Origin of the sequence: Niallia sp. Kr1, assembly GCF_050389805.1 — a bacterium.
Taxonomy (GTDB): domain Bacteria; phylum Bacillota; class Bacilli; order Bacillales; family Cytobacillaceae; genus Bacillus_BD.
This window is the reverse complement of sequence record NZ_CP130945.1, coordinates 992672-1108014: the sequence shown is the minus strand read 5'-3', so window position 1 is coordinate 1108014 and position 115343 is coordinate 992672. Positions and strand designations below refer to the sequence as shown.

The window sequence follows — 115343 nt, the reverse complement described above, 5'->3', positions numbered from 1 at the left end:
ATCTTTGTATATGTGATTTCATAACTAAATTCCCCGTAAGGAAGATGGACCTCTAATGTATCTCCTATTTCAAGTTCACCAATCTTTCGAAATACTGTATCTCGATGACCAGATAAAACAATTTGTCCATTTTCATTTGGATAGTAACTCCCTTTATAATGCCCAACTCCTTTTTTCAGCTCATCGGGATCCGTTCCTTCGACGATTGGCAATTGGGCCTGTAATTCAGGGATAGTTAAAAGACCTACAACTTCCCCCATCGCTGGGGTAAATCGACCTTCCCTTTCTCCTACTTCTTCTTGCTGCACTTCTTCAACACTTCCATCACTAATAACCTTTTTCGCTTCTTCAAGAGAAGCTTCCGTTTCTTGATTGGTTTGGAAAATTTGCCAACCACCTAACCCTACGATAATCAAACCAGAAATGATTAGTAAACCTGCAAACTTCTTCATTCATTTCTCCTTTTACTGCACGTAATACAACTACATTTAATAGTATAAAACACCATAAAGAAACGCAATTATAAAATAACTATTCCCTTCATTCAATTTTTGTTACATAGCCATCATAAATAATTCCACTTTCAGCATCAACCGTGATTTCCTGACCATCTCTTAATAAGGAAGTAGCATTTGTAATCCCGACGAGAACAGCAATTCCTAGGTTTAGACCAACAATCGCAGCATGACTCGTTAAACCGCCTTCTTCTGCAATCAATGCACTACATTTTTCAATAGCAGGAACCATATCTTTATCAGAACCAATGGTAACTAATATACATCCATCTGTCACTTTTTCGGAAGCTTCCTGAGCATTTTTGGCAATCACAACTTTTCCATAAGCAAATTTTCGTCCAATACCTTGTCCTTTAATTAGAACTTTTTGGGGTTTATATCCATTTATTTCTCTCATTAAATAAACCTCCTATAATTTTTTACATCCTTCCACCATTAATCTATAGTCATTTACTGCCATTATACTATTTCTATAATTTACTTCTATTAAAGTAATGTAAAAGATAATAAAAAATTTTACCCTACACAAAAGTAATACGCCGCTTTTTAATAGAATCCTCCCGTTTCTTTTCTAAATTTTATAATTTTCAGTAAATAATATTCCTTCAATCCTTCTTTACATTTTTCTTTTTAAATCTATAATAGAGTGGCATCCTTGAATTATTTTTAAGTATGTAGTAACCTTTTTTATTCAATGCTTATTAATGAGGTGAACATTATGTTTGAAGCTCTTTTAATTGTCGTCATGCAATTTGTCATTGTTCCTTTAACTACATTACGAACCATCTTTGTTGTAAAGGGCGAAATTAGAACTGCGTCCATCTTAGGTGGTTTAGAAGCTTTAATATATGTCATTAGTTTAGGGATTATTTTCTCTGATTTATCGAACTACTTAAATATGATTGCTTATGCCGTTGGCTATGCTGGTGGCGTTGTCGTTGGCGGCTTTGTGGAAAGAAAATTAGCGATCGGCTACCGAACCTACAATGTTAGCTTATTAGAAAAAGATTCAGAGCTTGCCGAAATTTTGAGGGCTGAGGGATTTGGGGTAACCTTATTTGAAGGCGAAGGTAGGGATGGTAATAAACGATATCGTTTTGATATTGTCGTAAAGAGAAATCGAGAGAATGAACTGATGGAAATCCTCGATAAAAAAGCACCAAAAGCTTTTATCGTTGCTTACGAACCGACAAACTTTAAAGGCGGTTATCTAGTAAAAAGCATGAAAAAAGCCACAAAGATGCGGCAATAGCCTATATATAACTAAAAAGCCCCGATATCAATTTGGGCTTTTTAGTTTTTAATATATTACAATCCAAAACTATACTGTATGTTTACAAAACATGCTTTCTAATTCATTGCCTGCTAGAATAACAGATTGTATAATAATAAGGATAGAAATTTTATCTTATCATCCACTTTTATTAACGGGAGGTGTACGTCTTACACTTGTAAGACGACTCATTGTCAACAACTATTAACTTGTTATTAATCGCTATATTAATTGCTCTTACCGCCTTTTTCGTGGCGACAGAGTTTGCAATTGTAAAAGTTCGATCGTCTCGAATTGACCAACTCATTGCAGAAGAAAAAAAAGGAGCTAATGCAGCTAAGAAGGTCATTACGCATTTAGATGAGTATTTATCTGCTTGTCAGTTGGGAATAACAGTTACTGCATTAGGGCTAGGTTGGTTAGGTGAGCCTACTGTTAAAAGAATTATTTATCCCGTTCTAGAATACTTACCGCTAACAGATTCATTTATGTCTATCTTATCCTTTACAATTTCCTTTGCTTTAGTGACCTTTATTCATGTAGTCGTAGGTGAATTAGCTCCAAAAACTTTGGCCATTCAAAAAGCAGAAGCGATCACTCTTCTTTTTGCGAATCCAATTATTTGGTTTTACCGGATCATGTTCCCATTTATTTGGTTTTTAAATGGATCTTCTCGAGTCCTCGTAGGTATTTTTGGCTTGAAGCCTGCTTCAGAACATGAAGTTGCCCACTCTGAAGAAGAACTACGAATTCTCCTATCGGAAAGTTATAAAAGTGGAGAAATCAATAAAAATGAATTAAAGTATGTGAACAACATATTCGAATTTGATGAAAGACTTGCTAAAGAGATTATGGTGCCACGTACCGAGATTGCTACCATATCGGTTGATTCTACATTTGAAGAAGTATTGAAAACAATAAAAAATGAGGGATATACTCGTTATCCTGTTGTAGATGGGGATAAAGATAATATTGTTGGCTTTATTAATGCAAAGGAATTTTTAACATCCCATATTTCTCATCTACAAAAACAAAAAGCAAATGTTACTTTAGACTCTTTTATTAATCCGATTATTCGAGTGATTGAAACGATTCCCATTCATGACCTACTAGTAAAAATGCAAAAAGACCGCATTCATATCGCTATTTTAATGGATGAATACGGCGGTACCTCAGGACTTGTAACCGTTGAAGATATTATTGAAGAAATCGTAGGTGAGATACGCGATGAATTCGATGACGACGAAATCCCTGAAATTAGAAAGTTGAAGGATGGACATTTTATACTCGATGCAAAATTATTAATTCAAGATGTAAATCAATTACTGGGTACAAATTTTTCAGATGAAGAAATCGATACAATTGGTGGCTGGTTCCTAACACAAAACTTTGATGCCCATTTAGGTACGGAAATTAAAACCGATAACTATATCTTTAAAGTCAACAAAATAGATGGCCACCATATTCAATATCTAGAAGTTAAAAAAATTGAAGATAAAGTTCAATCGACAAATTTGGTCGATTAAGCGCATTAAAAAGAGAGGTCACTAGAAGAGCCTCTCTTTTTAACATTCATTATACATACCTTTCTAAATTACTCAATCGTTTTTCTTCCTCTAAAAAGTTAATAAATGTATTAAATCCTAAAACAGGTTGTGCTTTAATTAAATTCATAAATTCCTTCTTTTTAAAATCTGGTACAATTGAACTTTTCTTTATTCTTTCTATAATATAATCATTCGTCTTTTTTAGAATTTCTTTTTGCAACGTTTTCGATTCTTTAGATAGAGCCATCCCAATTGCTGCAAAGGCTGCAAATATTAAAATAGTAATCCACATTTCACGGTTAAACCCATTATTAAAGAATAAAATAATAAGATTGGTTAACGAAAACAAAATCAATGGAATAGAAACGAATGCGTAAGTAGAAGACTTTTTGACTAAAGGCTTTACTCGCTTACTTATAAGATCTATTTCCTTTTGTATATAAGTAGGTACTTGGCGAATAGATAATGGATTCATTTTCATCCTCCTTTTATAACAGAATCCTATTATTGTTTTACATTCATTAGTTTAGAATCTAACTTTTTTTCAATTTTTTCAATCTCCCGTAGATTCCTTTGCAATTCTTCTTTATTTTGCTCCATTAATTGTTTGAAAGAGTAGTTATTTCTTTTCATTATATAATCTCCTCCTCGATTATTCGCTATGTAGAGTAAGAAACTGATTTCAAAGGGATAGCTTTTGCTATCTCTTTTACTTTCAGCTCCTCCTCATCAAACCGTACGTGAAGTTTTCCTTCATACGGCTTTCCGACGTTCTTCTTTCCTTGGCTTTACAGCGTCTAACTAGCTAATTTCACTAATATATGTTTCACTTCTTTTCTTACATCCTTTAAATTTCCATGTTTCTTACGATTATTTCTCTTTTTGTTATGAAATAAGGTAAGTCGTTCTAATACATACCAGTCGATTCTATTTAGCCATTTCTTTGCGTGAGCCGAGATAAGATAGTAATTCTCGAAACCTTGCAGTTTCCTATTTAGCCCTTTTACTAACTCTCTGATATCCAAGTATAATTTATTCCTTGGTTCTAAAACCCGTCGATCACTAATCCTTTGTTCTAATATTTTCATCAACTTGTATTGATTAATATTATCGAAATATCCTTGGATATCGACGTCTACTACCCAAAAACATTTCTTACTGGCTTTTCTTATCTTTGCCATCGCTTGATGGGCATTTCGCTTTGGACGAAAACCAAACGAACAGTCATGAAAGTCAGCCTCGAATATTGGTTCAATAACCATTTTCGTTGCCATCTGTACGACCCGATCTTTAATAGTTGGAATTCCTAATGGACGTTTCTTTCCATCATCCTTTGGAATATAGGTTCTTAGGACTGGACTAGGGTGATAACGCTTCTCCTTTAGTTCCAAATAGAGCTCGTTCATAAATTTCTTTTCCCCGTACTCCAAGACGATTTGTTCAATCGTCTGTCCATCGACACCTCCACTTCCTTTCTTTCGCTTCACACGTTGCCATGCCTCCCATAGAATATCAGGACGATAGATTTTGTCATATAAAGCGTGAAATCTTCGAGTTGGACATTCCTTGGCACAAAGATATAACGTCTTCCAGAGTTCTTGAGCTTTTACTTTATTGGTGTAGTTAGTCATTTTCCTGACATTCACTGACTCTTACCTCCTTCTGACATATGAACGAAGTAGGGTAATGGCTTGCGCCGTCCTTCCCTAGACAATGTTGTGTTGTCATTGTCATTAATGGTACTATGACCCCTCCGACTCCCTCTCATCCATCCACCACTTCGTTTGCACTTATAGGTTTCTGCTTTACTTTCGTTAAGAAAGTGATAAGGAGGGTATCCCCAGTTCCGCTAACTACTTTACTAACATGTCGCTCCCCATACCCCGAGAGATTCATCGGTGCTGCTATTCCAAGATCTTCACACCTTCCATGGTCTTCGCCCATTATCCCAAGGCTCGACTTCTCTTTGGCTACCGTAGGTAGGTTCTTTTGACGAGACGGCAGGATTCACTTTATGTTACAACCTGTTAGTTTGCTCGCACTCCGCTAGGGAGTTACTTTGTCACAGGGCTTCAACCTTAGAATTTCTTCACCAGTTGCCTGTCAGCTACTGAGCGTCTTGGTACTTACTCAGGTTGGACTTTCACCAACTAGCAATTAACGGCTTGCTGGGCACGCGAATACAAAAAGACTTATGCCATATTTGGCATAAGTCTGATTATACGATAATAGACCTATACCAGATACTTGGTAAGGTCTTGCTAACAACATTTAGTTGCCAACTAAGCCGAGAGTATGGGACTCTGTAATGACGACTTAATTGTTAAAGCTACTCCCCTTAACGGAAATATTAATATATTTATAGTATAAATCGAATCAAAGCTATAGTCAAACAATACGCAATATACATACATACTACACGAATGAACCATCAGTATATCTATTACAGTTATAAAAAAATAATTAACAACTTGCTTATGTCACAAAATACTCATGAATTTAAAGAAATAGATGTTTATTTTTCTATTCATTCATATTAAAATACGCTTATATAGAACTATTCATCAGGAAAGATTGTCTACTGATGGACCTTTGAGCAGTTGCCCAACAAACTATATATTGTGCACTATTTGTTCATAGGGATAACAAACAAGGAGAGGAAAAATAATGAAGTTCCCAAAAAATGTTATTTTAGAATCTGTAGCTGAAGGTAGAAATCACCCTACGTATGGTCTAGAATTTGTCCAGGAACTTGGAAACGATGATGCTGGGTTTTACGAAATGCTTGTTGTAATCTTTAAATACAAAGATAAATACTATAGCGTTGATATACAGCACCTTGAGAGAAATAATTATGATGATTGGTCTGATGAAGTAGAATGTCCTGAAGTTGTTCGAAAAGAAACCGTTCATTACTATTGGGAAGAAGTTAAAGAAGTCGTTCATAATTAGTGTAACCTTCCTTGGGTTATAGATTTCATAATGAAAAGACTGATCGTTTTGATCAGTCTTTTCATTATGTTTTATCCCATTTATTAAGCGCTCTTTTGTTCTGATTGAAGAGCACTGTATTTTTTCATTCTGAAGGATGCAACAATTAAGACAACACATAGTACCAAACCAAGGTATCCAAACAGAGGATAGAAGATAGAAACAAGACCGGTGAAGCCGACGAAACTTAATACAAAACCTACTAAGATAGAACCAATTGTAATGATATTAAATTTCTTTGTACCCGTATGAGCAAATCTTGCCCCAAAGGAATAGAACATACTGACAGCTGTATTAAAGACCATCCCGAATAAGATAACTGAATAAAGAGTACCTAATACCGGTGAAAGATCACTAACAATTTTCAACATTGGCATATCGTAACCTACAACAGATTCGATATTAGCTAGAATCGCAAAGTGACTTAGCATAATTAGGACACCAATTCCAATTCCCCCTAATAATCCTCCCATTGCAGCAGTCTTTTCATTAGGCTCGTCTCCGCCCATAACAATCGCCATCGATGCACCTACCGCAATATTAAAGGCTACATAGTTAACAGCAGATAATCCCCAATTTGGAAGCGCTTTCTGTTGTTGAGAAGCAAGAGTACTTAGTTCAGCAAAGTTACCATCCATTGTAAATAAGGTATATACGGATACGATTACAACAGAAATAATTAAAAATGGAGTAATACTTCCAATAACATTTACAACTCTACTAACATTATTAACAACTGTGATGGATAAAAGAACTACCATCAATAAGGCCCCTACCCAAAATGGCAATCCAAATTGTTGATTTAGAGTAGATCCTCCGCCAGCAATCATAACGACTCCTACGCCGATTAAAACAAATACTAGAATATAGTCAATAATCGTACCGACTAATTTTCCACTAATCTTATAAATAACATCACTATGGTTGTTTGCCTTCATCCGACTTCCAAGACGAGTAAGAACCATTCCAATATAAGCAAATAATACCGTTGAAAGAATAATCGCGACTGTTCCAATTAATCCGAAACTTGTGAAGTATTGCAAAATCTCTTGTCCTGATGCAAACCCTGCGCCAATGATAATCCCAATAAATGCACTGGCAATTTTTAGTGTTTTCTTCATAAGAACCTCCCTGAGCTTGCTGTTCTGATTAACTTCTACTCCTAATCCTTAGAATTCAAGAGTTCCCCTCTCTTTTCTATTCAAATTAACTTAATAAGGATTAGTATCATCTATTAAACCAAAGGCATTAAAACGTATTAATATTCTACAAAAATATTAATACTCTTTATATTTTTAAGGATAAACTATAAATAAAGTGACGTCAAGAAAATATGTAAGCGTTTTCTCCGATTAATAAATTTTTTTACATCCTACTTTTAGTAAAAAACTATCATAATACAGGGGCTAGTTCTCGAGAAAAACTAGATCCACTATATCATGATAGTTTTATCTGTTGCTATTATCCTATCTTTTTCTCCTTACTTTCTACAGGTACACTAACTAGTATTTCATTCTTCTTATAAGTTAAATAGTAGAATAAGCTAACAAAAACAGCTCCACCAACTAAATTTCCAAAGAAAACGGGTATGATATTTGGTAGAAATGTCGACCATGATAATTCTCCTGTAAAAATTGCAGCTGGAATAATAAACATGTTAGCAACAACGTGCTGAAATCCAATTAAAACAAATGTCATAACAGGAAACCAAATCGCTAGAATTTTCCCAAAGAAGTCTTTAGCTCCATAACATAACCAAACCGCCATTCCTACTAGCCAGTTACAGCCAATTCCAGATACAAAAGCAACCCAAAATGGATCATTAACCTTTGCTTGTGCGGTATGAACCGTTTTTTCCAAAAAGGCCCCTTCCGTCAAACCGACAAAATGACCAAAGAAATAAGCAATAAACAAAGCTCCAAGGAAATTAAAAAGAGTGATAAGTACTAAATTACGTATTAGCTGTGATAGCTTTATTCTTTTTGCAAAAAATGCCATACTTACGGCCATCATATTACCAGTTAGCAATTCTCCGCCGCCTAGTAAAATTAAGATTAATCCAATTGGGAAAACAGCTGCACCTAATAATGTTGCTAAACCTCCCCATTCATTAGGCATTGTACCTGTTACCCGAATATATGCAAGATACCCCAAGGCAATAAAAGCCCCTCCTAAAAATCCTAATAACATAATTGCGACATTTGATGCAGTTGCTTTTTCAGTTCCTTTTTGAATAGCTACGTCTGCTATTTCCTTTGGGTTATAGTAGTTCATTTTTTCCCCTCCGCATCTTCATAAGAACTTCTCGGCATTGTGAAAATATCACATAAACATGAGAAATACAATGTACAAAATGTGAAGAATTCGATGGTGTTTTATGGTAGATATTTAGGGGACTTTTTGTTGAAAGTCCACTTCTTTTGATAGCTTTTGTCATCTGGCAGGAAATAGATAGTCTCAATAAGAATATTATTAAAACTCCTAAAATTTATACACAAATAGAAAGGATTGTCGTTATGAATAATAGACAGATTTTACGTGCCTATTCCATTAAAGAAGTATCAAAAATGATTAATACTCCCACTGGAACGATTAGACAGTGGGAAAAAGATTTAGAGGGGTTGCTTGTCATCCCTAGAACCCAGCAAGGCGCTCGTTATTACACAGATGAGGAAATTAACATTTTAAATAAAATCAAAGAAATGCGTAGTCAAAATGTAAGTAAGGGAATGATTCGTTCTTTATTAGAAAAACATTTAAATGGTGAAGGAGACGAACCTGTTTCAGAACCAAGTTCCGAACCTCTCGAAACCTCAAATTTACCATCGCAGGAGGTAGCTCTCGCTCCGGTAGAACAAATGAAAGAACTGCAAGCAAGTAATATAGCGGCTTTTTATACAGCTATGGCCGACTTTAAACAAGATCTATTAACTGAGTTCAAGCATGAACTTCAAATGAGTAAACACGAACTACTAGACGAAGTAAAAAATGAAGTTTCTAACTCTACTCTAATTACCGTTAAAGAAATATCAAAATCAATCCAAAGATCAAATGATAAGCAAAAGGCGAATGTACATGAAATTTCTAATATGATCATGAAGGCTTCCGAACATACTTCTGAATCAATCGGAACCCTTTCCGAGGAGATTGTGAAAGGTTCGGAAGCTGCTTATGATAAGCTTTCAGATCGATTAACGGAAACAGTTAAATTGACCGATCGGAGAAATCACAAAGCGATTGAGAAGGTTGCAAATACGCTAAAAGAAACAAAAGAAGATATGGGGAATTTATCAGTAGAATTAGAGTCAAAACAAAAAACAATTTTAGAATCCATTCATGAATTAAAAGAATCACAAGAAGAAATCAGAAAAAGAGAAGAACATTTCCAAACTATGATTGAAAGCTATCGTGAAGTAGCGGCAACCAAACGAAATCGCAAATGGTGGAAAATTTGGTCTTAAAATGCTCGAACTTTTTACTTGTCCCTCGTATTTTGATAAAATAGCCGTTACCGAGGTGATTAAAAATGTGTGGAAGATTTACGTTAACGGCCCAGTTTACTGAAATTATTGATCGATTTGAAATTGAAGCTGCCATTGCAGAAGAGTTATATCAACTAAGCTATAATGTGGCTCCCTCCCAGTCTGTATTATCGGTTATTAATGATGGTAAAAAAAATCGATTAGGTTATTTACGTTGGGGGCTCATTCCATCATGGGCAAAAGATGAAAAAATTGGTTATAAACTAATCAATGCAAGAGCAGAAACACTTGCAGAAAAACCAAGTTTTCGAGATGCATTTCGGAGACGTCGTTGTTTAATTATAGCTGATAGCTTTTACGAATGGAAAAGACATGAAAATGGTACAAAAACCCCTATGAGGATACAGCTTAAATCAAATGAACCCTTTGCAATGGCTGGATTATGGGAACGGTGGAAAAAAGGAAATGATACGATTTATACCTGCTCCATTATTACGACTCCACCGAATCAAATCATGGATGGTATTCATGACCGCATGCCAGCCATACTAGACAAGAAACTTGAGCAAACATGGTTAGACCCTAGTAATCAAGACCTCCAACTGTTAAATCAATGCTTACAACCCTATTCAAGCGAGCTCATGAACGCATATGAGGTTTCAAGTATCGTCAACTCACCAAAAAATAATGATCCGCAATGTATTGAGAAAATCGGATAACGATTTTCTGACTCATTGTGGATTTTTTTCTATTTAATGAAGAAGATTTTCTTCATTTTTTTCATAAAACCATTCATCTTTCCAATACTAAGGGGGAGGTGATTACTTTTGCAACTATCATGGATTTTAGGACTTATTTTACTATCATCAACAAATCAAATTGAAGATGCACCCGTTCATAATCAATTAGAAGTAACGGCAGACATGACTGTACTCTATGAGAATGAACCAATCATGACCATTAATCGCTCTGACTTTGCCCTTCCCCTACTTGACTTCCCTTTAGCAAATACGGATAAGTTAGAAGCTACAATGGAGCAAATCGATAAGACCATTCGAAGAGAACCGGTTAATGCAGCAATTGATTCATACGGACAAATCATACCTGAACAACCAGGAATTCAATTAAACAAAAGAGCCTTTAAGAATATTTTTTATACAGTTTTTTACCAAACAGACTCCTCTGCGATCGAAGTACCTGTGCAAATGATCTATCCGCGCGTTGATAGTGAATTACTTGAAAATGTGAAAACAAAATTAATCGGTCAATATGTCACTTATTTTAATAGTCATAACAAAGAGAGGTCGCAAAATATCTCCTTGGCTTCTCATGCCATTAATAATCAAGTGGTTTTTCCAGGTGAAACATTCTCTTTTAATCAAACCGTCGGGCAACGGACAAAAGCAAAAGGCTATCTCCCAGCACCTATTATTGTAAAAGGTGAACTAGCTGAAGGAATTGGTGGAGGTATTTGTCAAGTATCCTCAACTTTATTTAACGCTGTTGATCGCGCAGGGGTTAAGATTATTAAGCGCTTTTCTCATAGTAAACGCGTCCCTTATGTTCCTCCTGGGCGGGATGCAACAGTTAGTTGGTATGGACCTGACTTTAGTTTCTATAATCAATACAATCAACCCATCCTCATTCGTTCTAAAGTCTATCCAGGAACAATGATCGTTCAGGTCTATTCATCTGATGAGGTGAATGTTCAGCAAAAACACCTTCCTGGAATAAGATTGATGGATTAACAATTAACCATACATAAATTAAGAAGCGAACTTCAACATTGAAGTTCGCTTTACTTTACTAAAATAACATTCTTTACATAAATTTTACATTTATTCAGTATTACTTACACTTGCAAGTTATAAAATATAACTAGATTATCCGACGAAAAAACTACGAATTAGGTGACATGATGTTTCCCAAAGGAATGAGCAGTTTCGTACAATTTCTTAAATTTATATACTTTCAAAGACGGAATCTACTCGAGGATTTCAAAAAACAAAATGAACTCCAAAATCTAATTACAAACGAAAGAATCGATACTTTTTTTCAACCGATTATATCTTTAACGACTGGATGTACGATTGGTGTTGAATGCTTAAACCGACCAGCCCTTTCTGAACAGTTTCCTTCTACAGAAAGCTTTTATGACTATATCGGAAAAAGTAAGGATATATTTTCGGTTGAACAATTATTACGAAATCTGTCTATCAAAAGGTTTTCTGAGCAAATAAGAACGAATAAGCCATTTAAAGAGCATTTGATCTTTCTTAATATTCTTCCCCAAGTATTATCGGATCCAAATTTTCGAAGCAGCTTTACCAGTGAATTATTACAAAAATATCAAATTTCACCTTATCAAATCGTCTTAGAACTAACTGAAAAAGAAGCTGTCGATAGCGTTGCCCACTTTGATCAACTTGTTGATCATTATCGTGATCAAGGGTTTCGGATTGCAGTTGATGATGCAGGGACGGGTTATAATAGCTTGAAAACATTAGCTAAAGTGAAACCAGAATTTGTAAAAATTGATAAATGCCTTATTCGTAAAATTGATAAACACCCTGAACAACAACATTTAGTGGAACTTCTATTAGAATTTGCTAATCATACAGACACAAGTGTGATCGCAGAGGGAATAGAGAGTAAAGAGGAATTTACATATATACAAAGTATCGGGGTCCACTATGGTCAAGGTTTTGCAATTGGAAAACCGAAGGAAAACCTGTGCCCCGGTCATTTACCGTATGAAAATGAAATTTACAGCGAACGCTTAGGCTAAAGAGGTAGATATACTAGGTCACTAACTCACTAGAAATCAATTATGATTATTCATGTGTTAAACCTTTAACTACCTCTTTTTTATATGGCTGTATGAAAAGTTAATGTTGATTTTGACTACGTTGAATGTATCGGAAGGCACGAAGTCTCCAGAGGGAGAAGCGATACAGATTATACATCTTAGACACGAAGTATTAAGATAGGCGTAGCTCAGCCGAAAGCGAAGTGATGGAAAACGGCCACCTAGTTTAACAGAGGCTTTTAATAAAAAAACTTGTAAAAGTCAGTCGGTTCCAACCCATTTACAAGATTTGTTTAAGACATACATATAAAAGTACTTTTCTTATACGTCTTACATTTTCTTTTTACTTTTGCAGCGATTTCACTTAATTCTCTAACTGTGGTAATCCTATGATGCCTATTTTGTACGACAGCAATTGAGATACCTGTCAGTGGTGTATTTTCAAGAATTCCTCTTCGGTTTAGTACTCTCATATAGCCTCGTTCTAATTCCTCTTGTGAATAAAAAGGAAGAATGAATTGATCAAACCGCTGAATGATTTGCTTACATAACTCTTCATATTTATAGTGGGGAACTGTCGCAATAAAATCATCGCCTCCAATATGACCTACAAAGGATGGTTCATTCTCGACAGTAAAAAAGACATCCGAAATGATCGTAGCTGTTTCCTTTATCACTTCATCTCCTCTACTAAACCCGAATGTATCATTAAACGCTTTAAATGAATTAATATCGATGTAAAAAACACTGAATCTTTTATAGGTTAGAACCTCCTGCAGTGTTTCCTCGATCACATTATTCCCAGGCAAACCACTTAACGGGTTAGAATAGCGTGCAATATTAATTTGGATTTCAGATAGTTTCATAATCAACTCTCTTATACTAACAATCCCATACATTCGATCCTGTTTTGTCACAATAACCAAATCATATAATGATTCTTGTATTCGATTCATCGCTAGTGTACTGACATCTGTAACAGATGTAGAATAGTCTACAGTCAATAAATCTTTCGTCATAACTAAATCAATATTCCTTTTCATAAAAAGATCAAATCCGTACTTTGTAGAAAGTTTTTGAAAAAAATGTGTTCTCATTACTAATCCAATTGGCTTCTCCTTCAAAACAACAACAATGCCTTCAATCGTTGTATGTGTTTCAAAAATGGAATACACGTCTTCACATTTCGTTGAAGGAGAAACCGTAATTCCCTCTTTTGCAAGATCTCCGATAACCATATGCATATAGACACCTTCGATTCAGTTTATTATAAGAAAACTAAAAATTGGAATTACTTTATTCATTCAAATATATTTACCTTTGACCCTACTTTACTATAAAGATATTAATTTTTAGTAAATTCCTTGTAAATCCTCTATTATAAATTGTGAATATTTTCCTATTACTAAAGTAATTGTCTTAGACGAAAATACCGTAAACACATGCATATAATAAACTAACTGTGACAACTATCACCGTAATAATTTTGATTTTTTGTATAATAGTTAAATAGAATGTTTTTTAGAGCATTTCTTAAAAACAAGTTTTACCATCACTGATAGGAGGATTGCAATGGGAGAAATAACAAAAGTTAAAACAGTCTGTGGCTATTGTGGAACAGGTTGTGGGCTCGTCTTAGAAATTGAAGACAACAGAATTGTAAAAGCCCGTGGAGATAAAGATGCGCCTGTTAATAAAGGTCAAACTTGTATCAAAGGTGGATTCGGCTTTGGTTATGTTCATGCGGAAAGCAGGCTAAAATCACCTCTTATCCGGAAAGCTGGTAAGCTTGTGGAAACAACCTGGGAAGAAGCTTATGACTTTATCGTTGAGAAGCTAGGTCATATTAAATCATCATTTGGTCCAGAGGCCATTACAGCCTTTGCGCCTGCTCGTGCGACAAATGAAGTAAACTATGTAACACAAAAGTTTATGCGTACAGTCATCGGCAGCAATAATATTGATGGCTGTAACCGTACTTGACACGCTCCTAGCGTTGCCGGTCTGGCAACTATTTTTGGAAGCGGTGCACCAACTAATACGATTGAGGATTTTGATAAAGCCGAAGTTCTTTTATTAATGGGCTCCAACACAACGGAAGCACATCCAATTATTGCAAATCGCATGAAAAAAGCTGCAAAATCTGGCTTAAAGATTATTGTAGTTGACCCTCGTAAAATTGATATGGTCAAAAGTGCACATCGTCATTTACCAATCCAAGTAGGTTCGGATATTGCTTTTATTAATGCGATGATGCATGTCATTATTGAAGAAAGATTATATAATGAAGCCTTTATTTCCAAACACACAACAGAATTCGATGCATTAAAAGAAAAGGTAAAAATGTATACACCAGAAAACGCAGCAACCATAACTGGTTTATCAGCACAAGATATTATTGAAGCCGCAAGAGAATACGCAACTGCTGATAAAGCGATGATTGCCTACACATTGGGGATTACTGAACATCATTGTGGGGTTAACAATGTATTCGATATTGGAAATCTTGCCCTTCTTACAGGTCATATTGGTCGAGAAGGCTGCGGTATCATGCCCCTTCGTGGACAAAATAATGTTCAAGGTGCAGGAGATATGGGGGCTTTACCGAATCAATTACCTGGTTCTGTAAGCATTACTAATGATGAATATCGTGCTCGATTTGAAGAAGCTTGGAATGTGAAAATCAATCCTATTGCCGGAGATACCCAAACCAGAACATTTGAAAAAATAGAAACGGGCGATGTAAAAGCCCTCTACATTATTGGTGAAAATCCATTAATGGCTGACGTTCACATGAATCATACAAGAACATTATTAGAAAAACTTGATCTTTTAATTGTTCAAGACCTTTTCTTAACTGAAACAGCAGAACTTGCAGATGTCGTTCTTCCCGCAAGATCATGGGGTGAAGTGGAAGGAACATTTACAAATACGGACCGCAGAGTCCAACGAGTTCGGAAAGCGATTGAGCCACATCCAAATACGAAAGAAGATTGGCAAATTCTTTGCGATTTAGCTACAAGAATGGGCTACCCAATGAGTTATGACAACGCTCAAGAAATTTGGGATGAAATGCGTTCACTCTCATGGGAAATGTATGGTGGAATCTCATATGAAAGACTGGAACGAGAGTACAGTTTACATTATCCATGTCCAGATGAATCACACCCAGGAACTTTCATTCTTCATACAAGATTTTTTGAAGAGGATGAGAATGTACAACCATCGACATTTGTACCTGTAACCTATACAGAACCAGTTGAACTTCCAGATGAGGAATACCCTTTTACCCTCACAACCGGGCGTCGTCTAGAATCATATAACACACATACGCAAACAAAACATTATGCGAGCGGTGTAAATATAAGACAAAAAGAAGAAACCTGTGATATTAATTCAGCAGACGCAGAAAAGTTAGGTATTGAAAGTGGTGATCTTGTTGAAGTTTCCTCTCGAAGAGGCGCTGTACAAGTAAAAGCAAAAGTAACAGATCAAGTTCCGGAAGGTCTGGTCTTTATGAGCTTCCACTTTAGTGAAGTACCCACAAACGTATTGACGATTAATGAATACGATCCAATATCGGGTACTGCGGAATTCAAAGCCTGTGCCGTTAACATTAAGCCTTTAACCGCTTGAACCTATTAAAAGAAATAATCCTATAAACAGGATTATTTCTTTTTTTTCGTTCTAACCTTACTAGGTGCTGCTCGGACTTCATCAACAAAGCTACTTAGGGCTTCTCTATCAAACGGCCCCCTGTTTTCTCCCATACTTGGAGACGTATTGTTCATTGGTAATTGCTCTAGTTCTTTTCCACTTGGCATTTGAACTCCTCCTTTCTACCTTTATTATTTTTCAAAACTCTGTTCCTTAACCAACTTTTCATTTGAAAAATAAACCATCATATTTGCTGGTTTTAAAAGCAAAATAAGAACCTGCCTGTCATATTAAATGTTCATAAAGGGGTTGTTTTGTATGAAGTGGCAAAAAACACTGTTATCCATGATTCAATCACGAAAAGATAAAAAAATGGCACTAGTAGTTGACACTTCAACAAACGAAGTACAGACGATTCTCATTAATAATATTGTAAAACTATTTGAAACAGTTAAACCAGAAACATTGCTCGTTCAAGCTGATTTTAAAATAAGAAGTATTGGCCCAGTTAAATCGGATAGTATTCAATATCATACGCATGGAAAATCCTCTTATACACTTGTTCTAGAGTGGGCGGAAGAAGAAAAAATTGATACATTATTTTATATAACAGACGTAACAGGTTATATATATGAAGAAATGGAAAAGGTCAATTATGAATTATTCTGGTTAGTTCCTAGTGACTATGTACCAAAAGTACCTTTTGGAAAAGCAATTAAGTTAGCTTCTTAACTTTTTTCAAAAATAAAAGCGAACAGTGCTGAATACTGTTCGCTTCCCTCGTTTTATTTTTTAGCTTCTACGTCTTTGGTTACTTCCACTTTACTTTCTTTCTGATCATCATTCACTAACTCATTGGCTGATTTTTTAAATTCCTTTAACGTTTGTCCAACCGCACGTCCCATTTCAGGTAATTTTTTTGGGCCAAAAATAATCAAAGCTAATACTAGAATTAAAATTAATCCTGGAACTCCAATGTTTGATAACATTTCATTCCCTCCTTTGGTTGTGCTTACTTTTATTCTATCATAGATCAAATTCGCCCGTCGAATTGGAGTCCGGATACAATCTCTGAGCTCGCTCGAGAAATGTCCTTTAAAAAATCCGAGACATCCGCCGGAGGCTTTAACTTCATTTAGCTTAGGGTTAACCCCCACTGAATGGATAAAAGCTTGCATTTATCTCGCCACTTATTGAAGTTTGAGACTTCTTCTGAAGGAAGTTAAATTAAGGATTAAAGACCGATTTCTTTAGATAAAAACTAGATTAGATACCCACTTTTTATTCCTATCTTAAGCCTCTTCTCTTTTCACTTGATCTATTTTGAATTTACTTATCATATCTTGCAAGTTTGTTGCCAATCTACCAAGTGAATTAGCAGAAGTTAGGACTTCGTCCATTTGTGCTAGCTGCTCTTCGGTTGCTGTCGAAACATTTTGCGTATTGACGGATGTTCCTTTTATAATATCGGTTATGGTATTGACTGCAGAAGATACTTCTTGAGCCCCTGCTGAAATTTGCTGAGCTGTTGCCGCCATTTCTGTAATTTGATCATCCATTTTTTGTGTGGCTTCTGCTATCGATCTAAAATTTTTCTCCGTACTGCTAACAATGCTTATTCCTTCTTTGACCTCCTGTTTAACTTCCTCCATTGCGGAATTTGATTGAAGGATTTCATTTTGAATAATCGCGATTAAATTAGAAATTTTAGAAGTAGATTGTTGCGATTGCTCAGCTAATTTGCGAACCTCATCTGCTACAACTGCAAAACCCTTTCCATGTTCACCAGCCCTTGCAGCCTCTATTGCTGCATTCAATGCCAGTAAATTAGTCTGATCGGCAATATCCTTAATGGTTTCTGTTATCTCACCGATTTGTTGGGATCTTTCATTTAAAGATAAAATAATCGTACTACTTTCATTTACAGATTGATGAATTGCATTCATTTGCTCTACGGATTGATCGACCAAAACTTTCCCTTGATTTGCCTGCTCCATCGTTTGTGAGGCAGATTCGGAAACGCTGGACGCATTTTTAGCTAGAGTATGAATGCCTAAAGATACCTCTTCTAGCGATTTAGAACTTTCCTCAATACTGACCGCTTGACCCTCTGCACCATCTGCTACTTGACCAATATTATCTGTAATCTCGACTGTTGCCATTTTGGTCTGCTCTACTCCTGTTGTTAATTCATGAGAGGAAACAGACACCTGTTTTGTCGTTTCTACTACATGGGTAATCAATGAACAAAGATCGTTTCTCATCGAATTATAACTGTTCGCAACAACCGTTAATTCATCACCAACATGGTCGCTTATTTCTTTTGTAAAATCACCATTTTTTGCATGAACTAAAGCAGTAGAAATCGCGTTCAATCTTTTTGTTAGTCTTTTTGTAAACCAATAGACAATAAGGAAGGATATAATAATCGCTATTATCAAAACAATCATCATCCCTTCCATAAAGGAAGCAATCGTTCCATTAATAATTGTTTGCGGAGCTCCAACATAGAACATGCCTACTACCTCATTTTTTTCGTTCAATAACGGTTTATAGGCCGATTGATACGTATTCCCGGCTACGTTCGCTTCACCAAAGAATTCTTTTTTCTCATCTAATACAACTCTAGCAACTTCTGGGGAAACTTTAGTTCCAACCGCTCGCTTCCCATCCATTAGCACATTGGTCGTAACCCTTGTATCGCCTAAAAAAATCGTAACGGTGTCCTCTGTGAATTGTCCAATCCCATCGACAATTTCAGTATTATTGTTGATTAAGACTGATCCTTTATATAACTGCCCGTTCTTTATTTTCCATGCCCCGGGGTATTTTTCTTCGATGTATTGCTCACTAAGATATAAATCTCCCTTTGCCTTAACAAGTGCAAAGTCCTTAATCCCTTTAGATACTTCTGAAACTACTCCGGCACCTAATGCAGCCATGACAAAAAGGACTACCACCCATACAATTAATGTGATTTTTTGCCCTAATTTTAGTGAAAAACGTTTCTTGCCCATTCACGATCCCCCTTCATTCAATGATGTTCAACATGGTCGGTCTATCATTAAAGGCAATATGTACCCATTATATATCCATCCTAATGTAAGCGTTTCTAATGATAAATGATAAAAGTCACTAAATTGGGTTCTTTAAAGGTTTGCCAAGGAAATGATCATCATATTGTCACATTTTTATAGAATGACATCTTGTTAGATTGCTTTTATTTTCATACGATTATATTGCTTGTTCAACGATTGAAAGGAAGTGGAATTATGATTATAAAGCCCTGTGTCCCATCAAAAGAATTGATGATTTTTCGTAGCTTAAACGCAAGGATGGATTTATCTCCCGATGATATCCACTATTATTTGAAACTGGAGAAAGGCTTTGAAGGTGAACTCATGTTTAATCATCTTTTACAAGAGTATCCTTGTGACTGGTTAATCATTAACGACTTATTATTAGAAAAAAACAATACGACATTCCAAATTGATATCTTATTAATTTCACAAAAGAAGATTTTTCATTTTGAAGTGAAAAATTTTGAAGGAGATTACTTTATCGATGACAATCAATGGTATACTGCTTTTTCAAAAACGGGGATCATCAACCCCATTAGTCAGTTGGAAAAAAGTCGAATATTACTAAAGAGGCTTCTTCAAGATTTTGGTTGTCATCTTCCATTAGAATCGTACTTGATCTTCATTAATCCTCAGTTTATGTTATATAATGCTCCAATCAATCCATCAATTATTTTTCCTGCTCAGCTCGAACGCTTTATGACTACCAAAATGAATCTAAATGGTTGTCATATGAACAAATCCCATCATAGACTTGGTGAAAAATTCATTTCCAGAAACATTACAGATTCAAAATTCTCTCGTGTTCCATCCTATAACTTTGAAGGATTACGGAAAGGGGTATTTTGTTCTGTTTGTTATTCTGCTATGTCAAAAGATAAAGAGAAAAATATCATTTGTAGGCAATGTGGTTACATAGAGAATTGGCAAGTTGCACTTATGAGAAGTGTTGATGAATATCGACTTTTATTTCCGGATAAAAAAGTCACAACAAATGCTGTTTATGAATGGTGTAATGGTGTTAAGTCAACAAATACAATAAGACGTACATTGATAAAGAATTTGAATCATGTACAGAAGGCACGAAGCTCCTATTTTCATATTGGTTAGTAGTTAATTAAACGGGCTCTCTTCTTATTAAAAGAGCCCGCTTTTGTATTAATAAGCTAGTTGACTTAGGATGGTATTTTAAAGGTTGACTTAGGTTGTTACCATTTTTTCAGGAGTCTACTACTTTTTGGTAGTATTAACTCGGTATATAACCATTCTTCCCAAGGTCTGCCGTTTTTTGGTAGTATTAGCTCATAATATTACCATTTTTGCTAAACTCTTCTACTTTTTGGTAGTATTTTAAGCTAATACTTTTTTAAACCCCTCTACTTTTCTAAATGAAGTGATATAAATCACCCCACCTCTATAAAAATACAAAAAAACTCCATTTTATTAAATTTTCATTTTGCTATATTTAAATTAAACAGTGTTTAAAACGGTGTTTAATGGACGATTTACAAGGCTCAAGAATCCCTTCTTCTACCTATCAAATCAAAAACGGAAATCAGGCGAAATCTATGGAAACAAATCAAGAGAATGATTTATCAAAAAAGGATCTGATCTTAAAAGTCACTTTAGATCTAATAAAAGAGCAAGGATTTGAAGGAATAACCGTTCGAAAAATTGCTAAGGTAGCCAACGTGAATGTAGCTCTCATAAATTACTACTTTGGTTGTAAAGATAAGTTGTTAAATGAAGTTATTCAATTGCTTGTTTCTTCTTTTCAAGACTCTTTTAACATATTGGATAATCAAGCATTAGAACCAAAAGAACGATTAAAACAGTTTTTAATTAACTATATTAACGCTTTTCATAAGTACCCTTTTATTGGAAGAAAGCTAGTCACCCAAGAGCCCTTGCGGTTTGATAGCCATCAAGAATATATCACTTTTATAAAATCAATTGGGATACAGAAATTAAGAACAATTATTCAAGAAATTTCAGGAGAAACCGACCAGCAAAAACTCACAATTATGATTACACATCTTCTCGGCGCCGTGTTTTTACCTACTTTGATTGAACCCGTTTATGAACAGGTAACAGGCTATCCTTTTTCAAATATCGAAACGAGAGTTGATATCTTAATTGACCAATACTTTTCAAAACTGTAAGTAAAAGAAAGGCAGAGATGGTAAATGGAATTTCAAGTTGGACTTGATGTTGGATCCACAACAGCTAAGATGGTCGTATTAAACAATAAAAAGGAAATTGTCTTTAAATCCTATCAACGGCATTTTTCTGACATTAAAAATACAACGTTAACATTACTAAAACAATTAGCTCAACGATTTCCGGAAGCAAAATTAAAAATGAATGCGAGCGGTTCTTCTGGGCTCGGTTTATGTGACGGGTTGGGCATACCCTTTATTCAAGAAGTGGTTGCTTGTACAGAGGCTGTTAAGTCAACTGAACGAAATATCGATGTCATTATTGAGCTTGGTGGAGAAGATGCAAAATTAATTTATTTAACGAACGGACTTGAACAGCGAATGAATTCAGCATGTGCAGGTGGAACAGGAGCGTTCATCGATCAAATTGCCTCCTTATTAAACACAGATGCTGCAGGTCTTAACACATTAGCCCAAGCCGTGGAAAAAATATATCCCATTGCCTCAAGATGTGGAGTGTTTGCCAAAACCGATATTCAACCTCTTCTAAATGAGGGGGCACGGCGTGAGGATATTGCGGCTTCCGTGTTTCAAGCAGTTGTCAACCAGACGATCGCTGGTCTTGCTAGTGGTCGACCAATCCGCGGAAATGTCGCCTTTTTAGGTGGACCGTTAACCTTTTTACCTGAATTACGGAAAAGATTTGTTGAAACCCTTCATTTAAAAGATGAACAGGTCATGCATAGTCAGGATGGCCAATATTATGTAGCCATTGGGGCTGCTCTAGAAAGTGGAAGAAATTCATCCATGGACATAGAACAGATTCTTCAACTGTTGTCGAAAATGAATCAAACGACTACTACTAAATCAAAAGGAAACGATCCTCTATTTCGTCATGCACAAGAACTAGAAGAATTTCAAAAACGCCATGCCCAAGCTACGGTTGATAAACGACCTCTTTCCACCTATAAAGGGAATGCTTTTTTAGGAATTGATGCTGGGTCCACAACAACGAAAATGGTTTTAATTAACGAAGATGAAGAAGTATTGTATAACTTCTATGAAAAAAATAAAGGAAATCCAATTGAAACCGTTAGGACAGGACTAAAAGATTTATATAAGCAACTTCCTGATGATGTACATATTGTTCGTTCTACAGTAACAGGCTATGGGGAAAAATTAATACAAGCTGCCTTTAAAGTCGATGAAGGGGAAATTGAAACGGTTGCTCACTATCAAGCTGCGAAGAAGTTTCAACCGGATGTTGATTTTATCATCGATATTGGTGGACAGGATATGAAATGTATTCGCATTAAAGATGGTGTAATCGATCCGAATTCTTCTAAATGAAGCTTGTTCAGCTGGGTGTGGCTCTTTCCTAGAAAGCTTCGCCGAAACTTTAGGGCAAAATGTAGTAGACTTTTCTAAGCTTGCTTTAACTGCTGCTACACCTGTTGACCTTGGTTCTCGTTGCACCGTTTTTATGAATTCTAAAGTAAAACAAGTTCAAAAAGAAGGAGCAAGTATTGCAGATATTTCTGCTGGGTTGGCTTATTCAGTCGTTCTGAACGCTCTTTATAAAGTCATTAAATTGAAATCACCCGATGAATTAGGAAAAAATATCGTTGTTCAAGGCGGAACGTTTTTAAACGATGCGGTTCTGCGAACATTTGAAAAGCTGACAGGTCGGGAGGTTATACGCCCTGATTTAGCTGGACTTATGGGAGCCTATGGAAGTTCGTTGATTGCGAAGAAAAAATGGGCAAAAGAGGAACAAACCACCCTGCTTACAAGTGAAAAGATAAATAAATTTGCCGTAACAACTGCCCATCGACGTTGCGGAATTTGTGAAAATCATTGTCCGATTACAATCAACAAATTTGCAGACAAACGGACATTTATTACAGGAAACCGTTGTGAGCGCGGGGCAGGAAAAAGAAAAGTTCAAAGCCCACTACCTAACTTAGTTCAAGAAAAACTAGATAAATTATTTAATCGTACTGGGGTTACGGGAACCGCCGCCTACAGAGGTCAAATTGGAATTCCTCGCATCCTTAATTTTTATGAAAATTATCCATTTTGGCATCGCTTTTTAACAGAACTAGGATTTGAGGTTATACTTTCGGATCGATCAAACAAGGAAACGTTTGAAAAAGGAATCGAAACCATTCCGTCCGAGTCTATTTGCTACCCTGCTAAATTGGCACATGGACATATGATGAACTTAATCGAAAAAGGGGTCAAAACCATTTTCTATCCTGCAATTGTTTATGAAAAAGTCGAAACTAAGTCCCAGCAAAATCATTATAATTGTCCAGTTGTAGCATCTTACCCTGAAGTGATCCGAGTCAATATGGACAGGGTCTTCAAGGAAAACGGAATCCAACTAATGACTCCATTTTTATCCATTGACGAACCTATTTCCTTGCTCAAAGGGCTACAGAATTGTTTTCGGGATATTTCAAAATTGGAAATAAAGCAAGCACTCGCAGCAGCGAAGCAAGAAGAAGCAGTCTACACGGAATGGCTGCACAAGCGTGGTCAAGAGGTAATTCAACAAATTGAAAAAGAAAACATAAAAGGGATTGTAATGGCGGCACATCCTTATCATATTGATCCAGCCATTAACCATGGATTGCCTGAGGAAATCATTCGTCTGGGGATGGCGGTATTAACAGAAGACTCAATTGCCCATCTTGCTGACGATCGAGTGCATCAAGGAGTTGTCAATCAATGGACCTTCCATTCGCGTTTATATCATGCTGCAGATGTCGTGAAAAAACATAAACATCTTGAGCTATTACAGGTGACTTCATTTGGATGTGGACTAGATGCGATTACAACAGATGCAGTGGAAGAAATTTTAGAAGAGGACCACCAATTATATACATGGATTAAAATGGACGAAATCAGTAACCTTGGGTCGGCTCGCATACGACTTCGTTCCTTAAAGGCGGCTATTGAGGAACGAGAACGCGGACTCCATATTGAACAGCGCAAATCAGCGTTAAAGCAACCCGAAGTGATTTTTACAAAAGAAGCAAAAGGAATATATACCATTATCGCGCCACAAATGCTGCCAACACATTTTTCTCTATTTGAAACAGCCTTTAATCTTCATGGCTATCAAATGAAGGTAATGGAAAATGTATCAGAATATGATGTAGAAGAAGGACTACGCTATGTCAATAACGATGCTTGCTATCCCGCAATTATCACGATTGGCCAATTAGTTGCGGCATTAAAAAGTGGAGATTTTGATTTAAATCATACGGCTGTCATTATGTCACAAACCGGTGGGGGTTGCCGGGCGACAAATTATTTAGCATTATTGAAAAAAGCACTTAATAATGCTGGAATGCCACAAGTCCCAGTGCTCTCATTAAATGCAGGTGGACTAGATGGAGTCGACCATCCTGGATTCAAGATCACATTGCCGCTTGCGAAAAAAATGGTGATTGCCGCATGTCTAGGTGATTTACTCATGAGGTTAAAGTTGGCGGTAAGACCCTATGAAGTCTTTAAGGGCGATACAGATGCTTTATATGATAAGTGGTTGGAAGAATGCAAAGCATTATTGGAAGATTTCTCAATGAAAGATTACAAATGGATTATTAATTCGATTATTAAGGAGTTTAGCTTAATCGAAGGCTATACGGAAACGAAGCCCCGAGTTGGGATTGTTGGTGAAATTTTAGTTAAGTTCCATCCTTACGCTAATAACCAACTCATAGAAATGATTGAATCGGAAGGTGGAGAAGCAGTCGTTCCAGACTTTATTGATTTCTTCCTATATGGTCTTCATAATCGTACCTTTAAAGCGGATCATTTTGGGATGTCAAAAATGAAGGCTGGAATCGGGAAAGTTGTTATTGAATTTATGGAATATTACCGAGATCCGATTCGTACTGCCTTATTGAATAGTAATCGTTTTGAGGCACCTTTAAAAATAACAGAAATTGCCGAAAAGGCCTCCCGTTTCCTAAGTCTTGGGAATCAAATGGGAGAAGGATGGCTATTGCCAGGAGAAATTGCTGAATTAATGGATAGTGATGTGGAAAACGTCGTTTGTGTACAGCCATTTGGCTGCCTTCCAAACCATGTTATTGGTCGTGGCATGTTTAACGCCATTAAAAAAGACTATCCAAACGCTAACCTAATCTCCATTGATTACGATTCTAGTATCAGTAAAGTAAATCAACTAAATCGTATCAAATTAATGATCAATATAGCCAAAGATAAAATAAAAGCCTAAAAGGGTGACAGGCACCTTCCATTTTATGGAAGGTGACCTGCTTTTTTTATTCAATAACCCCTGTACTCTTAATTCCGATATTTACGTTTACATCAAATTTTGCATTTGGATACAGTTCATCTTCCCATTCCTTAAAAAGATCTTTATGATTCAATCTTGTGGCACGATATCGCAAGCCAAATCCAACTGGGTCTAACTTATTTTCTTGAAATTCTACTAATAATTCCTTTATCCACTCTCCTACTTCATCACTTGTATGCTTACTTAAAATATCTAACCTTTTTGGTTCAATACTTCTATCCGATTCCTCTACAATCCCTGCCATATCAATATTCACTTTTATTACAGGTATTTTATTCCCAGTTAAAACTTTGAACTTTGTGTTAGCGTCATCGACGGAAATCATATACTCACTTCCATCTTTTTCAATAAATAACTCTAGCTTGTCTAATTCATTTCGTAAAATATTTAAAAGTTTTGTCTTTCTATGACTCAATTGAAGCTCCGCTACATGATCCTTTAAAATGATACTCTTATTTACCATAAATCGCGTATTTTCTTCATCTGTTTCGATCACTGGGATAACAGGGTCAATCCCATTTTCAAGCATCCTTCTCCTTATATCAAAAATATAAGTATCAATTGCGTAAGGAGTATCTACTCCTGTATCAGAAAATATATTAAATAACGCAACTGAAGCCGCCATTTCTGATTTAGGTTCGGTTTTTAGAACCTTTTCTGCAGTGGGTCTTCCTGCAGCTAGCCAAGAAATTCGTTGAAAATCCCTTCTTCTTAAAAAGGAATCGATTATATTACTAATGTCATGACTTAATAATTTCTCCCCGATCACAATCGTTTTTAAATGACCAAAATCAAATTCCTTATCAACATGAGTTTTTAACATTCGAATAGCATCTGTAACCTTTGTACTTTCTTGTGTTAAATAAGTATACATATCCCCGCTCGCTTCCTTTAAAGACCCGGAGGGCAAAGCAATCTTTAAGGTAACTTTATACATATCCTCTTGTTTCTCAGATGCATCAATCCCAATCGCCATCACGAAAAGTCGTTTATCAATATCTTTAAAACCACATCCTGATTGTAAAAGGGTACTTCCTAAGATCAAAAACACAATCAGCATGGTCTTTACACGATGAACCACCCTATTCATGGCTGTACTCTCCTTTTGATGGCCCACATAATAACAAACAGGACTGCAAATAGGAAAGGAAACAAATTATAAAAATAACTAGTATACTTAACTAACTGATATTCAGTTAAATAGGTAACTACCTTTATACTGACTAACCAAAAAATGATCAAAAAAAGATGCGGAGTTAAATGATGATCTTTCCATTTAAATTTCTTAATAAAAATAACTTGTTTTAACAACTCCACCGCTACATGCCAGTGAATTAAAATACTCGTGAAGGTAATAGACAAGAATAAAATGATATTGACAAACAATACTCGTTCAATAACCCCAAACTTAATATGAAGAGTATCTGCTGTCGTCATACCAGGATAAACAGTATGAGATACTGCTTCAAATCCAAGCATCCCAATAATGCCAAAAAAACTTGAACCCAATACACCCATTCCAACTAATCCAATGAGCAGAATCGATTTCCAAGTCATCGACTGTTTATGAGTCATAACACGATTAAAAATAATTAAATTTGCGGGTCCCCAAAACACAAAGGCCGCTGCACAAATGGTGCTAAATTGTGGAACATGCTGGATATGCATAATCGCCACCCTCACATAATCCCATTCAAAATCTTCATTCGTAAATGCCTTAATCATAATTAGAAAAATTAATGGAATCGTTAAAATAAAGATAATCTCAATTGTATATAAGACACTTTTTGACTTCATTAAAGCCCCGTAGTAAATGAATAGTAATATCAAGGAAACTATAAAAATTAAACTAGTATTGGGAGATAAAAAACGTTTAATAAAAAAGGAATAGGTGATAACAGAAAGGAGACCTGCAGAAAACCATACCATTCCCGTAACGAAAAGAAAAGGCTTCGTAATAGGTTTTGGAATGGATTCTTTCATTAATTCAGGTAGTCCCTTCCCCGGATAGGTCTGAAAAAAGCGTCCGATTAGAAAACAAAAGACTAAACCAATTGGAATAGCAAGAAGAATAGAGTAAATCGCGCCTTTTTCTTTTGCTAACAGAAGTATTTTTGGCATTGACGCTACCATCGATGTGATCATATTAATAAAAGTAATATAATAGAAATAGCGGCTCATGACTTGCTCCTCTCTATTTCTGCATTTTTACGCTGTATATATAGTTTAAAATACGGTTCTCCAAAGCTTTCCATATTGGACATATACATCATAAATCCTAGTAAAAATACCGTAATTCCCAATAATCCCCCAATCGTTGCAAATAAAAGAACTCCATACTTAATAATTCGTACGGCGAATCCTAGTTCATTGATTGGAATGACAAAGGTTGAAATCGCCATAGCAGATACAATAATAATCATAATGGTAGAGGTTAAAGCTGCCTCTGTTGCTGCCGTTCCTAAAATTAAACCTCCGACTGTCGTTGCAGTTCCAGCTATTACCTTTGGTAATCGAATACTTGCTTCAATTAATAATTCCATCACAATTAACATAAACAACACTTCTATAAAAGATGGATACGGAACCCCAATCCGACTCCCTGATACGGATAAAGCGAGTTCAAAACGAAATACCTCTGGATTATAGGATGAAATCGCTACATAAAGTGCAGGTAAGGTTAAACAAATAATTAAACCTAAATACCGAAGCAATTTATTAAATATCGTCACCCAAAAAGGTCTGTAATTATCTTCCGTTGCAGACATAAAATCCACAAAAACAGCTGGCGCAATAAGGGCGACAGGGTTTCCATCTAACAATAAAATAACCTTTCCACCCGATACATTATAAATAATTCGATCTGTCCGTTCTGTAAGTAATGAAATGGGTAGTAGCGAACGTTTTTTGTCATTTAGAAGTCTTTGCAATTCCGCTGTAGTTTGAATTAATGGGGTGTTAAGAGAATCAATTTTCTGTTTGATCTTTTCAAGAACAGCTTGATTCACAGATTCATAATCATATATAAGGGCGAAAGATTGGTTCGTTTTCTCACCTAATTGAAGCATCTCAACTTTTAATGAAGGTTTATGATATCGATGTCGGATCAGATTGATATTTGTTGCCATATCCTCACTGAGAGCTAATTCAGGACCTTGTATGGTTGGTTCTAAATTTACAGGTAGAACAGCATCGGTATTCACTTTATTAAGGTCTAATAAAATGATCACATCATTAATAACAATCACAGCACTTCCCTTTGTCAATTCCACCAAGATTTGTTCTTTTCCCTCGATCTCCTTATACTGTGGAATCGATTGTAAATAAGCCTGAAAATGCTCATTGGTTGCCATTTCAAAAAAAGGCTTAATGATGTAGTCTTGTAATTGAACCCCATCTACAACCGTTTTAATATAGAGTAGTAACGCTTCTTTCCCGTCGATTTTCAAAGGATTGTTCACAAAGTCAAAGGAAGTTTCAAACTCTTTCGTAATCATATCAATGACTGCTTCAATTTGAAGATTTTGTTTAATCTTCTTCATATCTACTTCCCCCTTCCTGAACACTTCAGACACAGTCCATTATGTTTATCGTTACCAAAAAACGTTTCTTCATTCTAATAAATCCCCAAATAAAAGAAGAACCTATGAGAACAAATAAAGGCCGCCTCCTATTAGAGACGACCTTTTTAACGATGTTTTTAACTATGCAATTCCCAAGCCAATTTAAGTGATTCCACGATATAATCAGCTACTTCTTCAGGATTTAAATGATCGGTCACAACCTTTGAATTGTGCAGGGAATAAGCAGATTGACGGCTATTATATAATTCTTCAATTTGTTCCAAACTCTTATTCTGTAAAACCGGTCTGCTATCGATGAGCAAGCCCATTCTTTCCTTCCAGTTATCAAAAGATAAATCTAAAAACAACACTAAACAATTTTTCAAACAGGCTTTACGGATGTTTTCATTTAAAAACGCTCCTCCACCTAATGAAATGACTTTTAACGGTTGTTCACTTAATCCCACGATAAGGGACTGCTCTTTTTCACGAAACGTTTTTTCACCAAATGTTTTGAAAATTTTCGCCGTAGGCATACCAAATTCTTTTTCGATTTCTTCATCCGCATCAATAAAATCTCGATAAAGTTTTTTCGCGACTAGCTTCCCAATCGTGGTTTTACCTACTCCCATAAATCCAACAAACACGATGCTTTTTTCTTTTAATGGCAATTCACGATTTCCCATAATTTCCGTTCTCCTCATGAGGAATTTTGTCTATTCAAACTTAATTCTTTCATTATATAGCATGTACTATTTTTTGTAAAAAGAACTTTTAATCAAGATTCTTGTTCAGTCTTTTTTGAGTTATTTTTCTTATTTCCATTGCAGTACAATTCCTCATTATTATGATATAATATTAAAGCGATCATGCCATGCGGGTGTAGTTTAATGGTAAAATTCCAGCTTCCCAAGCTGATGTCGGGGGTTCGATTCCCCTCACCCGCTCCAATTACATCTTGGAGAAGTACCCAAGTGGTTATAAGGGGACGCACTCGAAATGCGTTAGGACGGGCAACTGTTGCGTGGGTTCGAATCCCACCTTCTCCGCTACTAAAAAGAAATTGATAGATGATTTTATCAACTTCTTTTTTATTGAAGCGCAATATGAAGTTGATTTTCATCCTTAACTGGTTTCAATAAAACACTATCTAAATATAGTTCCATGAAATATCCTTCCGTTTTTTGCCCAAGCTGATACTTCTTGCTCTTTAATATTTAAGCTTTCTTTTCCATCCTCATTTTGACAGATATTTATTATTACTTACCGCATAGAAAAGCGCTTATTTTGAAAAAAATCCTCTTAATGCAAAAGTAATATTTTGTGGTCTTTCCGCCAATCTCCGCATATAATAAGCGAACCAATCCGTCCCAAAAGGAACATAAACCCGTACTCGATAACCTTCACTTAAAAGTTGTTGTTGGAGCTCATTTCTAAAACCATAAAGCATTTGAAATTCAAACTGATCAGGGGAAATCTCGTTTTCTTCAACAATTTTTTTTACTCTATCAATCAACTGATGATCATGAGTCGCAATCGCTGTATAGCTTTTACTTAATAGATGAATCTTAATCAGTTCTAATAAATTTTCATCTATGAGTCTTTTATCCTGATAAGCTACGTTGTTAGACTCCTTATAAGCACCTTTAACCAATCTAAGTGGAATACCCTTTAGATTTTTTACATCTTGAACAGAACGGAAAAGATAGGCCTGAATAACCGTCCCAACATTGTTATAAGTTTTACGTAATTCCGCTAAAACATCTAAGGTCAATTCACAATGAGAATAATCCTCCATATCAATCGTGACAAAAATTTGGTATTTTTTTGCAGTGTTTAATATCCGATACATATTTTGAACACAAAACTTTCTATCAATATCAATTCCAAGTTGCGTTAATTTTACCGACAATTGACTATTTAACTTATTCTTCGAAATCGCTTCCAACGTTTGAATAATTTGTTCTGTCGCTGCCACAGCTTCCTCTTTACTCATTACAAATTCGCCTAGATTGTCAAGCGTACAAACAAACCCATCTTTATTTAATTCCTTGACCTTGCTAACCATCTGTTCAATGCAATCTCCTGCAACTACCTGTGACGCACCAAGTCTTAGCCCCCATCGTTTCGCTGCTTTATTTAAAAGAATATTTTTTGAAACATGAAGGAAGAAATTTCTTGATATTTTTTCTATCATTTTTCGTTTCCCCCTCATTCTTTTTACTATATGTATATGTAGTAAATGAGAGAATGTTTTCGATCCATAAAACGAAAATGACCCCGGAAATAAACCGAGGTCACATTGATTAATTAGCTTTTTTTAATTGTTCACTATTAGCTGGGCGCGCAAATGAAATCACATATCCAATAACGGCACCTACTAAAGCTGGAACTAACCAGCCCATCCCTGCATCAAATAGTGGCAGGAATTGTCCAAACGCATTGTATAAGCCTTCTAAAGGAAGTCCTGCTGCTTTTAATCCATCTACAACACTAACAATTCCTGTTAGTAATAAACTAAAACGGTAAACTTCCATACGACCTTTGAATAAAGGCTCTGCAAAAGTTAAGAAAATTAACACGATTGCAATTGGATAAATTGCAACTAATACTGGAACTGAAATTGTAATTAATTGACTTAATCCAATATTTGCAACAGCTGCACTGAAAATCGTAAATCCGATCGCTAATTGTTTATAAGTAAAACGTGGAAATATACTTTGGAAATAGCTCGCACATGATGTAATTAAGCCAATCGCAGTTGTTAAACAAGCAACTACAATCGCAAAACCTAGTATAATGTTTCCATAAATACCGAAATGACTATCAGCTGCGAATGTTAATAAAGCAGGTCCATTATTTGCTTCCCCAGCAGCAAAGCTTGTTGTTGAACCTAAGTAACCAAGCCCCAAATAGATAATACCTAAACATGCCGCAGCAATTAAACTTGATTTAACTGTAATAGAAGCAATGGCCTTTTTATCTGTAATCCCTTTTGCCTTGATCGCATTAATAACGATGATTCCAAAAACAAGAGATGCTAAGGTATCCATTGTGAGGTATCCTTCTTGGAAACCTTTAAAGAATGCATTATCTACATAATTAGCAATTGGTGCAAGCGGTTCGTCTAATGGACTTACAAAAGTAGAAATTAAAAGAATAGCTAATAATAATAATAATACCGGTGTCATCAATTTACCAACACGATCAACAATTTTGCTCGGATTTAACGACAACCATCCGACAACTCCAAAAAATACAATACTGTAAATTAATAATGCAACATTGAAACCACCTGAAACATTCGGAAATAATCCGCCCACTGCAATTTCATAAGATACTGTTGCTGTACGTGGAATTGCAAAGAAAGGTCCAATAGATAAATATAAGATAACAGTAAATACTAATGAAAAGACTGGATTAATTTTATTGGCCATTGATTGTAAATGATTATGACCAGATAATCCGATTGCTAAAACACCTAGCAATGGCAACCCTACACCCGTTAATAAAAATCCAATAATTGCTGGCCAAAAGTTGGTGCCTGATGCTTGACCTAATGCAGGAGGAAAAATTAAGTTTCCTGCTCCAAAGAATAGGGCAAAAAGCATAAGCCCAATAGCTACCATTTCGCCTGTTGACATTTTTTTTGAACCCATTTAGTTCGCCCCCTATAAAAATTTTCGACTCCATTCGACTATATCGTAATCTTCAGACAATTTAGATTTGATAATTATAAAAGAATAAAGCCCTGAATGATATGAGCTAAATAATACACAAAAAAAATAAAAATGTAAATAGTTATTTTAAAATAAAAATAAAAAATTCGCATTTTCATGAACAAAAGAGAATTTTTCCTATTTTTAAAACGTTTACACAATGTTGAAATAAAAATATAAGTTATTCCAAGATAAAATATGGTGACAAATATGGTGACAGGCACCTTCCAGAAATTGGAAGGTGCCTGTCACCCCTATTATTCCGAGTCTTTAGATCTTCCCGCTTCTTTTAACGCTTTTTTTAGGAGGATCTCAATTTGAGCATTTACACTTCTTAGTTCATCACTTGCCCATTTTTCAAGTGCGTCATATACTTTTTGATCAACTCGAAGTAAAAAGCGCTTTTTTTCTGGCACTTTATATCACAACCTTAATAAATGGATCCTGTATTGACAATTGGCTGATTTCCTTTGTCTGAAACAAGCGCAACCATTAGATTATTAACCATTTGTGCTTTTTTCTCTTCATCAAGTTCAACCACTTGCTCTGCATTTAACTGATCAATAGCTGATTTTACCATAGAAACAGCTCCATCAACAATCACTTTTCTAGCAGCTAGAACGGCTTTTGCCTGCTGGCGCTGTAACATAGAATGGGCAATTTCACTTGAATAAGCTAAGTGCATGATTCTTGCTTCAATAATCTCAACCCCTGCCACGGATAATCTTTTCTGTAGATCTTTTGTTAACTCATCCCCCACTTCGTCAGAGTGCTGGCGAAGCGAAATCTCAAAGTCATTATTGAAATTATCATATGGGTATTGACTTGCAATATGACGTAATCCTGTTTCACTTTGGGTATGAACAAAATCTTTATAATTCTCAACATCAAAGACTGCTTTCGCTGAGTCAAACACTTTATAAACCACAACCGCTGCAATTTCAATCGGATTCCCTTCTAAGTCGTTAACCTTTAATTTATCACTATTAAAATTTATCACTCGCAGCGAAACATTGTTTCGTACCGTTAAAGGAATCGTAAACCAAAATCCCTCTTGTTTAATTACCCCTAAATAATTCCCAAAAAGCGTAAACACTTTTGCTTGATTAGGCTGGATGATCGTAAAACCTGTTGCTAATAAGAGAAAGATAAGAACGAGAATAATTCCAATAATAAATGCCGCAACACTACCGCCTACAATGAATGATCTTACTGAAAGAACTGTACCAACAATTAATATTAATTCAATTAAAACACCAATAAATCCATTTAACTTAAAGATTTCCTTTTCCCTCATAAATAATCACACCTTTCTAATATCTTTTTATTATCATTATGATATCATACCAATATCAAAATATAAAGAAGAAAATTATCCATATCCTGTTATTTCGCAGTTTTTACCATTGAAAAATATACAGAGTTTAGTATAATTTCAATGGGCTATTTCAGCAGAAAATTCGACAAAATTCATCAAATTTTACCGACGAATTTGCGTCCCGATTTTTATCACGCTTCAGAACGCCACTTCCTGTGGCTTTCGCCTGACTCGAACGTCGTCGCCTGGCTCGCTCGATAAGATACCGTAAAAATCGCAAGGTTCGCCGGAGGCTAACTTCATTCATCTGAGGTATAAATCCACATTGCATCAGAGAACTTTTAGTCATTCTTCACTCATAATAAAAGGTGGAAGTCTTCTCCTGAATGAAGTTAAATACTTAATTGGAGTTAATAATTATGCAAACAACTACAGCAAAACAGTTAGAACAGCATAACAACCATCACAATAATGGTAAAAAACAGGAATTACAAAGAAAACTAAAAGCACGGCATTTAACCATGATTTCATTAGGTGGGTGTATCGGAACAGGGTTGTTTCTCGCAAGTGGGGGTGCTATTCATACAGCAGGACCAGGAGGAGCGCTTTTAGCCTATGCCCTTATTGGAGCGATGGTTTACTTTTTAATGACAGGATTAGCCGAGATGGCTGCCTATATGCCGGTAACCGGAAGTTTTAGTACGTACGCAACTAAATTTGTTGATCCTTCTCTTGGTTTTGCTCTTGGATGGAACTATTGGTATAACTGGGCGATTACGATCGCAGCAGAGCTTGCAGCCGTTTCCTTAATCATGAAATTTTGGTTCCCGGATACACCGTCCATCATTTGGAGCAGCCTTTGTCTTGTCATCATGTTCCTCCTTAATATTCTTTCAGTAAAAGGTTTCGGAGAATCAGAATATTGGTTTTCTATTATTAAAGTTATTACTGTGATTGTGTTCATTATCACTGGTATTTTAATGATATTTGGTATTTTGGGCGGTGAGCCTGTTGGTTTCACGAATTTTACGATTGAAAACGCCCCATTTAACGGAGGTTTCCTTGCATTATTAGGAGTATTTATGGCTGCAGGTTTCTCTTTCCAAGGAACAGAGCTTCTTGGTACAGCAGCAGGAGAAAGTGAAGATCCAGAGAAAAATATTCCGAAGGCCATCAAGCAGGTATTCTGGAGAATTCTCTTATTTTATATTTTAGCGATTTTTGTAATTGGCCTATTAATTCCCTATACAAATGAGAATCTAGCAAGTGGGGATGTTACAATGAGTCCCTTTACTCTTGTTTTTGAAAGAGCAGGTATTGCCTTTGCTGCATCTGTAATGAATGCGATCATCTTAACAGCCGTTCTTTCAGCAGGTAATTCGGGAATGTATGCTTCCACAAGAATGCTTTGGAATTTAGCCCGCGAAGGAAAAGCACCAAAATTCCTTGCGAAAATTAATAAAAAAGGTGTACCCGTTAATGCCTTAATCGCTACATCACTTGTTGGTTCTCTTGCCTTTTTAGCATCCTTTTTTGGTGAAGGTGTTGTTTATGTATGGTTACTAAACGCATCAGGGATGTCCGGCTTTATTGCATGGCTTGGAATTGCAGTCTGTCATTATCGCTTCCGAAAAGCCTATATTGCACAAGGAAAAGACCTGAATGACCTACCTTATAAATCCAATTTCTATCCGTTTGGTCCAATATTCGCATTTGTTCTGTGTACGATTGTTATTTTAGGACAAAACTTTCCAGCTTTTATAGGCGGCAATATTGACTGGTACGGAATTTCAGTATCTTATATTGGCTTACCACTATTTCTCATTGTGTGGTTAGGTTATAAATGGAAGAATAAGACAAAATTAGTTCCTCTTAAAGAATGCAATTTAGATAGAGAATATGAAGGGTAAGAAAAATAAGGCTGTTTTATAGGGGTTCCCCTCTATAAAACAGCCTTATTTGTTAATTTGTTTTTGTTGCTCTATCCATTGTATTCACAAGTTCTTCATGTTCACTTGTTCTTCGATTAGGCTTAGCCATATTGAAAAGGTCCATATCGACAATATACTTCGGTCTGCGTTTTGACTCTTGATACACTTTTCCAATATACTCTCCAATTAGACCAATCGCCATTAATTGCAATCCTCCAATTAACCAAATGGATGTAATTAAAGAGGTCCAGCCAATTTCCGTTTCCCCCATAAACTTTAAAGTTAGAAAGTAACATAAAAAGATTAGACTTGTAAGAAAGAAAGCACATCCTGTCAACATGACGAAACGAATCGGAGTAACAGAAAAAGAGGTAATCCCATTAAACGCAAAGGCCAGCATTTTCTTTAATGGATATTTTGTATCTCCTGCAAGGCGCTCCTGGCGGTCATAATAAACGGAGGTTGATCGAAATCCAATTAACGGGACGATTCCCCGTAAAAATAAATTTACCTCATCAAAGCGCTCTAATGCATCTAGAGCCCGTTTGCCCATAAGACGATAATCGGCATGATTATAAATTAAAGGAACGCCAAGTTTTTCCATAAGTTTGTAAAAACCTTGAGCAGTCGCACGTTTAAAAAAGGTATCACTGTCTCTTTTTCTACGTACACCGTATACAATTTCATATCCTTCTTTAAACTTTTCAATAAACAAGCGAATGACACGGATATCATCCTGTAAATCTGCATCTAAAGAAATGACACAATCAGAAGCTGTTTTCGCAGCAAATAATCCAGCTAATAAAGCACTTTGATGTCCAGCATTTCGTGCCAACTTTAACCCACGAATATGTTCTGTTTGAAGACTTGCTTTATAAATGAATGACCATGTTGCATCACGACTTCCATCATCAACAAATAGGATTCGGCTTTTCTCTGAAATACGTTTTTCTCTAATTAATTCAAGAACCAAATCATGTAGAACATTTATCGTATGTGGCAAAATCTCCTCCTCGTTATAACAAGGTACAACAAGAGTTACATTTGGCATACTCATATGATTTCCTCCAAAAAGTGAAGCTTCAACTTTATAAAACTCGATATAAATAAATCTTCCATACTGACTTTTTCGTGGTAAACTCTTTCTCTAACGCTAATTGGTTTTCTTCTGCATTTACGATCGGGACACTTGAAAATATATATCTTCCCCCCATGTCTTTAAAAACATCCGTGTGCAGTTGAAGATTCTTTAATCTTTTTTTAGATGTCTTTTTAAACATATAATGCTTTCCCAGTTCATCTGTAAATAAATAGCAACGTCCCCCCCACTCATCGAAATACGTTCGAATCGTTTTATTTTTAGCTAATTCGTTTTCAATAATTTTTCGAAACTGGTATTTATAAGTGAGCGGATAAAAATTATTGTAAGAATCCAACGTATAAAATCCATTATATTGAGCGATTGCAGGGTGCAGCCCAATACTTGCGACCCTGTATTGTTCTTCGGATATTCCGATATAATCTTTGATCTGTGTAAAAAGCTCAACATCATAAAACTCTTTCACAGATGGTCTCGATTGGAAGGCAATTTCTTCATTAAACGGGATCAATACTACTAATTGTGCAGCAATACAGATTGGAATCAGTTTCCTCCACCCATAATGAGATTGCCATAAAATTTTTAACGCAAGTGCAAAACTTACATAAATCACAAGGGGTCTTAAGAAATGAAACCGAGCAAAATTAAACGTATTCATAAAATGGAACTTTAATGTCAAGGGCTCCCACCCTTTATAAAACCAAAACGCATACCATATTGATAATAGGAAATTTAAAATGAATAAAAAGACAAATGATTTCTCCTGCTTCCACCAGCCTTTTTTCCAAACAATAAAAAAGGCAATGAATAATATCGGTAAAATGACTAAGGTGTGAACGGTCATGACATGGTTATGACCGAGGAGATAATTTTTAAACGTTAATCGAATAACTCTTCCTAACGACAATCGAGCATGAATATATTCGTCCCGACTATTTGGGTCATCATCAAAAATAAAAGAATGGACTAGTCGGTATTCAACTAGTAGATAGACACCCCCCATATAAAGTAAGGAGATAAGAAACGCTACTGTATGCTTCCTTTTTCTAAGAAAATCGATTATCCAAAGGATTCCCATCGCAACTAAAAAAAAGAACATCCCTAAAACAATACTTGAATACAGCGGAAGCAAGGTAAACACAATATATTCCCGCCATGAGATTCTTCCTTTTCGAATATGGAGAAATGCCCATAAAGCCAATGGCATACCAAGTGTACTCAGCATCCCCGATGGCCAAAAAGGTGTTAAAGAAAACGCTAAGGCCACCCCAACACGTATCAACGCCCACTCTTTTTTGGGTAAAAAATGATCCCGTAACAATAAATACATTCCTAAAAAGGCAAAAATTCTTGTAATAGTCTGACTGATCGCATAGGCAGTCATGGTCGGAAATATAGCATGAAGCCAAACAATCCCGCTCCATTCAGTTCCAAAGGCATTTCTTGAAAGATGACCATTCATGATTTGAGGAATCACCGCTTCAATCGGACCAAAAATCTCTCCACTTTCCTTTAGCACTTTATACCAAGCTAAATTGGAATCTAGATTATCATGAACTCGAATATGGGCATTTTCACCTAGAATAAACAGAGGAGACACAAATAAGGCAATTACGATCAATGCCATTATGATGAATATTTTTTCTTTTTGTTGTAAACCCAATGATCAACACCTCATAAGTGAACTTCATGGGCTTACTATTTACAAAAATGGGATAAATTATGTACATCTTGTATCCAAAGGTAATAAATGTATAAAAAATAGGAGATATCAAATAATAGGAAGGAATAACAAGTAGAATCGTATTTGCATAAGATAAAATAAAAATAGGAGTGTTAAATCAATGGGTTTTTTTCAATCTCTCTCGAATTGGAAATCTAGTTTAAATGAGAAAAAAATAGCCCAAGCTCAAAGTTTGGGAAATTGTCCAGATTGTAATGGCAAGGGATTCCAAATTCCAGTCATTAATGAATATTTCTATCCTGAGTCCTTGGATTGTCCATCATGTAATGGGTCGGGGAGTTTTTCACAGTGGAGTGAAAATCAACAAAATTATTCATAAAAATCCGGAAGCTAGCACTTTTGCTAGGCATTCCGGATTTTTTTTATTTTTATACTAGAGCAAATTGTTTCCCAAATGAGGCTTCTTTTACGAGTTGTGTTGATTGCTCTTCTTCGACTTTTTTCCTGCGAATTTTTTCAAATCGTTCTAATTCAGTACTACCTAAGTGTTGAATCGATCCTTTATAGTCTTGAATAATTTGATATAAAACTTCCGCATCCTTTAATGAGCTATTTAAGCCAAATGCTCCCGTTGGACTCATCGTATGCGCAGCATCCCCCATAATCACGACACGATCTTTCACCCAAGTGTCACTTTTGCTGCTTTGAACTTGAAGTAAAATAAAATCATTCCATGAACGAATGTTTTCTGTAACGGTATCTTTTAATTCGGGAAATGCAGCGATTAGTTTATTAATAAAAGGTGTAAAGGATTGTTTCCTGATCATTGGATAGGAACCTTCCGGGATATTCCAACCGATCTGAACAAAACCACCTTGTTGTGTAAAAAGTGCAAGTTGATCATCATCAACTAAAGCCATACGAATGGTTGGTTCCCAATTTTTTGGGGCAGGAATACGAGCCCAAAGTAAATCATAGCCATGATGAATTTTTGAAATCGGAAATTGGGCAAGTTTTCTAATGGTGGAAAAACGACCATCTGCACCCACAATTAAAGAACTTTTAATCATTATTTCTTTCCCGTCTTGTTTCGCTATGACTCCCGAATAGTGATCATCTTCTTCTACTAATCCAATGACTTTTGTATTCATTAGTAATGTATAATCTGTAAGTGGTCTAGATTTTTCTAATAAGAGTCCGAGCAAGTGGTTTTGAGGGACATGAATACCTACATGACCAATTTCCGGATCCGGCCATATGGTTTTAATCACTTCTCCATGATCCCAATACTCAACTCTTTCCATTCTCAATAATCCTTTTCTTTCGAGATCCTCAAATAAATCATATTTACGAAGAATTTCTTCCCCGATTTCATTGAGGTGTTCACCTCTAAACTCTTTATTGATATGATCGTTTCTTTCAACTAAGATCGTTGAAATGCCGTTACTAGCAAGTAAGTACGCCAATAAAGCCCCACCAGGACCTGCACCAACGATGCATACATCAGCTTTATAGTCGTAGTTATTCATATTTATCACCCATTATTTTTTGTCATTAGCTAGTTGCTTTGGGTATGCCGTAATTAATAAATCGTCTCCTACCTGTTCAAAACTGTCAAAATCAACAGCAACAGCTTCATCCATTGAATTTACATCAACACCTGTATAAGGAGTAAGTGAATGTCGTCCACCTAAGATTTTAGGGGCTACATAAATCAGATATTTATTGATTAATCCAGCACGTAAAAATGAGGCATTCAATTCACTTCCGCCTTCTACCAAAACATCGGTGATTCCTTTTGCAAATAATTCTTTCATCACCGTAGTTAAATCCAGGCCCTCTTTTTCATTTTTAGGTACAAAGTATACTTGAACACCTTTTTCCAGCAGATTATTAGCTTTTTCTTTATTAGCTCCCTCACCTGCAAAAATCCAGGTTTCTGCTTCAGAACAATCTGTTATTTTTGCATGTAAGGGCGTTCTTAACTCTGAATCAAGAATAATACGAACTGGATTTTTTCCACCTTGTGGCAATCTCGTCGTTAACATTGGATCATCTGCCAGAACGGTTCCAATTCCAACAAGAATTCCGTCTACTTCATCTCGTAATTCATGCACTTTTCTCCTTGCTTCTTCACCAGTAACCCATTTGGAATGTCCATTATGTGCCGCAATTTTCCCATCAAGAGTCATAGCGATCTTGGAAATCACAAATGGAGTTTGGTGCACCATATTATGAATAAACCGCTCATTAAGCTTTCTTGCCTCGTCTTCAAGCAATCCTACTTCTACTTCAATACCAGCGTCCTCTAAAATCTTAATGCCTCTTCCAGCTACAAGTGGATTTGGATCTTTCATAGCAATCACTACACGACGTATACCTGAATCTTTTACTAATTCAGCACAAGGCGGTGTCTTCCCGTAATGTGAACATGGCTCAAGTGTCACATAAAGAGTTGCTCCTTTTGCATGATCACCAGCCATGCGGAATGCGTGTACTTCGGCGTGAGGTTCCCCCGCTTTGCGGTGCAGTCCAGAACCAACAATCATTCCGTCTTTCACAATGACAGCACCTACAAGCGGATTGGGATTGGTTTTACCTTTCGCGGTTGAGGCTAAATCCAGTGCAAGCTTCATAAAATTGTAATCATTGTTCATTGTAATTCTCCTTAATTTGCAATAGTTAGCTCACTTTTCTTAATATGCCCCGCTTTTTCAACTTTTGTTGTTAAATAAAACTCATTATACTCAGAAATATCTCCCCATAATGGTATATGGTCTTGAATCAATAGTCCATGTTGTTTTAAGGCATCAATCTTTTTTGGATTATTCGTAATCAACGTAACGGGGTGAGCTCTAAGTCCCTTCAAGACACGAATCGCTTCCTCGTAGGAACGAGTATCATCAGGAAAGCCAAGGGCAAGGTTTGCTTCAACTGTATCATAGCCTTCTTCCTGAAGGATATAAGCTAATGATTTTGAAAACAAGCCTATTCCTCGCCCTTCGTGATTCGCTAAGTAAAATAGCGCCCCGCTGCCGTTTTCCACGATCATTCGCATGGACTGTCGTAGCTGATACCCACAGTCACATCGTTTACTGCCAAAAATATCCCCTGTATGGCATATGCTATGCATTCTGATAAATGCTTCTTCTGAATCTTCAAAATCACCATAGACTAACACGGATGATTGTTGTTGTGAAGCAAGATCCATAGTTGCGATAGAGTTAAGAATTTCCTCTTTATCTGTGGGGATCCCTTCTAGAGACAACCAAGTATACCATTGAAACGTGACCACCTTGTCGTCCAATTGGACAGGTAGTCGAACAGGTCCGACTAAGCATAGGTCTTTTTTATCTTTATTTTTTAAAATTGTCATTTTATTCATTAATAACTTTTTCGTTTTTTCAGTAATCATAAGGTTCATCCCTCCGACTTTGATTCCACTAACACAACATTACTTACTATATGTAACTAAGTATAATTTTGTAAGTTGTTGACGTCAAGTAATATATTTACTATTATTATGTTAGTAACTATTTGTAACTGAGGTGATTTTGCAATGGTAGAAAGCACCCTTTGTCCTAAGTTTTTCAAAGCGACTGAAATCCTCAGTAAACGCTGGAATGCTTTAATTATTAATCAACTGTTATCCGGACCACAACGTTTTTGCTCAATAAACTCTTCCCTTCCGATCAGTGGTCGACTTTTATCAGAAAGATTAAAGGAATTAGAAAGCGAAGGAATCATTTCTAGAGAGGTATTTCCAGAGGTCCCTGTTCGGGTTGAATATACATTAACAGCAAAGGGATTAGCACTAAAGAACGTATTTGCAGAAATTGAAAAATGGTCTAAAGAATGGATACAACTTGAAGAAGAAGGATGATTCGAAAAAGGATCATCCTTTTTTATGTTAAAAAGTCCATGAAAATTTTAACATATAACAGTAAAAAGCATAACCTTTGTTTTAGAGAAATCATTTCTCGTTCATACTGATAAGATAATGATTCAAAATAGAGGTGAGCATTTTGCCTAATCAGATTTTTTTAGGGTTTATACGTTTGCCACTCTTGCTGAGGACATTTATTATTGCCATTACATCCATTTTCATTTTCGGGATTATTGTTCATTTCATTGAACCTAATACATTTCCCACCGTATTTGATGGAATCTGGTGGGCAATCATCACAGCTTCCACTGTTGGGTATGGTGATTTTTTTCCTGTATCCATTTTTGGTAAAATCGCTGGTATTTTTTTAATTCTTACCAGCGCAGGATTCTTATCCTCTTTTTTTATTACGCTTGCAACAACAGCAGTTACAAGACAAAATGATTATCACGAGGGAAAAGCTATCTTTCGAGGGAAAGATCATTATATCATTGTGGGCTGGAATGAACGTTCAAAAGAAGTGATCGGAACCTTATTAAAAAGACAAAAATCAGTTTCCATTGCCTTAATTGATGAGAGTCTCGATATAAACCCACTTCCAAATGGGAATGTTCATTTTATAAAAGGAGCAGCCAACCAAGATTCTGTTCTGCTTCAAGCTAATATCGGAGATGCCATTAAAGTCATTATTACAGCGAATACCAATCTAGGAGAAATGCAAGCAGATATGAATAGCATACTCACTCTTCTTGCAGTAAAAGGTTTGAATCCAGATGTTGAGACTATTATTGAAATTTTAACAAATGAACAAATGGCCAATGCAAAGCGAGCAGGTGCAGACGAAATCATCCAAACGAATATTTTAACAAGCTTTGTCATGCACCAAAGTATCAATTCTCAAGATATGGTTACCTCTTTCTTAGATTTGTTATATCAACTTTCCGAGGAAAAAATTATCCTTAAAGAAGCAGATATGGATGAGGTCGATGAAGATTATACAAGTCTGGGAATGAAGTACATGCAAAATGGTCAAACGTTGTTAGGGATTAAAAGAGGAGAAGCCACCATCTTAAATCCACCCCAACCCTTTTTTATTGAGAGAAACGACCAGTTGATTTTTATTACATAAAAGAGAGCGCTCCATTAAATGAGCACTCTCTTTTCTTCATTATTTCAAACGCTTCTCGAGTTCCGCCTTTTTCTCTTCAAAACCGGGCTTTCCTAGTAACGCAAACATATTGACTTTATATGCTTCTACGCCTGGCTGGTCGAATGGGTTAACTCCTAATAAATAGCCACTCATCGCACAGGCTTTTTCAAAGAAATAAACTAAGTAGCCAAATGTATACTCATCAAGCTGTGGAATCGTTACAATTAGATTAGGGACTCCTCCATCTGTATGAGCAAGCAAGGTTCCTTCAAACGCTTTATTATTAACAAAATCGATTGATTTTCCAGCTAGATAGTTTAATCCATCTAAATCCTTTTCAATCTCATTAATCGTTAATTCATGCTTTGGTTTGTCTACTTTAATCACAGTTTCAAAAAGAATACGACGACCTTCTTGAACATATTGACCTAATGAGTGTAGATCAGTAGAGAAATTAGCTGAAGATGGATAAATCCCCTTCTGATCCTTCCCTTCACTTTCACCAAATAATTGTTTCCACCACTCAGCAAAATATTGAAGCGCTGGCTCATAATTAATCAGCATCTCGACCGTTTTGCCTTTGTTATATAAAATATTTCTCACTGCGGCATATTGGTAAGCTGTATTTTCTTTTAATTCTGAGCTACTGAAATCATCGCGTGCTGCAGCAGCCCCTTTCATCATCGCTTCAATGTCAAGACCACTTGCTGCAATCGGTAATAACCCAACTGCCGTTAAAACAGAGAAACGTCCTCCTACATCATCTGGAATCACAAACGTTTCCATACCTTCTTCATCAGCAACCGTTTTAAGAGCCCCTCTGGCTTTATCTGTTGTCACATATGTACGCTTCAACGCTTCTTCTTTTCCATATTTCTCTTCTAGTAATTTGCGGAAAAGACGAAAGGCAATTGCTGGTTCTGTCGTTGTTCCTGATTTTGAAATGACATTAATTGAGAAATCTTTTCCTTCTAATAAATCAATAATGTCATGCATGTATGAAGAACTGATATTATTTCCTGTGAAAATAATTTGCGGTGCCTTTCTCTTCTCTTTTGGCAACACATTGAAAAAGCTATGTTGCAGTGCTTCAATGGCTGCACGTGCTCCTAAATAAGAACCACCGATCCCAATGACTAAAAGGACATCTGAATCATTTTTAATTTTCTCAGCTGCTTTTTGAATACGTGAAAACTCTTCTTTGTCATAATTGACCGGTAAATCGATCCATCCTAAAAAGTCACTTCCTGCCCCTGTTTGTTCATGTAATGAATGGTGGGCGACTTTTACAGCATCCTGGAAGTATGTAATTTCATGCTCTGAAAAGAACGGTAATGCTTTTGAATAATCAAATTGAATATGTGTCATGCATGCTCCTCCATTAGTTGTTTAAATTTGATTCATTTTTACTTTAGCCGAAATATGTCATATAATCAAGAATCCCCACTTCTTGGAAGCGGACACAAACGAAAAATTGTCTATTTTAAAACTTTTGGTTATAGAGAAGCCTGATAAATCGCTTCTACATCTCCCCTTTTTAACAATTTGAACTTACCAAAATCTCCTCTGGCCATCGCTCGGTCAACCATCAACTCTAATTGACGATCATCAATCCCATAGTCTGCAAGGCGTGATGGAGCCCCAATACTGTTCCAAAACTCTCGTAATTTCTCAATTCCCTCTAATCCAACTTCTTGCGTAGTTTTGCCTTCAGGGTTAACTCCAAATACTCTAACAGCTAATTTCTTGAATCTTTCTGGATTTTCGTTCAGAACATACTTCATCCAGTTTGGGAAAAGAATCGCTAGACCACCACCATGAGGAATATCATAAACCGCTGAAACAGCATGCTCCAAGTTATGAGTTGCCCAATCCCCAGCAAATCCCATTGAAATCATGCCATTTAAGGCATAAGTTCCACAGTATAAAATGGTTGCTCGGTGTTCGTAGTTTTCAAGGTCCTCCAATAATTTTGGTGCCGTTTCCATAACGGTTACGAGTAAAGATTCACACATGCGGTCTTGGTATTCTGTATTCTCCGCTTTGTGAAAATAATGTTCAAACGTATGAGCCATCATATCAACAATTCCATAGATGGTTTGATTTTTTGGAACCGAAAATGTATGAACCGGGTCAAGAATGGAAAAGCGCGGATAGACATAAGGACTTCCCCAGCCATACTTTTCATTCGTTTCCCAATTTGTGATTACAGAGGATGGATTCATTTCAGAACCTGTTGCCGCTAAGGTTAAAATTACCCCAAATGGCAGTGCATCCTTAACAACGGTCTTCTTGATGACGATATCCCATGGATCTCCTTCATATTTTGCACCTGCTGCGATGGCTTTTGAGCAGTCAATGACACTACCTCCCCCAACCGCCAAGATCAGTTGAATTCCTTCTTTTTTACATAGATCGACCCCTTTTCTGACAGTCGAGATACGCGGATTCGGTTCTACTCCCGAAAGTTCGAAAACGGTTGCGTCTAGTTCCTTAAGAATGTTCATTACTTTGTCATATAGTCCGTTGTTTTTAATACTCCCTCCGCCATACACTAGTAATATCTTATCCCCATATTGCGGTACTTCATTTTTTATTTCTGCCAATTGATCTTTTCCAAATATTAATTTTGTTGGATTCCAGTAAGTAAAATTATCCATATTTTTCGGTCTCCTTTTGTAATATTTTTACATATTTATTATCAGGTAAATGACCACTGATTGCAAAGTTCATAAACGGGAAATATTTTTTTCAAAATAGAATAATTTTTCCCTTCTGTTGAATTCTAAAAATGTAAGTTATTCATTAGGAAAGGAGGTTTAATATGAGCGGAATTCAACGTGCTGCACTTGTATTAACCATCATTGGAGCTTTAAACTGGGGACTAATCGGATTATTCCAATTTGATCTTGTTGCTTCCCTTTTTGGAGGTCAAGATGCATTCTTATCAAGGCTCATTTATGGACTTGTTGGACTTGCTGGACTCATCAACTTAGGGTTATTGTTCAAACAAAATACTGAAATGGGACGTAGACCTGAGTTACGAACAGAGTAAATCCTATCTTCAACCTATTTAAAAAGAGGCTGACCCTTTATCTTAGGGGTCAGCCTCTTTTTTCATGTACCATTACGCTTATTTTTTAATTAAATCGTTATTCTTAGCAGATTGTTCAATCCACTCTTGAAGTTTATCTTTTAAAGTATTAAAACCTGGTTCAGTTTCAGCCTGGATAGCTGCTGCCTGACGCTTACGAGACTTTGGTGCTGCTTTCGTTTCAGCAACTGGTGCAGGTGCTACTTCTGTTGCACGGATTGATAACCCAATTTTACCTGCCTCTTTATCAACGGATAACACTTTTACTTTTACCTCATCACCCACTTTTAGATATTCATTAATATCTTTTACGTATCCATGAGTAATTTCAGAAATATGGACAAGACCTTGATTATTTTCATCTAATGCAACAAAGGCTCCGTACGCTTGAATTCCCGTAACTTTACCCGTTAAAACACTTCCTACTTCAATATTTTCAGCCATAAAAACACTCCTAGTTTTTTTGATATTTAGATCCAATTATACGCAATAAAAAATTATATCATAAAAAAGAAATTATATCAAAACCAATTAGAAGTTTATTACTATTTTAAAATAAAATTCAGGAATAGTGTATAAAAAGGAGAGAATTGGAAAGCCTTGTAATGTAAGACTTTCTAGTATTCCCCCCTTTTTTGTGGACAACCTTTATGGCTGTCCTTTTTTTATTTTCTTTTTTCCAGGTCATCCAAGAATTGGCTTATTCGTTTTATAGCTTCTTGAATTTCTTCCATCGATGTTGCGTAGGAACAACGGATATGTCCTTCACCACTTTCACCAAATACATCTCCAGGGACGACCGCTACATTTTGTTTTTCTAATAATTGTTCTGCGAATTCCTGCGAGGATAACCCCGTTGACTCAATAGATGGGAATGCATAAAAAGCCCCTCCTGGATTATGACAAGAGAGTCCAATTTCATTAAAGGACTGGACGATATAATTCCGACGTCTTCGATAGCTTTTGACCATCTCGTCTACATCATTTCTTCCGTTTTTCAATGCCTCCAAGGCTGCATATTGGGCCATGGTTGAAGCACACATCAATGTATATTGATGGATTTTCAGCATCGCTCCTGATATTTCGGGAGGGGAACAAACAAACCCTAGCCTCCACCCTGTCATAGCAAAACCCTTTGAAAAACCTGATATTAGAATCGTTCTTTCTTTCATTCCGGCAATAGACGGAAGACTTGTATATTCCTCATCATAGACAAGTTCTGCATAGATTTCGTCCGCAACGACAAGCAAATCATGTTGAATGGCAACCTTAGCCAGTGCTTGAAGTTCTTGTTTGTTCAGCATAGAACCTGTAGGGTTATTAGGCGAACAAATAAGGATTGCCTTTGTTTTTTCTGTGATGGCCTCTTCAATTTGACTTGAAGTCACCTTAAAGTCATTTTCTTTTAAGGCCTGAACTTTGACAGCTACACCACCTGCTAATTCAATGATGGGTACATATGAAACAAAACATGGTTCAATCACGATGACTTCATCACCTGGGTCCAATATCGTTCTCATTGCAATATCGATTGCTTCACTTGCACCAACGGTTACGATGATTTCAGTTTGAGGTGAATAACGAACATGAAACTGCGTTTCCATATAATAAGAAATTTCTTCTCGAAGTTCGATTAAGCCTGCATTTGCAGTGTAAGAGGTAAAACCTTGTTCAAGAGAATTGATTGCTGCTTCTCTTACATTCCAAGATGTAACAAAATCTGGTTCCCCTACACCAAGTGAGATTACCCCTTCCCTCCCTGCTGCTAAATCAAAAAATCGACGGATTCCAGAAGGCTTTAATTCTTTTGCTTTTTGAGATAAATAAGATCTTGTCGAAACACCCATTACGGAGACACCACGATTCGTCTATCTTTTTTCTCAGGTTCAAAGATAATCCCATCATGTTTATACTTTTTAAGGATAAAATGAGTGGTAGTAGAAATAACAGAATCTAAGGTCGATAACTTTTCAGATACAAAACGAGCGATGTCGTTCATTGAATTCCCTTCAATAACAACAGATAAATCATAGGCCCCTGACATTAAGTAAACAGAATTCACTTCCTTAAAACGATAAATCCGCTCTGCAATTTCATTAAAGCCAACACCTCGTTTTGGTGTTACTTTTACGTCAATCATCGCTTTAACACCCTTATGTTCCTCAATCTTAGCCCAATCAATGATGGAGATATAGTCGACAATGATTTTTTGATCCTCTAACTTTTTCATCATTTTTTCTGTTTCTTCAGTCGTTACATTCATCATTTTAGCAATCGTTTCAAGGGGTAAACGAGCATCAGTTTCTAATATCTCGATTAATTCCATTTCCTTTTCAGTTAATCTCATAAATGGCCTCCAAGAAAAATTAATTTATTTTGGTAAATTTTCCTTCTTATCTTAAAATACATAGGTTTAATTGTAAATATTTATTCCCGTTGTATGCACAAAATATCATGAATTTGCAGGGAGTTCTTAGGTTTGCTTTGTTAAATAAAAAGAAGCTGCATTTCCGCTAGTGCTAGAAAGGCAACTTCTTACTTATCGCTATTTCTCCTTAATTTCACCACAGGCAATTCGCTCTCCTGCATCCCCAGCTGGTTGTGTCATGCCATCATCTTTACTGTCATGAATCACAATTGAAGTCCCATCTTTTGTTAAGAGGGATGCTTTTTCTTCTTTTAATGTTACTTGAGGGGCCATGAGCTCTGCTTTTACTGAACCATCAGCCTCCACAATTAAGTTTGGTAAGTCTCCAGCATGGGCACCTTCTGGGTGTAATAAACCATGTTCCTTGTCCTCAGGATTAAAATGACCCCCTGCTGATTTAAAGTCAGGTCCCACGCAGGAACCTTTTTCATGAATATGTATCGCATGTTCACCAACAGGCAAGCCATCTAGATCCACATCTAACTTTACACCACTTGCTTGCTCGGTTAATTTAATCGTACCCAGTGAATCCCCAGCACTATTATGCATGTCAACGTCCAATTTTGTTACTTCATTTTCAACACAACCCGCTAGAAAAAGAAGTAAAATAAACAAACTGGTTTTTTTCATTTTATACATCCTCCATCCGACATTCTTCATTTAGTGTGGACAATCATGTATAAAATTAAACTTTTCCCGTAAAAAAGAACAGTTTCAGTCAACTGTTCCGGAGTTTTTTAGACGTTCTTCTAATTCCTTCGTTTTCTTTTCTTCTTTCTTCGAAATTTTTCGGAATAAAATAAAAGTGAAATAGGCAAATAAACTAAAGATAACGAGACTAATGACGGCTGGGATATATTCTGTTTTATCTTTTGGAAAGTAAAGAAATGTAAATGCTAAAATATACGAAAACACAAAATCCCTTCTCTCTAAATAATAAGTTCTTTTGATATTATAACAGCAACATCTAACATCATCAAAATTTTCAGATTATTACCGAACCTATGTTTCTTATTATTTTATTTTTTGGGATACATGCGCCATAATAGTAAGAGATAAATCAAGGAGGGTAACGAAAATGGGAGAACTACAAGTTGGAGATAAAGTAACGGGTATCTATAAAACAGGAAAATATATCGGTGAAATCACAGATATACGTCCAGAACATTATTTAGTAAAGGTATTGGCTGTCATCAAACATCCTTTACAGGGTGATTTACACCAGCCAAAAGATGCAAATGTGGCCTTTTTCCATGAAAGAAAAGCTCTTTCTTTTCTAGAACAAGCCAATATCCCAAAAAAAATGGTGAAGCCGTTTGAAGAAGAAGTTCCCGATTATGAGTCTTCATTAAAAATAGTGATCAGGAATTTTAAACTTGAATTAGAAAAGGACTCGTCTTTATTTGCCCAGCAAAGTTTGAAAAATATGGAGTCATTGGAAAAGGACTATTTTAAGTGATAAATGATCGGATGTATTTTTAATGTTGAAGAAATCTATAAATATTTAAAGCCAAATCAACTTTGAGATTTGGCTTTTTTAGGCAAATTTATTAAATAGTTGTGAGAGGTCGATTCGGTCACCAATGGTCGTGTGATCAGGGTTGTGTAAATATTGCTTATCCTTCTCAACAAGCTTAAAGATATGATAGGTTGTGAGAGCATCATCTAAGGCACGGTGGTGCTTACCGACACCATCTTTCCCATATTCTTGAACGGCTTTCCATAATCCTGTTTGGTTTTGATCTCCAAAGAATCGCTTATATTCCATCGATAAATCAATTTCCTTTGCTTTAAAGGGAAACGTCAATGAAGCTTGTTCACAATTTTGGCGCAATACTTTCATATCCATATTTCCCCATGTTACAACCGTATTTTGGAAATCTTTCGTGAGTATGGTAAAGCGATTGATTAATTCTGAAAAAGGAATGCCTTGATCAATTTGATCTTGACTAATATGGAGGAAGGTTTTGCATCTTTCTGTTAAGATGGGAAAGCGATTTGGTATGACATAGGTCGAAAACTTCTCGTAAATATGACCATTCGCTACTGCTACTATGCCTGCCTCAATAATTTCGGGATAAAACCCTTTCGTTTTTTTCCCTTTTTCAGGCATTGTAAATTCAAAATCAATAAATAAATGCTGTTGATTTTCTAACACTCGTTCACCCCCTAAATGATGTCAAGCCTATCCATATAAACTTAAATATATTTTAACATTTTTTAAATCTTTTTTCATTTTTCAGTTAAAGTTTTTTACAAAAAAGGGTGACAGGCACCTTCCATTTTATGGAAGGTGCCTGTCACCCTTTTTATTTTAATAAAAGTAACCTGGATATCCGTAGTATGGTGGGATTTGGCCATAAAAGCCTGGGTATGGTGGGTAGCCTCCAAAGGCTCCTGGATATGCTCCGAATGGGCGAGAAATGGCTCCTCCCACAAAGCCGCCAATAAGCCCACCAACTAGAGGAGCAAGAAATAATCCTCTTTGCTCATATTGAGGGTTTCTATACCCGTACATCTGCATTACCTCCTTTATCTTAATCCCTAATAAACAGGATTCTATATATTACTTCATATGCAAAATTATTGAAATTTGGAACAAACTTATCCAAAAATATATGTGATCATTTTACAAATTGGTATATTATGCATAATGGTTTAATAGCAACGCTATTCGTTCTTGTTCACACTACAGACCTTAAATACCCTAAAAAAAAGTCCTTTCTCTTGACTCTGCAATATAGATTCCTGCTATATTGTAAGTATGATAGCTTGAACGTTAGGAGGATCCATTATGGGCACGTTAATACAGAAATTTTTTGGAAAAAAGAAGGTTTTAAAACTTGAATTCTGCCAAAATAATTTAGATCGTTTTTTAGATCAAGAGAGCCAGCCTCTTTTTAGTCAATTTGTGAATCAAAGTACTGTTTCTGTGAAAGAATTTGAGTGTTTAAGTCATTGTAAACGCTGCAACGAGAAATCCTATGCATTTGCAAATGGAGAATTCATCAGTGCTAATCATTATATGGATTTACTAGAGAGGTTAAAGAAACTCCATTCATGATAGCGATCGATTATTACTTGATAAAGAAAAAAGGAGACCTTAAGCCTCCTCCTTTCCCTTTCTATGATTCAAATCTTTCTACAATCAGCGCTAATGTCCTTACCATCACACCTGTAGCACCAGATGGTCCTAGATTGGTATCTTTTTTCGTTGTCGCCGTTCCTGCAATGTCTAAATGTACCCATGGCGTATTTTCTGCAAATTCTCCAATAAAGGCTCCACCCATAATGGCGTGACCTTCACTACCAGGGGAATTATTTAAATCAGCGATCTTACTATTCCGAACGCGCTGTTTATCTTTTTCAAATAAAGGTAAACGCCAAATCGGTTCACCTGCTTCAAAAGAAGCTTCTAGGACTTGTTCGAACCATTCCTCATTATTGGTTATGGCACCTGTTGTTTCCGTTCCAAGGGCTGTAATGACACCACCTGTTAAGGTTGCCACGTCAACAAGATAGTTGGCACCATGATGCTTTGCATACGTTACCGCATCAGCTAACACAAGTCTCCCTTCTGCATCCGTATTTAATACTTCTATTGTTTTACCGCTCATAGATATAATCACATCGTCTGGCTTAAGCGCTTCACCGCTAATCATATTATCCGTTGATGGGATAACTGCGACGACATTTTGTTCAGGCTTCAATTCCCCAATCACTTCCATGGCTCCAAGTACAGCTGCCGCACCCCCCATGTCGGTTTTCATCCCAACAATTCCAGCTTTCGTTTTAAGTGAATATCCACCTGTATCAAAGGTAATCCCTTTTCCAACTAAGCCAATTACGTCCGTCCACTCTTCTTTACCTTGATACTTTAAAACAATCATCTTAGGTGGCTCTGTTGAACCTTGATTCACAGCTAACATCGCACCCATGCCAAGTTTCAGCATATCTTCTTTTTCTAAAATTTCTACTTCAAATAAATATTTCTCACCTAATTCTTTCGCATATTCTGCTAAGTCAGAGGCTGTTAATAAATTCCCAGGGGTATTTACAAGTGTTCGCGCTGAATTTGTACCTTTTCCAAACGAATATCCAACGGTTAGAGCCGCCTTAATATCCTCAACCTCAACATCTTCTAAATACACCATGATTCGCTGTATTTGTTTTTCAGGCTCATTTGGTTTTTGTTTATAATTCTCAAATTGATAGGTAGATAATGCAAATGCTTCACTTAAAGCATGGGCGGCATCTAAAGCATCGATGGATTCCGTAGTAAAAGAATCTAAATATACAGCAACCTCTTCTATTTTATCCTTCTGAACTTTTTTAAAAATAGTGCCAAAGGATTCTCTAATTTCTTCAAATGAAGTATTTTTTTCTTTTCCCAAACCAATAAAATATAAACGTTTACTAGGTACCTTTCCGAATGTATGTATTTTAGCTGTCTGTTCTATTCGGGCTGAAATGTCACCACTCTTCACGAGCTCCGTTAATTCACCAGAGAAAGCCTCATCCAATTCTTCTAATTTTTCTTCAAATTTTACTGGTTTATCAAATAACCCAATAATTATAGCTTCGTGAGCTTCTGTAAAAGGTTTTTTCTTATAAACGGTAAACATGATGAACCCTCCTTATCTTTTAACATAACGAACCATTTTTAGCATAATTTATGAAAATAATCGCGTCAAGTTAAGCAAATAATAGCTGTACCGAGTTAAATGTCTATTTAACCGTGTTTGAACACTAGCATTTATTACACCTTATTGTTAAAATATTACGTGCTACAATATCGCTTGCAATTATGGTAAAAAGGATGATCAATCAAAAATGAGTTTGCTTGAAAATTTCCCCTTGTGGGCTGCCCTATTCGCTGTATTATTTGCACAATTTATTAAAGTTCCGATCCAATACATTGCCACGAGAAAACTTGATTGGTCATTAATGACAAGTACAGGTGGCATGCCAAGTTCTCATTCGGCAATGGTTACTGCCTTAGCAACTGGAGTTGCAGTAGATACAGGACTTGGTTCCCCCGTATTTGCAGTGGCTACCGTATTTGCCATTGTAACTATGTATGATGCTTCAGGAGTAAGAAGACAGGCTGGGAAACATGCGACTGTGTTAAACCAACTCGTGTTCGAGTTTAAAAAACTTGTTTCAGAAGTAAAGTCTCTGCCGCAAAAACCAGAGGAAGAAGTTAGGAAGGAATTAAAAGAATTACTTGGACACGAACCGAGTGAAGTATTTTTTGGAGGATTAACAGGTATTCTCCTTACGTTAGCACTACATTTTCTTTTTAGAGTATAAAATCAGAAGAGGCTGTTTTCAGTGCAGGTAGTTCGATACCCCATTGAATCAGCCTCGTTTTTTATTTTCTTTCTGTATTCATATATTGTTGACGGAATACTTGCATAGATTCAGCTTCATTCAAAACCTGCAACTCTGTCTCTGTTAAGGTTCCGTCACCCTCTTCAATCACATAAACCTCAATATCTTTTTTACCCCACTGATTATACACATCATCTACTGTGTTAAAGTATAGGTCTACTCGATTCCCTTTAATGGCGCCTCCTTTATCAGCAACAACACCAAATCCATATCCAGGGATAAAGAGAATGGTTCCAATCGGAAATATTTGTAAATCAGCTGCAACGGTGGAATATAAATCTCTTTTGACCATTACTCCTGAATAAGTAATCCCATATTCAGGATGCCCCGGGTTTTTTCCCGTTGATTCAACTCCTGCCGTGTAGCCTGTAGCCGTTACTTTTACTTTTGGATACTTAGAGAGATCAAGTTGTTCCTCGATGCTTTGTGTAGCTGCTTCAACTGTAGTCATCCCTGAATTCACTTTTACAGAGTGATGAAACGACTCTAATACGCCATCCAATATTTCGAAACTTAAATGACGTTGATTTGTATCATCGCTTGTCTTCTCGTTCATACTAAACATAAAGGTTTTCACATCTAAACCTGTAATGGTTTGAGCCGTAACGATTAAGGCTCCAATAAAAAGCAGGGTCATGATCATACGAGTTGAAAGTTTTTTGATTGGTATCATGTATTTTTCATTCCTCCCAAAACTATTCATTTCCTATCAGGATTAAAATTATTCATGAATAGTAAAAAAAGGGAGGAATGTACAAAAATAAAAAACTTCTAATTTCATACAAATAATTCAGTATTCGCATAATATATATCATTGCAATGAACAGGCTAAATCGCAAGTCATTTGGTGCCTATAATTCCCTGATTATGGAAATGAATATTGGAATTTTAGCCTATTAAAAATCATAGAAAATAACTCACTTAGTCTCTGAAGGCTTTTCAAATCTGTATATTGTTAAGAATAACGTACTAAATGTCCTTAATAAAGTTGAAACGAATGGATATCGTATAATTCTAAAGTGGAATTGAATCATACAAACCAAAATAAAACACATGAACTTTTATGATCCATGTGTTTTTAACTGCTATTTCTATTGATTTTTTTTGGTTTTTAATGTTTTTTACACTTGCTCCCCACTATCAGAACTTCTTAAATAAGTCTCTATTATGAATGATTTATTTTTAGTAGGATTAAAACATCTGATAGCCCCTTTTTCGAAGTGCTTTAATCGTAATCCCAGCTACAATCGCCCCGCCCCAACCACATGCTAAAATTAAAATATCCGCAGGGGCTAAGCCAATAATCCGAGATCCTAATTCTGATATAGCTTCCATTGTTCTTGTAAAATATTCAATAAAACGTACATCATCGATAATAATAAAAGCAATAATAGGATAAATAATAGCCATAATCCATGACATCCGAAGTAACATATTTAAAATAAAACCAATCCCGAAAAATAACACGAAAAAAAGCAGCATGGATATGATCAGTACAACAATATTCATTTGCATAAGTATGTCCCTCCTTGTACCATTTTAAGTGTACAGATTCTTTGAAAAAGCGTCAATTTTTGTGTTTCATAAAACAAATAAGTGCCAGGTACCTTCCAGAAACTGGAAGGTACCTGGCACCATTTAAAACAGACTAACTCTACCTTTTTTTGCGAGTAATGTAGAGCCGCCAATCATATACAAGGCCCGGTTATCGATTAATTTTTTCATCGCCAATGCCTTTGAACCTTTTAATTTTTTACCGTATACGACACCACAGGCATTATTTTTACCAAGTGCACACACGATCCCGCGAATATGAGGGTCAAATGACTTAAGTTCTTGTTCACCTCTGACTAAAGAGATAATATTTTCGGCACATGTTATTCCTTGTTGCAAGGCAATTTGAGCGGTGGGCGAATAAGGTTCACCTGTTTTTGGATCTTTCACCACTGAGCAATCTCCGATAATAAAAAGACGATCAAATCCAGGTACTCTCAAATCTGGCTGAACTTCCACCCGACCATTTACCGTCTCTATACCAGCTTTTTCAATAATTTTATTTCCTCTAACACCTGCAGCCCAGATAAAAGACCCTGTTTTAATTTCTTCGAGGTCATCATCGCCATGACCGCCAATTAAAACAGAACCTTGTTTGCATTCTTTAATCCGTTTCCCTAGGATAAATTGAACGCCCTTTTTCTTTAAAGACGACACAGCATACTCTGCCAAGTCATGCTCAAAGATTTGTAAAGGATAGGACGATTGAACACAAATATACTTTACTTTCTGTTGATCGACATGATATTGTCGACATAATTTTGGAACCCATTCTGTCAGCTCACCAAGAAATTCAATCCCTGTTAATCCAGCCCCTCCAACCACAATTGTCAAATTATCATCATTCTTATGAGTGTGATACATTCTAAATTGCTCTTCAATATGATTTCGGATACCTCTAGCAGCGTTAACGCTCGAAATCGCTAGGGCATATTCATCAATTCCCTTGATCCCGTATTCCTCTTGCTCACCACCTAGAGCAACAACAAGATAATCATAAGATAATTCCTCTTGATTATCGAAGATGACCTTTTTCTGACTTGTATCTATTTTCGAAACAGTTTTTTTAACAAACCGTACTTTATTTTTATCTAATAAAGGGCTAATTTCAAAACGAACCCGGTTAGGATGTATCGTTCCTCCTGCTACTTGATGCAGCCATGTTCTTTGATAGTGATATTCGTGTTTATTGACTAAAATAATTTCTGCTTCCTGTACATTTAATTCTTTTTGCAATGTTGTTACAGCCATTAATCCAGCAAAACCAGCACCTATTACAACTATTTTAGGTTTATTCAATCCTCTTCACCTCTGGAACGATTCTTACCTTTCATTGTATTATTCTTTATACTAAAAAAACAACTTATAACAAAAAAGACCGGCTTAAATACACCGATCTATCGTCCAACATTGTTTATTCATTTTTCTAACGAATTCTTGCTTTACGGAACCCATCAAAGATGGCTATCCCACCAAATACGACAAACAGGAAGATGACTCCGATCGTGATCCAATTGGTAAAGTGTTCTGCTGGGACGGAAAAGAGATCCGTCATAAAGGAAACAAATTCAGGTTGGAATAAATTAGGATTTATCATAATGACAATGACAACAATAGTTGATAGGACCTCATGAATGGTGTTAAATACAGCCACTTTATATGTCCACTGTCCTTTAAATAATTTGTAAAGGGCTAATGCAATTTCTATTCCTATCACGATTACGATAAAAGGCCAATACGATAGTAATACTTCATGATCTAAGGCAGGAGTGACAAATTCAAGTCCATTTCCCTCGTTTTTATAGGCCCCTAATAAATGATTTGCGTAAAAATATACACTTGCCCAAATCGATGTCCATACTAAACTAAAATATACTTCGCTCCTTGGAATTTCCTTTTTCTTCGGGATATAAGTAATATTTTTTAAATCATCAGGAGTCCATTTGTTATAATTCATGGTTAATGGCTCTAAATCTTTCCCTTTATCACATCGTTCAATAATCGCAAATGTAAGAGTTAACCAGAAAGCAACCTGTAAGCCTACTTCAATTAAGACCCAAATTCCTTCGGCAAAAACTTTGATAATAATGTTTAATATCGCTTCTTCACCGTTATAGGTAAAGAAATAACTTGCAATCATTGAAATCAACGCAATGACACCGGCAATGGGTAAAATCATTTTCAACAATGATACATATAAATCATAGTAACGCGGACCAATTAAATGCATCGGCCGCTCTCGATATCCACTTGCTAACGTTACCGGATTCCCCATTTTCACCAGTACCTTTTTCACATCCTCTTCCATATAATCAGCCGGAAGCATATCCTCAATGGTTGATCTTAATTCAAGTGCGATGTCTTCACGACTTTTTTCCGGTAGCCTCCGTGTCACTTCTTGGATATATATCTCAATTAAATCCATCATCTTCCTCCCCTTTTAATAGTTCATAAAGTTCTTTTGAATTCTTCATCCATTCCGCTTTTAATTGCAAAAAGATCTCCACACCATATTCACTGAGTACATAATATTTACGCGGCCTGCTTTCTGTTGTATCCCAACTGCTTGTAACTAATTCTTGTTTTTCTAAACGACGTAATAAAGGATACAAAGTACTTTGCTCTATCGATATTCCCGATTGCTCTAAAAGCTGAACAAGTGAATATCCATATTGTGGTGTACGCAATTGACTTAAAACGGCTAAGGTCAACGTTCCTCTCCTGAGCTCTGTCATTAATGAATCCAATAATGTACTCATTCACCCACCTCATTTTTAATAATTGCTAAAATATAATACTATGTGTCATACACTATTTACTTTATACTATGTATCATACACTATTATGTTTACAACATCAATGAAAATTATTAAATTTTCCCTTTACATCGAGTAAAAGTAAATATTGATAACAACAGAATAAAGAGGAGTACAATTACAAATTCTAACGAAGAGGAGGATGAGCATGAAAAAAATCATATACTTAACATTTGTTTGTTTTACGATTATGAGCTTGGGCAATTCACATTTTAACCTAATTGCATATGACGTACATGCACAAACTCAAACACAACCACCCCCATATGCAAAATGGGGAAATATCGCTGTTGAAAAAACAAAAGAAAAATACCCAGATGCTCAAGTCGTTGATTATTTACATGTGGGAAAAGAAAATAAAGGGAATAACTCTGTTGAAAAATTTAAATTGTGGGTAAAAGGCAAAGACAGGGAATTTGGGGTGCTTGTTAACATCGAATTTAATAGATCCACTGAGAAAATTGTGAGAATTTCGTTTAAAGAAGTAGCGCGTTAACAAAAAAAAACGGTGTCTGATACTTATATAAGTATCAGACACCGTTTTTTCTACTTTCTTAACATTCTTCAGGTGTTCCTGTTTGTGTAGCCGTACGGAAACTTGATCCGCATCCACATGTCGCAATCGCATTTGGGTTATCAATCGTGAACCCGCCGCCCATTAAGGATTGTTTGTAATCGATTTGTGTACCATCTAAAATAGCCGCATCATCTTTATTTACAACCACTTGTAATCCATGTAATTCAAATACAAGATCATTTTCCTCAGCTTCCGGAACAAACCCCATTCCGTAGGTTAAGCCGCTGCAACCGCCGCCTTTGACGGCTACTCGTAATAGTGCTCCTTCTTCCTCGTTTTGCTTCATCATATCTTTTATTTGGAGAGCCGCTGCTTCAGAAATCTTCACTAATTCACTCATTTTTTTGCCTCCTTTTACTTATATTCTATTATATACACTTCATCTTCGTCCCTCAACTAATGTGCAAATGACATAACTACCAAATATTTCTTTAGTCCTATATGAAAATGAGTTATAATACTTTTAGTATAGTTCAATACTCTCTATTTGGAGGTGTCTAAAAATTGACTGAAATTGAACCTCTTTATGATAAAAAGTACGAATGTCATATTTGTAGCAACAAGTTTCATTCAAAAAAGATTCGAACTCGATTTGTAAAATTGGAATCCACTGATACAGACTTTTGTCCTACCTATACAGATCCAGAAAATAACCCAATCCTTTATCAAATAATTGTTTGTCCTTCTTGTGGATATTCTTTTTCAGAAGACTTTTCAAATTACTTTTCATATGGAACAAAAGAAGCCATTCAAGATAAGGTATGCTCAAAATGGAACCCCCATCATTTTTCAGATAAAAGATCGATTGAGGATGCCATAAAAACATACAAATTGGCTATTTATTGTGCCACATTAAAACAAGAAAAACATATTATTTTAGCTGGATTATATATAAAACTAACATGGCTTTACCGCTATTTAGGAAATGATACACAAGAGCAACGTTTTATGAATATTGCCCTTCAAGAATATTTTTATAGCTATACCACCCAAGATTTTCAAGGGACTCAAGTGTCCGAAATTCGCGTTCTTTATTTATTAGGAGAGCTTTCAATTCGAACAGGCAATATCAAAGATGCCAGTGTACATTTTTCAAAAGTGATCGAACAGCAGAAGAAAACAACTGAGAGCCGATTAGTAGAAATGGCCAAAGACCGTTGGAATGAAGTCAGGCATACAAAGGAATTTCAATTATCTACCAACTAGAAAAAGGATATCTCTAGAGCTTTATTAGCTTAGAGTTCCTTTTTTCTATTTAAAGCGGTAAACGATCAATATAATCATATATATTCTCTACGAGCTGTTCTGAATTTTCACCCATCACCACTTCCCCATTTACAAGAGCATATAAGGTGTGATGACATTTGCCACACTGACTTAAACAACCATATTCAACGACATCTAAATTGGAGTCTCTTTCTAACTCTGCTCTCGCCTTTTGTGCACCGTTTGCCAAATTGGTGATACAAAATTCAATTAACGTTCTTCTCATATCTTCCTCACCCCAAACTCCAAAGAGCTATCTTATTTATTTTAACTCCTTAAGACAAATTTTAATAGCTTTCAAGTTAGATGCTATAAAGGAAATAAAATTTTATTATATCAATATTCTCCTTGTCATAAAAAAGCCTCAAAACTGTTGTTATTTTGTCACAATTTAGTTATACTTTCCTTATATTAATAAATATTTACTCGTTTTTAAAATATAGTTTTTGAGAGCGCTTTAATAAGGTTTTAATCATCATAATAGAATATCAATATAGAATAATAACCCATTCAAAGCCAATTCATTCAAGATTAAGTGAGGAATTTCGTTCATCTTTCATCATTCATTGAATAATAATATAGAGATAGTTAATAGATGAGCGAAGAAAAAGGGGAAATGATAATGAAAAAGCTGGTTATACTGGGTGGAGGATATGGTGGCGTAAGAATTCTTGATCGTTTATTGCCCACTCAATTACCTGAAGACGTTTCTATAACTTTAATTGATCGAGTGCCTTATCATTGTTTGAAAACAGAATTCTATGCGCTAGCTGCAGGAACCATTTCAGATCAAGATGTACGAGTTGCATTTCCTGATCACCCTAAATTACAAGTCATCTATGCTGAAATTACTAAAATCGACCTTGAAAAGAAAAAAGTCATTCTTGCTGATGAAAATGACGTTTCCTATGACGACTTAATTATTGGACTAGGTTGCGAAGATAACTATCATGGGGTACCTGGTGCAAAAGAGTTTACTTACAGTATTCAATCCATTGAAAAAGCACGAAATACGTATCAAACTCTTAATAATCTATCTCCTGGGTCAACCGTATCGATTGTTGGCGCGGGATTAAGCGGTGTGGAGCTCGCATCAGAACTTGTAGAGAGTCGTCCGGATTTAAAAGTTAAACTATTTGACCGTGGGAATTATATTTTATCTGCTTTCCCTGTCAAACTGAGCACTTATGTCCAAAATTGGTTCGATAATAATGGCGTAGATATTGTGAGCAACTCAAATATTACAAGGGTAGAGGACAGAATGTTATTCAATCATGATGAACCGATTCCCAGTGATGTAATCGTTTGGACAGCCGGAATTCAACCAAATCAAGTTGTACGAGAGCTTAATGTTGAAAAGGATAAACAGGGAAGAGTCGTTCTAACAAAGCACCATAACATCCCTAATAATGAACATGTCTATGTGGTTGGAGACTGTGCCAGCTTACCGCATGCTCCAAGTGCACAATTAGCAGAAGGACAAGGGGAACAAATTGTCCAAATTCTAATGAAGCGATGGAATCAGGAAGAATTACCTGAAACCCTACCCCTGATTAAATTGAAGGGCATTCTAGGATCTCTTGGAAAAAAACACGGATTCGGTCTACTAAACGAAAAACCTGTTACAGGTCGAGTCGCTCGCTTGCTAAAATCAGGAATATTATGGATGTACAAGTACCACCGCGGATAATAACAAAAGGAACACCTTCCATTTTAAACGAGAAGGTGTTCCTTTTTTATTTTTCTTCCGGTATATATCCGTATTTCTCAAGCTCAGCATAAATGGTTTTTAAGCGAGCGTTACCCTCACCGACAATTTTTCCTTCTACTAAAATGACGGGATAAAATAGATCCTCGTCAATAACTTTTTGCGCAAATCGTTTTTTTTCTTCATCATCAGGTGGTTGAAAAATATCTGTATACGTAAACCGAAAGGGCTGATTCGGAAATTTGCGGCTAATTGCTGCTTGTAGCCATTCATACGTATCAATGGATGATGGTAAATTAACACAACTAGCACAAATTTGTTCTGCACCAAAAATGGCGATCTCCACTTCTTTTTGGCCCATTTCTTTTCATCCTCTCTACCTTTCTTAAGTATATGATATTATAATTATTATTATAAAACAAAATATTAGATTGTTGGGATTGTATGGATTTCGATTCTCATCTGTAGCTTTTTTATTCTCACCCCAGTATAATAATGAGTAGGAAAGGAGTCGATAACATGTCAGAACAAACAATGTTTGAGCAAGTATCAGAAGTATTAGATAAATTACGCCCGTTCCTTCTTCGTGACGGAGGAGATTGTGAATTAATTGATGTAGAAGATGGTATTGTGAAATTACGTTTACTAGGTGCTTGTGGTAGCTGCCCAAGTTCAACTATTACATTAAAGGCTGGAATCGAACGCGCCCTTGTTGAAGAAGTTCCTGGTGTAGTAGAAGTTGAGCAAGTATTCTAATACAAAATGAGATAAAAGCAAAAGCGACCTTTTTTTACCAAAGGTCGCTTTTTTAGTTATATTCCACTCATTGAAAAGACTTTACTTCCTGCTTGATCTATTTTTAATGATAAATAATCCATGTCAGGGAGGCTCTTCTTTAATCCTGCAATGACATCCCCACTCTTACCAGGCTCAACAAAGCATAAAATCGTAGGTCCTGCACCACTTAAAGCAACCCCAAACACCCCAAATTCACTGGACTTTTCTTCAATGACTGCCATATGTGGGACAAGCTCTCTTCTATATGGTTGATGATACAGATCCATTTTCATCATTTTCCCTGCTAATGGGTAGTTTCCAGTTAATAAAGCAGCAACCAATACGTTTGAAACAGCTCCTGCGGTTACAGCTTTACTATACGGTAGTTCACTAGGAAGCACACCCCTAGCTGTTTTCGTAAGAAGTTCTTCCCTTGGTACAACAGCAACGATTTCAATATCGACATCGTGCTCAACAATCGCATCCACTGAATCTGTGGTTTGACAAGCAATGAGAAGTCCACCAAATACAGAGGCTCCTGCATTATCTGGATGACCCTCAACTTCCGAAGCGATTTCAAATTTTTCTTGTCGAGATAGATTTAAGTGACAAAGAGTATCAGCCAACTCAATTCCAGCCACAATCGCTGAAGCACTAGAACCTAATCCTCTAGCTAAAGGAATTTCACTTTTAACCTTAACCTTTGCAGGTGGTAATTCCTTTTGATACTTGGCTGCTGTTTTAGCAGCAATTTGGATAATAAAATTGCTTTCGTCCTTTGGAAAAATAGCCATCTCTTCAGATAAAGGAACCACTTCCCAATGATCTGATCTTTCTACTTCAAGAGTTAAATAAAGGTTTAAAGCCATACCGATTGAATCAAAACCAGGTCCTAAATTAGCGGTACTTGCTGGAACTTTAATCATAAACATATCACTGGAACTCATACATGAACGACTCCTTTAATATAATCGCTCACTTTCTTTTCATCGTTAGGCAACTTTACTGGTTGAATCGTACTTACATCGATCGCTGTACTTGGATCCTTCAAGCCATTACCTGTTAGAACCGCTACGACTTTTGAACCTTTTGGAATGGAACCATTTCGAATAGATTTGTACACACCAGCAATTGATGCGCATGAACCTGGTTCAGCAAAAACGCCTTCAGATGCAGCAATTTTACGATAGGCTGCGATAATTTCATCATCCGTTACTTCGTCAATGATTCCTTTAGACTCCTGAGCAGCATTCACAGCTAATTTCCAGCTAGCTGGGTTTCCGATTCGAATTGCCGTTGCAACAGTCTCCGGATTTTCGATGACTTGATTACGAACGATTGCTGCAGCTCCTTCTGCCTCAAAGCCATACATCTTTGGAAGACCCGTTTGTTTTTTCTCATTATATTCCTTGAAACCTTTCCAATAGGCACTAATATTTCCGGCATTTCCTACTGGGATGCAAAGGATATCAGGTGCTCCATCAAGCGTATCACAAATTTCAAATGCTGCCGTTTTCTGACCTTCAAGTCGATATGGATTCACTGAGTTCACTAATGCGACTGGCTCTGTTTCACTGATATTACGGACCATTTGCAGAGCTTGGTCAAAGTTACCCTCAATTGCAATAATTTCAGCTCCATACATCACTGCCTGTGCTAACTTACCCATAGCAATTTTCCCATCAGGAATCACAACAATACAGCGAATCCCAGATCTTGCCGCATAAGCAGCAGCTGCAGCAGATGTATTTCCCGTTGATGCACAAATAATGGTGTCATTGCCCTCTTCAATGGCCTTCGCAACAGCCATCACCATACCGCGGTCTTTAAAAGAACCTGTTGGATTTACACCTTCTGTTTTGACGTATAGCTCAATTCCCCATTCCTCTGATAAATTTTTAAGATAAATGAGCGGAGTATTTCCTTCGTGTAAAGTTAACATTGGTGTCTTATCTGTGATGGGTAAATATTCTTTGTATTCCTCTAGTAGTCCCTTCCAGCTCATTGAATTGAACCCCTTTCTACGCGATACGAACTCTTGATTTCTTTAACAGATTGTAAATCATTTAATTGAACTAATACATCCTCATAATCTTTCTTAGAGGCGTGGTGAGTCACAAGTACAATTTCAGCAACTTCTCGCTTCACGACCGGTAATTGGAGAATTTTTTCAAAACTAATATGATGTTCCGCAAATAAAGAAGTAATTTTAGCAAAAACACCCGCTTCATCCGCAACATGCAGACGTAAAAAATATTTTGAGAAAATCTCATCATCCTGTTTTAACTTTTTCGGATATTGTGGAGCAATATTTCCTCCTCCATGAACACCTGATTGGATGTTTTTCATCACAGCAACTAAATCCGAAACAATTGAAGTAGCCGTTGGTAAACTTCCTGCACCAGGCCCGTAAAACATCGTTTCACCGACAGCCTCTCCACAAACATACACGGCGTTATATTCATTTTGTACAGATGCCAATGGATGGGTATTAGCTAGAAACGTTGGTTGAACACTGACTTCTACTTTGTCTCCATCTTGTTTTGCAATCCCTATTAGTTTCATAGTATATCCAAGTTGCTTCCCATATTGTATATCTTCTTCCGTTACTTGAGAGATCCCTTGAACCGATACATCATCTAAATCAATCTCCATTGAAAAGCCTAATGTTGCCAAGATTGCCATTTTACGGGCAGCATCCAATCCTTCTACATCTGAGGTTGGGTCAGCTTCAGCAAACCCTAATTCTTGCGCTTTCTTTAATACATCTTCATAGGCAACACCATCTTGACTCATTTTTGTCAGAATATAGTTGGTTGTACCATTCACAATTCCCATGATTTTCACAATTTTATCAGATGATAATCCTTCTGTAATACTTCTCAAAATTGGAATTCCACCTGCTACACTTGCTTCAAAAAATAAATCACAGTTATTTTCTGAAGCTATTTTTAACAGCTCTCCACCATGAAGCGCCATTAAGTCTTTGTTAGCTGTTACTACATGTTTTTTATTCTTAAATGCCTGTAGCAAATACGATCTTGTCTGTTCAATTCCGCCCATTACTTCCACAATAATATCAATATCTGGATCATTTAAAATATCATCGACATCATTTGTTAAAAGGGATGGATCCGTACCATTATGAATATGCTTTTCCATATTTTTAACTAAGATTTTTTTTACTTTTACTGGACATCCAACTTGATGCATTAGCTTATCTTGATGGTTTTCAATTATTTTTACGACACCCGAACCAACCGTTCCTAGTCCTAATAAACCAATTGAAATCTCATTCATCTCCTGATCTCCCCTTTACAGTGTACTCTTTAAATGAACAATTGTATTTCTATAGTAGACATTATAGAGTGAATATGATGGTTTTACAAGGGATATTTTCCTATGTAAACGCTACCTTTCAAAAGTTTTTGTAAAAAACTTTTTTATTCTATATTTTCTAATTTTACCATACATTGTTTCTGTTTATTAAGATTATTCTATTCCTATTTTCTGTTAAACTTGGTTGTTGACTTCCGTTCCAGGCACTTCGCTTTCTTTGGGTGACTAGCCTGTGGGTTTCCTGCCTTCTACTACTATCAACAGTAGTCCAAAATTTACATTAACATTAATCTTAAACACATGCTTTACTAAAAAAAGCCTTATTAGTCACAGGACCAACAAGACTCTTATATAACATAACTATAGCCAATCAATAATCGGGATATGCTGCTGTCGAACGGGTACTCTAGCCATTTGAAAAAAATGACCGAGAAATTGTTCATGATCCTTCGAACTTTTTAAATATTGTTCTAAGCGTTCTGTTAAAATCAAGCGCTCTTGTTCGGACTGGGTAGAATAATAATTTTCAATACATTCAACATAATGTAAGGGAAAAAGGATTCTAGCATATAATAATCTCCAAGAGAAGGAGCTTAATGGTTGAACGGATTGATAATCTTCAAAAAAGCGCAGAACTTCTGGTTCGTATGTTCGATAATGATTGAAATATCGTTCCCTCGTCCATTCTGCTAAGTCTCTGCTGCAATGGTCAAGGACCCAATCAAATGGATTTTTTGTTATATTCCCTTCACCCCATGTATGTGAAGTAAAACGAATATGACAAACTGTCCCGTAATCGATCGCTTGGGGGTCATCATCGAGTTCCGTATCCACTAAATATTGAATCGCATTTTCAGCCATCGCCATATAATAGGGAAAGGACTCAAAAAACATCCGATCAAATTCATTTGCAGGTTCGTGCTGCATCATGCCTATCCAAACCTTTTCCATTTGATCGATACGCTTTTCCCAGAGACTTTTCCATTGACCAATTCTTGTAATTTTTTTCACTGGAATCGAAAGGGACCTTCCACGGTAATGAAATTTAGCTAGTTTTCTTCCTAATTTAGTTACTGTTCGTTTTTGGGTTTCATCCCAAGTAATAACACAATAATTACCTGACTCTGTTTCTAACATTCGTTTCTTTTCTTTTGTATATACAAATGTACTAACGGAACGATCCCCCATCCTTTTTAAATGATTTGTAATATGTTCCAATTCGATAATCTCTTCGTCCTCTTTTTTTCCTAATGGAATTAAACAAAAGCGTTGATGGTCCTTTGCACATGTTTGATAACGCCCAAAAGGCGTACTTTCGATTGCATCAATTCCATAATGCCGTTTTAGAAGTTTTTGAAACATCATAACCATCCCTTTCCTCAGATTAAATTCTTGGTAAGATGGCAAAAAAGTTGGTAGAATATTTCTAACACTCTTCATAAAAGTTCCACATTCTATATCTATGTTACAAGTCACAGAAATTTGATTCATTCTTAAATACTTGAATAGGTGTAGGAAATGATGAAATCATAACAAACAGAGCATCAGAATAATTTAAGAAAATGGGTGAGTAACTTGAGTAAAGATAATAAGGAAAAGGATTTAACAGAACAAACGGCTCGACAATGGCTGATTGATAGAGGTGTAAAAACAACAGATATTGCTGAGCTTGTCTATTTTTTACAAAAAGATTATCACGATGAGCTAAAAATGGAGGATTGTTTGCATAATGTTGAACGTGTAATATCGAAGAGAGAGGTACAAAATGCGATCATCACCGGAATTCAAATGGATCGCTTAGCAGAGAAGAAATTGCTTGATGAGCCTCTTCAGTCCATTATTGAAATGGACGAGGGGCTTTATGGAGTAGACGAAGTTCTTGCCTTTTCAATTGTCAATGTATATGGTTCTATTGGTTTCACGAACTATGGGTATATTGATAAGTTGAAACCGGGAATTTTAAAACATTTAAATGACAAGTCCACAGGACAATGTCACACATTTCTCGACGATATTGTTGGAGCGATTGCCGCGGCAGCCTCAAGCAGACTTGCGCATAGAGTTGAGAATGTAGAATAAAAACAAACAACCACAAAGAATAACAGTTCCTTGTGGTTGTTCCTTTTAAATAATATTCAATTGTTTATTTCCGTTTCAGGCACCACGCATTCCCGCTCTGTTACGCCTGAGCCACTATGACATTTCGTGTTTATCGTGTCTTACCTTCACCCGCAAGAGTTTGAGTCTTCCACTACAATTAACAGATGTTTACTATCACCATGACCATTTAACACAGACCTTTTTAAAACAACAAACCAAAATACTGATTACATTTTGGTCTGTTTATTCTTTAGTTTTTCCACTGTGCTAAGCTGTCTAGTACATAGGTAGGCTTTCGGTCATACCCTTTTAACAATTCCTTTGTCGTTACACCTGTGTGAACAAGCAAGGTATCTAGTCCTGCATTCATTCCAGCCATAATGTCCGTATCATAATTATCACCAATCATCAGTGTTTCTTCCTTTTTCGTACCAAGTACTTTCAGTGCTTGTTCCGTGATAATGGACTCTGGTTTTCCGATAAAAATGGGCTGCCTTTTCGTTGAGACAGTAATGACCGATGTTATGGCTCCATTCCCAGGCATTAAACCTCTTTCTGTTGGGAGAGCAATATCCCCATTAGTAGAAATGAACGTCGCACCATTACGAACGGCCAAGCAAGCAACAGCCAGCTTTTCATATGTAATCGAACGATCAATGCCAATGACTACATAATCTGCATCTTCACCACCCTCTTGAAATCCTTTTTCAGCAATAGCCTTTTGAATTCCTTCCTCACCAATGACATAAACTTTAGCATTTGGCTTTTGCTCATAAAGATAGTTGGCCGTGGCCTGACTTGTTGTAAAAACTTGCTCTTCTTTTACCGCTACACCAAATTCTTTTAGATTTTGTGCCACTTGAAAGGGAGTTCGAGAAGAGTTATTGGTTACAAATAAGTAAGGTATTTTAGACAAATGCAGTTGGTTGACAAAATCGACTGCTTCTTGAATTACTTCTGTTCCACGATACATTGTCCCATCTAAATCAATTAAAAATCCTTTATAACTTTTCATTTATCGTCATCCTCACACAATAAAAAGGAGTCATAGCAAGTATGCTCCTTTTCAGTTTTAACTATTTTTTTCTTGAATGCTGTAATGACAGCAATTATGTCCATCCACCATCGATTGAATTCCTGTTAGTTCGGCACCTAAAAATTTTTCAATAAATTTCCGTTCAGCCTGACAAATTTGCGGGAACTCTTTTGCTACCTCTACTAAAGGACAGTTTAACTCTTTTAAATGGACGGTTCCATTTTGATTTTCGATTTTAGGCATATACCCATCTTGTTCCTGAATCTTTTTTAAATAGTTGATCTTATCGATAAAGGTCTTGCCTTTAAATTCTGATTGATATTGTTCAAAATGCTTTTCTTGGTTTTTTACTAAAATTTCTCGAAGTAACTCTTCCTGTCCTGCATCTTTTAATCCTTGCAAAAGCTGAAGGCTAAATTCTTTATATTTCTTTGGGAAAAAATCTTCCCCTTGTTGAGCTAGTTGATAAACCTTTGATGGTCTCCCCATTGTTTGCTTTTTCATTTCTGATTGAATAAGTTTATCTCTCTCTAATGTTTGGATATGCCTTCTTACTGCCATTTCTGTAATCTCTAGTTCATGTGCAAGCTCTAAAATCGTCATATTGCCATTTAACTTTAAAAGAGACAAAATTTGTTCTTTTGTATTTTTCGTATGGGCTAACACATTACTCACCTTCCTTCACATGTCAGGTTTCATTCGACTGGCTTGAATGCTGTAACAACTCCGCTTTTCTTTGTTAAGTAGTTTCTAATAGATGACGAAAATTGTTTCAATGATGGCATCTCCTGTATAAAAGCTTTTTCTAATTCTGCATGGTTTACTAAGACATAATCCTGTTGTAAGGGTTTACGATAGGAAATAATATGTTTGAAACTTGTGCTCATCTCTTTTGTGATAACCATTTCATCCTCTAGTATTTCAATTATATCTTCATAGCTACCAGGGTCACGCATAATAAACCCATCGATCATACTATTACCAACATCTAGGATTGCTTCAATCGTCATATGGACAATTCGTTCTAATGCAGATTTTTCTATATCCGTTTTCCATGCTTGCCCTGATTGGAATATTTCGATTTGTTTGTCTATATAAACTAGCTTTTCTTCGATTTTTTCTTGATCAACAAAATACATAGCATCTAGATTCCTTTCATTTTTAACTTATCGAATTTTACTATTTATAGGGAAGACAGTAATTGTTGATTAAATGCTCGAGGACGTGCATAATAATAACCTTGAGCAAAATCGACTTGATGCTGCGTGAGAAAATCGGCTTCTTCCCTTTTCTCTATTCCTTCAGCTACAACCCGAGATCCCACTTTATTTGCAATTAGCATAATCCCCATTAACATAGATTCACTTACCGGATTTTCATGAATATTTTGGATTACCGAACGGTCAATTTTAATAATTTCAGGTAAAATTTCACCAATCGAATGTAGACTAGAATACCCTGCACCCGTATCATCTAAAGCAATCCGAAAGCCTAGTCCTCTTAGATCCTTAATATTTTCAATCAAATATTTCATGTTTTCAACTGTTTCTTGTTCAGTCATTTCAATAATGATATGTTTTGGATTGATCGTAGGGTATTGTTGCAATAAGCTCTTTAACTCACTAACAAACCGTTTATTTCCTAATGTGATAGGAGTACAATTCATGAAAATTTCATGTGAACAGCCTGTGTCACGAATTTTTTCAAATATTTTTTCGACTACAATCATTTCAAGATCATAAAGTTGACCTGTTTGATGCGCGACGGAAAATAACCTTAATGGCAGCTCTAGATTTGTTCCTTTTGGACCTCGAGTCAATATTTCCCATGCTTGAATTTGTTTGGTATCCATATTAATTATCGGCTGTCCCAATAAACGAATATCTTTTTTTGAAATGACTCTACTCATTTCATAGACCATCTCATTATATTCACTTTGTATTTTTTTCTCAGCCATAATTAAAGCCTGTTGTCTAGCTTTATAAATGGCGTTCCCAATTGAAGGATCGTTCTTATCAATAAACATATATCCCTTGTCAAAATTAAATGGATAGCCATCTATCATAAGTCCTTGTAGCTCAAGGAATAAATGATTCATTATTTTATTGATCTCATACACATTATTTTCTTCATGGTTTTCATTCATTTTGATATATAATGTAAAACCTTCATGAAAGTGATAATCGAGAACAATCAAATCGTCTTGATTCGTGCATTTTTCGATGATTTTCCGGCATATCCGCTTTAAGTCTTGTGTTAAATTAGCCATTCCATCGTGACCAAATTGTTCTATCAATTTGGCAAGATTTTTTATTTGATAAACAATAACGGCTACTTCATACCCTTTATTAAGGGCTTTAGATACACCTTCTTCGATAGGATTCCTTAGAATAAATTGAGGGGGAAAATATCGAATTCTATGTAGTGGAAGAAAAAGCTTCCTTAATTGTTTGTACTGGCTGGATTTCATCTTAGGCCGTCCTATCATCATTTACCTTCCTCTCAGAAGCCAATCAACTTATTGTTTATATATCTATGCTTATTGTACCATAATTTAGTTTAAATCGATTAATGTTCGCTAAAAATTCAGTATTACGGCTTCTTTTGGTAAAATAAGATAAGGGACATCTTTATATAATGGCTTTATGAAAGATTCATGTAAAGTTTGGACTACTGTTGAGAGAAGCGGAAGTCACGAAGACTCCTACGAGAGAAGCCAGATAGACAAGACATCTTAAGACCATTCGTAGCATCAAGGCTCAGTCAGGCGCAGCACAGTGGAAAACGAAGTGCCTAAAACGGAAATCAACAACCAAGGTTAACAATGCCATTGTAGTTAGTTAAATAAGATACATAGGATAAGGGAGAGATCAACATGTCGGAACGCTTTTTTCTATATGATGACACAGTCGAGACCAAAACAAGATTTGTTAGTTTTATGAGTGATAATAATCGCTTTGATTTAGCTTTAATTCAAAGTGATCGGTATTACGGAAAAGTGATTGTATTAAATATTCAGGGCGGTAGATTTGCTATTATCGGTCCAGATGATTTAGCTGAAGAGGGTTATATTGAACACGCCTTTCAATTGAATGAGGAAGACGCTAAAGAATTATCCGAGTTTTTATCTGAAATTATTATGTGATCAAGGACACCATCTCACATCTTTTTCCACTCCTATACAATTTGGATAAATCGATTATTTTTATCGAATACTGTATATGAGGTGATAAAAATGGGAGAAAAAGATGCTGGGCGTGGTACTAACTTTTCCAACGTGGAGAAGTTAAACGATTATTTGACCCCAGAGGAATTTCCTGAAGGACCATATGGTTCACCTATTCGAGCTTATGATCCCGTAGAAGGGAAAAGTACCGAGTGGGAGGAAGGACAAAGACGGTATAGTGCTTTTAACTATGAGAATAAATCCCTCCACGAAGACCTTCCAAGACAAATGGAAGGTGCTCACCCTCCTCATGACGACCCAAACAAAACGGAACAACCTCCGTATGAGAAATAAAAAAAGCTGCACCAGCAGCTTTTTTATTTTTTTGTTTTTTTAAGAATGAAGTATGCACATCCAAAATTGCAGAATTCAAATAAATATTCTGAGACGGTACTGATTTTTGTATCGAAAGAAGCTTTATGGTTATTGTCCTCAAAAAAACCTTTTAGACGAAGTTGACCATATCCCCAATCTCCAACAATATAATCATATTTCGTTAAAATCTCACTATATCGACTAAGAAAGGCCTCCTCATTGTAGCCATTCCCTCTTTCTTCTACAACTTCATAACAAGTATTTTCAATGCAAACCATATTTTCACCTCTCGAACTTCTTCCTTACAAAAATGAAAAATTACTTCTTAAGCGTTTTTTAATTCTGTATCGCCTTGAAGCTGAATATGTTTGGTTGCTTCGTTTACTTGCTCATCGGCATGATAAGAAGAACGAACAAGTGGTCCAGATTCACAGTGACTGAATCCTTTTTCCATTGCAATCTCTTTTAATTCTTTAAATTCATCTGGATGATAGTATTTTATCACTGGTATATGTTTTTTTGTAGGTTGCAGATATTGTCCGATTGTCATGATGTCTACATGATTTGCACGTAAATCATCCATTGTTGCAAGGATTTCTTCTTTTGTTTCTCCCAGCCCAATCATTAAACTAGATTTCGTTGGAATTTGCGGTTGTAATTCCTTGGCACGTCGTAAAAATTCTAAAGAACGTTGATATTTCGCTCTTGCTCTAACTCTCGGTGTTAATCTTTCAACGGTTTCAATGTTATGGTTTAAAATGTCCGGCTTTGCATCCATTACGATTTTAAGGTTTTCCAAAACACCACCCATGTCAGACGGCAATACTTCAACTGATGTAAATGGGCTTTTTCTTCTGATTGCACGGATGGTTTCCGCTAGGACACCTGCACCGCCATCCTTTAAATCATCACGTGCAACAACGGTAATCACCACGTGTTTTAAATTCATCGTTGCGACAGAATCTGCAACTCTTTCCGGCTCTGCCCAATCTAGTTCTGTTGGCAAACCTGTTTTAACTGCACAAAAACGGCAAGCTCTTGTACAAGTATCACCAAGGATCATGAAAGTAGCGGTTCTTCTCTCTGCCCAACATTCATGGATATTCGGACAACGCGCTTCTTCACAAACGGTATGTAACTTCTTTTCTCTCATTAAACTTTTCAAGCCAGTATAGCTTTCATTTGTATTTAGTTTTATCTTTAACCATTCAGGTTTACGTTCTGGTTTATTACTCATTTTTCCACTCCATCCCCTTTATGAATAAGCATGCTGTTTTGAAGGTTATTATCTTTTTACTTTAACATATTTGTCTAAGGAACTCCAAACTCTTTTGGGTTTGTCAATCCTTTTTCCAATATTTATGAGATATGAAATTTCTTACTTATCACAAACTATAGTAGGAGACATTCATTGAAAGGAGGATACTGTGTATGCGGAGAATTTTGTTATGTTTGATTTCACTGGTCATGCTAAACTCTAATGGAACCCTGGTAAAAGCGGCAGAGAATAGTCAAGATGACGTGAATGCAAACAGAATGGATTTATATCTAAGTGTAGAAGCCTTAACCAATATTCCTTGGCACTATCTAGCTGCAATCGACCAATATGAACGTGTTGTTCGCAAATCCCGTAAAGATCTTCCTAAAGCAGAAGGAATAACAGGTATATATATTCCACCTGAAAAATGGGTTGGTCTCTTGAATCCAAATCTTGAAGATGAAAACCCCCTTTCTATTCAATTCTTTGATGGAATGGGAATCGATGGTGATCAGGACGGAAAAGCATCTCTTTCAAGTGATTTCGATGTTCTTTATTCATTTGCCCAATTTATTTTGAAGTATGGAACCGATCACGATCATATTAAATTAGCTTTATGGGACTATTATAAAAGAGATAAAACCGTCGGAATCATTATCGATAAAGCCAAGATATACAGGCATTTTGGACATATTAACTTGGACAAGCATTCGTTTCCACTTCCATTAAGAAGCAATTATAGCTATCGCAATACATGGGGAGATGCAAGAGGGTGGGGTGGTCGAAGAATTCATGAAGGAACCGATATTTTTGCAAATTACGGAGTTCCTGTTCGTGCCACTACTTACGGAATTATTGAGATGAAGGGCTGGAATCGTTATGGTGGCTGGCGAGTTGGCATTCGCGATATCAATAATAATTACCATTATTTTGCCCATTTAAATGGCTTTGCAAAAGATTTACATAAAGGGCAAATTGTGGAACCTGGTCAAATTATTGGAAGTGTAGGTGCGTCAGGATACGGACCGCCAGGAACTTCCGGTAAATTTCCACCTCATCTTCACTATGGAATCTATAAGGACAATGGTCGAACAGAATGGTCATTTGACCCATTTCCACATCTTAAACTTTGGGAAAGACAAGAAAGACAACGAAAATAAGGCGACAGGCACTTCCATAAAATGGAAGGTGCCTGTCACCTGTTAATTTTTAGGAAGTTGAATGGATGGGGTGGTTTTGCCATTTCCATTATAAAATTGTGGGACATCCCCTCTGAATACACCCATTCCGATTGGTATATTTCGTGTGACAACTGTAGAGTCTGCTGAAAATGGCATAATAACCTCAACCTGAATTTCAACTTCCATAGATACTTCAATTACTCCTCCATTGATGCCAAACTCAACGACTTTTGTATGGATATCTGACTGTACATCTCCTATAATGGAAAACTCGACTGGGACATCCGGACCTAAATTAGCTAACAGTGCGTTATCTGTCACCCTCCCTAAAGGGACAGTGAAATGGATTCCATCTGCATTTTTATCGTTTGAATGTAAGTCGATATTTTCTTGGGAATGCAAGATCATTAATTCCCCTTCTTCCGCTTTTTTTAGATTTTCCAGTATACGTCTTTCGATTTCTGTTTGTCTTCTTAAAATTCCTTCCGCATCTAATTGAATATTATTCACTTCATCTGTATTGGGAATTGAACTAAAAAGATTGTCATCTGACTTTTCCTTCAGTTGCTGTTCCACGGCATCATTAATGACTAACGTAGCTAAATTTACAGACTCGGATTTAGCATAAGTCATTAATACGGGTTCAAGCTCTTTATCCACAATCCAAAACCCAAACGCTGTTGAAAAAATAAAAAAGACAAATGTTAGAAGTAATACATATCGAAAAGGAAGTGGTCCTTTTTTGACCGTTTTTCTACTGTTAAAAATTCGCTTCCGAAATCTAAATCTTGGCAAAAAAATCCCCCCTTACAAGCTATATGTATGCAAGTAAAAGGAGACTAAAGCTAAAAATTATATATATAAACCATCTATTTATTTTGATGTTCTTTAAAAGTCGTATCGCATCCAATGATCACGAATGAAAGTTTCTCTTCCAAATTTAATTCATATGGTTCAACTTGTTCACCATTTTCCTCTAATATCCGAACAATCGGACGGTCACTGAGCGCTGCATTTTGCTTAACAACAACTCCTTTTCGACCATCATTAAGCTCAACTGTAATCCCAACAGGATAAATCGCAACTGCTTTATGAAATGCTTTTACAACATTCAGTTCATATTGTCGCTCTACTCCTGCATAAAGCAGTTCAAGACCTTCATGAGGCAGCATTGCCGATCGGTACACTCGATTCGATGTTACTGCATCAAACACATCGGAAACAGCGATTAATTTGGCAAAGTCATGAATTTCCTGACCTTTAATCCCCCGTGGATAACCTGACCCATCCAAGCGCTCATGATGCTGAAAAGCGCAGTGTGCCACAAGTAAAGGAACAGAATAAGAGTTTCTCAATATGTCAAATCCTTCTGTTGTATGTGTTTTAATGACATCAAATTCCTGATCTGTAAGTCTACCTGGTTTTAATAAGATCTCTTTCGGTACAGTTACTTTTCCGATATCATGTAAAATTGAACCCAACCCAACCGTTTCTAATTGGGCAGGTTTTAAGTTTAATTCCATTCCTACCGCCAAAGAATAAAGAGTAACGTTTAAGGAATGGGTAAATATGTAGTTATCATGAATACAAACATCTGAAAGAATCGACATTAATTCTGAGTTTGAATCTAACTCACTGATAATGTTTCGGATGATATTTTGATACTGCTTCACTGACTTTTCCAAAACAAAAGATTTGGAAGAGATCGGTTCATCTATCACACTCTTCAATGTCGTTTTAATCGTGGTAACAGCTTCTTGTCTTAATTGAGGAGAAATCGGATCCTTAAATTCAATTCCTTCTGTTTGTTTATCATCAATATAAATATAGGTAATATTGAGTTCGTTCAACCTTTTAAGAATTCTCTCTTCAAGACTTACCCCTTTATTAACTAAGACTTTTCCATTATCATTATAAATCGCTTTCCCCAAACGAGTACCAGGTCTTACGGTAGTTGTTTTTACTAAACGCATTTCAAAACTCCTAATATATTTATCATTTATATCGACATTTTCCTAAAGAATTTAACCATACGCTTCAAAATTTTCAGGGTGAGAGGCACCTTCCGTTTGATGGAAGGTGCCCCTCACCCTAGTAAAGTTAAATCATTTTAAGCAATGCTACTTTCCCAATCATGCCTTTATGAATACCAAGTGCTTCTGCTTCATACGTTACGGATTCTAACGGAGCTTCCAAAAGCTGTTCAATTGTTTTCACGCCTGTTGCTCTGCCAGCAATAATTTTTCGATCTTTTAATTTATCATTTAGCAATGCAACATCAAGAGCTCCACACATAATATATCCCTTATCACTTGATACGACGAGTAAATTGGTTTTTGGCAATTTCACGGAGATACTCAGAAAAGTGTGACCCTCGATCACAATGGGAGTTAAATTCATCATTTTCGTATTATGACACTCCTTCCTTCTCTTCTATTCATCATTATCATATGAAGAAAAGGACAGCATGTGTCTTATTGGACTGACTGTTTTTCTATCGGTTACGAAGAAAATTGAGGTTTCTGAAGTTAGATTGATGTCTAGCTCCTAGTGGACTACCCGTTTCTTCCGCAACGATAGCGTCAACATCGATTCGCATGATCGTGCTCAGCGTGTTTCCTTTATCTCAGAGGGAACATCGACTAATAACCGTCACGTCATATGGCAAACGTCGATGTCAGCACATCCTGTGCAAGTCAGTCAATACGGAGCTGAGCAAGGCGCTTCCACTTTTCTGATTTTCCATTCCAATAAATGACGCATAAACTCTGGTAAAAAGTATTTCTTATTTTTCGCTCTAAAAATGGAAGGGAAAAACTTTCCAAACGTAAACATGTCTGGAATGGCAACTCTATAAGTCAAATTCGCATCAATCGATCTACCCTTAATAAAAAATTGATAGGATTGTAGCCTTTTTTGTATTTCTATTCCGCTGTAAATCATTTTACCCATTACTTTCCCGCGAAAGCCAAGCCCCATTATTTGCATTTCCTTCCACTTCTCATCTAACGACTGTAGGAGGACCTCTTTAAGCTCCGCTCCCGTCAGCTCTACTACACATGGGTTAATAGGATGAGGACAGTTTTTCAATAAATCAAACTTCGTTATCACTCCAGGAGTTGGATCTTCTATAATTAAACCTTCGTTAATCAAGGCACAGTCTGCCTGACACCATTCCCTTGTGGCATCACACAAAAGGATTGCCATTTCTTCTTTTCCCATATAGGGATGATTTACTGAAACGATGTCATTCGAAAGCAAATCTTTGCCTTTTTTATAAAGATTTTCAACTACCATTTCTTCACCAAGAGTTGCAGGTAATTCATTGGAATCGTATAACCTTGCCTTTTTATCAATCAATTTGTTATCGTCAATTATTAAGGTGATATGACCTACATACATTCCGTACTTTCCAGCGCAAGTCAGCAAGGTTTCATTTACTAATTTACCTTCATGTAAAATATGATGAGTATGACCGCCAATAACTACATCTATTTCAGGAAATTCCCTTCCAATTCGTTCATCATCTCCAATTCCAAGATGGGATAGTAAGACGATGATATCAGATTGATCTTTCAACTTTGTAACCTGAGCTTTTAATATTTCCAAAGGGTCTTCTGTCTTCCAGCCTAACAAATGATATAAATGTGCATAATTGGCAGTTAATCCCGTAACTCCCAATTTAATACCTGATTTTGTTTCAAAAGTAGTATTTTCTTTTACCCAAGAAGGGTGGGTTCCATCCTGTTTAAATAAGTTTGCAACTAAAACATCAAATTGACGATGGTCGTATAAATGATCTAAGCCGTCATGCGGAAAAGTAATTCCTTCGTTGTTGCCAATTGTAATCGCATGGAATCCTGTTTCATTTAATAATTGAGTGTTTTCTTGACCCATAGATGCCTCGGTAAGAGGATGCCAACGATCCGCATGATCCCCGATATCAAATAGAAAACAGTCCTCTCCATGTTCTTGATGCCATTTTTTCCTTTCTTGTAAAAACGATTGAATCCGAGGCCAATGCTCAAAATGGCTATGTAAATCGTTCGTGTGATAGATATGAATCACTTCCATCATCAATCGCAATCCCTTCTGATAAAGAATATATTATCTATTAATAGTAACATAATTTTAGTGGAAACTCTTATAATAGAGCATCTATAATTAAACGAACACCCACAAGCACAAGAATCACTCGAAGGATACGAACAATCGTTTTACTTGGTAATTTTTGATTAATTTTAGCTCCTAATGTTCCTCCTATCCATGCTCCGGGAATTAAAGCAAAAGCATATAACCAAATAATATGCCCTAACCATATATAGGTTATGGAACTTGTCAGAGAGGTAAAAAACAACAGTAGCATCGAAGTAGCGACCGCAATATGTGCGGGAAAGTGAAATAATAGAATTAATGACGGAACCATTAAAGCACCACCACCAATTCCTAGCAATCCACCTAAGAATCCAACTACAAAGGCGATGGAGATAGCCATAATAGGTTGAAAACCGTAGGTATACTCAATCCCATCACTCTCGATAAAGGTACGCCAAACTCCTTTTTCACTATTTCTTTTTAATGGAGGGATTTTGTCTTTATAGACTAATACAATTGAGATAAAGATCATAAATAAACCAAACCAGAGGGAAAAACTATCCGCATTTAACTGCTTATTGGCCCATGCCCCGACTACTCCACCTGGTCCGCCACCCATGAATAAAATAAGACCTGTTTTGATATCTACCTTTTTTTGTTTATAATAGGCAATGGTCGATGATAGTCCTGTGAAAATAATAACCAATAGGGACGTTCCAGCAGCAATTTGTGGAGTAACTTCGCTAAAAAAACCTGATGCACTTAAAAATAACAAGGAAGGAACGATTACAATTCCTCCACCTAATCCAACTAAGCTGCCAATTGTTCCAGCCAAAAGACCTAGTACCATTAACACAATATATTCCATTAGATCGTTCACCTACTATTAAATAACAAATGATTTGTCGTCCATCCTAAGAATAGACAATTTGGCACTAAATGTAAATGAATGGTAAAGAAAGATGTTAGTTTCGTATTTGCAGAAGGCTTTGTGTATTTACTTGATTTTTGCCGTGGGCACCCTTTTACGCAGTAGGTTTTCATTTTTACGCGGTAGTTTTTCTGGGTTCTCGATTTATCCGAGTTAACCATTTTACACGGCAGTTATTTTTGGGTTCCCTCGATTTTTGCTGTGTAAATTACTTTTACGAAGCAGGTTTTGTCAATTTCTTCGATATTTGCTGTATAAACCACTTTTACACGGCAGTTTTCTCGATTTCCTCAATTTCTGCTGTGTAAACCACCCCGGCAGTTTTTAGCGATTCCCTCGATTTTTAGTGTAGTAAACTACTTTCATATACCATTTGCCGTGAATCCATACAACAAAAAAACCGTTTGCCACAAGAGCAAACGGTTTTTCAACTTAACCGATAGAACCTTCCATTTCGAACTTAATTAATTGTGTAAAAAACAGCTTTAAATCATATAAAAAGGAATAGCATTATAGCAAGTGTTTGTCGATTTTTATAAATACATTAAAATGCAAAACAAAATCATTTCGGCACGAAATCAGCATGAAGGATTACCGTAAAATACCCCATGGAACAAGGGTTTAAGAGTTTCTTTATTACATCATGCCGCCCATTCATCAAGTTATAAAATATGAGCAGCAGTGTGAGCATATTTTATAACTTTTCAGAGGAGCAAATAAAATTATTACGTAATTTAACTTGCGCTAAAATTATCTCTGTTCTAAAATATAAAGCCGTACGAAGTCGTGAATATATATATAACACTCGGACTTCAACATAAGACAATTGATACCTGGTAATAAAATTGATTAATGCAAAAATAATAATTGAAATTAAAAAGGATAGATTTATTATTCATCTAGAGTTTATATTATCTGGAATAAAATTTACTGCATATGAAGCCAAGCTATACAATTGGAGAAGAGCATTATTTCAAGCTATTCAATATAAATGGTTTTCTAATAAATCTTATGTAGTAATGCCCCAGAAATATATAAAACCAGCCATCAAAAACTTACAAGCTTTTGTTGCTAATAATATTGGACTTATTGTAGTTCATGATGACAGGAAATGTAAAACTCTACTGAAAGCAACAGAGGTCAGACCTACAGGTAAGGCATTTAATTGCAATTGGAATTGCCCTTGATCAAATCAAACATACAATTTAAATAGAAGAGTCTCTTCTGAATTCAGAAATAGCTTCTTTCCAAACAACTAGATGTGAGTCATTACTTTTTTGATCTAATTGAATATAGGCTGCTTATAACAGAGTATATAAATCTTCTGTATTTGATATTGCATCTTCCAAAGAATCAAACCGTTCCGATACATCATCTGTATCTTTAAAGATATTATTTGCTACACCGTTGATACTTGCCCAATGGTGAAATAAACTTGCACTTCGCACAAAAAGCAACGCTAAAAAAAGCGTCGCTTTTCTAAAATTCTTCCCTCTTTTGAAGGGGTTATAATTAGTTTTTAAGTAAAGTTAACAACATTGACTGGCTCCTTCGTTACTAATACAGCATTTATTAGGTGCGTTCTTCTCAGTAAAGAAACGTTTTAGATTTTCTGGAAGGACATACGGTTCTTTACTTTCTTCCTGTAAAGATTGATTAGTACCATAGACTTCTTTTAATATGGCATCCATGATTAGTGATTTTGGAGCTTCGGTATATTCCTTTCCCTCATAGACCCACACCCGACAATCTACACTGGAACCAGTAAGTGAACCACAGGTATCGCAGTTATTTTCTTTTACGGTTAATTGAATATCTTTCCCGTTTAGTCTAATGGTTGGTGAACTGATAAAATGTAATGCCTCTGCTTGCTCTTCATTTTCAATCAGAATACGATTTATTACCACATCATATCCAATGGTTCTTAATAAAGTAGAAACTTCATTGATCGCATCGTTTAGGTTCTGTTCCGTTCCTTTACAACGGGTACATACTTGAAGATCGATGTACATAAAATCAATGATTAACTGTTTTTTTTCCTGTTGTTCCTCTTTCGTTTTGAAGTTATCCATTCCGCAGCCACAGCTACCCTCAGTTCTTACTTGTTCATTCTGTTCGTTTGACATGATACAGCCTCCTCTTATTTAAATAATTACTTTCACTTAAAAAGACGGAGACATTTAAGAAAGGACGCAATTTTTATTTATTTTTTAAACATTACGGCAGGTGCAATTTTCATTATTAATATCATAATCAAGTATATTTCCAAATTGATCAAACTCTAAATGGCAACATTCCAAAATGATATTCTTCAACTTTTTCCTCCCACGCTGAACCCTTGATTTAGCACCTGAGAGGGAAATCCCTAATTTATTTGCTAATGCTTTTTGGGTATTCCGCTCTAATTCTACATAGATAAGCGCTTCCCTATATTTAGTATCAAGCTGTTGTATTAATTCCGATAACCACATAGTCACAATTTCATTTTTGTTATGATTACTACTACTGGTTTCGTTTTTTTGAAGCATCTCATCCTGAAAAGGTAACAAATCCTTATTCCTGGCTTGACTTCTATAAAAATCAATAATGGTATTTTTGGTTATTTGATAGATCCAGGAATGAAGATTGTTTTTCTCCCTTAGGTCCGATAAATGACTATAAATTTTAATAAACACTTCTTGAAGGATATCTTCAGCATCTTGTTCATTTGCTACACGAGCTCTAATAAACTGCCTTAAAGAGGATCTAAACTCCTGCCAAATTTGGTTTAGATTAAATGGTTTGATTCTAAACATCTCCTTTTTAAAGAGTATTTTAATGATAACTTAACTAGATATAGTTTTTCCATAATTTAACCCTATTATATTATTAATGAAAAAATAAAAAAGCACATTACTATAAAGTTTTTGTTCAACCTTTCTGGTAGCGTGAATAAAAAAGGCGCTTCTGTTTAGTACAGAAACGCTACCTAATTATTTATTAACAATATGCATTAAATGACCATCTTAATTTTACCTTTTCATGTTTCCTTTCCAATTAAGCAACTTCATTTACGTCTGATTTTTCTATCAACGGATCTTTATTAGATTCATTTATTTTATATAAAACTGCTGCACAACTGGCTCCTAAAATAGTTGCAACAACATACACCCATAAATATTGAAATGTTCCCGATACGATGGCAGGTCCAATAGATCTTGCGGGGTTCATTGATGCACCAGAGATTGGTCCTCCGAACATAGCTGCTAATCCCACTGCTGAACCGATGGCAATTCCTGCAAAGGATTTATTGGCTTTTCCATGAACGGCACACCCGAAAATGACATACATTAAAAAAAACGTAAGGATAAACTCTAAAACAAACCCTTGTAACCAAGAGTTTCTAGGTAGCGTACTTCCCAATAAAGCAACATTTCCAAATAAAGCAAACAACGTTATACTTGCTGCCAGTCCTGCAATTATATGAGTAATAATATAGTAAAGTGCTACCTTTTTTTCCATATCCCCATTAATTAGAAATCCAATGGTAACGGCTGGATTAAAGTGTGCACCGGAAATATGGCCAAATGTATAAATTAATGTCATGACTACAAGCCCAAACGTAATGGCTACTCCAATATGTGATAAACTGTGAGTGATTTCATCTATAATGATGGCACCGGTCCCAGCAAAAATAAGAAAATAAGTTCCTAAAAATTCACTTATGAGCTTATTTTTCATTTCTTCATTCCTCCAGATATTTTTTCTTTCGTCTTCCTCTATAGAATATTTTAGAAATGATATGTAATTAAAGTCTTCATTCCAGCCTTACTATATCAATCCACTCTCATTTTTTACTAGGTTACCTGTAAATTTATCTAGCTCCATTCATCACAAGAAGAAAAGGACGCTTTTGAAAACATACATTTATGTATACGTCCTTTTACATCCAGAGTTATGAGATATTAGATGATTATAATCATCTAATATCTCAATTCAATTAATTTCTACTAAATCACGATAAGTTGGATTTGGTCTTGCTGGACTAAAACATTCTAAATGGTCAATTTGAGTACTCACGTTCCATTGGTCGCAAACCGTATTAACAATGCTAGTGATCGTGTCTGAAAGCTGATTTGGCTGGGCAAGAACACGGGCATTTATTAATAACGTCATTTCCGTGACAATATCTTGATCTTGGAAAATCCATTCCCATTCCTTGTTTGAATTGGTTAAACTACCTTTGATAACACGTGAACCATTTCGTCCCATTAGTTTAACGTGGGCAGCTTCGAAACCTTTTTTCACGAATTCCTCCTGCATTTCTATTCCAATTGTTTTCACTAATTCCTCTAAGTTAAATGATTTTTCAGCGGTGAGTTTGATTGATGCGTTTAACCATCCTAGATATGCCTCAGCTGTAGCATAGATATCGTAATCAAGCGTGTTCAGTACGCTTTCCCCAGAAGATTCTTCAGTATGGCCGACATAGTCAATCCATTCTTCTAAACCGATCCCCTGTACGGCAGAAGTACGAATAAAGCGTGCATTAGGGTTTGTTCGGTGTAACTTCTTCTCTACTTCCTCCATTAGCTCATTACTCACTCTATCAGACTTATTTAAAAGAACAATTTCCGCCTCTTGAATTTGTTGAGCGAACAAATAGCCAACCTCATATGGAAATGGATTTCGATCTTCAAGTAAAAGATTCGCTCTTTCGGGGTCTACTGCGATCGTGATCGGTGTTATACGAAAGTTATTACTTTGCAATCTTTTCATAGGGCGAATGACGGTTGCTACTAAATCCGTACAACTCCCAACTGCTTCTGCAAGAATCCAAGTAGGTTGTTGATTTTGGGCAACACGAATAACAGTTTCTTGAAGGTCATCAAACTTACAACAAAAACAGCCTCCAGTAATCCCAGTCGCATTCAATCCTTTTGATTCCATAAACTCGGTATCAATCAAGTCGCTCCCCTGATCATTTGTAATAATCGCCACTTTTTCACCTTTTTCCTGTAATCGTTGTGCAAGTTCTGCTAGTAAAGTAGTTTTACCTGCTCCAAGAAATCCACCTATTAAAAGTAAAGAAGTTTTCATTCTATAACCCACCTATTCATCAATTTTTTTTGATTTAAGAGATAGAATCATCATTGTCTAATCGTTTATTTTGATTTAAATGCAAATATTTTTGCTGAGGTAATTTCATTACCATCTCGATACGGCACAATCAGTTGATCTCTAAAATCGACATGCTCAAATCCTGTACTTAATAATTTCATCGTATATTCTTCCTCTGACATCATCACAATACAGGCTGCCCAATCCTGCGAAGTGAGCTCATCAAAAGATTCGGAGTTTTTCTTAGAAAAAATGGTATCTATCGCTACCATATATCCACCTGGTTTTAATATTCGATAAACCTCTGAAAAAACTTTCTCCTTGTCAGGAAACATCCCGACTACACAGTTACTAATCACCACATCCACAGAATGATCCTGAGCTGGAATGTCACGAGCATCTCCTAGACGAAACTCAGCATTAGGGATTCCTGCTTCCAGTGCCGCACTTTTAGCAACGTTAATCATATTGTTTGATGCATCGACGCCGATAATATGACTTTCAGGTCCAAGCTTACGTGCTAGCAGCATGACATCAAGCCCCGCTCCGCAACCTAAATCCAAAATTGTTTGATCTGGATAAAGTTCCAAGCCTTTGGTTGGAGATCCACAGCTACTGGATAACTCTAATACAATTCTAGGAATACCTGCTAACTCCTCTGGAGTATATGTATCCGAAGGGGAGCAGCACAAAGTGCTGGCACCATTTTGGGCTAGACTATCGTATTCTCGTTTTACAAAATCACTAACTTGATTTAATTCTTGAACATTTTTCACAATCATTCCCCCAATCATTAATAGTTCAATCTGGCTAGAGCATTCTTCCCCTTATTTTCGACAAATCTAATCGCTATTCGTCAGTATTTGCGGTTTTACCACATCCTTTTCCTTAGTTCTATTTAACCGTATCATAAAAAGTTGATTTATTTTTGAAAATTTTTGTAAAAAATTATGAAAATATGTTAATTCGGATAATTTAATTAATAACTTCCTATATTGAGCATCTTTTACTAAATGCTTATTCTAGTCTTTTTGAATAAAAAAACAAAAGTTCAATATATATTTTATTGTTTTACTGTAAATATTTGTAAATTAATATTAATTTTATTATAACGAACAGATCATAGATATTGCCAAAGGTACTATACAAGGATATAATTTTCTTAAATCAGATAAATTTGATTTATAAAGTTGAATAACTAGCAGTATAGATTAAAAGTTTTGTGTTAAATATTATTGTTCTATCTAAATTCAGAGAAATAAGGAAAATCTCATGGGTTATTCATTTAAAGGATGTGAAGAGTTGAAGGAACTGTTGGTTGTCGAAAATCAGATATCCCAAGATTTTTTTAAAACTTATCAGGCTAAATTCCAAGCATTAGCTGATGAAAAAAGGTTACAAATTCTTTATGAATTGTGTCAGAACGGGAAATCATGCGTTTGTGATTTATCCGAAATAATGGAGATTCCACAATCAAAACTGTCTTATCATTTAAGGATTCTGCTTGATGTGGGGCTCATCCAAAAAGAAATAAAAGGAACTTGGAGCTACTATGAACTCAACCATCCCGTTATTAATGCGTTGCTTTCTGAAGAACTTTGTTGCATTTTCCGAGGTATGGAAAACTGTTGTAATCATTCAAATTAAATTTTTGCTTCTATGAATTACTCAAACTATTAACATTGTCACTTGAAATCGGAATGGATATTATTTAACCATTCCGATTTCATTTAGTATTAATGTTCCAACCTTTTATAAGTGGTTCTGAGTCATTCAATTTTTTTAAACTATTATGTTTGAAAATTAAATTTATTGTAAAGTTTGGAAAATGCTATTGTTTTAAAATGTCGAAAGATTTACAATCTCATTAAATCAAAAAAAATTGATATAAGGGTAATTAGAACTAGAAATCCTTTTCAAATATTTTAAATGGAACATATTTCTAAGCTAATGCTAATATTTAAATCAACTTTTTTTGATTTAATAGTCTTTTAATCAACTTTTTTGATCTAAAACTAATTGTTGGAGGGATTTTATGAGAACTGTTTATTTCTTTGAAAAAACCTGCTGTGGTCCAAGCCAATCGGAAGAAGTGGTCAATTTTCTACAGAAAAAGTTCAATGGTACTGCTGAAGTGAAAACTTTTGACTTAGGTAAAAGTACTGGGAACATTCCTATGCCCCCAAGCCTTTTGTTCAAAATTCAAAGTGAAGGGATCAAATGTCTGCCTGTAATGGTGGTAGATGGAAATATTGTAGTTGAAGGCGGTATACCAAATTTAATGGATGCTGTTCGATTAGTTGAAACAGGGAAACCAAGCGTAAAAGAATTGAATCTCATTCAGCAAAACAATTGTTGCAGTTAAACAAAAAAATTCGAACATAATTTGGAGGTAATAAAATGTTAGACGTACAAGCAATTCGAAAAGATTTTCCCACTATTACAAATGATAATGTTTACTTAGATAGTGTTGCTTCTTCCTTAACACCCGTAAGCGTTATTGACGAAATGACTGAATATTACTACAAATATCGCGCGAATGTTCATCGGGGTTCTTATGATCTATCTATGCAGGCCTCCGAAAGGTATGAAAATGCTATTGGCAAGATTGCAAAATTTGTTAACGCTAATCCATCAGAGATTGTCATCACAGGAAATACCACACATTCCATCAATGAGATCGCTCTTACATTAGATTTTAACGAGGGTGACGAAGTAGTATTGTCCAGCTTAGAGCATTCCTCAAATATGGTGCCTTGGATTCGCCTTCAAAAGAAAATTGGTATCAAAGTCCGTTTTTATAATCCTGGAAAAACAGGGATTTTCAACATTAATGAGTTTGAAAAGTTATTAAATGAACGTACTCGCCTTGTTTCTCTTACATATGTTTCCAATGTCCTTGGTTCGATCGTACCTGTAGAACAGATTGGAAGAATCTGTAAAGAAAAAGGAATTTTATTTTTAGTTGATGCTGCTCAAGCTGCTCCTCATCTCAAACTAGATGTCAAAAAAATTGAATGTGATTTTATGGCGTTTTCTGGACATAAGATGCTCGGACCTACGGGAATTGGTGTTCTGTATATAAAGCAAGAACACGCAGATTCGATGATGCCCGCTTTTTTGGGAGGTGGGACCATTAATACTTCAGAGTGTCACTGTGAGTCACTAGATACATGCAATATTGATGCTTGCACATTTAGTGATTTACCTTACAAATGGCAAGCGGGAACTCCACCAATTGCCGAAACGATTGGTCTTGGTAAAGCGGTTGATTATCTCAATGAAATCGGTCTAGATTATATTGCCAAGCATGATACGGAGTTGATGGAGATTGCCCTGAATGGCTTAAAAGAAATTCCAGGTATTGATATTTATGGCCCATTAGAGCCCGAACAACGGAATAGTATCATTTCCTTTAATATAGAAAATCTGTCTCCAACTGAAGTAGGACGCATTCTGAACGAAGAATTTAATATTTCAGTAAGAGCAGGTGACCATTGTGCCGTTAACTATTTCAAGGATGTCCAAGGTCCAGAACAACCACCTGGTAACGTTCGAGCATCTTTCTATCTCTACAATACCGTTGAAGAAGTACAACGTTTTCTGTCTGCAGTAAAATCAATTTCTGAACTTGCGAGGGTGTGAACTTATGGAGCTAATCATCTATACTGCTAACCAAGAAGATCAGTCATATCTAGAGAGTTTGCTACAGTCAATTTCCGCTGGTCCAGAACATCTTCTGAAAATAGTCAACGTGAGCGGAGCACAGGAGGATGGGATCCCGTCTGTGGTTATTGAAGTCATGATGTTGAAAAAAGTTGACACATTTCCGCTAACAGTGATTGACGGTAATCCTGTCATTAGTGGACGTTTCCCAACAAAAGAGGAGCTGGAGGATTTCTTTATAAACGGTGTTAAAGAACCGATGATTCTGGTGAATAGAGCAGACAGCGCAGTTGATTTCCCTACAAAAAGCAGATTACATATCAGTTTAGATGTTAGTAATTTGTCCGAAAGCCTGCGTTTCTATCGTGTTTTGTTCAATCAGGAACCTATTAAATTACGTTCCGATTATGCGAAATTTGAATTAGAGGATACCCCTTTGGTCATTACACTAAACGAATTTGGCCGAAAGCCAGGCAAGGATGGACCTGTTAATCATTTTGGTATTCAAGTTAAAAGCAGCGACGATGTACTCATGGCTAAGCAAAGATGTTTAGAGGCAGGATTCACATTAGAAGAAGAAGTTGCCACAGCTTGCTGTTATGCAGTACAAACCAAAATTTGGGCAGTAGATCCCGACGGCACAAAGTGGGAAGTTTATGTCGTAACTGAGGCAGATGTAGATGCTGGTTGTGGACCTGATTGCATCTGCTGGGTAGAGTTACAACCAAGCTTGACTGTATAACATGAGAAAGTGTTGTAATGAACATGTCTATCATTTATCACTTATTTTTTCATCGTTAATTAAATCATTCAAGGAGGGGAAGAAATGACTGTTGAAAGTCAGAATGCCTTATTTGAAGACCAAGAATTTACGAATGAGTATGAAAAAATGATTGCAGCCATTATTCCGGGCTATAATCTAATGTTCGAAGCAGCAGGGACCTTTTTAAGTAATGTTCATGAAGAAGCTCATTTATTAATCGTAGGTGCCGGGGGCGGAAAAGAACTCTCTTTATTTGGATCTTCTCATCCTAATTGGATATTTACTGGAGTTGATCCTTCCCAGCCGATGTTAGAATTCGCTTTGGAAAAAGTAGAACACCTAGGTATGAACGAAAGAGTCCAACTAGTTAAGGGGTTTGTGGAAGAGATTCCACAGGAAGTAAACTTTGACGCTGCTACATGTATGTTGGTTCTGCATTTTCTACCTGATGACCAGAGCAAATTAGCCCTTCTTGAGAATATTAAAAATCGGTTAAAACCAGGTGCTCCCCTGTTGTTGTCAGTCCCTTACGGAGATAAAGAATCACCGGAATATAAAAAAATAATGGAAGCATCAGAACAATTTTATCGCTCTAAGGGTGTTAGTAAGGATATGATACAGGAACATTTTGACCGAATACAAAATGATGTTTCAATTCTATCGGAAGAAAAAATTAAAAGATTGCTGGAACAAGCCGGATTTGAAATGGTCACACAATTTTTCACTTCCTTCAATTTTGGTGGTTGGTACACAAAGAGAAAAGCTTGATTAGTTAATATTTGACCCGGTAGGGAAATCTCCTACCGGTCTTATTTATTTGATTCATTTTTAGCTATAGGCACTTCTTAATTAAAATTTATAAAAACCTTCTTTTAAAATCGTATTCATTTCCAAGCTATACTTTTTAACCTCAATATAAAAAGCTGTAGCATAATCTAGAAACTGTTCTAAAATAACTGCATTTTTAAATTCAAGGAAAAATCAAACATTCTTGGCTTATTATTTATTTTGGTATGTGGAAGCTCTACAAGAGCTTTACTAACAACTGCACATAGTCCACCTAATATCCTTGCTTTTGATTCGTTGAATTGTTTCTAAAATGTTTTCTCATCTTTTCTGTTCAATTCATCTATTGCCGGAAGATTTATTACTACAGAACCATCCAGTAAATCCTGAAAAGAAAAAAATCATAACTATAAAAAGAGTGGCAATAAAAAGATGGATTTCATCATTTGGTGAACTAGATGACAATGGAAAAGAAAAATATTCGTTTGGTTCAAGATTGAAATATCTTTCAGTTATCAAAAGTATTTTGCATCATGCTGTTCATGAACTTGAAGTGCTTGAAAAATCCCGCTGATAAATTAAAGGTTCCTGTTCAAGATGCTGTTGCTTTAAAGAAAGAAAAAGTGAAATCAAGCATTAGCATTAAGATGGTCAGATATTAATGGAGAAAAGATAACCATCGACAAACAAAAAAGTCATGATGATAATAACAAGGTAAAATTGACAACACTAAAAAATTCTTCATCCTACCGAACAATCAAGATTGATAACGATTTATTACGTGAATTTGAAAAAAATTTTTAATGAAGCACTATGAATTAATTTTAGGGAATCCAAGATTCAAAAAAATGAAGATGGTATTATCTTCCAAAATTTTAATGGTCATTATCTAACACCTTCTATTATTCGTGAAACAATCCGAGGATATTGCAAAAAAGCTGGTGTTGAATATAAAGGGACCCGCGGCTTCAGACCACACACATGCGGTTCTACTGCTTGAATCAGGTGCTAGCCTAAAATATGTATCAAATCGCTTGGGACATAAAACCATCAAAACAACAGCGGATACTTATCTTGATATTACCGAAAAAATAGAAGAAGACGAACTTAAAAAGTTCGCCTCCTACACTAAAAGATAATTTCAACTTGGCACAAATTTGGCACGACACCAATTTGGCACGATATGAAATCCTCCCAAACCCTTGATATATAAAGGTTTTTTATATATTAACCGATAGAACCTTCCATTTCGAACTTGATTAATCTGTTCATCTCAACAGCATATTCCATTGGAAGTTCTTTTGTAAATGGTTCAATGAAGCCCATGACAATCATTTCAGTTGCTTCTTGCTCTGAAATACCACGGCTCATTAGATAGAATAATTGTTCTTCAGATACTTTCGATACTTTCGCTTCATGTTCTAAAGAAATATTATCATTCAATACCTCATTATAAGGGATCGTATCTGAAGTTGATTGGTTATCCATAATTAAAGTGTCACATTCAATGTTAGAACGTGAACCGGCAGCATTTCTACCAAATTTCACTTGACCACGGTAAGTAACATTACCGCCATGCTTAGAAATGGATTTCGATACAATCGTAGAAGAAGTATTTGGTGCTAAGTGAATCATTTTCGCACCAGCATCTTGGTTTTGACCTTTACCCGCAATCGCGATTGAAAGGGTTAAACCACGAGCACCTTCTCCTTTTAAAATAACAGCTGGATATTTCATCGTTAATTTAGATCCGATATTTCCATCGATCCATTCCATTGTTGCATTTGCTTCACAAACTGCACGCTTTGTAACAAGGTTGAACACGTTGTTCGCCCAGTTTTGAATCGTTGTATAACGGCAGTATGCATCTTTTTTAATAATGATTTCAACAACAGCACTATGAAGTGAATTTGTTGTATAAACAGGAGCTGTACAGCCTTCAACGTAGTGTACAGAAGCACCTTCATCAACAATGATCAATGTACGTTCGAATTGACCCATGTTTTCAGAGTTTATACGGAAATACGCTTGTAATGGCGTATCTACTTTCACACCTTTTGGTACGTAGATGAATGATCCACCAGACCAAACAGCTGAGTTTAAAGCAGCAAATTTATTATCAGTTGGCGGAATTACTTTTGCCCAGTGCTCACGGAAAATATCTTCATTTTCCTTTAAAGCGGAATCTGTATCTTTAAACACAATTCCTTGTTCCTCTAAGTCTTCTTTCATATTATGATAAACAACTTCTGATTCATATTGAGCCGAAACTCCTGCTAAATATTTTTGCTCTGCTTCAGGAATTCCAAGCTTATCGAACGTTTGCTTAATCTCTTCTGGTACTTCATCCCAAGATCTTTCAGTTTGCTCAGATGGTTTTACATAGTAAGTGATTTCATCAAAATCTAATGAAGATAAATCTCCGCCCCATTGTGGCATTGGTTTACTATAAAAAATGTCCAAAGATTTTAAACGAAAATCAAGCATCCATTGTGGTTCTTCTTTCATTCTTGAGATTTCTTCCACGATTTCCTTTGTTAAGCCGCGTTTTGACCGGAAAATGGAGACGTCTTTATCGTGAAAACCATATTTATAATCACCGATTTCTGGCGCTTTTTTTGCCATCGTCGTTTTCCTCCTTTAATAAGCGAAGTAATCATTCGCTAATGTTATCCGGTGTCAAAACACCGAAACTTTCTTTACTTTTCTTCCTCGTTAAGGGCCTTCTCCATAGCCTTCCAAGCTAGAGTAGCACATTTGATTCGAGCTGGAAACTTACAAACGCCTGAAAGAGCTTCAATATCCCCAAGATCCAGATCATCATCTTCATGATCAGCATGAGGATCTTTTCCTTGGACCATATCAGAAAAAGTATGTGCCAGCTTTAGGGCTTCCTCAACAGGTCTACCTTTAATTGCATCTGTCATCATCGAAGCTGAAGACATGGAGATCGAACAACCTTCTCCTGTGAACTTAGCATCCACTACCTTGTCATTTTCTACTTTAAGTGTTAATTGAATACGATCACCACAAGTAGGATTATTCATATTGATCGTAAGGCTATCATCTTCAATAACACCTTTATTTCGTGGATTTTTATAATGATCCATAATTACTTGACGGTAAAGGGCATCTAAATTAGAAGACATCGCTAAAATACTCCTTTGTTTTCACAAGTCCCTCCACAAGTCTATCGATATCCTCTTCCGTATTGTACAGATAGAAGCTGGCTCTAGCTGTAGCCGAAACGTCTAACCATTTCATTAATGGCTGTGCACAGTGGTGTCCAGCTCTTACAGCTATTCCTTCTGCGTCTAGAACCGTCGCAACGTCATGTGGATGAACGTCGGAAAGATTAAATGTGATAACACCCGCACGCTTTTCAGCTTCAGCTGGGCCATAAATCGTTAAACCTTCAATTGTTGACATCTTTTCCAATGCATAAGCAGCTAATTTATGCTCATGCTCCAAGATATTATCTAAACCAATTTCCTGTAAAAAGTCGATGGCTGCGCCTAGACCAATTGCACCTGCAATGATCGGGGTTCCACCTTCGAACTTCCATGGCAATTCCTTCCATGTAGATTCGTAGAGTCCTACAAAATCAATCATTTCACCGCCAAATTCAATTGGTTCCATATTTTCAAGCAACTGCTTTTTACCATATAAAACACCAATGCCAGTCGGTCCACACATTTTGTGCCCTGAAAAGGCAAGGAAATCAATGTCAAGGTCCTGAACATCTATACTCAAATGTGGTGCTCCTTGAGCTCCATCTACGACGATGACTGCTCCATTTTCATGAGCGATTTTTGCGATTTCCTTTATCGGGTTCATTGTACCAAGTACATTCGATACCATGGTTAGGGCGACAATTTTTGTATTAGATGTAATGGTTGCTCGGACGTCATCTAATGATAACGTTCCATCCTCTTGCAGTGGAAAATATTTCAAAGTCGCACCTGTTTGTTTAGCCACTTGCTGCCATGGAATCAAGTTACTATGATGTTCCATATAGGTAATAATGATTTCATCGCCGTCACTCAAGTTTGCTCTCCCATAACTTGAAGCGACTAAATTTAAAGCAGTTGTAGTTCCTCTTGTATAAATGATCTCTTGAATCGACTTAGCATTGATAAATTTACGAATCTTTTCACGAGCACCTTCATAAGCATCCGTTGCTCTCGTTCCAAGGGTATGGACACCTCTATGGACATTCGAATTATCCTGACGATAGTAATTAGATACAGCTTCAATCACCTGTATGGGCTTTTGAGAAGTTGCCGCACTATCAAGATAAACGAGTGGATGTTCGTTTACTTCTTGATGTAAAATCGGGAATTGTTGTCGAATCGCATTGATATCCATTATTTTACTTTCCTTTCGATCACTTCAACTAGCTGCTTTTTAACTCCTTCAATTGGAAGTTCATTTACAACTGGTGCTAGGAAACCGTGAATAACTAGACGCTCTGCTTCTTTCTTTGAAATTCCTCGACTCATTAAATAATACAACTGACTTTCATCGACACGACCAACAGATGCGGCATGTCCAGCGGTTACATCATCTTCATCGATTAATAAAATTGGATTTGCATCTCCGCGTGCTTTTTCGCTTAGCATTAACAGACGAGATTCTTGCTGAGCATCTGATTTAGAAGCACCATGTTCAATTTTACCAATCCCATTAAAGATCGCTGTTGAACTTTCTTTAAGGACACCGCGTTTTAAAATATTGGCCGCTGTATTTTTACCAAAATGGGTAATTCTTGTTGTGAAGTTTTGGATTTGCTCACCCGTCCCAACGACAACTGCTTTTGAATCACCATTAGCACCGTCACCAAGTAGTGTTGTTGTATTATCTGAAATTGTATTTCCATCGTTCATTAATCCTAACGACCAGCCAATTTTTGCATCTCTATGTGCAGTACCGCGACGGTTTACGTAGGTCGTAACTCCTTCAGCTAAGCTATCAACTGCACCATATTGTACTCTTGCATTCCCATTAGCAATTACTTCTGTTACAAGGTTGAATACATTACCTGTACTCTTTACAGTAGAAATATAATTTTCAACATAAGTTACAGAGCTATTATCATCAGCAACAATCAATACGTGATTAAATAAATTAGCTTCTACGTCGTCATGTAAGAAAACGGCTTGAATTGGATCCGTTAATTCAACATTCTTCGGTACATAAATAAATACACCGCCATTGACAAAAGCTGCATGTAAGGCTGTTAATTTATTCTCGTCAACCTTTACACAATCTTTCATCAAGTACTTTTGCAATAAATCTCCATGCTCTCTTGCTGCCGTAAAGATATCCGTAAAAATAACTCCCTTTTCTTGTAACTCCTTCGATACAGACAGAAGTGTTGGACGGTTATTTCTTTGGATATATAAAGATTGATTGCTTTCGTCAACATTGATTAATGATTTCACTTCTTCTGGAAGTTCATCAAAACTTGAGAAGTCTTCACTTTTTACAATGTGCTTTTCAAATTGTGAGAAATTCCATTTTTCAATATTTGTTTTGTCAATATATGGTAATGGAGTGTCCTGTGCAAGTTCAAAGGCATGAATACGTAATTCAGTTAACCAGCCGGGCTCACCCATCTCTTTAGAAAAAGAGCTAATATACTCTTTTCCAAAAGAATTTACTAATTCTGTTGTCATCATTAAATCCCCCTAACTTACGCTTCTTGCCCAACTGTTTCGTCTTCAATTCCTAGTTCTTGTTTAATCCAATCATATCCCTCTGCTTCTAATCTTTGAGCAAGTTCAGGTCCACCAGACTTCACAATACGACCTTGCATCATGACGTGAACAAAGTCAGGAGTAATATAATTTAAAAGACGTTGATAGTGGGTAATTAACAGACATCCGAAATTTTCACCGCGCATTTCGTTAATCCCTTTAGATACAACCTTTAATGCGTCAATATCAAGACCAGAATCAATTTCATCTAAAATCGCAAATTTAGGTTGGATCATCATTAATTGTAGGATTTCATTTCGTTTCTTCTCTCCACCTGAAAACCCTTCGTTTAAATAACGTGAAGCCATGTTTGAATCCATTTCAAGGAAATCCATTTTCTTATCCATTTCCTTAATAAACTTCATTAAAGAAATTTCATTTCCTTCTCCGCGACGACTGTTGATAGCAGAACGAAGGAAGTCTGCGTTTGTTACACCGCTAATTTCACTTGGATATTGCATAGCAAGAAATAGACCTTCACGTGCACGCTCATCAACTTCCATTTCAAGAACATCTTTACCATCTAAAGTAACACTACCTTGAGTAACTTCATATTTTGGATGCCCCATAATTGCTGAAGATAAAGTTGATTTTCCGGTTCCATTTGGTCCCATGATCGCATGGATCTCTCCACCCTTGATCTCTAGGTTCACACCTTTAAGAATTTCCTTCTCTTCTATTGAAACATGTAGATCATTAATCGTTAGTACAGAACCTGACATAATGTAAAAACCTCCAAAAAAATAATATTGTATCAGTCGGTATGAACCGGCATTTCTATTCTCATTTAATTCTCATTCAATCTTATACCAAAATTGAAATGTTAGCAACCGTTATGCAGTAATAACAAGCTTTCAAAACAAAAGTGTTTAGAAAGTCTACATGACCGCTATTGAGAATGGTTTTAATGAAGTTTTATGGTGAAAATTTAAAAACTTTTTTCTAATATAGTATGCTTCAACTGTTAAATTTGTATATTTAAAAATTAATCATTAGATAAAAAGGCCATGGTTTTATGAAAAACCATGGCCTTTGCCAATTAATTAGAAGCAGGTACTACCGCACCTTCGTATTTTTCAAGAATAAAGTCTTTAATTTCTTGAGAGTTTAATACTTCGATAAGAGCTTTAATTTCCTCTTTATCTTCATCGCCTTCTTTTACAGCAATAACATTTACATAAGGATTGTTTTCTCCTGATTCAATAACGATTGAATCTTCGACTGGATTGATATCATGTTGAATCGCATAATTTGAATTAATAACAACTAGGTCACCTTCACCATTATTATAAACCTGCGGAAGAATATCAGGAGCATAATCGTATTCAAACTTTAAGTTCTTTGGATTTTCTACAATATCATCTAAAGTTGCTGCAGCTTTATCAATACCATCTTTTAGCGTAAGTAAGCCTTCCGCTTCAAACAAGGATAGAATACGTCCATGGTCAGGAACACTGCTACTCATAATCACTGTTGCACCATCTTCAATTTCTTCTTTTGATTTATATTTTTTAGAATAGATAGCGATCGGCTCAAGATGAATACCGCCTGCGTTGACAATTTTATATCCTTTTTCTGAAACCTCTGTATTCAAGTATGGGATATGTTGGAAATAGTTTGCATCAAGATCACCATCATCTAGAGCTGGATTGATTAATTCATATTTACTAAAAGTCTGAATATCTAATTCAATTCCTTCTTCTTCTAAAATTGGTTTTGCTTGTTCAAGAATTTCAGCATGCGGTGCACTTGTTGCACCAATTTTAATCTTGTCCCCTTCAGCATTTCCACATGCCGCTAACACTAGTACAAATAGAGAGGTAAGTAATAACATTAATAATTTTTTCATTTTCCCCATCCTATCTTTTATCTATTTTTTTTGTTATAGCATCTCCAATATATTGGATGATAAACACAATAATTAATATAATAATTGTCGCAAATAATGTCACGTCATTTTGTCCTCGTGAAAAACCATCTAAATAAGCATAGTCTCCTAAGCCACCTGCACCAATAACGCCCGCAATAGCTGTATAACCTATTAGAGCAATCGTTGTTACAGTGATACCTGAAACAACAGCTGGCATGGATTCTGGAAGAAGTACCTTAAAAATAATCGTACTCGTTTTTGCACCCATAGATCTCGCAGCTTCAATGACCCCTTTATCAATTTCTCGCAAACCGATTTCAACCATTCTCGCATAGAATGGTGCCGATCCAATAATCAATGCAGGTAAAGCCGCTTCTTTCCCGATCATAGATCCTACAATTACTTTTGTAAAAGGGATTAATAAGACAATTAAAATAACAAAAGGGATCGATCGAAATATATTTACAATTGCTGCGATAATTGAATTAATAAATTTGTTTTGCCATAGATTCCCACTTGATGTTAAAAATAGTAACAAGCCTAAAGCAATACCAATAATGACAATAAAAATGAGTGAAGCCCCTGTCATATAAAGGGTTTCAACTGTTTTCTCAAGTGCCTTTTCCAAGTTCACATTAGGAAACAACTGGTTAAGCATGTGGAATCACCTCCACTCTAACCTGTTGTGATTCAATAAAGTGAATCGCATCATTCACAACATCCTCTTTTCCGTCCATATGGATAAATAAAGAACCATAAGATCCATCTCGTGTTTGCGAGATTTTTCCTTGAAGAATGTTGACCGTAACATCATATTTTCGAATCAAATTCGTGATTAATGGCTGCTCGGTTCCTTCCCCAACAAAAGAAAGCTGAATGACTTTTCCACTTGTAATTTGTTTGAGTAAATGCTGGATCGTCTCCTTCGTTTCCTCAGGTTCAGTAACTTGTTGAACAAAACGTTTCGTAATTTGTTGTTTTGGGTCTTTGAATACTTCCAAAACGGGCCCCTGTTCAACAATTTTCCCATCCTCCATTACCGCAACTCGATGACAAATCTTACGAATAACATGCATTTCATGTGTAATTAATACAATCGTTAAACCTAGTTTTTTATTAATATCAACTAACAATTCTAGGATCGAATCTGTTGTTTGTGGATCTAATGCAGATGTTGCTTCATCACAAAGTAATACTTTTGGATTATTAGCAAGTGCTCGAGCAATTCCTACCCGTTGTTTCTGTCCTCCACTCAACTGGGATGGATAAGAATCCTCTCTTCCTTGCAATCCTACTAATTGGATCAGTTCATCTACTCTTTCTTTTCTTTTTTGCTTGGGAATCCCAGCAATTTCAAGAGGAAAAGCAATATTTTCTCTCACCGTTCTTGACCACAGCAGGTTGAAATGTTGAAAGATCATACTAATTTCTTGACGAGCGGCTCTTAAGTCTGCTCCTTTAATATGAGAAACTTGCTTTCCAGCAACGGTTACGGATCCGTCGGTTGGAATTTCAAGGCCATTCAGCATTCTAATTAAGGTACTTTTACCTGCACCACTATAACCGATCACACCGAAAATTTCGCCCTCTTCAATTTCCAAATTTGCATCCGTCACTGCTGTAACAATTCCTTGCTTTGTAGAGAATATCTTTTTTACATTTTTGATTGAAATCATCGTAATCCGTTCACCTTCTTTTTTTACACATCATAGTTTCTAGGGATATATAAAATGCCCTTCCGCTAATGAGAGCAGAAAGGCATAATAAATTCACCTTTCTCTCATCTATCAAAGCCATAAGCTTTGTGTGAATTGGCACCATTTCAATAAAAATTGACGGTTGCCGGGTTTCATTGGGCACATCCCTCCACCTCTCTTGATAAGAGTATATATTTATATCAATATACTATTTTTATAGATTTACGAAGGTAATCGTATCACGTCTTAACAGTGAGTGTCAATCTGGGAAATCATATTTCAATATATTGCTAATTCTTGACTTTATAATGAAGTGAGACCTGTTGCCTTCGAAATGGCTTGTTCTAGATCTTCAATAATATCGTCAATGTTTTCAATTCCGATGGAAAGTCTAACTAAATCTTCGCCAACACCTGCTGCTTTTAAATCTTCGGGACTTAATTGTTGATGTGTAGTGCTTGCCGGATGGATAATTAAGCTTTTTGCATCCCCAACGTTAGCAACATGAGCAAATAATTCCATACTATTAATTAATTTTGCCCCTGCTTCTCTTCCACCTTTAATTCCGAAAACAATCATCGAACCTGCACCTTTAGGCAAATATTTATCTACTAATTCTTTATCAGGGTTATTTTCACTACCAGGATAAAGAACCCAGCTCACAGCAGGATGTTTTTCTAAATATTGTACTACTTTAACCGCATTAGCAACATGTTCCTTCATTCTTACATGTAGAGTTTCAAGCCCTAATACAAATTGGAAAGCATTTTGTGGACTTAAAGCAGGACCTAAATCACGTAAAAGTTGCACACGTGCTTTTGTAATATAAGCTGCAGCACCTACATCACGTGTGTATACGAGTCCATGATAACTTTCATCTGGCTCTGTTAAACCAGGGAATTTAGGTGTATTCCAGTCAAACTTACCGCTATCAACAATAATACCTCCAGTTGACGTACCATTTCCAAGTAGCCATTTTGTTGCTGAATGAACGACAATGTCTGCACCAAATTCGATTGGACGGCATAAATATGGCGTTGCAAATGTATTGTCAATAATTAATGGCACTCCTGCCTCATGAGCAATATTGGCAACTTTTTCAATATCTAACACTTTTAAACTTGGGTTTCCAATGGTTTCAGCAAAGACTGCCTTTGTTTTATCTGTAATCGCACTGCGGAAGTTCTCTGGATCTTCTGGATCAACAAATTTAACTTTAATTCCATATTTAGGAAGCGTTACAGCAAATAAATTATAAGTTCCACCATATAAATTTGAAGCAGATATGATTTCATCGCCGTTTTCAGCAATATTTAAAATTGCTAAAGTAATGGCTGCCATTCCACTAGAAACCGCTAAAGCCCCGATCCCACCTTCAAGTAATGCCACTCTTTCTTCAAAAACGGTAGTAGTTGGATTGTGTATCCGGGTATAAATATAGCCTGGTTCAGCTAAACCAAATAAATTCGCTGCATGGTCTGTGTTTTTAAATTGATAGGCATTGTTTTGATAAATAGGTACCGCCCTTGCTCCAGTTACAGGATCTGGTTGCAGACCGCCATGCACACTTAAAGTTTCAATACGATAGTTTTTTTCGGACATCGTTATCTCTCCATTTCATATAGGAAAAGTGTGATTTAGAATAAAAAAATTTTACTATTTAACATAGTAAAATTGTATCACATTGGAAGAAGATGTCAATCTAGATTAGTTGATTTTTGTCGCAAATTTATGTAGCAACTCTGGTTTGCCTAAATAAAACAGGGACTCTAACAGTAATAGTTCTCGAATTGAAAACGTCGTTGTTATTTCATTCCTTTTAACAGCCTCGCGCAACTTCCGTTCTCCAAGAATGATAGATAGAAATAATTCCTCGTTTCCTTCCAATCTCCTTGTTGAATCTTGTGGTCGAGAGTATTCTTCTAAATGAATTCGACTTTTTTCAATCTTTACAGTTATATCCTTTTTTCCCATTTTTAGTTGAAAAGAAAAACAAAGATCTTTAATCATTGTCCGTAGTGCTTGCTTACGATTCACTTGCTCCGTCCATAATTTGATTAGTTCAATCATACTAAATCCACCCCGTCCTTATTTCTAAGGAATATATTCAGTTTGATTCTTTTTGTTTCCTGCTTATAGTTGAAATAAGTTGTCGTAATATTCCTACAAATTACCACAAAATTCTACTATTTCCTTCATATTTCCTGAGAAATATGTAAAAAAACAAAAAGAGCTGTCTAATAACAGCCCTATTTAGTCCAATAAAGTTTTGTTTATCTTTTCTATTAAATAAGGAACAGAGTGAAAGGTATAAATTTTAGATATCAGCGTTCCTTGTTTAAAAAACAGTAAGCATGGGACACTCTCAATTTGCCATTTTTGAGCTAGATCCTGTCTATAGTTAAGATTTATTTTACCGAGTTTTAAATCTGGCAGTATTTCTTCAACAACCGAGAGCATTTTACTAGCTACTTGGCAAGTGCCGCAAAAAGGAGTATATAGGTAAATACAACCTGTATCTTGTTGATTAATAAATTTATCTAATTGGTCTTGGTTCCAGTCAATCATTATTCTTTCCTCTATCTAAGTATTCACTATGAATTTCAATATTAGCTGTTAAAAGAATTGTTGCCAAATGATAATGAGGTGCGGTAGCTACTTCACGATACATTTTGTCAATATATAAGTGAACAGCATTAGGAAACTCCCTTTTTAATTGCTGACGCAATTTTTTACCCGATTCATCGGCATCAACTAAAATATAGAGATCGCAATCAAACAATGTTTCTATCCATTCTTCTAATGTGTCTGCGGAAATCGTTCCATTTGTACAAATAATCTCGATAGGTTCCTTTATTATCTTTTTTATTTTGTTACGATCCGAAATCCCCTCTACAATAATAACCTTGTTCTGATTAAAATCTCTCATTTTTTCTCCCCTATTAGAAATAGCAAGCGCCAGACATTAATCTGATTTCAAAAAACTTATTTTTCTTAATTTAGAAAAATATTCCCAAATACAGAAAGCGCCACATAGAGGCGCTTTCTAATTTCATTAATCTTGGTTGATCATTTCTTCATACTGTTGTGCTGTCATTAATTCTTCAACTTGTGAAGCATCAGATAATTCAACTGTGATCATCCATGCTTTTTCATATGGTGATTCATTCACAAATTGTGGATCGTCATTTAAATCTTCATTCACTTCTACTACTTTTCCACTGATAGGAGCATATAATTCAGAAACTGTTTTTACTGATTCGACACTTCCGAATGGCTCGCCAGCTGAGATCTCATCGTCTACTTCTGGTAACTCTACAAACACAATATCACCTAGTTCAGATTGAGCGAATTCTGTAATTCCAATCGTTGCTTTATTCCCTTCAACTTTTACCCATTCATGGTCTTTTGAATAACGTAATTCTTTTGGTGTAGTCATTTTTATTCCTCCAGTTAAATAAATATGTATTGATTATAGCATACCATATTATATCCAAGTATTATTAAAATCTTCTTCTTTAAATCCGATTGTCACTTTATTTCCATCCGTAACAATTGGGCGCTTGATTAACATCCCATCTGATGCAAGTAGATCAAGTAATTCTTCTTCAGTCGCTTCCTTTACACGGTCCTTTAAACCAAGCGAACGGTATTTCTGACCACTTGTATTAAAGAATTTCTTTAATTCTTGTCCACTATTTTTGTACATCTCTTCAATTTCCTCACGGTTAGGAGGTGTTTCTACAATATGTATTTCCTGATATGAAACATCACGCTCATCTAGCCACTTTTTAGCTTTTCGACATGTACCGCATTTTGGATACCAATAAAACTTAAGAGTCAACTCGTCACCCCACTTAACTATGTAGTACACTTCTAGAGATATTTTAACATAATGTTCGATGAATCGAAAATAGTATCTCAAGTTTCTTTGTAATATTCCACTTATTCTTAATAATTCCTGCTTACTTATTGTTTTAGTTTTATGAATGAAGGCTGACTAGTGAATAGTCAGCCTTCATTCACTTAAACGATATAACGTTCTGACTCGATTAATCCACTTGCAGTTTCCCTTTTTAAGGAAATCAGATTCTTCGGATGAAAGCGTGTAAATTTTCGGAGCGCTGATAACATGATTCTTAGGGAATCCCCCTGTTCTACCCCAATTAATGTTTCTCTTGCATCCTGTTCAATCTTTTGGAAGGCTTCTTGGCAAAATATTTGTGTATACAATAATTTTTGATTACTTTTAGCTACTCCTACACTCCCAATGGCTTTTTCCGTTCGTAAAACAACTGATTCCATTGCGTAGGTATTTGAGATCATATCAGCAATATTGACGAGGATCTCTTGCTCACTTTCTAAAGCTTTTCCATATTTCTGTGCAGCCAAACCTAAGATGAGAAGTGCAATTTTTTTGGCATTTTTCACTAAGTATTTCTCTAGTGCTAATGGTTCTTCCCCGGGTGTTTCTGGTACAAGCATCAATAATTCCCCTTGGAGTTTTTGCGCTTTTTCAAGTAAAGGCAACTCTCCCTTTAATGCTTTTCGTAAAAAAGTAGCGGGTACTAATAAACGATTAATTTCATTGGTTCCTTCAAAAATACGATTGATCCGTGAATCACGATAAATTCTTTCAATCTCGTATTCTGACATAAAGCCATAGCCACCATGAAGCTGAACTCCCTCATCTGCAATATAATCTAACGCTTCGGTTGCAAAAACTTTATTTAAAGAACATTCAATAGCATACTCGGCGACCGCGTTAGCAACAACCTTCCCATCTTGTAATTCTTGTTTAGATAGTTGGGACATTCGATCTTCGTATAGACCAACTGTACGATAAACAGAGCTTTCTGCCGCATAAACCAAAGACGCCATTGTTGCCAGTTTTTCCTTCGTTAATGAGAATTTTGATATAGGCGTTTTAAACTGCTGCCTCTGATTGGTATATTGAATCGTTACGTCAAATGCACGTTTAGAAGCACCCACCGCACCTACCGCTAATTTATAACGTCCTATGTTTAAAATATTAAAGGCGATCACATGACCTTTCCCATATTCACCTAATAAATTTTCCTTTGGTATTTGAGCATCTTGCAAAATTAAAGTTCTTGTTGAAGAACTTTTGATTCCCATTTTTTTCTCTTCAGGTCCAGTCGATACTCCTGGGAATTCCCGTTCAACAATAAAAGCAGAAAAATGTTCACCATCAATTTTAGCATACACGATAAAAACATCAGCGAATGCCGAGTTTGTGATCCATTGTTTTTCTCCGGTTAAGATATAATGCGTCCCCTCTTTATTAAGCTTAGCTGTTGTTTTTGCCGCTAGGGCATCTGAACCTGAGCTTGGTTCTGTTAATGCATATGCCGCAATCTTTTCACCTGTTGCAAGCATCGGTAAATATTTCTCCTTTTGCTCTTCATTCCCAAATAGTACGATCGGCAATGAGCCAATCCCGACATGGGCACCATAGGAAAGCGAAAATCCTCCAGCTCTAGACATTTTTTCTGTAATAAGCGCTGAACTAATTTTATCTAACTCTAAACCACCATATTCCTCTTGAACATCTGCACTGAGGAGACCTAATTCACCAGCATCTTTTAATAGTTTCACGGATCGTTCAAATTCATGGTGTTCTAAATACTCCAATTGCGGCATAACTTTTTGGATAACAAATTCTTCTGTTGTTTTCGCAATTAATTGTTGTTCGTCAGTGAAGTCTTCTGGAGTTATTATTTGTTCACTGGAAATGTCATCGATCAGGAAGCTGCCTCCTTTGATTACTGAACCCGCTTGATTCGCCACATATATTCCCCCTCTTGTATTGGCTCCTTTCTAAAAGCCTGATTAGAGCTCTCATCCTGCTATATGAGTTCAAAAATACCAGCTGCTCCCATTCCCCCTCCAACACACATCGTTACCATCCCATATTGAACCTGCCGTCGTCGCATTTCATGCAATAGTGTTAAAGTAAGCTTTGTACCTGTGCAGCCTAGCGGATGACCTAAAGCAATGGCCCCTCCATTTACATTTACTTTTTCTTCATCTAATTTTAGTTCTCTTATCACAGCAATCGCCTGAGCGGAAAACGCTTCGTTTAGCTCAATCAAGCCAATATCGGATAACTGTAAGCCCGCTAACTTTAACGCTTTTGGCACCGCTGCAACTGGACCCACTCCCATTATTTCTGGCGGTACCCCAGCAACTGCAAACGATCTAAATTTAGCAATTGGCTTCAGTCCAAGCGAGGTTGCTTTTTCTTTTTCCATGACCATCACAGCAGCTGCTCCATCACTCATTTGTGAAGCATTTCCTGCTGTTACAGTACCATTCACGACAAACGCCGGCTTTAATGAAGCAAGACTTTCCTTATTTGTATTTGGACGCACCCCTTCATCTTGGCTAAATAGAGTACCTTCTTCGTTCAATCTGTGATTCTGATCAATTCTTTTCCTTTTCACCTCTACAGGAACAATTTCTTCGGTAAAATAACCGTTCAATATCGCAGCAGCTGCCTTTTTATGGCTTAAAGTTGCAAAGGCGTCCTGATCTTCACGAGTAATTCCATATTTCCTTGCTACTTTTTCAGCTGTATGCCCCATGCTCATATAATACTGTGGTGCCGATTCAGCCAATTTGACATTTGGACGGACAACATGCCCCATCATTGGCACAAGGCTCATAGATTCGGCACCTCCAGCAATAATCGTATCGGCATGACCGAGTATGATTTTTTCAGCTGCAAATGCGATCGTTTGAAGCCCCGATGAACAATATCGATTAATCGTAATCGCTGGAACTGTGTAAGCAAGACCTGCCAGCGCTCCAATATTTCGCGCCATATTCATTCCTTGCTCTGCTTCTGGCATCGCACAACCAATGATCAAATCATCAATATTTCCTACATAATGATTAGCCCTTTCTAGCGTTTTTTTTACGACGATCGCCCCTAAGTCATCTGGTCTGACATCTTTCAAAGCTCCTTTCTTTGCCTTTCCAACTGGAGTTCTCGCCCCTGCAACAATAACAGCTTCTTTCATTTATTGAACTCCTTCCCCTTACTGCTTTTTTAAATAGGCTTTGTTAAACTGGTAGTTGATTTCCATTTTATGCACTTTTGCTTTCCGTAGTAGGCTACCAAGCACCTTGACACTTCGTGATATAAGCTGACTTGGTCTATCTCGCTCCTATCACAAGAGTCCTCGTGCTTTCTCCTATCAATAGTCATTCAAAATCAACGCGAACCTTGACACAGCCTTAAACCATAAAGGTTAATTTCTGAGGGGTTTACCATTCAATAACATGTGTCGCATTCGTTCTTGTGTTTTTGATTCGATAACTAAGCTTAAAAAAGCTTCCCTTTCAAGATTTAATAAATAACGCTCATCAACCATAGTCCCATATGGAACAGAGCCACCTGCTATTACATAGGCTAATTTTTTTGCAATAGTAAAATCGTAATCAGATATATATCCAGAATCCTTCATTGACTTTGCAATAAGTAGCAACGTGGCATAACCAGTTTCGCCAACGACAGGGATCAGTTCTCTAACCGGGGGCTGGTAGCCCTTTGCAACCAGCGCAAGTACGGCTTGCTTAGCGTCATAAAGTAAATGATCCTCATTCACACTTATAGCATCAGTTAACTTGAGATAGAGATTTTCCTTTGCTTCCATACCTGAAGTAGAGGTTTTCGCTAACGCAATAAGTTCAAACACCTTAATGGCAATCTTCTGTAAATCGATATCATAGCCAATGGGGTTAGCCTTTACATGACGGATATATAACTCCTTGTTGCCCCCGCCTCCTGGAATTAAGCCTACACCTGTTTCAACTAAACCCATATAGGTTTCCATAGATGCTTGAATATGAGCAGCTGGCAGGCATACTTCTGTCCCACCGCCAAGGGTCATCCCAAATGGAGCTACCACCACGGGTTTGGAGCTGTATTTTAATTTCATCATTGTGTTTTGGAACATACGAATGATAAAATCAAGTTCGTCAACTTCACCATCTTCAGCCTCCATTAAAATCATAAAGAGGTTAGCCCCAACGCAAAAGTTCTTCCCCTGATTTCCAATTACAAGCCCTTTGTACTTATTTTCAACTTCTTCTACGGCATATTGAATCATTTGCAAAATATCTAATCCAATCGCATTATTCGGTGAATGAAATTCGAGTAAAGCTACACCATCCCCAATATCAATTAGACTCGCTCCATTATTTTTCTTAATCGTCCCCTTTTGCTTTTTCACTTTTGCTAAATTGATTATCTTTCGGTTTTCCTCAAGCAATATATACTCACCTTTGTTGTAGTAATAAACTTCACCGTTCTCCTCTTTATAGAAAGAAGTATGACCTGACTGGACCATTTCTTTAATCCAATGTGGAACCTTTGTTTGTGATGCTTCTAATTTCTGCAGGGAAGTTTCCAGACCGATCGCATCCCAATACTCAAACGGACCCTGCTCCCAACCAAACCCCCATTTCATGGCTCGGTCAATTGAAACAATATCATCTGCAATTTCCCCTAGTAACTGAGCAGAATAAACTAACACAGGTGTTATAAGATTCCACAGCAATTTTCCTACTTTGTCATCTCTATATAAAAGCGTTTTCATTCTTTTCGAAAGATCTTTCTCATTTTTCACCATCTCAATGGACGATGAACGTAATTGCTTTCTAGGTTGATAAGACATAGTTTCAGGGTGAATCTCAAGTATTTCCTTTCCCTTTTTCATATAAAACCCTTGGTTTGCTTTACTTCCTAGCCAGCCTTTTTCAAGCATTTTTTTCATGAAAGAAGGGATTTTAAATAATTCTTGCTCCTCCCCTGTTGTTTTTTGCACTACATTGTCAGCAACAAAGGAGAATGTATCCAAACCAACCACATCCAATGTTCGAAATGTTGCGCTTTTAGGACGACCTATTAATGGTCCTGTAACTGAATCGATTTCTCCAACACTATATCCACTTTTTTGCATCTCTTTAACCGCAACAAGCAATCCATAAGTTCCAATTCTGTTTGCAATAAAGTTTGGAGTATCTTTTGCAAGAACGACTCCCTTACCAAGGATATCCTCTGCGAATTGTTTCATAAACTGAACTACTGCTGGATCTGTATATTTCGTTGGGATGACTTCAAGTAATTTTAAATAGCGAGGAGGATTAAAAAAATGGGTTCCTAAGAAATGCTTTTGAAAATGAATAGACCGACCTTCTACCATGTCCTCAACAGAGATTCCTGATGTATTAGAGCTCACAATGCTGTCTTCTTTGCGATATTGATCGACTCTTTCGAAAATTCGTTTTTTAATAGATAAATTCTCAACTACGACTTCTATAATCCAATCCACTTCTTTTAGAAGTGGTAGATCATCATCAAAATTTCCTATTTCAATTAATGAGAGATTTTTAGGAGTTGTTAGAGGTGCGGGTTTTTGCTTCTTCAGTTTTTGGAGGGCTGACTGACTGAACCGATTTCGAACGGCTTTATCTTGAAGAGTTAGACCTTTGGCTTTTTCTTCATCTGTTAATTGGGTAGGTACGATATCAAGTAGCAATGTTTGTATTCCAACATTAGCTAAATGTGCCGCAATCCCTGACCCCATAACTCCTGAGCCTAATACGGCAGCTTTTCGAATAGGTTTGATCAAAAATAGTTCCTCCTTTGATTATGGATTTCCATAAAATTGGGGAATTTTAATTAAAATTGATTTGGTTCAAATCATGTATGTTTTGGTTCAATTCCTAACAAATTTGGTTCAATCCCCCATTTCCTGAGTAAAAAAGCGAACAAAAATCCATTTTTCCACCTTCATATCAAATATATTGAGGATTTTAATAATCATTCCATTTACTATCCTCAAATTTACGAAGAAAACCAATGTTTTTTCCAGTTCTGGACAAGCTAATGATTGGAGGTGATACATTTGGCAAGAGGAAAAAAGAACCCTTCTAAAGCTGGAGTTAGCGCTGCTAGTGTTAAAGGAAACGCAGGACCAACAGTGGAGGAAGATGGCGGAGGCAAAGTAAATAGTCAAAACAACCAATATAAGAAATAGTCACAAGGAGGGTTAATCGATGCAAAAACAACAAAATACCAATACTCAAAACCAACAAATAATCTACCAGCAGACACCTGCGGTAATTACAACAAAAGATTCTTTATACTTAACAGATATGCTTTCATGGAATTTACTAGCGATGAAAAAAGCACATTTCTATGCGCAACATTGTCAAAATACTGAACTTAAAGCAGAAATGGATCGTTGCGGTCAAATGCATCAACGCCATTACGAAAGAATTTTGAATCATTTAAATACGCAAAACCAAAACCAAATGCAAGGACAAGGTCAATATAAAAGTCCAAATGTAACGATGTAAATAAAATGGAGGTGTTGAAAATGAATCAAAACCAAACGAACCAAAGTCAAACCATTGCAAATCCAAAAACACAACAATTAAATAAAACACCACAAATGAATGATCGAGATTTCCTAAATGATTTGTTAACAACTGAAAAGTATATGACAGATGGTTATAATACATTTTTAAATGAAGCAAGTCATGAGGCATTATATCAAGATCTATTACAAATCTTTACAGAGTCCCAAAATCAGCAACGCCATTTATATAATCTTATGTTCCAAAAAGGCTGGTACAAACTTGAGCCTGAAGAAGATCAAAAATTACAACAGAAGCATCAGCAATTTCAAAATTACATGACAACTCAATTTCCATACAACGGACAAAATATTCAATAATTTCCTTTTAAAAATCCGAGATATCCGCCGGAGGCTTTAACTTCATTCAACCGGGATTTGAACCCCACTGAATTGATAAAAGCTTGTATTTATCTCGTCGTTAGAGACTTCTACAGAAAGAAGTTAAAATAGGCTGTCCCAAAAGGCTGGCATCTAGTACTACCGGTGATACCTAACCTTTCGGGACAGCCTCTCCTTATTGATCGGTTGCAAACATATAACGCTTTTTGTGATAACGAATGGAGAAAATTAAACCCATTGCAAGCATATTCCCCATTAACGAACTCCCCCCATAACTAATAAATGGTAATGGAATCCCCGTAATCGGCAGCAATCCTATTGTCATGCCGATATTTTCAAAAACATGGAAGGTGATCATACTAATCACACCCACACAAATATACGAATAAAAATTATTTTTCGTTTCCATTCCGACTTTTGTAAGGTGGTAAACGAGCATGAAAAACAAACTAATTAAAAGACTGGCGCCGATAAAGCCAAACTCTTCACCAACAACACTGAAAATAAAATCTGAATGACTCTCAGGTAAATATACTTCTCGCGTGCCAAACCCTTTCCCAGAGGTTTCTCCTGACCCAATCGCAAGTAATGAGCGTGTCAATTGATAACCAGCCGAATCTTGATAGTTATAAGGGTCAATCCAGGAATAAATTCTGGCAAATTGATATTCTTTTACCCCTAAATATTTTTCTAACACATCCGGCTGCCATAAAATAAAGTAAAAAATGGTTCCGATCAAAATAAGCGCGGATCCAAAAATCGTCGTTAAAATTTTCCAAGAAATACCTGAGATAAAAATCATTCCCAGCATAATGGCTATCAGTACAAGCGATGTTCCTAAATCGGGTTGCTGCATTACTAATAATAATGGCAGCATTGTCACCATTCCCATTTTTATTAATAACCATAGATCTGTTTGAATCGTTTTGATTAAATGTTTTTGATGATGTTGATGGATTACCCTTGATAGAGCTAAAATCAAAAATACTTTCACAAACTCAGAAGGCTGTAACGATCCAAGCCCTGGAACCGTATACCAACTTTTTGCTCCATTGATGACAGGGGCAATGCTACTTGGCGCCACAATCAAAAAAGCTAGCAACACGATTCCAATTCCATATAAATACCAGGTAATTTTCATTAATTGCTCCGAATCAAGCGTAATTACACCTGCAACAATCATCGATCCTGCTATATACCAAATAATTTGCTTTAACAAAAAGTTTTCATTATATTGTCCCGTTGTCTGTGCGCTGTAAATCGCAATACAACTTACTAAACATAATAACATTAAGATCAGGACTAAATTAAAGTCTAGTCTTGATTGAGTAGGATTATTTGTGGTCATACGAAGTCCCTTTCTAAACTGTGCTTTCAATATGAATTAAAATAAATGGATCATCTATATATTATGTCATTTCTTGACAACAAAAAAAGAATATTCAATACTTCATTATATTGATATTAAAATTAAATCACAACACTTGGAAAAAATTAACGCTAATTGATAATACCTTTAAAATATGAACAAATTGTGAACATCGAATTAAAAATTAACAAAACTTAACGAAACGAAACAAAAATCACACCGACTTGTAGTAAAATCATGTATATTATGAATTGAAATAAGCTATGGGAAGGTGTGGTCACTGAAATTAGATTGAGAGGAGTATCATCATAATGAACGAAAACTATACACCAGATGAAGTAGCCCAAATATTTAAGATTTCCAAACATACGGTATATGAAATGATCAAACGAGGAGAATTGCGTGCATTTAAAGTTGGTAATAAAATGCGGATTGAACAGGAAGAAGTGAATCGCTATAAACAATCCATGGAAACGGCACCAAAACAACAGCCCTCTATGACCAATACGATTCATTTAGCTGGGAGTCATGATTTTCTCGTTGAACATCTGGTTAAGTATGTGGCACAACAAAATATTGGACTTTCCATTCAGCCGACCTATATCGGAAGTCTTGAAGGGTTAATGATGCTTTATCGTAATCTGTGTGATGTTGCAACCGTTCATCTATTAGATCCTGCATCAAAGGAATACAATCTTCCTTTTATAAAGCAATTATTTATTCATGAACCGATTACGGTTATGCGTTTTGCAGCAAGAGAACAAGGGCTGATCGTCACAAAAGGGAATCCGAAAGACATTCATGGATTCAAAGATTTAACAAAAGATGACGTCATTTTCGTAAACCGACAAAAAGGTTCAGGGACACGCTTTTTACTTGATTATTATTTAGCAGAAGAGAAAATAGACCCTGCCACGATCACTGGGTATGACAATGAAGAATGGAACCATCTTTCAACAGCTTCCTTAATAAGTGGTGGCAAAGCTGATGTTGCACTTGGGATTCAATCTGCAGCTGATCAGCTTGGATTAGATTTTATCCCGTTACTAAAGGAAGAATTCGATCTTATCTTCCGCTTTACAGAGCAAAATAAGCTGGTACTTCAACAATTGATAGACCTGCTTGAATTTACTTCTTTTAAGGATAGTTTAGAAAATAAAGCAGGCTATGATGTATCTGAATTTGGAAAAATCATATATGAACATCGATAATACATATTTAAAGGAGAGAGAGAAAACGTTATGAAATGGAATCGTTTATTATTAACAAGCATCCTGACTCTTTTATTATTCGTTTTGGGGGCGTGTGGTGGTGATACTAAAGAAAACCAAAATGAAGGAAAGACTGAAGAAAATACGGAACAACAAGCAACAGAAAATGAATCTTCATTATCAGGGGATTTAATTTTAGCTACTACAACAAGTACTCAGGATAGTGGGTTACTAGATGTATTAGTTCCAATGTATGTAGAACAAACTGGTGTTAACGTAAAAACAATCGCTGTTGGAACAGGACAGGCACTTGAAATGGGGACAAAAGGTGAAGCAGACGCACTTCTTGTTCACGCACCAGCTGCCGAAGAAGAAATCGTAGAAAGCGGAGATGCAATTAACCGCAAAAAGGTAATGTACAATGATTACATTATCGTAGGACCAAAAGAAGACCCAGCAGGAATTAAAGGACTACCAATCGGTGAAGCATTCCAAAAAATCTTAGATGAAAAAGCAACTTTTGTTTCTCGAGGCGATGATTCTGGTACACATAAGAAAGAGTTAGGAATTTGGGAAGGACTCGGAATAGCCCCTTCAGATAACTCTAACTACCTTGAAACTGGCGATGGGATGGGCGACACATTACGTGTTGGCAATGAAAAAAATGGTTACGTATTAACAGACAGAGCAACTTGGTTAGCTCAAAAGAAAAGTTTAGAATACCTTGACATTATTGTTGAAGGCGATGATGAATTATTAAACATCTACCATGTTATGCAAGTAAATCCTGAAAAGCACGATAAAGTAAACGCTAAAGCAGGAGAAGCATTTGTTGATTTCATGGTAAATAAAGATACACTGAAAGTGATCGAGGAATTCGGAGTCGAAGAATATGGTGAACCACTTTTCTTCCCTGATACGGAGGAATAAGATCGAACTGGATCAATTAAAATGATATAATTTTTTATAAGGTGGCTGGGAGGTATAGGATTCCTGGCCACTTCTTTTATGATTTTCAATACCTACGTGACAGTT

122 protein-coding genes, 2 tRNA genes, 1 pseudogene and 1 riboswitch (1 of these 126 cut by a window edge) are annotated in these 115343 nt (G+C 36.2%); of the genes and pseudogenes, 43 read left to right on the top strand and 82 right to left on the bottom strand.

Annotation, left to right across the window (positions count from 1 at the left end; genetic code table 11):
* Positions 1-452, bottom strand: the 5' portion of a protein-coding gene (locus Q5760_RS05475; protein WP_428911222.1) for a class D sortase. The gene continues 139 nt to the left of window position 1, outside the view; only the first 452 of its 591 coding nucleotides appear in the window; the start codon lies at positions 450-452; its stop codon lies off the left edge, out of view.
* A gap of 88 nt (positions 453-540) precedes the next feature.
* A pseudogene (locus Q5760_RS05470) lies at positions 541-876 on the bottom strand (PEP-utilizing enzyme); the annotation flags it as partial.
* Between the two features lie 357 nt (positions 877-1233).
* On the opposite strand from Q5760_RS05470, the gene Q5760_RS05465 reads away from it, so the two are divergent.
* Both Q5760_RS05465 and Q5760_RS05460 read left to right on the top strand, forming a co-directional pair.
* On the top strand, positions 1234-1767 hold the full coding sequence (locus Q5760_RS05465; protein ID WP_428911221.1) for a DUF5698 domain-containing protein: 534 nt from the start codon (positions 1234-1236) through the stop codon (positions 1765-1767).
* Between the two features lie 212 nt (positions 1768-1979).
* Complete coding sequence (locus Q5760_RS05460; RefSeq protein ID WP_428911220.1) at positions 1980-3314, top strand: hemolysin family protein; 1335 nt, start codon at positions 1980-1982, stop codon at positions 3312-3314.
* Between the two features lie 49 nt (positions 3315-3363).
* Here the strand turns inward: Q5760_RS05460 and Q5760_RS05455 are convergent, their stop codons facing one another.
* The 4 genes from Q5760_RS05455 to Q5760_RS05440 all read right to left on the bottom strand — a co-directional run bounded on the left by Q5760_RS05455 (position 3364) and on the right by Q5760_RS05440 (position 5279).
* The gene (locus Q5760_RS05455; protein ID WP_428911219.1) at positions 3364-3810 is read right to left on the bottom strand and encodes a DUF5392 family protein; all 447 of its coding nucleotides are present in this window, start codon (positions 3808-3810) and stop codon (positions 3364-3366) included.
* A 29-nt stretch (positions 3811-3839) separates the two neighbouring features.
* Positions 3840-3968 carry an FbpB family small basic protein gene (locus tag Q5760_RS05450; RefSeq protein WP_428911218.1) on the bottom strand — a complete coding sequence of 43 codons (129 nt, stop codon included), beginning with the start codon at positions 3966-3968 and terminating at the stop codon, positions 3840-3842.
* 164 nt (positions 3969-4132) lie between these two features.
* A complete protein-coding gene (locus Q5760_RS05445; protein ID WP_428911217.1) occupies positions 4133-4981 on the bottom strand; it encodes a reverse transcriptase domain-containing protein in 849 nt (282 codons plus the stop codon).
* 118 nt (positions 4982-5099) lie between these two features.
* Positions 5100-5279, bottom strand: a complete 180-nt coding sequence (locus tag Q5760_RS05440; protein ID WP_428911216.1) for a hypothetical protein — start codon at positions 5277-5279, stop codon at positions 5100-5102.
* A 723-nt stretch (positions 5280-6002) separates the two neighbouring features.
* On the opposite strand from Q5760_RS05440, the gene Q5760_RS05435 reads away from it, so the two are divergent.
* The gene (locus Q5760_RS05435) at positions 6003-6287 is read left to right on the top strand and encodes a hypothetical protein (RefSeq protein WP_428911215.1); all 285 of its coding nucleotides are present in this window, start codon (positions 6003-6005) and stop codon (positions 6285-6287) included.
* A gap of 83 nt (positions 6288-6370) precedes the next feature.
* Here the strand turns inward: Q5760_RS05435 and Q5760_RS05430 are convergent, their stop codons facing one another.
* Together Q5760_RS05430 and Q5760_RS05425 are read right to left on the bottom strand one after the other, a co-directional pair.
* Complete coding sequence (locus Q5760_RS05430; RefSeq protein ID WP_428911214.1) at positions 6371-7447, bottom strand: YkvI family membrane protein; 1077 nt, start codon at positions 7445-7447, stop codon at positions 6371-6373.
* A 340-nt stretch (positions 7448-7787) separates the two neighbouring features.
* Positions 7788-8600 (bottom strand): formate/nitrite transporter family protein, encoded by an 813-nt coding sequence (locus Q5760_RS05425; protein ID WP_428911213.1) that lies wholly within the window; start codon positions 8598-8600, stop codon positions 7788-7790.
* A 242-nt stretch (positions 8601-8842) separates the two neighbouring features.
* On the opposite strand from Q5760_RS05425, the gene Q5760_RS05420 reads away from it, so the two are divergent.
* The 4 genes from Q5760_RS05420 (at position 8843) to Q5760_RS05405 (ending at position 12596) form a co-directional block, all read left to right on the top strand.
* Positions 8843-9787 carry a MerR family transcriptional regulator gene (locus Q5760_RS05420; RefSeq protein ID WP_428911212.1) on the top strand — a complete coding sequence of 315 codons (945 nt, stop codon included), beginning with the start codon at positions 8843-8845 and terminating at the stop codon, positions 9785-9787.
* Between the two features lie 65 nt (positions 9788-9852).
* On the top strand, positions 9853-10527 hold the full coding sequence (locus tag Q5760_RS05415; RefSeq protein WP_428911211.1) for an SOS response-associated peptidase: 675 nt from the start codon (positions 9853-9855) through the stop codon (positions 10525-10527).
* Between the two features lie 108 nt (positions 10528-10635).
* Complete coding sequence (locus Q5760_RS05410; protein WP_428911210.1) at positions 10636-11556, top strand: VanW family protein; 921 nt, start codon at positions 10636-10638, stop codon at positions 11554-11556.
* A gap of 167 nt (positions 11557-11723) precedes the next feature.
* Positions 11724-12596, top strand: coding sequence for an EAL domain-containing protein (locus Q5760_RS05405; protein WP_428911209.1), 873 nt, complete (start codon positions 11724-11726; stop codon positions 12594-12596).
* Between the two features lie 314 nt (positions 12597-12910).
* Here the strand turns inward: Q5760_RS05405 and Q5760_RS05400 are convergent, their stop codons facing one another.
* Positions 12911-13861 (bottom strand): GGDEF domain-containing protein, encoded by a 951-nt coding sequence (locus Q5760_RS05400; RefSeq protein ID WP_428911208.1) that lies wholly within the window; start codon positions 13859-13861, stop codon positions 12911-12913.
* 328 nt (positions 13862-14189) lie between these two features.
* Here Q5760_RS05400 and fdhF point away from each other — a divergent pair, with 328 nt between their 5' ends.
* The gene (fdhF, locus tag Q5760_RS05395; protein ID WP_428911207.1) at positions 14190-16253 is read left to right on the top strand and encodes a formate dehydrogenase subunit alpha; all 2064 of its coding nucleotides are present in this window, start codon (positions 14190-14192) and stop codon (positions 16251-16253) included.
* A 32-nt stretch (positions 16254-16285) separates the two neighbouring features.
* Here the strand turns inward: fdhF and Q5760_RS05390 are convergent, their stop codons facing one another.
* The gene (locus Q5760_RS05390) at positions 16286-16441 is read right to left on the bottom strand and encodes a hypothetical protein (RefSeq protein ID WP_428911206.1); all 156 of its coding nucleotides are present in this window, start codon (positions 16439-16441) and stop codon (positions 16286-16288) included.
* Between the two features lie 151 nt (positions 16442-16592).
* Here Q5760_RS05390 and Q5760_RS05385 point away from each other — a divergent pair, with 151 nt between their 5' ends.
* A complete protein-coding gene (locus Q5760_RS05385; RefSeq protein WP_428911205.1) occupies positions 16593-17006 on the top strand; it encodes a VWA-like domain-containing protein in 414 nt (137 codons plus the stop codon).
* A gap of 53 nt (positions 17007-17059) precedes the next feature.
* On the opposite strand, the gene tatA is transcribed toward Q5760_RS05385, so the two are convergent.
* Both tatA and Q5760_RS05375 read right to left on the bottom strand, forming a co-directional pair.
* Positions 17060-17263, bottom strand: coding sequence for a twin-arginine translocase TatA/TatE family subunit (gene tatA / locus Q5760_RS05380; protein ID WP_428911204.1), 204 nt, complete (start codon positions 17261-17263; stop codon positions 17060-17062).
* 303 nt (positions 17264-17566) lie between these two features.
* The gene (locus Q5760_RS05375; RefSeq protein WP_428911203.1) at positions 17567-19291 is read right to left on the bottom strand and encodes a methyl-accepting chemotaxis protein; all 1725 of its coding nucleotides are present in this window, start codon (positions 19289-19291) and stop codon (positions 17567-17569) included.
* Positions 19292-19546: 255 nt separating this feature from the next.
* On the opposite strand from Q5760_RS05375, the gene Q5760_RS05370 reads away from it, so the two are divergent.
* The 4 genes from Q5760_RS05370 (at position 19547) to Q5760_RS05355 (ending at position 25768) form a co-directional block, all read left to right on the top strand.
* Complete coding sequence (locus tag Q5760_RS05370) at positions 19547-20464, top strand: nuclease-related domain-containing protein (RefSeq protein ID WP_428911202.1); 918 nt, start codon at positions 19547-19549, stop codon at positions 20462-20464.
* A 386-nt stretch (positions 20465-20850) separates the two neighbouring features.
* On the top strand, positions 20851-21516 hold the full coding sequence (locus Q5760_RS05365) for a TetR/AcrR family transcriptional regulator (protein ID WP_428911201.1): 666 nt from the start codon (positions 20851-20853) through the stop codon (positions 21514-21516).
* A gap of 24 nt (positions 21517-21540) precedes the next feature.
* Positions 21541-22863, top strand: a complete 1323-nt coding sequence (locus tag Q5760_RS05360; RefSeq protein WP_428911200.1) for a BadF/BadG/BcrA/BcrD ATPase family protein — start codon at positions 21541-21543, stop codon at positions 22861-22863.
* Complete coding sequence (locus tag Q5760_RS05355; RefSeq protein ID WP_428912500.1) at positions 22844-25768, top strand: acyl-CoA dehydratase activase-related protein; 2925 nt, start codon at positions 22844-22846, stop codon at positions 25766-25768. Before Q5760_RS05360 ends, Q5760_RS05355 begins: the two co-directional genes overlap by 20 nt.
* A 46-nt stretch (positions 25769-25814) precedes the next feature.
* Here Q5760_RS05355 and Q5760_RS05350 read toward each other — a convergent pair whose 3' ends face one another.
* The 4 genes from Q5760_RS05350 to Q5760_RS05335 form a co-directional block, all read right to left on the bottom strand.
* A complete protein-coding gene (locus tag Q5760_RS05350; protein ID WP_428911199.1) occupies positions 25815-26939 on the bottom strand; it encodes a Ger(x)C family spore germination protein in 1125 nt (374 codons plus the stop codon).
* Complete coding sequence (locus Q5760_RS05345) at positions 26936-28030, bottom strand: GerAB/ArcD/ProY family transporter (protein WP_428911198.1); 1095 nt, start codon at positions 28028-28030, stop codon at positions 26936-26938. Before Q5760_RS05345 ends, Q5760_RS05350 begins: the two co-directional genes overlap by 4 nt.
* The gene (locus Q5760_RS05340) at positions 28027-29391 is read right to left on the bottom strand and encodes a spore germination protein (RefSeq protein ID WP_428911197.1); all 1365 of its coding nucleotides are present in this window, start codon (positions 29389-29391) and stop codon (positions 28027-28029) included. Before Q5760_RS05340 ends, Q5760_RS05345 begins: the two co-directional genes overlap by 4 nt.
* A gap of 158 nt (positions 29392-29549) precedes the next feature.
* Positions 29550-30098 (bottom strand): shikimate kinase, encoded by a 549-nt coding sequence (locus Q5760_RS05335; RefSeq protein WP_428911196.1) that lies wholly within the window; start codon positions 30096-30098, stop codon positions 29550-29552.
* 190 nt (positions 30099-30288) lie between these two features.
* Here Q5760_RS05335 and Q5760_RS05330 point away from each other — a divergent pair.
* Positions 30289-30362 (top strand) — tRNA-Gly (locus tag Q5760_RS05330).
* Between the two features lie 10 nt (positions 30363-30372).
* A tRNA-Ser gene (locus tag Q5760_RS05325) sits at positions 30373-30461 on the top strand.
* Positions 30462-30694: 233 nt separating this feature from the next.
* Here the strand turns inward: Q5760_RS05325 and Q5760_RS05320 are convergent.
* The 4 genes from Q5760_RS05320 to Q5760_RS05305 form a co-directional block, all read right to left on the bottom strand.
* Complete coding sequence (locus Q5760_RS05320; protein WP_428911195.1) at positions 30695-31609, bottom strand: proline dehydrogenase family protein; 915 nt, start codon at positions 31607-31609, stop codon at positions 30695-30697.
* Positions 31610-31718: 109 nt separating this feature from the next.
* Entirely contained in the window at positions 31719-33071 is a 1353-nt protein-coding gene (gene brnQ, locus Q5760_RS05315; protein ID WP_428911194.1) for a branched-chain amino acid transport system II carrier protein, read from the bottom strand.
* 317 nt (positions 33072-33388) lie between these two features.
* Entirely contained in the window at positions 33389-33547 is a 159-nt protein-coding gene (locus tag Q5760_RS05310; RefSeq protein ID WP_428911193.1) for a hypothetical protein, read from the bottom strand.
* Positions 33548-33561: 14 nt separating this feature from the next.
* Entirely contained in the window at positions 33562-34428 is an 867-nt protein-coding gene (locus Q5760_RS05305) for an SPFH domain-containing protein (RefSeq protein ID WP_428911192.1), read from the bottom strand.
* A gap of 440 nt (positions 34429-34868) precedes the next feature.
* Between Q5760_RS05305 and Q5760_RS05300 the strand changes: the two genes are divergently transcribed.
* Entirely contained in the window at positions 34869-36359 is a 1491-nt protein-coding gene (locus tag Q5760_RS05300; RefSeq protein ID WP_428911191.1) for an amino acid permease, read from the top strand.
* A gap of 52 nt (positions 36360-36411) precedes the next feature.
* Here the strand turns inward: Q5760_RS05300 and Q5760_RS05295 are convergent, their stop codons facing one another.
* From Q5760_RS05295 to Q5760_RS05275, 5 genes are all read right to left on the bottom strand, one after another.
* Positions 36412-37437, bottom strand: coding sequence for a glycosyltransferase family 2 protein (locus tag Q5760_RS05295; RefSeq protein ID WP_428911190.1), 1026 nt, complete (start codon positions 37435-37437; stop codon positions 36412-36414).
* A 31-nt stretch (positions 37438-37468) separates the two neighbouring features.
* Entirely contained in the window at positions 37469-39106 is a 1638-nt protein-coding gene (locus Q5760_RS05290; protein ID WP_428912499.1) for a DUF6044 family protein, read from the bottom strand.
* Positions 39107-39591: 485 nt separating this feature from the next.
* Positions 39592-40692, bottom strand: a complete 1101-nt coding sequence (locus Q5760_RS05285) for an FAD-dependent monooxygenase (protein ID WP_428911189.1) — start codon at positions 40690-40692, stop codon at positions 39592-39594.
* Positions 40693-40704: 12 nt separating this feature from the next.
* Positions 40705-41820, bottom strand: coding sequence for a bifunctional diaminohydroxyphosphoribosylaminopyrimidine deaminase/5-amino-6-(5-phosphoribosylamino)uracil reductase RibD (ribD, locus tag Q5760_RS05280; protein WP_428911188.1), 1116 nt, complete (start codon positions 41818-41820; stop codon positions 40705-40707).
* A gap of 11 nt (positions 41821-41831) precedes the next feature.
* The gene (locus Q5760_RS05275; RefSeq protein WP_428911187.1) at positions 41832-42578 is read right to left on the bottom strand and encodes a GTP cyclohydrolase II; all 747 of its coding nucleotides are present in this window, start codon (positions 42576-42578) and stop codon (positions 41832-41834) included.
* A 144-nt stretch (positions 42579-42722) separates the two neighbouring features.
* Between Q5760_RS05275 and Q5760_RS05270 the strand changes: the two genes are divergently transcribed.
* A complete protein-coding gene (locus tag Q5760_RS05270) occupies positions 42723-43046 on the top strand; it encodes a winged helix-turn-helix transcriptional regulator (RefSeq protein ID WP_428911186.1) in 324 nt (107 codons plus the stop codon).
* Between the two features lie 133 nt (positions 43047-43179).
* Positions 43180-44178, top strand: coding sequence for a potassium channel family protein (locus Q5760_RS05265; protein WP_428911185.1), 999 nt, complete (start codon positions 43180-43182; stop codon positions 44176-44178).
* A gap of 39 nt (positions 44179-44217) precedes the next feature.
* On the opposite strand, the gene Q5760_RS05260 is transcribed toward Q5760_RS05265, so the two are convergent.
* Together Q5760_RS05260 and Q5760_RS05255 are read right to left on the bottom strand one after the other, a co-directional pair.
* A complete protein-coding gene (locus Q5760_RS05260; RefSeq protein ID WP_428911184.1) occupies positions 44218-45567 on the bottom strand; it encodes a glucose-6-phosphate isomerase in 1350 nt (449 codons plus the stop codon).
* 128 nt (positions 45568-45695) lie between these two features.
* Positions 45696-46859 carry an iron-containing alcohol dehydrogenase gene (locus tag Q5760_RS05255; RefSeq protein ID WP_428911183.1) on the bottom strand — a complete coding sequence of 388 codons (1164 nt, stop codon included), beginning with the start codon at positions 46857-46859 and terminating at the stop codon, positions 45696-45698.
* 164 nt (positions 46860-47023) lie between these two features.
* Here Q5760_RS05255 and Q5760_RS05250 point away from each other — a divergent pair, with 164 nt between their 5' ends.
* Positions 47024-47254, top strand: coding sequence for a DUF378 domain-containing protein (locus tag Q5760_RS05250; RefSeq protein WP_428911182.1), 231 nt, complete (start codon positions 47024-47026; stop codon positions 47252-47254).
* Positions 47255-47332: 78 nt separating this feature from the next.
* Here Q5760_RS05250 and yugI read toward each other — a convergent pair whose 3' ends face one another.
* From yugI to Q5760_RS05225, 5 genes are all read right to left on the bottom strand, one after another.
* A complete protein-coding gene (gene yugI / locus Q5760_RS05245; RefSeq protein ID WP_428911181.1) occupies positions 47333-47737 on the bottom strand; it encodes a S1 domain-containing post-transcriptional regulator GSP13 in 405 nt (134 codons plus the stop codon).
* A 221-nt stretch (positions 47738-47958) separates the two neighbouring features.
* Positions 47959-49140 carry an aminotransferase gene (locus Q5760_RS05240; RefSeq protein ID WP_428911180.1) on the bottom strand — a complete coding sequence of 394 codons (1182 nt, stop codon included), beginning with the start codon at positions 49138-49140 and terminating at the stop codon, positions 47959-47961.
* The gene (locus Q5760_RS05235; RefSeq protein ID WP_428911179.1) at positions 49140-49640 is read right to left on the bottom strand and encodes an Lrp/AsnC family transcriptional regulator; all 501 of its coding nucleotides are present in this window, start codon (positions 49638-49640) and stop codon (positions 49140-49142) included. The genes Q5760_RS05240 and Q5760_RS05235 overlap by 1 nt, the downstream gene beginning before the upstream one ends.
* A gap of 198 nt (positions 49641-49838) precedes the next feature.
* On the bottom strand, positions 49839-50351 hold the full coding sequence (locus Q5760_RS05230; RefSeq protein WP_428911178.1) for a superoxide dismutase family protein: 513 nt from the start codon (positions 50349-50351) through the stop codon (positions 49839-49841).
* Positions 50352-50435: 84 nt separating this feature from the next.
* Positions 50436-50636 carry a hypothetical protein gene (locus Q5760_RS05225; RefSeq protein ID WP_428911177.1) on the bottom strand — a complete coding sequence of 67 codons (201 nt, stop codon included), beginning with the start codon at positions 50634-50636 and terminating at the stop codon, positions 50436-50438.
* Between the two features lie 163 nt (positions 50637-50799).
* Between Q5760_RS05225 and Q5760_RS05220 the strand changes: the two genes are divergently transcribed.
* Positions 50800-51180 carry a kinase-associated lipoprotein B gene (locus Q5760_RS05220; RefSeq protein WP_428911176.1) on the top strand — a complete coding sequence of 127 codons (381 nt, stop codon included), beginning with the start codon at positions 50800-50802 and terminating at the stop codon, positions 51178-51180.
* A 78-nt stretch (positions 51181-51258) separates the two neighbouring features.
* Here Q5760_RS05220 and kapD read toward each other — a convergent pair whose 3' ends face one another.
* Together kapD and Q5760_RS05210 are read right to left on the bottom strand one after the other, a co-directional pair.
* The gene (gene kapD, locus Q5760_RS05215; protein ID WP_428911175.1) at positions 51259-51879 is read right to left on the bottom strand and encodes a 3'-5' exonuclease KapD; all 621 of its coding nucleotides are present in this window, start codon (positions 51877-51879) and stop codon (positions 51259-51261) included.
* 156 nt (positions 51880-52035) lie between these two features.
* Entirely contained in the window at positions 52036-52239 is a 204-nt protein-coding gene (locus Q5760_RS05210; protein ID WP_428911174.1) for a hypothetical protein, read from the bottom strand.
* 276 nt (positions 52240-52515) lie between these two features.
* On the opposite strand from Q5760_RS05210, the gene Q5760_RS05205 reads away from it, so the two are divergent.
* Positions 52516-52785: a DUF1450 domain-containing protein gene (locus Q5760_RS05205; RefSeq protein ID WP_428911173.1), complete on the top strand. Its 270-nt coding sequence runs from the start codon at positions 52516-52518 to the stop codon at positions 52783-52785.
* Between the two features lie 61 nt (positions 52786-52846).
* Here Q5760_RS05205 and Q5760_RS05200 read toward each other — a convergent pair whose 3' ends face one another.
* Positions 52847-54346: a leucyl aminopeptidase gene (locus Q5760_RS05200; RefSeq protein WP_428911172.1), complete on the bottom strand. Its 1500-nt coding sequence runs from the start codon at positions 54344-54346 to the stop codon at positions 52847-52849.
* 208 nt (positions 54347-54554) lie between these two features.
* On the opposite strand from Q5760_RS05200, the gene Q5760_RS05195 reads away from it, so the two are divergent.
* Positions 54555-55034 (top strand): divergent PAP2 family protein, encoded by a 480-nt coding sequence (locus tag Q5760_RS05195; protein WP_428911171.1) that lies wholly within the window; start codon positions 54555-54557, stop codon positions 55032-55034.
* A gap of 61 nt (positions 55035-55095) precedes the next feature.
* On the opposite strand, the gene Q5760_RS05190 is transcribed toward Q5760_RS05195, so the two are convergent.
* The 5 genes from Q5760_RS05190 to Q5760_RS05170 form a co-directional block, all read right to left on the bottom strand.
* Complete coding sequence (locus Q5760_RS05190; RefSeq protein ID WP_428911170.1) at positions 55096-55788, bottom strand: 3D domain-containing protein; 693 nt, start codon at positions 55786-55788, stop codon at positions 55096-55098.
* A 518-nt stretch (positions 55789-56306) separates the two neighbouring features.
* Positions 56307-56630: a YuiB family protein gene (locus Q5760_RS05185; protein ID WP_428911169.1), complete on the bottom strand. Its 324-nt coding sequence runs from the start codon at positions 56628-56630 to the stop codon at positions 56307-56309.
* A 123-nt stretch (positions 56631-56753) separates the two neighbouring features.
* Positions 56754-57968 carry an NAD(P)/FAD-dependent oxidoreductase gene (locus Q5760_RS05180; RefSeq protein ID WP_428911168.1) on the bottom strand — a complete coding sequence of 405 codons (1215 nt, stop codon included), beginning with the start codon at positions 57966-57968 and terminating at the stop codon, positions 56754-56756.
* 127 nt (positions 57969-58095) lie between these two features.
* Positions 58096-59094 (bottom strand): hypothetical protein, encoded by a 999-nt coding sequence (locus Q5760_RS05175; protein ID WP_428911167.1) that lies wholly within the window; start codon positions 59092-59094, stop codon positions 58096-58098.
* On the bottom strand, positions 59081-59428 hold the full coding sequence (locus Q5760_RS05170; RefSeq protein WP_428911166.1) for a PadR family transcriptional regulator: 348 nt from the start codon (positions 59426-59428) through the stop codon (positions 59081-59083). The genes Q5760_RS05175 and Q5760_RS05170 overlap by 14 nt, the downstream gene beginning before the upstream one ends.
* 205 nt (positions 59429-59633) lie before the next feature.
* Between Q5760_RS05170 and Q5760_RS05165 the strand changes: the two genes are divergently transcribed.
* Positions 59634-59981, top strand: a complete 348-nt coding sequence (locus Q5760_RS05165) for a YqzG/YhdC family protein (RefSeq protein ID WP_428911165.1) — start codon at positions 59634-59636, stop codon at positions 59979-59981.
* A 58-nt stretch (positions 59982-60039) separates the two neighbouring features.
* Here the strand turns inward: Q5760_RS05165 and Q5760_RS05160 are convergent, their stop codons facing one another.
* Positions 60040-60402 carry a HesB/IscA family protein gene (locus Q5760_RS05160; protein WP_428911164.1) on the bottom strand — a complete coding sequence of 121 codons (363 nt, stop codon included), beginning with the start codon at positions 60400-60402 and terminating at the stop codon, positions 60040-60042.
* Positions 60403-60566: 164 nt separating this feature from the next.
* Here Q5760_RS05160 and Q5760_RS05155 point away from each other — a divergent pair, with 164 nt between their 5' ends.
* Positions 60567-61268: a DUF2225 domain-containing protein gene (locus Q5760_RS05155; protein ID WP_428911163.1), complete on the top strand. Its 702-nt coding sequence runs from the start codon at positions 60567-60569 to the stop codon at positions 61266-61268.
* A 49-nt stretch (positions 61269-61317) separates the two neighbouring features.
* On the opposite strand, the gene Q5760_RS05150 is transcribed toward Q5760_RS05155, so the two are convergent.
* A complete protein-coding gene (locus Q5760_RS05150; protein WP_428911162.1) occupies positions 61318-61554 on the bottom strand; it encodes a YuzB family protein in 237 nt (78 codons plus the stop codon).
* A gap of 396 nt (positions 61555-61950) precedes the next feature.
* Between Q5760_RS05150 and Q5760_RS05145 the strand changes: the two genes are divergently transcribed.
* Entirely contained in the window at positions 61951-63018 is a 1068-nt protein-coding gene (locus Q5760_RS05145) for an NAD(P)/FAD-dependent oxidoreductase (protein ID WP_428911161.1), read from the top strand.
* Between the two features lie 46 nt (positions 63019-63064).
* Here Q5760_RS05145 and Q5760_RS05140 read toward each other — a convergent pair whose 3' ends face one another.
* Entirely contained in the window at positions 63065-63397 is a 333-nt protein-coding gene (locus Q5760_RS05140) for a YuzD family protein (protein WP_428911160.1), read from the bottom strand.
* A gap of 134 nt (positions 63398-63531) precedes the next feature.
* Between Q5760_RS05140 and Q5760_RS05135 the strand changes: the two genes are divergently transcribed.
* The gene (locus tag Q5760_RS05135; protein ID WP_428911159.1) at positions 63532-63792 is read left to right on the top strand and encodes a NifU family protein; all 261 of its coding nucleotides are present in this window, start codon (positions 63532-63534) and stop codon (positions 63790-63792) included.
* A gap of 56 nt (positions 63793-63848) precedes the next feature.
* Here the strand turns inward: Q5760_RS05135 and thrB are convergent, their stop codons facing one another.
* The 4 genes from thrB to yutH all read right to left on the bottom strand — a co-directional run bounded on the left by thrB (position 63849) and on the right by yutH (position 68592).
* A complete protein-coding gene (thrB, locus tag Q5760_RS05130; protein WP_428911158.1) occupies positions 63849-64760 on the bottom strand; it encodes a homoserine kinase in 912 nt (303 codons plus the stop codon).
* Complete coding sequence (gene thrC / locus Q5760_RS05125; RefSeq protein WP_428911157.1) at positions 64757-65818, bottom strand: threonine synthase; 1062 nt, start codon at positions 65816-65818, stop codon at positions 64757-64759. The genes thrB and thrC overlap by 4 nt, the downstream gene beginning before the upstream one ends.
* Positions 65815-67113, bottom strand: coding sequence for a homoserine dehydrogenase (locus Q5760_RS05120; RefSeq protein ID WP_428911156.1), 1299 nt, complete (start codon positions 67111-67113; stop codon positions 65815-65817). The genes thrC and Q5760_RS05120 overlap by 4 nt, the downstream gene beginning before the upstream one ends.
* Positions 67114-67512: 399 nt before the next feature.
* The gene (yutH, locus tag Q5760_RS05115; RefSeq protein WP_428911155.1) at positions 67513-68592 is read right to left on the bottom strand and encodes a spore coat putative kinase YutH; all 1080 of its coding nucleotides are present in this window, start codon (positions 68590-68592) and stop codon (positions 67513-67515) included.
* Between the two features lie 135 nt (positions 68593-68727).
* On the opposite strand from yutH, the gene Q5760_RS05110 reads away from it, so the two are divergent.
* Entirely contained in the window at positions 68728-69231 is a 504-nt protein-coding gene (locus tag Q5760_RS05110) for a phosphatidylglycerophosphatase A family protein (protein ID WP_428911154.1), read from the top strand.
* 271 nt (positions 69232-69502) lie between these two features.
* On the opposite strand, the gene Q5760_RS05105 is transcribed toward Q5760_RS05110, so the two are convergent.
* From Q5760_RS05105 to Q5760_RS05090, 4 genes are read right to left on the bottom strand one after another with little or no spacing between them, the layout of a single operon-like run.
* Positions 69503-70267, bottom strand: a complete 765-nt coding sequence (locus Q5760_RS05105) for a TIGR01457 family HAD-type hydrolase (RefSeq protein ID WP_428911153.1) — start codon at positions 70265-70267, stop codon at positions 69503-69505.
* 57 nt (positions 70268-70324) lie between these two features.
* Complete coding sequence (locus Q5760_RS05100) at positions 70325-70963, bottom strand: helix-turn-helix transcriptional regulator (protein WP_428911152.1); 639 nt, start codon at positions 70961-70963, stop codon at positions 70325-70327.
* Positions 70964-70983: 20 nt separating this feature from the next.
* Complete coding sequence (locus Q5760_RS05095; protein WP_428911151.1) at positions 70984-71427, bottom strand: DUF86 domain-containing protein; 444 nt, start codon at positions 71425-71427, stop codon at positions 70984-70986.
* A gap of 44 nt (positions 71428-71471) precedes the next feature.
* Entirely contained in the window at positions 71472-72758 is a 1287-nt protein-coding gene (locus tag Q5760_RS05090) for an EAL domain-containing protein (RefSeq protein WP_428911150.1), read from the bottom strand.
* Between the two features lie 405 nt (positions 72759-73163).
* On the opposite strand from Q5760_RS05090, the gene Q5760_RS05085 reads away from it, so the two are divergent.
* Both Q5760_RS05085 and Q5760_RS05080 read left to right on the top strand, forming a co-directional pair.
* Entirely contained in the window at positions 73164-73433 is a 270-nt protein-coding gene (locus tag Q5760_RS05085; RefSeq protein ID WP_428911149.1) for a DUF3055 domain-containing protein, read from the top strand.
* Positions 73434-73523: 90 nt separating this feature from the next.
* On the top strand, positions 73524-73808 hold the full coding sequence (locus tag Q5760_RS05080) for a cytosolic protein (RefSeq protein ID WP_428911148.1): 285 nt from the start codon (positions 73524-73526) through the stop codon (positions 73806-73808).
* Between the two features lie 23 nt (positions 73809-73831).
* Here Q5760_RS05080 and Q5760_RS05075 read toward each other — a convergent pair whose 3' ends face one another.
* Both Q5760_RS05075 and lipA read right to left on the bottom strand, forming a co-directional pair.
* Positions 73832-74107 (bottom strand): YutD family protein, encoded by a 276-nt coding sequence (locus Q5760_RS05075; RefSeq protein ID WP_428911147.1) that lies wholly within the window; start codon positions 74105-74107, stop codon positions 73832-73834.
* A gap of 47 nt (positions 74108-74154) precedes the next feature.
* Positions 74155-75066: a lipoyl synthase gene (gene lipA, locus Q5760_RS05070; protein WP_428911146.1), complete on the bottom strand. Its 912-nt coding sequence runs from the start codon at positions 75064-75066 to the stop codon at positions 74155-74157.
* Between the two features lie 194 nt (positions 75067-75260).
* On the opposite strand from lipA, the gene Q5760_RS05065 reads away from it, so the two are divergent.
* Positions 75261-76247: a M23 family metallopeptidase gene (locus Q5760_RS05065; protein WP_428911145.1), complete on the top strand. Its 987-nt coding sequence runs from the start codon at positions 75261-75263 to the stop codon at positions 76245-76247.
* A gap of 42 nt (positions 76248-76289) precedes the next feature.
* Here the strand turns inward: Q5760_RS05065 and yunB are convergent, their stop codons facing one another.
* From yunB to Q5760_RS05040, 5 genes are all read right to left on the bottom strand, one after another.
* Entirely contained in the window at positions 76290-77063 is a 774-nt protein-coding gene (yunB, locus tag Q5760_RS05060) for a sporulation protein YunB (protein ID WP_428911144.1), read from the bottom strand.
* A 74-nt stretch (positions 77064-77137) separates the two neighbouring features.
* Complete coding sequence (locus Q5760_RS05055) at positions 77138-78241, bottom strand: HD-GYP domain-containing protein (RefSeq protein WP_428911143.1); 1104 nt, start codon at positions 78239-78241, stop codon at positions 77138-77140.
* A 127-nt stretch (positions 78242-78368) separates the two neighbouring features.
* Positions 78369-78671, bottom strand: a complete 303-nt coding sequence (locus tag Q5760_RS05050; protein ID WP_428911142.1) for a YunC family protein — start codon at positions 78669-78671, stop codon at positions 78369-78371.
* Positions 78672-78968: 297 nt separating this feature from the next.
* Positions 78969-80345, bottom strand: a complete 1377-nt coding sequence (locus Q5760_RS05045; protein ID WP_428912498.1) for a bifunctional metallophosphatase/5'-nucleotidase — start codon at positions 80343-80345, stop codon at positions 78969-78971.
* Between the two features lie 67 nt (positions 80346-80412).
* Complete coding sequence (locus Q5760_RS05040; RefSeq protein ID WP_428911141.1) at positions 80413-81231, bottom strand: sulfite exporter TauE/SafE family protein; 819 nt, start codon at positions 81229-81231, stop codon at positions 80413-80415.
* A 908-nt stretch (positions 81232-82139) separates the two neighbouring features.
* On the opposite strand from Q5760_RS05040, the gene Q5760_RS05035 reads away from it, so the two are divergent.
* On the top strand, positions 82140-82481 hold the full coding sequence (locus Q5760_RS05035) for a hypothetical protein (RefSeq protein WP_428911140.1): 342 nt from the start codon (positions 82140-82142) through the stop codon (positions 82479-82481).
* 114 nt (positions 82482-82595) lie between these two features.
* Here Q5760_RS05035 and Q5760_RS05030 read toward each other — a convergent pair whose 3' ends face one another.
* From Q5760_RS05030 to Q5760_RS05005, 6 genes are all read right to left on the bottom strand, one after another.
* Positions 82596-82751: a hypothetical protein gene (locus Q5760_RS05030; RefSeq protein WP_428911139.1), complete on the bottom strand. Its 156-nt coding sequence runs from the start codon at positions 82749-82751 to the stop codon at positions 82596-82598.
* 72 nt (positions 82752-82823) lie between these two features.
* Complete coding sequence (locus Q5760_RS05025) at positions 82824-83420, bottom strand: DUF2703 domain-containing protein (protein WP_428911138.1); 597 nt, start codon at positions 83418-83420, stop codon at positions 82824-82826.
* A gap of 84 nt (positions 83421-83504) precedes the next feature.
* Complete coding sequence (sigZ, locus tag Q5760_RS05020) at positions 83505-84089, bottom strand: RNA polymerase sigma factor SigZ (protein ID WP_428911137.1); 585 nt, start codon at positions 84087-84089, stop codon at positions 83505-83507.
* Positions 84090-84330: 241 nt separating this feature from the next.
* Complete coding sequence (locus Q5760_RS05015) at positions 84331-85014, bottom strand: MIP/aquaporin family protein (RefSeq protein ID WP_428911136.1); 684 nt, start codon at positions 85012-85014, stop codon at positions 84331-84333.
* Between the two features lie 255 nt (positions 85015-85269).
* Positions 85270-86373 (bottom strand): GTP-binding protein, encoded by a 1104-nt coding sequence (locus tag Q5760_RS05010; protein WP_428911135.1) that lies wholly within the window; start codon positions 86371-86373, stop codon positions 85270-85272.
* 65 nt (positions 86374-86438) lie between these two features.
* On the bottom strand, positions 86439-87170 hold the full coding sequence (locus tag Q5760_RS05005) for a methyltransferase domain-containing protein (protein WP_428911134.1): 732 nt from the start codon (positions 87168-87170) through the stop codon (positions 86439-86441).
* Positions 87171-87726: 556 nt separating this feature from the next.
* Between Q5760_RS05005 and Q5760_RS05000 the strand changes: the two genes are divergently transcribed.
* From Q5760_RS05000 to Q5760_RS04970, 7 genes are all read left to right on the top strand, one after another.
* Positions 87727-88041 (top strand): ArsR/SmtB family transcription factor, encoded by a 315-nt coding sequence (locus Q5760_RS05000; protein WP_428912497.1) that lies wholly within the window; start codon positions 87727-87729, stop codon positions 88039-88041.
* 388 nt (positions 88042-88429) lie between these two features.
* Complete coding sequence (locus tag Q5760_RS04995; RefSeq protein WP_428911133.1) at positions 88430-88759, top strand: arsenic metallochaperone ArsD family protein; 330 nt, start codon at positions 88430-88432, stop codon at positions 88757-88759.
* Between the two features lie 35 nt (positions 88760-88794).
* Positions 88795-90039: an aminotransferase class V-fold PLP-dependent enzyme gene (locus Q5760_RS04990; RefSeq protein ID WP_428911132.1), complete on the top strand. Its 1245-nt coding sequence runs from the start codon at positions 88795-88797 to the stop codon at positions 90037-90039.
* A 109-nt stretch (positions 90040-90148) separates the two neighbouring features.
* A complete protein-coding gene (locus tag Q5760_RS04985; protein WP_428911131.1) occupies positions 90149-90802 on the top strand; it encodes an ArsI/CadI family heavy metal resistance metalloenzyme in 654 nt (217 codons plus the stop codon).
* An 84-nt stretch (positions 90803-90886) separates the two neighbouring features.
* Positions 90887-91591: a class I SAM-dependent methyltransferase gene (locus Q5760_RS04980; RefSeq protein ID WP_428911130.1), complete on the top strand. Its 705-nt coding sequence runs from the start codon at positions 90887-90889 to the stop codon at positions 91589-91591.
* Positions 91592-92027: 436 nt separating this feature from the next.
* A complete protein-coding gene (locus Q5760_RS04975) occupies positions 92028-92183 on the top strand; it encodes a hypothetical protein (RefSeq protein WP_428911129.1) in 156 nt (51 codons plus the stop codon).
* Positions 92184-92517: 334 nt separating this feature from the next.
* The gene (locus Q5760_RS04970) at positions 92518-92748 is read left to right on the top strand and encodes a tyrosine-type recombinase/integrase (protein WP_428911128.1); all 231 of its coding nucleotides are present in this window, start codon (positions 92518-92520) and stop codon (positions 92746-92748) included.
* Positions 92749-92836: 88 nt separating this feature from the next.
* On the opposite strand, the gene sufB is transcribed toward Q5760_RS04970, so the two are convergent.
* The 17 genes from sufB to Q5760_RS04885 all read right to left on the bottom strand — a co-directional run bounded on the left by sufB (position 92837) and on the right by Q5760_RS04885 (position 110594).
* Positions 92837-94234, bottom strand: coding sequence for a Fe-S cluster assembly protein SufB (sufB, locus tag Q5760_RS04965; RefSeq protein WP_428911127.1), 1398 nt, complete (start codon positions 94232-94234; stop codon positions 92837-92839).
* A 74-nt stretch (positions 94235-94308) separates the two neighbouring features.
* Entirely contained in the window at positions 94309-94758 is a 450-nt protein-coding gene (gene sufU, locus Q5760_RS04960; RefSeq protein WP_428911126.1) for a Fe-S cluster assembly sulfur transfer protein SufU, read from the bottom strand.
* Positions 94748-95977, bottom strand: coding sequence for a cysteine desulfurase (locus Q5760_RS04955; protein WP_428911125.1), 1230 nt, complete (start codon positions 95975-95977; stop codon positions 94748-94750). The genes sufU and Q5760_RS04955 overlap by 11 nt, the downstream gene beginning before the upstream one ends.
* Complete coding sequence (sufD, locus tag Q5760_RS04950; protein ID WP_428911124.1) at positions 95977-97287, bottom strand: Fe-S cluster assembly protein SufD; 1311 nt, start codon at positions 97285-97287, stop codon at positions 95977-95979. Before sufD ends, Q5760_RS04955 begins: the two co-directional genes overlap by 1 nt.
* A 17-nt stretch (positions 97288-97304) precedes the next feature.
* Positions 97305-98090, bottom strand: coding sequence for a Fe-S cluster assembly ATPase SufC (sufC, locus tag Q5760_RS04945; protein ID WP_428911123.1), 786 nt, complete (start codon positions 98088-98090; stop codon positions 97305-97307).
* 317 nt (positions 98091-98407) lie between these two features.
* On the bottom strand, positions 98408-99217 hold the full coding sequence (locus tag Q5760_RS04940; protein WP_428911122.1) for a MetQ/NlpA family ABC transporter substrate-binding protein: 810 nt from the start codon (positions 99215-99217) through the stop codon (positions 98408-98410).
* A 10-nt stretch (positions 99218-99227) separates the two neighbouring features.
* Positions 99228-99896, bottom strand: coding sequence for a methionine ABC transporter permease (locus Q5760_RS04935; protein WP_428911121.1), 669 nt, complete (start codon positions 99894-99896; stop codon positions 99228-99230).
* Positions 99889-100914, bottom strand: a complete 1026-nt coding sequence (locus Q5760_RS04930) for a methionine ABC transporter ATP-binding protein (RefSeq protein WP_428911120.1) — start codon at positions 100912-100914, stop codon at positions 99889-99891. The genes Q5760_RS04935 and Q5760_RS04930 overlap by 8 nt, the downstream gene beginning before the upstream one ends.
* Before the next feature lie 101 nt (positions 100915-101015).
* A riboswitch (SAM riboswitch) is annotated at positions 101016-101123 on the bottom strand.
* Positions 101124-101238: 115 nt separating this feature from the next.
* Positions 101239-102537 carry an O-acetylhomoserine aminocarboxypropyltransferase/cysteine synthase family protein gene (locus Q5760_RS04925; RefSeq protein ID WP_428911119.1) on the bottom strand — a complete coding sequence of 433 codons (1299 nt, stop codon included), beginning with the start codon at positions 102535-102537 and terminating at the stop codon, positions 101239-101241.
* A 105-nt stretch (positions 102538-102642) separates the two neighbouring features.
* The gene (locus tag Q5760_RS04920) at positions 102643-103005 is read right to left on the bottom strand and encodes a hypothetical protein (RefSeq protein WP_428911118.1); all 363 of its coding nucleotides are present in this window, start codon (positions 103003-103005) and stop codon (positions 102643-102645) included.
* Positions 103006-103188: 183 nt separating this feature from the next.
* The gene (locus tag Q5760_RS04915; protein WP_428911117.1) at positions 103189-103503 is read right to left on the bottom strand and encodes a thioredoxin family protein; all 315 of its coding nucleotides are present in this window, start codon (positions 103501-103503) and stop codon (positions 103189-103191) included.
* Positions 103496-103864 carry a toprim domain-containing protein gene (locus Q5760_RS04910; protein ID WP_428911116.1) on the bottom strand — a complete coding sequence of 123 codons (369 nt, stop codon included), beginning with the start codon at positions 103862-103864 and terminating at the stop codon, positions 103496-103498. The genes Q5760_RS04915 and Q5760_RS04910 overlap by 8 nt, the downstream gene beginning before the upstream one ends.
* 126 nt (positions 103865-103990) lie before the next feature.
* Positions 103991-104374, bottom strand: a complete 384-nt coding sequence (gene gcvH, locus Q5760_RS04905) for a glycine cleavage system protein GcvH (RefSeq protein WP_428911115.1) — start codon at positions 104372-104374, stop codon at positions 103991-103993.
* 48 nt (positions 104375-104422) lie between these two features.
* Positions 104423-104779, bottom strand: coding sequence for an arsenate reductase family protein (locus Q5760_RS04900; protein WP_428911114.1), 357 nt, complete (start codon positions 104777-104779; stop codon positions 104423-104425).
* Positions 104780-104961: 182 nt separating this feature from the next.
* The gene (locus tag Q5760_RS04895) at positions 104962-106746 is read right to left on the bottom strand and encodes an acyl-CoA dehydrogenase family protein (RefSeq protein WP_428911113.1); all 1785 of its coding nucleotides are present in this window, start codon (positions 106744-106746) and stop codon (positions 104962-104964) included.
* Positions 106747-106805: 59 nt separating this feature from the next.
* Positions 106806-107981, bottom strand: a complete 1176-nt coding sequence (locus Q5760_RS04890; protein WP_428911112.1) for an acetyl-CoA C-acetyltransferase — start codon at positions 107979-107981, stop codon at positions 106806-106808.
* A 231-nt stretch (positions 107982-108212) separates the two neighbouring features.
* Positions 108213-110594 carry a 3-hydroxyacyl-CoA dehydrogenase NAD-binding domain-containing protein gene (locus tag Q5760_RS04885; RefSeq protein WP_428912496.1) on the bottom strand — a complete coding sequence of 794 codons (2382 nt, stop codon included), beginning with the start codon at positions 110592-110594 and terminating at the stop codon, positions 108213-108215.
* Between the two features lie 279 nt (positions 110595-110873).
* Between Q5760_RS04885 and Q5760_RS04880 the strand changes: the two genes are divergently transcribed.
* From Q5760_RS04880 to Q5760_RS04870, 3 genes are read left to right on the top strand one after another with little or no spacing between them, the layout of a single operon-like run.
* A complete protein-coding gene (locus Q5760_RS04880; protein ID WP_428911111.1) occupies positions 110874-111005 on the top strand; it encodes a YuzL family protein in 132 nt (43 codons plus the stop codon).
* A 19-nt stretch (positions 111006-111024) separates the two neighbouring features.
* Positions 111025-111327: a hypothetical protein gene (locus Q5760_RS04875; protein WP_428911110.1), complete on the top strand. Its 303-nt coding sequence runs from the start codon at positions 111025-111027 to the stop codon at positions 111325-111327.
* A gap of 20 nt (positions 111328-111347) precedes the next feature.
* Positions 111348-111707 carry a spore coat protein gene (locus Q5760_RS04870; protein ID WP_428911109.1) on the top strand — a complete coding sequence of 120 codons (360 nt, stop codon included), beginning with the start codon at positions 111348-111350 and terminating at the stop codon, positions 111705-111707.
* Between the two features lie 196 nt (positions 111708-111903).
* Here the strand turns inward: Q5760_RS04870 and rodA are convergent, their stop codons facing one another.
* Positions 111904-113076, bottom strand: a complete 1173-nt coding sequence (rodA, locus tag Q5760_RS04865) for a rod shape-determining protein RodA (RefSeq protein ID WP_428911108.1) — start codon at positions 113074-113076, stop codon at positions 111904-111906.
* A 332-nt stretch (positions 113077-113408) separates the two neighbouring features.
* On the opposite strand from rodA, the gene Q5760_RS04860 reads away from it, so the two are divergent.
* Both Q5760_RS04860 and Q5760_RS04855 read left to right on the top strand, forming a co-directional pair.
* Entirely contained in the window at positions 113409-114308 is a 900-nt protein-coding gene (locus tag Q5760_RS04860; RefSeq protein ID WP_428911107.1) for a substrate-binding domain-containing protein, read from the top strand.
* Between the two features lie 30 nt (positions 114309-114338).
* Positions 114339-115238 carry a substrate-binding domain-containing protein gene (locus tag Q5760_RS04855; RefSeq protein ID WP_428911106.1) on the top strand — a complete coding sequence of 300 codons (900 nt, stop codon included), beginning with the start codon at positions 114339-114341 and terminating at the stop codon, positions 115236-115238.
* Positions 115239-115343: the final 105 nt, after the last annotated feature.

Bases quoted from the DNA above. Each gene is read 5' to 3' on its own strand.
- Q5760_RS04980 (WP_428911130.1), top strand. From the start codon at position 90,887: ATGACTGTTGAAAGTCAGAATGCCTTATTTGAAGACCAAGAATTTACG.
- Q5760_RS05240 (WP_428911180.1), bottom strand. From the start codon at position 49,140: ATGGGTGTTTCGACAAGATCTTATTTATCTCAAAAAGCAAAAGAATTA.
- Q5760_RS05235 (WP_428911179.1), bottom strand. From the start codon at position 49,640: ATGAGATTAACTGAAAAGGAAATGGAATTAATCGAGATATTAGAAACT.
- Q5760_RS05425 (WP_428911213.1), bottom strand. From the start codon at position 8,600: ATGAACTACTATAACCCAAAGGAAATAGCAGACGTAGCTATTCAAAAA.
- Q5760_RS05420 (WP_428911212.1), top strand. From the start codon at position 8,843: ATGAATAATAGACAGATTTTACGTGCCTATTCCATTAAAGAAGTATCA.
- Q5760_RS05080 (WP_428911148.1), top strand. From the start codon at position 73,524: ATGGGAGAAAAAGATGCTGGGCGTGGTACTAACTTTTCCAACGTGGAG.
- Q5760_RS05120 (WP_428911156.1), bottom strand. From the start codon at position 67,113: ATGAATGAGATTTCAATTGGTTTATTAGGACTAGGAACGGTTGGTTCG.
- Q5760_RS05300 (WP_428911191.1), top strand. From the start codon at position 34,869: ATGCAAACAACTACAGCAAAACAGTTAGAACAGCATAACAACCATCAC.
- Q5760_RS04930 (WP_428911120.1), bottom strand. From the start codon at position 100,914: ATGATTTCAATCAAAAATGTAAAAAAGATATTCTCTACAAAGCAAGGA.
- Q5760_RS05050 (WP_428911142.1), bottom strand. From the start codon at position 78,671: ATGATGAATTTAACTCCCATTGTGATCGAGGGTCACACTTTTCTGAGT.
- Q5760_RS05360 (WP_428911200.1), top strand. From the start codon at position 21,541: ATGGAATTTCAAGTTGGACTTGATGTTGGATCCACAACAGCTAAGATG.
- Q5760_RS05290 (WP_428912499.1), bottom strand. From the start codon at position 39,106: ATGGCATTGATCGTAATTGCCTTATTTGTGTCTCCTCTGTTTATTCTA.
- rodA (WP_428911108.1), bottom strand. From the start codon at position 113,076: ATGACCACAAATAATCCTACTCAATCAAGACTAGACTTTAATTTAGTC.
- Q5760_RS05150 (WP_428911162.1), bottom strand. From the start codon at position 61,554: ATGAGAAGAACGTTAATTGAATTTTGTATCACCAATTTGGCAAACGGT.
- Q5760_RS04955 (WP_428911125.1), bottom strand. From the start codon at position 95,977: ATGGATATCAATGCGATTCGACAACAATTCCCGATTTTACATCAAGAA.
- Q5760_RS05085 (WP_428911149.1), top strand. From the start codon at position 73,164: ATGTCGGAACGCTTTTTTCTATATGATGACACAGTCGAGACCAAAACA.
- Q5760_RS05145 (WP_428911161.1), top strand. From the start codon at position 61,951: ATGAAAAAGCTGGTTATACTGGGTGGAGGATATGGTGGCGTAAGAATT.
- Q5760_RS05440 (WP_428911216.1), bottom strand. From the start codon at position 5,279: ATGGGCGAAGACCATGGAAGGTGTGAAGATCTTGGAATAGCAGCACCG.
- Q5760_RS05140 (WP_428911160.1), bottom strand. From the start codon at position 63,397: ATGGGCCAAAAAGAAGTGGAGATCGCCATTTTTGGTGCAGAACAAATT.
- Q5760_RS05375 (WP_428911203.1), bottom strand. From the start codon at position 19,291: ATGGGCAAGAAACGTTTTTCACTAAAATTAGGGCAAAAAATCACATTA.
- Q5760_RS05275 (WP_428911187.1), bottom strand. From the start codon at position 42,578: ATGATTACTGAAAAAACGAAAAAGTTATTAATGAATAAAATGACAATT.
- Q5760_RS05250 (WP_428911182.1), top strand. From the start codon at position 47,024: ATGAGCGGAATTCAACGTGCTGCACTTGTATTAACCATCATTGGAGCT.
- Q5760_RS05200 (WP_428911172.1), bottom strand. From the start codon at position 54,346: ATGTTTACCGTTTATAAGAAAAAACCTTTTACAGAAGCTCACGAAGCT.
- Q5760_RS04925 (WP_428911119.1), bottom strand. From the start codon at position 102,537: ATGTCCGAAAAAAACTATCGTATTGAAACTTTAAGTGTGCATGGCGGT.
- Q5760_RS05305 (WP_428911192.1), bottom strand. From the start codon at position 34,428: ATGAGGGAAAAGGAAATCTTTAAGTTAAATGGATTTATTGGTGTTTTA.
- Q5760_RS05455 (WP_428911219.1), bottom strand. From the start codon at position 3,810: ATGAATCCATTATCTATTCGCCAAGTACCTACTTATATACAAAAGGAA.
- Q5760_RS04870 (WP_428911109.1), top strand. From the start codon at position 111,348: ATGAATCAAAACCAAACGAACCAAAGTCAAACCATTGCAAATCCAAAA.
- Q5760_RS05040 (WP_428911141.1), bottom strand. From the start codon at position 81,231: ATGGAATATATTGTGTTAATGGTACTAGGTCTTTTGGCTGGAACAATT.
- Q5760_RS05365 (WP_428911201.1), top strand. From the start codon at position 20,851: ATGGACGATTTACAAGGCTCAAGAATCCCTTCTTCTACCTATCAAATC.
- tatA (WP_428911204.1), bottom strand. From the start codon at position 17,263: ATGTTATCAAACATTGGAGTTCCAGGATTAATTTTAATTCTAGTATTA.
- Q5760_RS05285 (WP_428911189.1), bottom strand. From the start codon at position 40,692: ATGAATAACTACGACTATAAAGCTGATGTATGCATCGTTGGTGCAGGT.
- Q5760_RS04860 (WP_428911107.1), top strand. From the start codon at position 113,409: ATGAACGAAAACTATACACCAGATGAAGTAGCCCAAATATTTAAGATT.
- Q5760_RS05165 (WP_428911165.1), top strand. From the start codon at position 59,634: ATGAAAAAAATCATATACTTAACATTTGTTTGTTTTACGATTATGAGC.
- Q5760_RS05320 (WP_428911195.1), bottom strand. From the start codon at position 31,609: ATGATAGAAAAAATATCAAGAAATTTCTTCCTTCATGTTTCAAAAAAT.
- Q5760_RS05415 (WP_428911211.1), top strand. From the start codon at position 9,853: ATGTGTGGAAGATTTACGTTAACGGCCCAGTTTACTGAAATTATTGAT.
- Q5760_RS05345 (WP_428911198.1), bottom strand. From the start codon at position 28,030: ATGAGCCGCTATTTCTATTATATTACTTTTATTAATATGATCACATCG.
- ribD (WP_428911188.1), bottom strand. From the start codon at position 41,820: ATGAACAATGATTACAATTTTATGAAGCTTGCACTGGATTTAGCCTCA.
- Q5760_RS05390 (WP_428911206.1), bottom strand. From the start codon at position 16,441: ATGCCAAGTGGAAAAGAACTAGAGCAATTACCAATGAACAATACGTCT.
- Q5760_RS05105 (WP_428911153.1), bottom strand. From the start codon at position 70,267: ATGAAAAGTTATAAAGGATTTTTAATTGATTTAGATGGGACAATGTAT.
- Q5760_RS05430 (WP_428911214.1), bottom strand. From the start codon at position 7,447: ATGAAGAAAACACTAAAAATTGCCAGTGCATTTATTGGGATTATCATT.
- Q5760_RS05465 (WP_428911221.1), top strand. From the start codon at position 1,234: ATGTTTGAAGCTCTTTTAATTGTCGTCATGCAATTTGTCATTGTTCCT.
- Q5760_RS05205 (WP_428911173.1), top strand. From the start codon at position 52,516: ATGGGCACGTTAATACAGAAATTTTTTGGAAAAAAGAAGGTTTTAAAA.
- Q5760_RS05350 (WP_428911199.1), bottom strand. From the start codon at position 26,939: ATGAATAGGGTGGTTCATCGTGTAAAGACCATGCTGATTGTGTTTTTG.
- sufU (WP_428911126.1), bottom strand. From the start codon at position 94,758: ATGTCTTCTAATTTAGATGCCCTTTACCGTCAAGTAATTATGGATCAT.
- Q5760_RS05175 (WP_428911167.1), bottom strand. From the start codon at position 59,094: ATGGATTTAATTGAGATATATATCCAAGAAGTGACACGGAGGCTACCG.
- sufC (WP_428911123.1), bottom strand. From the start codon at position 98,090: ATGTCAGGTTCTGTACTAACGATTAATGATCTACATGTTTCAATAGAA.
- Q5760_RS05025 (WP_428911138.1), bottom strand. From the start codon at position 83,420: ATGTCAAACGAACAGAATGAACAAGTAAGAACTGAGGGTAGCTGTGGC.
- Q5760_RS05255 (WP_428911183.1), bottom strand. From the start codon at position 46,859: ATGGATAATTTTACTTACTGGAATCCAACAAAATTAATATTTGGAAAA.
- brnQ (WP_428911194.1), bottom strand. From the start codon at position 33,071: ATGGGTTCAAAAAAAATGTCAACAGGCGAAATGGTAGCTATTGGGCTT.
- Q5760_RS05450 (WP_428911218.1), bottom strand. From the start codon at position 3,968: ATGAAAAGAAATAACTACTCTTTCAAACAATTAATGGAGCAAAATAAA.
- Q5760_RS05260 (WP_428911184.1), bottom strand. From the start codon at position 45,567: ATGACACATATTCAATTTGATTATTCAAAAGCATTACCGTTCTTTTCA.
- Q5760_RS04890 (WP_428911112.1), bottom strand. From the start codon at position 107,981: ATGAAAGAAGCTGTTATTGTTGCAGGGGCGAGAACTCCAGTTGGAAAG.
- Q5760_RS04855 (WP_428911106.1), top strand. From the start codon at position 114,339: ATGAAATGGAATCGTTTATTATTAACAAGCATCCTGACTCTTTTATTA.
- Q5760_RS05090 (WP_428911150.1), bottom strand. From the start codon at position 72,758: ATGAAATCCAGCCAGTACAAACAATTAAGGAAGCTTTTTCTTCCACTA.
- Q5760_RS05015 (WP_428911136.1), bottom strand. From the start codon at position 85,014: ATGAAAAATAAGCTCATAAGTGAATTTTTAGGAACTTATTTTCTTATT.
- Q5760_RS05435 (WP_428911215.1), top strand. From the start codon at position 6,003: ATGAAGTTCCCAAAAAATGTTATTTTAGAATCTGTAGCTGAAGGTAGA.
- sigZ (WP_428911137.1), bottom strand. From the start codon at position 84,089: ATGTTTAGAATCAAACCATTTAATCTAAACCAAATTTGGCAGGAGTTT.
- Q5760_RS05095 (WP_428911151.1), bottom strand. From the start codon at position 71,427: ATGTATTTTGTTGATCAAGAAAAAATCGAAGAAAAGCTAGTTTATATA.
- Q5760_RS05385 (WP_428911205.1), top strand. From the start codon at position 16,593: ATGAAGTGGCAAAAAACACTGTTATCCATGATTCAATCACGAAAAGAT.
- Q5760_RS05340 (WP_428911197.1), bottom strand. From the start codon at position 29,391: ATGAAGAAGATTAAACAAAATCTTCAAATTGAAGCAGTCATTGATATG.
- Q5760_RS05190 (WP_428911170.1), bottom strand. From the start codon at position 55,788: ATGATACCAATCAAAAAACTTTCAACTCGTATGATCATGACCCTGCTT.
- Q5760_RS04990 (WP_428911132.1), top strand. From the start codon at position 88,795: ATGTTAGACGTACAAGCAATTCGAAAAGATTTTCCCACTATTACAAAT.
- Q5760_RS04910 (WP_428911116.1), bottom strand. From the start codon at position 103,864: ATGAGAGATTTTAATCAGAACAAGGTTATTATTGTAGAGGGGATTTCG.
- Q5760_RS05210 (WP_428911174.1), bottom strand. From the start codon at position 52,239: ATGTACGGGTATAGAAACCCTCAATATGAGCAAAGAGGATTATTTCTT.
- gcvH (WP_428911115.1), bottom strand. From the start codon at position 104,374: ATGACTACACCAAAAGAATTACGTTATTCAAAAGACCATGAATGGGTA.
- Q5760_RS04875 (WP_428911110.1), top strand. From the start codon at position 111,025: ATGCAAAAACAACAAAATACCAATACTCAAAACCAACAAATAATCTAC.
- Q5760_RS05170 (WP_428911166.1), bottom strand. From the start codon at position 59,428: ATGAGTACATTATTGGATTCATTAATGACAGAGCTCAGGAGAGGAACG.
- thrC (WP_428911157.1), bottom strand. From the start codon at position 65,818: ATGAGCTGGAAGGGACTACTAGAGGAATACAAAGAATATTTACCCATC.
- Q5760_RS05220 (WP_428911176.1), top strand. From the start codon at position 50,800: ATGGGAGAACTACAAGTTGGAGATAAAGTAACGGGTATCTATAAAACA.
- Q5760_RS05055 (WP_428911143.1), bottom strand. From the start codon at position 78,241: ATGCGTTTAGTAAAAACAACTACCGTAAGACCTGGTACTCGTTTGGGG.
- Q5760_RS05230 (WP_428911178.1), bottom strand. From the start codon at position 50,351: ATGAAAAAAACCAGTTTGTTTATTTTACTTCTTTTTCTAGCGGGTTGT.
- Q5760_RS05335 (WP_428911196.1), bottom strand. From the start codon at position 30,098: ATGGGAAATCGTGAATTGCCATTAAAAGAAAAAAGCATCGTGTTTGTT.
- Q5760_RS05405 (WP_428911209.1), top strand. From the start codon at position 11,724: ATGATGTTTCCCAAAGGAATGAGCAGTTTCGTACAATTTCTTAAATTT.
- sufD (WP_428911124.1), bottom strand. From the start codon at position 97,287: ATGACAACAGAATTAGTAAATTCTTTTGGAAAAGAGTATATTAGCTCT.
- sufB (WP_428911127.1), bottom strand. From the start codon at position 94,234: ATGGCAAAAAAAGCGCCAGAAATCGGTGATTATAAATATGGTTTTCAC.
- Q5760_RS05075 (WP_428911147.1), bottom strand. From the start codon at position 74,107: ATGGTTTGCATTGAAAATACTTGTTATGAAGTTGTAGAAGAAAGAGGG.
- Q5760_RS05295 (WP_428911190.1), bottom strand. From the start codon at position 37,437: ATGAGTATGCCAAATGTAACTCTTGTTGTACCTTGTTATAACGAGGAG.
- Q5760_RS05160 (WP_428911164.1), bottom strand. From the start codon at position 60,402: ATGAGTGAATTAGTGAAGATTTCTGAAGCAGCGGCTCTCCAAATAAAA.
- Q5760_RS05010 (WP_428911135.1), bottom strand. From the start codon at position 86,373: ATGAAAACTTCTTTACTTTTAATAGGTGGATTTCTTGGAGCAGGTAAA.
- thrB (WP_428911158.1), bottom strand. From the start codon at position 64,760: ATGAGTTCCAGTGATATGTTTATGATTAAAGTTCCAGCAAGTACCGCT.
- Q5760_RS05135 (WP_428911159.1), top strand. From the start codon at position 63,532: ATGAGTAGGAAAGGAGTCGATAACATGTCAGAACAAACAATGTTTGAG.
- Q5760_RS04940 (WP_428911122.1), bottom strand. From the start codon at position 99,217: ATGAAAAAATTATTAATGTTATTACTTACCTCTCTATTTGTACTAGTG.
- Q5760_RS04920 (WP_428911118.1), bottom strand. From the start codon at position 103,005: ATGATTGAACTAATCAAATTATGGACGGAGCAAGTGAATCGTAAGCAA.
- lipA (WP_428911146.1), bottom strand. From the start codon at position 75,066: ATGAGTAATAAACCAGAACGTAAACCTGAATGGTTAAAGATAAAACTA.
- yugI (WP_428911181.1), bottom strand. From the start codon at position 47,737: ATGGCTGAAAATATTGAAGTAGGAAGTGTTTTAACGGGTAAAGTTACG.
- Q5760_RS05370 (WP_428911202.1), top strand. From the start codon at position 19,547: ATGATTATAAAGCCCTGTGTCCCATCAAAAGAATTGATGATTTTTCGT.
- Q5760_RS05065 (WP_428911145.1), top strand. From the start codon at position 75,261: ATGCGGAGAATTTTGTTATGTTTGATTTCACTGGTCATGCTAAACTCT.
- Q5760_RS04915 (WP_428911117.1), bottom strand. From the start codon at position 103,503: ATGATTGACTGGAACCAAGACCAATTAGATAAATTTATTAATCAACAA.
- Q5760_RS05045 (WP_428912498.1), bottom strand. From the start codon at position 80,345: ATGATGGAAGTGATTCATATCTATCACACGAACGATTTACATAGCCAT.
- Q5760_RS04995 (WP_428911133.1), top strand. From the start codon at position 88,430: ATGAGAACTGTTTATTTCTTTGAAAAAACCTGCTGTGGTCCAAGCCAA.
- Q5760_RS05400 (WP_428911208.1), bottom strand. From the start codon at position 13,861: ATGCATATGGTTATCGGAGATCTTGCAAAAGAGGGAATTACGGTTTCT.
- Q5760_RS05185 (WP_428911169.1), bottom strand. From the start codon at position 56,630: ATGCAAATGAATATTGTTGTACTGATCATATCCATGCTGCTTTTTTTC.
- Q5760_RS04935 (WP_428911121.1), bottom strand. From the start codon at position 99,896: ATGCTTAACCAGTTGTTTCCTAATGTGAACTTGGAAAAGGCACTTGAG.
- Q5760_RS05270 (WP_428911186.1), top strand. From the start codon at position 42,723: ATGGTAGAAAGCACCCTTTGTCCTAAGTTTTTCAAAGCGACTGAAATC.
- yutH (WP_428911155.1), bottom strand. From the start codon at position 68,592: ATGAAGAGTGTTAGAAATATTCTACCAACTTTTTTGCCATCTTACCAA.
- Q5760_RS05195 (WP_428911171.1), top strand. From the start codon at position 54,555: ATGAGTTTGCTTGAAAATTTCCCCTTGTGGGCTGCCCTATTCGCTGTA.